Here is a 97,543-nt window from a genome sequence, read left to right as displayed (position 1 = left end):
AGTGTAACCGCCGCTTCCGCCGCGTCCCAGCGCCTCAGCAGCGCCGGTGAAGGGGTATTTACGGATTAGGTCTGGGACCTGCAACCCCCATTTTCAAAAAACTTTGAATTTTGCGTCGTTTTCTTGTGTTTGTTAACCAAAACAATAAGTTAACTTAACAAATCAAGAACTCCATGCCGCCTGGAACGTGCGGATATCCCAAGAAGGAACCACAAAACTTGCCCCTGCGGGAGATTCGAGGGGTTCGACAGACATAAACGACCTGCAAAACCTTTCTGCACCTTTCGTGCAGCCCGGGCCTGACCTTCAAGAAAAGGTTGGGTTACGCAAAAAACTGACTTTGGGTCACAGTTGTTTTTTTGCTCCGTTAACGCACTCTCACCGGGAAGGTGGTAACCCTGCCCGACCAGTCAAGAAAACGAAATCGTCGCAAGAGGTGCGCAAGACAGCATGGATTTCGACTATATCATCGTAGGCGGCGGTTCGGCCGGTTCTGTTCTGGCCAACCGCCTGAGCGAAGATCCATCCACAAGTGTCTGCCTGCTTGAAGCAGGTGGCGGTGGGAACAGCCTTTTCGTTAGAATGCCTGCCGCTGTTGTGACCGCACTTCCCGGGCGTCCAAGGATCAACAACTGGGCCTTTGAAACGGTCCCGCAGCCCGGTCTGAACGGGCGCAGAGGATATCAACCGCGCGGCAAGGCACTGGGCGGCTCGAGCGCGATCAACGCCATGTTGTATGTAAGAGGTCAGCAGCAGGACTATGATGGCTGGGCCGATCTGGGCTGCGACGGCTGGGATTGGGACAGCGTATTGCCGTATTTCAAACGGGCCGAGAACAATGAGCTTGGCGCAGACAGCGTGCATGGTGACAGCGGGCCGTTGCAGGTTTCACGGCAAAAAGAGCCTCGTCCAATCACCCATGCGTTCATTCAAGCCGCACAGCAGCTGCAACACCGCCATACCGAAGACTTCAACCGGGGTGATAACGAAGGCGTCGGTCTGTATCAGGTTACCCAGTTTCACGACCCGGCAAAGAATGGGGAACGGTGTTCTGCGGCGGCTGGTTACCTTTTTCCAGTTTCCGACCGCCCAAACCTGACGGTCATCACGCATGCACATGCCAGCAGGCTGCGCTTTGAGGGCAGGCGCGCAACGGGCGTTGTTTACCGGGTGAAGGGCAAGGGCGCAGACATCACCATCCGGGCGAAGCGCGAAGTCCTGCTGTGCGCTGGTTCTTTGAAAACACCGCAATTGCTTCAGGTTTCAGGTGTTGGCGCAAAAAGCGACCTTGAACCGCACGGAATCGCGGTTCACCACGAACTGCCTGGCGTGGGGCGGAACTTGCAGGATCATCTGGATTTCGCGTTGATCTTCAAAACCACAGACACCGACAATTTTGGTATCGGCCCGGCGGGGGCAGCGCGGTTGTTGCGACATATTCGAAGGTGGAGCAAGACGGGCGTCTCGATGGCGGCTACGCCATTTGCCGAAGGCGCAGCGTTTCTGAAAACCACCCCCGATCTAGAGCGTCCCGACATTCAGCTGCATTTTACCATCGCTATGGTCGATGATCATGCCCGCAAGCTGCATTACGGGTACGGGTACAGTTGCCATGTTTGCAAGCTGCGGCCGGAAAGTCGGGGGACCGTAGGCTTGAACAGCGCAGACCCCACGGCGGCGCCCGCCATCGATCCGGCGTTTCTGTCAGACAAACGCGATCTGCAAACCATGATCAAAGGCGCGCGAATGGCGCAGGATATCCTCAACGCGCCAGCTTTGGCCAAATACCGGCACAAAGAGCTTTTCGGAACCGATACCGCCCAGACCGATCAGGATTGGGAGAAGCACATCCGCGCCCGCGCCGACACGATCTATCACCCCGTGGGCACCTGCAAAATGGGCGTGGACGAAATGGCGGTCGTCGACCCCCAGCTTCGCGTGCGCGGGCTTGAAGGCCTGCGAGTCGTCGATGCCTCGGTGATGCCGACTTTGGTGTCGGGCAATACAAACGCGCCCACGATCATGATAGCCGAAAAAGCGGCGGACATGATCAAAGCGGCGGCGATGCAAGGACGCTACTTGCCTTTCATCAGAGCTTCCAGCCCGACACGGTAATTGGGATAGATCAGATCAATACCCAGTTCTTCCTTGATCCGGTCGTTTCGAACCCGCTTGTTTTCGTTGTAGAAACTGCGCGCCATCGGCGTCAGATCGGCGTCGTCGAACCGGACCGCAGGAGGCAGGGGCAAACCCTGCAACTCGGCTGCGTATCCTATGACATCCTGCGGCGGGACCGGTTCGTCGTCACATACATTGTAGATGCTTCCCGGATTCGGCTTCATCATCGAGGCTTCCAAGATCTGCGCGATGTCTTCCACATGAATGCGCGAAAACACCTGCCCCGGTTTGATAATGCGCCGCAATCCACCACGCTTGAGCTTGGAAAACGGACCGCGCCCCGGCCCATAGATACCCGCCAGACGAAAGATATGAACGGGCAGGCCCGGAATGGCCGACCATTGCTCCTCGGCCAGCATACGCCATCTTCCGCGCTTGGCGGTCGGTGTGGGCGGCGTGTCCTCATCCACCCAGCCACCCTGATGGTCGCCATAGACGGCCGTTGTCGACAAGTAGCCCACCCATTCGAACTGACTGGACCGCTTGGCAATTTCTTCGCCCAGCGCCGCCAGCACAGGATCACCCGCTTCATCTGGCGCCGTCGAGATCAGCAAATGGGTCACCCCATCAAGGTTCGGTGCCTCACCCGGCCAGATCAGCGGCTCGGCGCCAGAGGCCCGGATTGCACCCGTCCCTTCAAGGTCTCGCGTCGTGCCAAAAATTTTCCAGCCCTTCGGGGCAAGGTTTCGGGACAGGGCCTGGGCAGAATAGCCATGGCCGAATGAAAAGAGCGTCTTGGTCATGCCCCTTTGATGATCTGCGCCGTACCGGGATGCAAGCGCCGCATGGCCGCACTTGAATCGAATCTTCGATTGCGCCTTTCTGTTGGTCATGAGCAAAAAAACACCTGACCTGCATTCGGCCTATGCGCTGAGTTCTCCGGACGAGAACAGACAGCTCTATGCGGAATGGGCGGGAGATTATGATGACGGTTTCGCCGCGCGCGAAGATTATCAGCTTCACACCCACACGGCACGGGCATTTGTCGGCGCGGGCGGTCAGGGGCCCGTTCTGGATGTCGGAGCAGGAACCGGCCTGTGCGGCGCGGTGCTGTCGGCGCTTGGCGTCGGACCCATTGATGCAACCGACATCAGCGCAGAGATGCTGGATCAGGCGATGCGCAAGGACATTTACCGGGACGCGATCGAAGCGGACCTGACCCGAGGCATTCCGGTGCCCCGTGAAAGCTATTCCGGCATCGTCTCTTCCGGGACCTTCACCCACGGCCATCTCGGCCCCGAGGTCTTTCCCGCGCTTTTGCGTGTCGCACGGCCTGGTGCGCAGTTCGCTCTTTCGATCAATGCCCGTCATTTCGAAAAATTGGGTTTCGCAGAAAAACTGCGTCAATTGGAACAGGGTCAAATTCGAAATCTGACCCTGCCCGAAGTTCGCATTTATGGCGATCTTGCTGCTGGCCCCATCAAAGACGACACGGCGTTCATTGCTTTGTTTGAGCGGGTTTAAACTAAGGCGATCACGCCGAAACCATCAGGTGTACATCTGCTTTTTGTACGCGCGCGTACGCGTTGTCGCCTCAGCCGAGCCATCGTGGTAGGTGCCGAACCACTTGTCGAACGGGATTTCGGACGTGCCGTAGTTGCACTCGAAATACCTGTGATGAAGCTGGTGGAAGAAATCCCCAGCTCGCGCAGCCTCGGTTTCGCCAGCTTTCAGTTTTTCGAACCCTGAATGGGACAGAACCGGGCTGATCTGCTGGAATGAACTGTGAAACAGCAGATGCAGCGGATGAGACGGCACAATCAGGTGGATGAAGTAGGTGGTGAAATACAGCAGGTTTTCATACCAGTGGTTCGAAATCCCAGACCAGGGTCCGATATTGACATTGCGGTGATGCACGGCGTGGACGTGTTTGTAGAGCTTTGGGTGATGCTCTAGCCGGTGCACCCAGTAAAAGTGCAGGCCAGACCACATCGGAATGAACATCATCCAGACCACAAACCAAACCGGAGCTTCAGCCCAGGTGATCGTCGGCGCCCAGCCGTTGGCCATCGCCCAGTAGATGATCCACTGGTAAACAGTGGCAACCGTCATGGCGCTGCCCAGCGTCCACCAGATATTGTCCCAAACCTGATTGCGGAAAGAAAACGTTCCGTTGTTCCGTGTCAGATTCCGGCGGTCGAACTTTTTATACATGCCCTGCCCTTTTCGCATGTAAAGCCACCAATGCAGCCCCCCAGCCACCAGGATTTGCGGCACCATGTTCAACAGCCAGATCCGAAACATCCAGCCGGGTGCAAAGCTCTGCATCGTCTCTAATGCAGGGAAAAAGAAGGCATAGGCAATTATCGCCAGAACCATGCACAAGGTCAGGGACGTGATCTGCAACCACGCGCCGCTGTACCATTTCAGCACTGCCGCGGGGCGCGGTGGCCAGCTGAACAAAGGGTTCAGACCCACGGGACCTTCGGGGTGATAGTGCCAGCGGGCGGTTTCGGGATCCGGGGCGATATCCGTCATGATGCTCTCTTTGGGATGTGCAGTCAGGTTGCGTAGTCTGATTCCTCTGCGTCGAGAATCGCCTTGATTTCACGCAGGTGCGCCTCGGCCTGATCGGGATAGTCATCCAGCTCAAGCGCTGTTTTTTCGGCAATCTCATCCGACAAGACTCGCAGGGGCCGCCCGGTCTGCAAGGCACGAATGTAGGTTTCGGCCGCGCGTTCGAAATAATACAGCCTGTTGAAGGCATCCGCAGGGTCGCTGCCGATGACCAGAACACCGTGATTGCCCATGATCATGACCTTCTTCCTGGGATCGGACAGCATCCCGGCGCAGCGCTCACCCTCGCTTTCAAAGGCCAGACCTCCGAATTCTTCATCTACCACGTAACGGTTGTAAAAGGTCGCCGTGTTCTGATCGATCGGCGGCAATGAACTGTCGGCCAAAGAGGCCAGAACAGTCGCAAAGATCGAATGCACATGCATGACGCAACGCGCATGCGGGCAGTGGCGGTGGATTGAGCCGTGCAGTCCCCAGGCCGTCGGGTCCGGCGCGCCAGGTTGTTCCATCACGTTCGGGTCATTGGCATCCAGCAACAATAGATCCGAGGCACGAATGCGCGCAAAGTGCACCTGATTGGGGTTCATCAGAAACTGCGTGCCGTCATCATTCACCGCCAGGCTGAAATGGTTGGCAACCGCCTCATGCATGTTCAACCGGGCCGTCCAGCGGAAGGTGGCGGCCATATCCACGCGCTCGGACCAATGGTCTATATTGGGACGAAGACTGGTGAGGCTCATGCTTGGCTCCTTTCGCGGCTGGTCGTGGCCAAACCTGCATGGGGTCCGGCAGTTTGACCAACGAAAAAAACGCAACTATCCCATTAGCTGAACTTATGCCAAGGTTATGTAGATGCAGAACTCGCTTCCTCCGCTGGGCTGGTTGCGCACTTTCGAAGCCGCCGCACGCCATCTCTCGTTTACCGGCGCGGCACGAGACCTGAACATGACGCAAAGCGCCGTCAGCCAGCAGATTAAATCTCTGGAAGGGCATCTGGGGCAGCCATTGTTTCTGCGCCGCCCCAAAGCTCTGGAACTGACCGAGGCCGGAATCACCTATCTGCCAGTTGTGCGAGAGGCATTCCGGACACTGATGCGCGGAACTCGGGCGGTTACCGGCGCGCAACCAAACGCGGTTCAAGTGCAATGCAACATCAGCTTTGCCGTCAACTGGCTGGCCCCGCGCCTGCCGGCATTTCGGGCGGAACATCCACATGTTCAATTGAACGTCTTCACCGAGCTTTGGGAACCGCGCGAAATGGCCGAAGGCGCGGCGGTCGAGATTCGGTTCTCGCTTCGTCCGTCCGACACGGTCCGAACCGAAATTCTGCGCACCGAACACTATTATCCGGTCTGCGCACCAGACTATCCGGTATGCTTGGAAAACCTTCAGGAACAGCCGCTTTTCGACTGCTCCAACCTGCTGTCCAACTGGCCAAACTGGGCGGAAGATCAGGGTCTGAATTGGGAAAACCCGCCGATAACCTACGCGACGACCTATCTGGTTTGCCTGTCAGCGGTCATGGCTGGTGGTGGTCTTTGCCTAGCACATGACACGATCGCCAGTCATCTGATCAAGCGCGGTCAGCTGGTCGCGCCGTTCAAGCACCGTGCGCGAATGCCCGAGTCCTACTATCTGCTGCTGTCGCCGCAGGCCGAGGACACACCCGGCGCCGTGGCCTTTGCCAACTGGGTGCGGCGTGAGATCGGGTCTGAGGTGTAAAGGGAAACGTGCGCGCCAGAACCAAAAGACGTGCCCAACATGTATGAGGAATCCCCAAGACCGAAGAACCGGGGTTGCACCCGCTGACGCATTCGTGAAAGTTGAGCCATGGAATACACACCTTTCCCAAGCTGGCCCGATGTCGCCCCCAAATTGATCGCAGTTGCAGCCGGACGCGAGGCGGCGGACATGGTCATTCAGGGCGGAACCTGGGTGAACGTACACAGCCGCGAATTGCTGCCGGATCATTCTGTGGCGATTGCTGCCGGGCGCATAGCATTCGTCGGGCCGAATGCCTCGCATTGCGTGGGTCCGGATACGGAAATCGTCGATGCACAAGGGCGCTACATTCTGCCCGGCTTGTGTGATGCGCATATGCATATCGAATCCGGGATGCTCACCCCAGCCGAATTTGCCCGTGCCGTCATCCCGCATGGAACCACCAGCATGTTCACCGATCCGCATGAGATCGCCAATGTGCTGGGTCTGGACGGCGTGCGCATGATGCATGACGAAGCCATGATGCAACCGGTCAATATTTTCACCCAGATGCCATCCTGCGCGCCATCCGCACCGGGGTTGGAGACGACGGGCTATGAAATCACGCCCGAAGACGTGGCCGAGGCGATGAACTGGCCAGGTATCATCGGACTGGGCGAGATGATGAATTTCCCGGGCGTGATCCATGGTGATCCTAAGATGCTGGCCGAGATAGCCGCCACTCAACGGGCCGGGAAAACGGTCGGAGGGCACTATGCTTCGCCTGATTTAGGGCCTGATTTTGCGGCTTACGTGGCGGGTGGCCCGGCGGATGATCACGAAGGCACATGCGAGGCCGACGCCATTGCACGAGTTCGGCAGGGGATGCGCTCGATGATGCGTCTGGGGTCGGCCTGGTATGATGTGGAAAGCCAGATTACGGCCGTGACAGAAAAAGGGCTGGATCCGCGCAACTTCATTCTTTGTACAGATGACTGTCATTCCGGCACATTGGTGAATGACGGGCATATGAACCGCGTCGTGCGCCATGCCATTGCTTGCGGATGCGACCCCCTGGTCGCGCTGCAAATGGCGACGATCAACACGGCAACGCATTTCGGGCTGGAACGCGAGATCGGTTCCGTCACTCCGGGGCGGCGGGCGGATATCATCCTCAGTTCAGATCTGACCGAACTGCCGGTTGAGATGGTGATAGCCCGCGGGCAGGTTGTCGCGGAAAACGGTGCAATCAAAGTGGATTGTCCGCATCTGAACTGGCCCGAAAAATCGCGCAATACCGTTCATCTGGGGCATGCGCTGATGTCGGCCGATTTTGAGATCAAGGCACCGGAAGGGGCCAACAAAGTTCAGGCCAACGTCATCGGCGTGGTGGAAAACCAGGCCCCGACCAAGGCATTGAAGGCCGAATTGCCGATCATTGGCGGGCTGGTCGAGGGCGAAGGCGAAGTGTGCCAGATCGCGTTGGTCGAGCGGCACCAGGCCACCGGGGGCGTCACCAACGCTTTTGTTTCGGGCTTTGGCTATCAGGGAAAAATGGCCATGGCCTCGACCGTGGCGCATGACAGTCATCACATGATCGTCGTGGGTACGGACCGGGATCAGATGGCGCTGGCCGCCAACCGTCTGGCCGAAGTGGGCGGTGGCATCACCTTGTTCCGGGACGGGCAGGAACTGGCGCTGGTCGAACTGCCCATCGCAGGCCTGATGTCCGACAGTCCCGCCGCCGAAGTCGCGGCCAAGGCCGACAGGATGGTGCAGGCGATGCAGGACTGCGGCTGTCATCTGAACAACGCGTACATGCAGCATTCATTGCTGGCGCTGGTCGTGATTCCCGAGCTTCGAATATCGGATCTCGGGTTGGTCGACGTGCGTACATTCGAAAAAATAGAACTTCTGGAACCATTGGCATGACCACACTCCTGACACCGCAAGCACCCGCGCCAGAACAGTTTACCGATCCCGCCGCCGCCGTTGCCCGGTTGGAAGAGCTGTATGTGCAGGCCACCGATTTCCTGTGCGACAGCTTTGCAGATGCCATGGAAAATGGGGCACCTGCCGCACGATTCAGAGCCTATTATCCGGAAATTCGCATCAAAACCTCGACCTATGCCCAAGTAGACAGCCGCCTGAGCTTTGGTCATGTGTCTGAACCTGGTGTTCATGCCACGACGGTGACGCGCCCGGATCTGTTCAGATCCTACCTGACCCAACAGATCGCCCTGTTGATCAAGAACCATGGTCAACCTGTGACCATTGCGGCGTCGGACACGCCGATTCCGGTGCATTTTGCCGTGGCAAACAATCCCGATCTGGTCGTGCCTCATCAGGGCGCAGCCGACTTCACCTTACGCGATGTGTTTGATGTTCCGGACCTGACAACTACCAATGATGACATCGTCAATGGCGTGCATGACCATGAAGATGCCGTTGGACCCTTGTCCCTTTTCACCGCCCAGCGCGTGGATTATTCGCTTGCCAGATTGGCACACTACACCGCCACCGACGCTGGTCACTTTCAGAATCACGTGCTGTTTACGAACTACCAGTTCTATGTCTCGGAATTCGAGAACTACGCCCGAGAACAATTGGCGGACCCTGCCAGCGGCTATACCAGCTTTGTTTCAACCGGCAATGCCGAGATCACGGACCCAAAGGCACCTATCGAACAACCGCTGAAACTGCCGCAAATGCCGACCTATCACCTGAAGCGCAAAGATGGTTCGGGAATTACTTTGGTGAACATCGGTGTTGGCCCATCCAATGCAAAAACCGCCACCGACCATATTGCCGTTCTGCGCCCGCACGCGTGGCTGATGGTTGGCCATTGCGCCGGGTTGCGCAATACGCAGGCATTGGGCGATTTCGTTCTGGCCCATGCCTATCTGCGCGAAGACAAAGTCCTGGATGACGATCTGCCCGTCTGGGTGCCGATCCCGCCTCTGGCCGAAGTTCAGGTGGCGCTGGAACACGCCGTGGCCGAGGTGACGAAACTGGAAGGGTATGAGCTGAAGCGGATCATGCGGACCGGCACCGTGGCTTCGGTCGACAACCGAAACTGGGAACTGCGCGATCAGTCCGGCCCGGTCCAGCGACTCAGCCAATCCCGGGCAATCGCGCTGGATATGGAAAGCGCCACCATTGCCGCGAACGGCTATCGGTTCCGCGTTCCGTATGGCACTTTGCTGTGCGTGTCGGACAAACCCCTGCACGGAGAATTGAAGCTTCCAGGCATGGCGTCTTCGTTCTATACCACTCAGGTCAGCCGACATCTGGCCATCGGCATCAAGGCTATGGAGCATCTGCGCGGCATGCCGTTGGAGCGTTTGCACAGCCGGAAACTGCGCTCCTTCGACGAAACGGCCTTCCTCTGACGCAAAAAAGCAACGTTTTCCCCATATTTTTAGGGGTTTCAGCGCTACTATTCGTTGTGTTTGGCCACAATATCCCGTTACAGTTACGCGGTGAGGCCCTATAGATCGGGCACGTTAAGGAGACCAAGAAATGGCAAAGCCTATGACAAAGACTCAGCTGGTAGCTGCTCTCGCTGAGGAAATGGGAACCGACAAGAAATCCGCGAACGCCGCGCTGGAGGCCATCACCGGCCTGATTACCCGCGAAGTTTCGGCCGGTGGCGCAGTGACCCTGCCCGGCGTCGGCAAAATCTACTGCCGCGAGCGGCCCGAGCGTCAGGTCCGCAACCCGGCCACTGGTGAAACCTTCACCAAAGAAGCCGACAAGGTTGTGAAAATGACCATCGCCAAAGCGCTGAAAGACAGCGTGAACGGCTGATTTCAGCTTTTCAGGACAACGATAGGGGGCCGCCTTCGGGGGGCCCTTTTTCTATCGTCTTGAATTTGTTGTGCCTTCCGGGTTTGAACCCGTTTCGCACAGCATGTTTCGGCCCGGATTTTCGCCACCCAAGTGAAAATGCGCCTTCAGGGTCAGAGAACCGGCAAAATCTTGCCATGGCGTTTGCGGGCCTCTTTTCAAGGCTTGTCCGATCACCTTACAACTTCGTCAATCTTCGAACCGGCAATGAAGTATCTTGCAAAACAGCGTCTGTAGAAAGAAAAAGACTTGGCCGCGCTTGTCTGGCAGCACCCGTTCCGCGATTGCGGTGGGTCTTATCACTCTTGTCTCTGCCTGCGCGCAAAGCACCACCAATGAAAATCTCGACCCTGAACGTCAGTTGATGGCGCTGCAAGAGGTCTCGAAAAAGCGGGCCAGAGGGCAAAGAGTATGGTGCGTGCCCTACGCCCGAGACCTCAGCGGTATTGAAATTCGCGGCAACGCGAAGGACTGGTGGGGAAGGGCGCAGCAAGTGTTTGAGCGCGGCAAGGAACCGGTTGTTGGTGCGGTTATGTCGTTTCGGGCAACCCGCGGAATGCCCCTGGGCCATGTGGCAGTCGTATCCGATATCGTCACCGACCGGGAAGTCATCGTGAATCACGCCAACTGGCACCGAAACAAGGTGTCGTTGAAGATGGGCGTGAAGGATGTCTCAAAAAACAATGACTGGACGTTGGTTCGGGTTGAAAGCCAACCGGGCCGCTACGGCAATCCCTACCCGGTAAACGGGTTCATCTATCCGGCGGTTGAAGAGTAGCCTTGCCCAATTTTATTTCACGGGCGGGTTGATTGCAACGCGGGCAACATCCCTTTTGATCGTGTCGCAAAGGCAGCCGCCGCCCGGGTTGGGATGTCGCGTGGTTGAAAAGCCCGAAGATTGTCCAAAGCTGCGATATTGTCGGTCAAAAAAAAAACGGGCACCAGAGGCGCCCGTTTCTGTTTTGTGTCTCTGGTCCGGTCAGTGGACCGTTTCAACCTTGTGGAAGTCCAGATCACGATCTTCTGGCATCGACTCGATACTCATTACGTCCTGGCGTTTGGTGATCAGGATATAGACGACGCAAGCCAGATACAGTCCAACCACGACCGCTCCGATCCACTGGATTTGCAGCCACTGGCTTTGGAACAGCAGGGTCAGGACAAACAGCAGCGCGACGTTGCCCGCCACATAGATCGCCTTTCCGAACCGCTCGACGGTCAGGTTAAGGTTGTCGGTGTACAGACGGATCAGCGAATCCAGAGAGTTGATCACGAACGTCACACCCACGATCACCATCGCAATGTTGGTGATGCCCGCGGTGCTGATGCCGTTCAGGTGGTAATAGTAAAGAACGGTGAACCAGATCCCCAGCGGGATCGACGGGAAGATCAACAACGCGGCCAGCAACTGCCACGTGGTCAGACCACCCACAAAGCGCGACGTAAACTGTCCGATCATGATCGACCATGCAAACCACCAGAACAGGTAGAACGCGTGATAGTCGGTCAATGGCAGGACGAACTTGTGCAGGTTGGCGAAATAGGCGCCGATATTGCTGCCGGTTTCCACGAACCCGGTCACGCCCATACCTGCGGCTGCCCACATGCCCAGAATCAGGGCAAGGAACAGAAAGGTCGAACCGACGGACAGGATGCGAACGTATTTCAGATCGGTCGAGGAATAGGCCGCCGCCAGAATGACGACAAACACGATGATGTAGAAGGTGGTGACGACGGATTCGCCATCGCCGACCTCGGGCAGATAGCCGGGCAGGTAGATCAGGAACAGGCTGGCGGTGAAGGCGCATGTGCCGATGATCACCACGTTGTTGATCAGCTTGACCACCGGGATCTCAAAGAACTTCACGCGGGGTTCGATCACGCAGAAGTAGAAAGCCGTCAGGAAGTAGAAGGCCCAGATCAGAAAACCCCAGAATCCGAATTCGATCGCCAGCGGGTTGGCAAAGGCATAGGCCGGGTCCTCGGCGTATCCTCCGAATTCGGTCAATGGAAACATGATCAGGCCGACATCCAGGCCGGATGTGAACAGAATCGCGATGAACGTGAACAGATGAACCGGTGTCACGCCGACACAGCGCAGGTTCCACCATTTCACGACGAAGAAAGCGACCAGCCCCAATGCCAGCAGGACGCCAAACGATAGAATGTACTCCAGAAGCACCGACAAACCTCCCTTGATATGTCAGGTCCTGACGCCGATATCTTTAATTGGTCAGTCAATCAATATAAACATGCGCAAGGCTTTTCTTGCATCACGCATGTGTCTTTTTTGACGCGCACCGCTTGCGACCGACCCCAGAATCAGGAACAGTCCGCGCAAAGTGACAGGGGGTCTCCATGGATCTGCGCGCCATAACCATGGGGCTGACATTTGCCCTGATCTGGTCATCTGCCTTTACCTCGGCGCGTATTATCGTGGCGGATGCGTCCCCTCTGTTTTCGCTGGCCTTGAGGTTTCTGATTTCCGGTGTTCTGGGGGTCATGATTGCCCGCGCGATGGGGCAAAGCTGGCACCTGACCCGAAACCAATGGCGCGCAACGATACTGTTCGGGATCTGCCAAAATGCCCTGTATTTGGGTCTGAATTTCTATGCGATGCAGACGGTCGAGGCTTCGGTCGCGGCCATTATCGCATCCACCATGCCCTTGTTGGTGGCGCTGGCGGGGTGGTTGATTTTCGGCGAAAAGCTGCGGCCACTGGGTGTTTTGGGTCTGTTCGCCGGTTTCGCCGGAGTCGCCCTTATCATGAGCAGCCGGATCAGCGCGGGCGTTGATATGTTCGGGGTCGCGCTTTGCGGTTTGGGTGCTCTTGCCTTGACCTTTGCAACCTTGGCCGTTCGCGGTGCAACATCCGGCGGAAATTTCATGATGGTCGTCGGCTTGCAGATGCTGGTTGGCTCAGCCGCGCTGTTTGCGGCTGCTCCGGTCTTTGAGACCATCTACATCCACCCGACGTTGCCACTGGCGCTGGCTTTTACCTACACAACCCTTTTCCCCGGATTGCTGGCGACATTGATCTGGTTCCTGCTGTTGGACCGGATCGGAGCCGTTCGGGCCGCCACCTTCCACTTTTTGAACCCCATGTTCGGGGTCACCATCGCGGCGATTCTACTGGGCGAGAAGCTCGGTGCCATGGACGCAGTTGGCGTCGCGGTTACAACCCTTGGCATTCTTGCGGTTCAGCTTTCACGCCAGCCTGTTCAGGGCAGCAAAGCCTCGACCTGAGACAGCAGTTTGCGGGAATCGGGTTTGACATTTGACCCGAAAGTCGCCGCGACTTCACCCTCAGGATCGATCAGGATCTTGTTGAAGTTCCACTTGGGCGTGAACCCGGTCTGCGCGGCAACGGCCTTGTAGAACGGGTGGGCGTCAGCCCCTTTGACCGGAGTGATATCCGTCATCGGCAGGGTCAGCCCATAGTTCATCTCGCAGAACTGTTTCACCTCATCCGCGGACCCAAGTTCCTGATTGAATGAATCCGACGGAACCGCAAGAACGACCAGCCCCTTGCCGGAATAGGCCTCATGCACCTTTTGCAGAGCCTCGTATTGCCCGGTAAACCCACATTGTGACGCGGTGTTGACCACCAGGATGGGTTGGCCGCGCCACTCTTCGATGGCCAATGTGCCTCCGTCGATCGAGTCGAACTCACCGGTCAGCGGCGCCGCCTGGACGGCGCGGCCCAGCAAGATCAGGGCAGTCAAAAGCAGCAATCTCATCATGTCTTGTCCTCCCTTTCATTCTGATACGCGCGTTTTTGGTGTTCAGATCACTTGCACGACTGCGAGAGCGGTTTGAAATATCGCTTTGCTTTCCACCTCGCAGCCCCCAGATAATGGCGCAAACACTATTTCAGCCGGAGGATCCATGACTCGCTATACCAAAGACCCCACGGCCATTGCTGCGCTTTCGCCCGAAGAGTTTCACGTCACCCAGCGCAGTGGTACAGAACGTCCGGGCACCGGGAAATACCTGAACAACAAGGAACCGGGCATTTATGTGGATATCGTATCAGGTGAGCCGCTGTTTGCCTCGACCCACAAATACGAATCCGGGTGTGGCTGGCCCAGTTTCACCAAGCCGATCGTGCACGAACATGTCGAAGAGTTCCGCGATACCACGCATGGCATGATCCGGACCGAGGTTCGCTCGAAACACGGCGACAGCCATCTGGGGCATGTCTTCCCGGACGGTCCGCGTGAACATGGCGGTTTGCGGTACTGCATCAACTCTGCCTCGCTTCGGTTCATTCATCGGGATGAGATGGAAGCCGAAGGGTATGGCGAATACCTGATTCATGTGGAGGATATCTGATGACCGAGCAACGCGCTGTACTGGCCGGGGGCTGCTTCTGGGGGATGCAGGACCTGATCCGCAAACTGCCGGGCGTGTCGCGTACGCGTGTCGGCTATACCGGCGGTGACGTGCCCAACGCGACCTATCGCAATCACGGCACCCACGCGGAAGGGATCGAGATCTGGTTCGATCCGTCTCGGATCAGCTATCGCGACCTGCTGGAATTCTTCTTTCAGATCCATGACCCGACCACGGTCAACCGTCAGGGCAACGATATCGGCATGAGCTATCGATCTGCGATCTACTACGTGGATGACACCCAGAAACAGGTGGCCCTGGACACGATCGCCGACGTGAATGCCAGCGGCTTGTGGCCCGGAAAAGTCGTGACCGAGGTCGAACCTGTCGGAGAGTTCTGGGAAGCCGAGCCCGAGCATCAGGATTACCTGGAGCGGATCCCGAACGGCTATACTTGCCACTTCCCGCGTCAGGATTGGGTCCTGCCCAAACGCTCAAGCGCAGCAGAATAAAGCACCACCTGCCCGGCCCCTCTGAAGCTTTCAGGGGGGCTAGCCCGCGGCCACCCGTGGACGTCCGCTTGCCTCTACCGTGATCAGGGCCTCGACAAAAACATCCTTTGCCTCGACTCGCGCGGTTTTGATGTCACGATCCACGATCACGCGAATGTCTTCTGCGCCGGCTTCTCGTACTGCGCCCTCTGCTTCGGACATTAGTACCTTTTCCAACAGGGCCAGAGCGTCCTCTGACGCGGCGAAGTCCTTCGGGCCATCCTCCAGATGCACACGATATCGCCCTTCCGCCGGGGATGTGACGGTGCCCGAGCGACGCAGGGTCAGCCGCCCCACGACAGCACCAATCGCATTTGCCACGCCCGCATGTTCCGGCAGGATCATTCGGCAGTGCAGCCGTTCACCCACCGCAGGGTAATAGCTGGGGGCCGACGCCCCAAGGCCAACCACATCCACATTCAAAGCAGCGCTCAGCGACAGCAACCCACGGTGTTGTGCCAACCCGCGCTGTGTCAGCACATGACGCGCCAAGTCTTGCGAAGGCAGACCAAAACCAACCTGTTCTTCGTCAAAAGCAGCCTCTAACAAGGTCAAACTGGTCTGTTCCGTCAATTGATCCACGATCATCTGGGCCAGCGCTTCGGGAGAGTTTGCCAACATATCCCCTGACCCGACCCGTTTGCGTGCCATCAGTTCCAATGCCTTGCGCGCCGCATCGACATCCCAGGCACGAACCCGCCCCAACACGTGACTGGCATCAGATGGCGTAACCCCAGACACCTGGATGATTCCGCGATCGACCAGGCGCATCAGCGCCCCGTTCTCCATCCGAGACCGCAGCAAGGCGCTCAGGGGCAGAACGCGATCTCCCAGCCTCTCCAGCAGGCTTTCTTCCCGCGCGCCGACTCCTTCAGCATGGATGCCGGGCACGCGGCGGGCAAAACGCGTATCATGCTCGCCCACGGTCGTGGCCCGCAATTGTTCATCCAGTACGGAATGCACAACATCGGGCGCTTCTGATGCAATCAGCGAAACGGGCAACACGCGACGCGGGCCCAGGAACACACCGCCCCGCAACCCTTCGGTCGCAACATGCACCTGACTGTCGCCGCCCAGACCATGGGTTCGCATCGCCACGGCTTCGACCATGGTGCGAAACCCACCCACCTGCGCCCCGGCCGGGTCGATCGCGGGCTTTCCGTCCCGGATAAGTGCCACATCAGTGGTCGTTCCCCCGATGTCCGAGACCAGCGCATTGTCCGCTCCGGTAAGCCATCGCGCCCCGACGATAGAAGCCGCAGGCCCGCTCAGAATAGTCTCGATCGGCCGTTCCCGGGCCTGTTCCGCGCTCATCAGGGCGCCATCGCCGCGCACCACCATCATCGGCGCCGAAATTCCCAGCGCATGCAGCTGATCCTGTGCACGCCCGATCAATCGGTCGATCATCCCGATCAACCGCGCATTTAGCACAGCCGTCACCGCGCGTTTCGGACCATTGAGCTTGGCGGACAAGTGATGCGAACAGGTCACCGGCGCCCCGGTTCTTTCCGAGATTATGCGCGCCGCTTCCAACTCATGCGCCGGGTTGCGGGTGGCGAACCGAGCAGCAACCGCAAAGCCGGAAATCCCCTTATGCGAATCCAAAAAGGCCTCAAGCGCTGCGGCATCCAAGGCGGCAGCCTGCCCACCGGAATAGGTATGCCCCCCTGCAATCACCAGGGCCGGATCGCCCTTCAGCGCCTCTTTCAGCCCGTGTTTTTCAAGATCACTGTCCTTGAACCCGATATAGATCAACGCGACACGGCCACCCTGCCCCTCGACCAGAGCATTCGTGGCCAGCGTCGTCGACAATGACGCCATCGAGATCTGATCCGGCGTGACCTGCGCCTCTGCCAGCACAGACGAGATCGCCTTGCCCACCCCAATCGCCAGATCCGCCCGGGTGGTCAGCGACTTGGCCGAGGCGATGACTTCTTTCTCATCCCTGATCAGCACCGCGTCGGTATAGGTCCCGCCCGTATCTACCCCCAAAGACAACGTCATCGGGTCCTCCTGTCTGTTCGCTGCGGATGGGTTTAGCGGTTATGCACGACACGTCCAGCCTGTTTGCGGCAATTATGACAGTTGTTCCACCGCCCAACGCGCCGCCTCTGCCACGGTCTCATCCGGGTCTTCCAACAGACGCTGAGCCACTGCTTTCAGTTTCGGCTGTCCCGAGTTTCCAATGGCATACAGAACATTGCGCACGAACCGGTCCCGGCCGATTCGTTTGATCGGCGAGCCGGAAAACTTTGCACGAAAAGCGGCATCGTCCAGCGCCGCCAGTTCTTCCAAACCGGGCGCTTTCAGATCGTCCCGGGCGGCATAGCGCATATCGCTCGCTGCGACGGCAAACTTGTTCCATGGACAGGCCGCCAGACAATCGTCGCAGCCATAGATCCGATTGCCCAACTTTCCGCGCAGCTCATGGTCCACCGGGCCTTTATGCTCAATGGTCAGGTATGAAATGCACCGCCGTGCATCCAGTTGATAGGGGGCCGGAAACGCATCGGTCGGGCAGCTGTCCAGACAGGCGCGGCACGATCCGCAATGATCGATCTCTGAATTGTCCGCCGGTAGGTCCAGAGTAGTGAAAACAGACCCTATAAAGGCCCAATTTCCCCATTCGCGGCTTACAAGATTGGTGTGCTTGCCCTGCCACCCCAGTCCGGCGGCATATCCCAGCGCCTTCTCGGGAACCGGCGCGGTATCGACAAATACCTTTACCTCACCTCCGGCTTCGGCAATCAGCCATCGCGCCAACCGCTTCAGCCGCTTCTTGACCAGATCATGATAGTCCTTGTTCTGCGCATAGACCGAAATTGCACCACGATCCGGGTGTTTCAGGATCTCCGTCGGGTCATGTTCCGGCGTATAGCTTTCGGCCAACATGACCACCGATTGCGCCTCGGGCCAAAGGGCGGCAGGATCGCCACGCCAATGCGTGCGTTCGGCCATCCATCCCATTTGCCCGTGGTACCCGGCGTCCAGATATGCCCGCAAGCGTTTCGGAACCTGTGGAACATCCCAAGGGCGGCACACGCGACAGGCAACAAACCCCTCTGCCTGGGCTTGTTGCACCAGCTTTTCCTTAAGATCCGATCCGCTCTTCATCTGGCCAAAATATCCTCGGGGGAAATCGCGCCCTTGGCGCGATGGGGGGCAGACAGCCCCCCTTGCGCACCCTATCAGAAATCCAGATCAGCGTAATGGGGCGGCGGTCGGAACCCTGGCACCTGATCCGCCAGAATTGACCGAAATGCCGGTCGAGACTTGATCTTGGCATACCAGTCCTTGACCACCTGGCTACGGTTCCAGTCCACGTCCGAGATGTAATCCAGCGAAGACAGATGCGCGGCGGCCGCGAAATCCGCCAATGTCATCTGATCCCCCGCCAGCCAACGGCGGTGATCCAGCAGCCACGCCATGTAATCCAGATGGTACTTGATCGCCTTGGCACCCTGCTTGACATTCTTGCTGTCCGGATACCCCTGTCCTGTCACCTTTTTGTTCACTCGCTCATACAACAGCTTTGATGTCACCTCGTGGTGAAACTTGTCGTCGAACCAACCGACAAGGCGTCTTACTTCAAACCTGGCTTCGGGGGTTTTCGGCATCAAAGGTGGCTCTGGGCGGGTTTCTTCGATGTATTCGCAGATCGCCGCGCTTTCCGACATGATCTGCCCATCCAGACGCAACACGGGTACTTTTCCCGCTGGGTTGCGCCGCAGAAAATCAGGATCCTGTTCCCAGTATCGCTCTTCTACCAGCTCAACCTCGATCTTCTTCTCCGCCAGCGACAGGCGGACCTTGCGACAATACGGAGAGAGGGGAACGTGAAACAGACGCGCCATGGACTTCCATTCGAACCAGTGAATACCCGACAGATTTAGCCTTGGCAGATAGCGGGTTTCAATCCTCGAAACAATCCGCGCGACCATCTGCGCGGATGGTGGCCGCCCCATCGAGGATCGAAGCCGCCCGTCTGCGGGTGCGCGCAGTCGGATCCGTGACCGACCGGTTGCGCGGGGATGGCAGGATTGCGGCAATTCGCGCCGCTTGAACCGAAGTCAGCTTTGCCGCGCTGGTGTTGAAATAGCGTTGCGCGGCGGCTTCCACCCCGAACACGCCATTTCCCGTTTCGGCGACATTCAGATACACCTCAAGAATACGCTGTTTGCTCCAGAATATTTCAACCACCGGCGTGATCGAGGTTTCCAATGCCTTGCGCACCCAGCTGCGGCCCTGCCAGAGGAACACGTTCTTCACCACCTGTTGCGTGATGGTCGAGGCACCACGATTGCCGCCATCCTCAAGCGCATCGCGGATGGCTTCGACGTCAAAGCCCCAATGCAGGCAGAAATTTGCGTCCTCGGCTGCAACAACTGATCTTGCCATGATCGGTGCCATGTCTTCGATCGGGACCCATTCGCGTTCAACCTTTCCCAGCCGGCGCCATTCCGACCAGATGGTGTGGGTGACAGGAGGGTTCACCACCGAATAAATCAGGACCAGAGCAACCACGAGGCCCAAAACCGCCATGATCGCTCGCGTTACCCAGCGGCGGATCTGCCGCGCCACTGGTTCCTTCTTTCTGGATGCCTTGCGTTTTTTTCCGCCGGATTTGCGGGCTGCTTTCTTCGCCATGTCTCAGCTATACGACGCAAGGTTCCGGTTTGAAACGGCCTAAATCGCGAAAGCGCGCGCCTCGCGTGGATGAACGATCGGGCGCGCGGTTTTCAGCGACATCGGATCAAGCCCGGTCAACTCGGGAAACAAGTGCAGCACTTCGCTTTGCGTTTCCCGATCCGAAGCCGACAAAGCGTGCCCGGGATAATAGCTTTCGCTTTTTGCTCCGTTGGCGAAAACAATCTCATGCTGTTTGAACAACAGGTGGAAATATTCAACCTCACCGCCCTCGACCCGTTTCACAGTGTCATCGTTGACCAGAGTATGCGCCGGAACCAGCGCTTCGGTATGGCCGAACAAATAGGACGCCTGCCAGTCTTCGATCAGCATCCGGTGCTGCGGTGAAACCAGCAAGGGGCGATCCAGACCAAACACCCCGGCATCGAAACGGATTGGGGCCAGTTTGCCTTCGGCTGCGACGGTTGTACATCCGACCCAAATCAAGGGTTGTGGTCCGTGATCCACCGTGATGACCAGATCACCAGCCTTCAAATCCTCAACCGCGCGTTCACCTTCCGGTGTGGCGATCATGGTCCCGGCCGTAAAGCACGGCGGCCCAAGGTTACCGACATTCAGCGGGCCTGACGTGTTAACAAAAGTGGTCGACACCAGCGTTCCGGGCTGCAGAACCTGGCCGTCTGTGGGGGTGAAAGCCCGAGACCCATCGGCCAGGTAGAACGTGGTTCCTGTATAGGTCACGTTCCCAACGCCTGACACGTTGATCGTTACAGTATCGCCTGGCCAGGAATTTGTAACGTCTTGACCGTTGACCGTGTCACCACTGGGCGCGTCAATAAGATTGTCATCATTCGCATCAGTCAGGGTGAAATTGCTGACCGCGACGGCCGTTCCCGCTGGTGGCGGGCTTGCGGGATCAAAGGTGAAGAACTGATCGCGATATGTCGTTGGCATACTGTTGCCCCTACTCTGTCACCATTAGAAACCGAAACAGGCAATGGCTATCACTACAAGGTGAAAAAAGCATGGCGAAATTCGGAAGAACAAGCAAGAATCCCACCGAAACCTCACAAAAACTGTGGCCCCGCGTGCTGCAAATGGCACGCGGGGCCGGTTTTTTGGTGGAATTTCGGCTTACTCCGCCGGAACTGCCGTGGCTTCTTCGCTCAGCGGGTGGCTGAGTTTGTTGAGCATTTCTTTGGGACAAACCTGTAAGAAGTTGCCCTTTTCCACATCCCAATGCTGGAGAATATCCGCAGCCTTGCGGCTGTAAGTCTCCTCGGCGTGACGCGTGATCAAGGCTTTCAATTGATCCACCCAATGGTCCACGGTGACCGGGCAGGTCACAAGCGTTTCCTTGTTCATCAACGCTTCGGCCTTGCCTTCGGGATCATACAGATATGCCATGCCACCGGTCATCCCGGCACCGAAATTGGCCCCGATATCACCAAGAATCACGGCCACACCGCCGGTCATGTACTCACACCCGTTCGAGCCACACCCTTCAACCACAACTTTGGCGCCCGAGTTGCGCACGGCAAACCGTTCACCCGCGCGGCCGGCCGCAAACAGATGGCCGTCAGTTGCACCGTAGAGAACCGTGTTGCCGATGATTGTGTTGTCGTCTGCCTTCAGCGGGCTGACCTGCGGCGGGCGCACAACGATCGTGCCGCCAGACAGGCCCTTGCCAACATAGTCATTGGCATCCCCCGACACTTCCAGCTTCAGACCCGGGGCAGCGAAAGCCCCCAGAGACTGACCGGCCGAACCCTGGAGTTTCACGTGCAGGTGGTCATCCTGGAACGTGTTCCGCATGCCGAAGTTCTGCACAATGTGGCTGGAAATACGGGTTCCGACAGTGCGGTGCGTGTTCTGGATGGCATATGACAACTGCATCTTCTCGCCGTCCTTCAGGAACCGTGCCGCATCGCGCACGATCTCGGCATCCAGCGTGTCGGGCACGGCGTTGCGGTCCTTGTCGCGATTGTACACGATGTTATGCGCACCATCGACGGTGATCAGCAGCGGGTTGAGATCCAGATCGTCCAAATGTGCCGAACCCCGGCTAACCTGCGCCAGCAGATCGGCCCGACCGATGATTTCATCCACGGAACGCGCGCCAAGGCTGGCCAGCAGCTCGCGCACTTCCTGCGCGTAGAAGGTGATCAGATTCACCACCTTGTCCGCGTTGCCGGTGAACTTGGCACGCAGCGATTCATCCTGCGTGCAAACGCCGACGGGGCAGGTGTTCGACTGGCATTGACGCACCATGATACAGCCCATCGCGATCAGGGCGGCGGTGCCGATGCCGTATTCCTCGGCCCCCATCATCGCCGCCATGACGATGTCGCGCCCGGTGCGCAGGCCGCCATCGGTGCGCAGAGTCACCCGGTCGCGCAGGTTGTTCATCGCCAGAACCTGATGCGCCTCGGTCAGGCCCATCTCCCAAGGCAGACCAGCATATTTGATGCTGGTCGCGGGTGAGGCACCCGTACCGCCATTGTGACCCGAAATCAGGATAATATCCGCTTTCGCCTTGGCCACACCGGCAGCAATCGTGCCAACGCCCGAAGACGCCACCAGTTTCACCGTCACCTTGCAGCGCGGGTTGATCTGTTTCAGGTCATAGATCAGCTGCGCCAGATCCTCGATCGAGTAGATGTCATGATGCGGCGGCGGAGAAATCAGCGTCACGCCCTTGGTGGAATGCCGCAAACGCGCGATCAGGTCGGTGACCTTCATGCCCGGCAGCTGGCCGCCCTCGCCCGGTTTCGCACCTTGGGCAACCTTGATTTCCAGCTCTTCGCACTGGTTCAGGTATTCGGCGGTCACACCGAACCGGCCCGAGGCCACCTGCTTGATCTTGGCCGAGGGGTTGTCGCCATTCGGCTCGGGCACGAAGTGTGCGGGATCTTCCCCACCTTCACCCGAGTCGGATTTGGCGCCGATCCGGTTCATCGCCACGTTCAGCGTCTTGTGCGCCTCGGGGCTGAGCGCGCCCAGCGACATGCCCGGCGTGACGAACCGTTTGCGGATCGAGGTGATCGATTCCACCTCTTCGATCGGTACCGGTTTGCCCAATGGTTTGAAATCCATCAGGTCGCGCAGATGGATCGGCGGGTTCGATTGCATCTTGGCAGAATACTGTTTCCACAGCTCATAGGACGCCTTGTTGCAAGCCATCTGCATCATATGCATCGAGGTCGCTTCCCACGCGTGGGTTTCACCCGATTGCCGCGCCTTGTAGAAACCACCGATCGGCAAGACGTCCAGACCACTGTTCCAGCCCTTGGCATGGATTTCTTCGGCCTTTGCCTGAATGCCGGTGACGCCGATGCCGGAAATCCGGCTGGTCATACCCGGGAAGTACTCGGCGACCATCGCGCGGCTCAGGCCTACAGCCTCGAAATTCAGACCTCCACGATAAGACGAGATCACCGAAATTCCCATCTTGGCCATGATTTTCAACAGGCCTTGGTCGATGGCTTCGCGGTAGCGCGCAACATTTTCGGTCAGGGTGCCATCCAGCAACCCGCGTTCGATCCGGTCGGCCAGCGAGTCTTCGGCCAGATAGGCGTTCACAACGGTCGCGCCACAGCCGATCAGAACCGCAAAGTAATGCGGATCGACACATTCAGCCGAGCGTACGTTCAAGGAACAGAACGTCCGCAGGCCCTGACGGGTCAGGTGTGAGTGCACTGCGCTGGTGGCAAGGATCATCGGCATCGCCACACGATCTTCACCCGAGTGCATGTCGGTCAGCACCAGATGCCCGGCGCCAGACCGGACAGCCTCTTCAGCTTCGGCTCTGACACGGGCCAAAGCCGCGCTCAGCGCACCTTGACCGGGCTCAAAGCTGCAATCGATTTCGGCCAGCGGAGCATTGAGGTTCCCAACCAGTTCATCCCATTGCGCGTTTCCAACAAAGGGGCTTTCCAGAACGATGATCTCGGTCTGGCTGCTGTCCTCATCCAGCACGTTCTTCAGGTTCCCGAACCGGGTTTTCAAGGACATGACGCGGTATTCGCGCAAACTGTCGATCGGCGGGTTGGTGACCTGGCTGAAATTCTGCCGGAAGAAATGGCTGAGCGGGCGGTATTGCTTGGACAGAACCGCCGAGGGCGTATCGTCACCCATGGACGCCAGCGCTTCTTTGCCATCTTCAGCCATAGGCGCAAGAATCTGCTCCAGCTCTTCGACTGAATAGCCTGCCGCGATCTGGCGCTTGCGCAGATCTTCACCCGAAAAAATCGGCTTTTCGGTCACGCCTGCCAGCGCCTCGTCCAGATCGTTTATCTTGCCGACCCATTCGCCAAACGGCAATGCGCTCGCCAGCTTGTTCTTGATCTGGGTGTCGCGATACAGCTTGCCCTTTTTCATGTCGACAGCCAGCATCTGACCGGGGCCCAGCGCGCCTTTTTCGGTCACTGTGGACTCATCAATCGGCACCATGCCGGCCTCGGATCCCGCAATGACAAGACCATCGCCAGTCACGACGTAACGCATCGGACGCAGGCCGTTGCGGTCCAGCCCAGCACAGACCCAGCGGCCATCCGTCATGGCCAGCGCGGCGGGGCCGTCCCACGGCTCCATCACCGAGTTGCAGTAAGAATACATGTCGCGCCACGCCTGCGGCAGTTCCACCGCCTGCTTGGACCAGCTTTCCGGAACCAGCATGGTTTTCGCCATCGGGGCCGAGCGACCTGCGCGCACCAGAACCTCAAAAACAGAGTCTAATGCGGCCGAATCCGACGATCCTCCGGCGATGATCGGCTTGATATCCTCGGCATAATCCCCAAACGTCGAGGACGCCATGCGGATCTCGTGGCTTTTCATCCAGTTGATGTTGCCTTTCAGCGTGTTGATCTCGCCGTTATGCGCCAACATGCGGAAGGGCTGCGCCAGCCACCATTGCGGGAAGGTGTTGGTGGAATAGCGCTGGTGGTAGATTGCGAAGGCGGATTCAAACCGTTCGTCCATCAGGTCGGGATAGAAGACGGCAACCTGCTCGGCCAGCATCATGCCCTTGTAGATGATCGAACGGCAGGACAGCGACGCCAGGTACAGCCCGGAAATACCCGCAGCCGAGGCGGCCTTTTCAATACGGCGACGAATGACATAGAGTTCACGCTCAAAGGTCTCTTCGTCCACACCTTTGGAATTCGAGATCAGGATCTGCTCGATCTCGGGCCGGGTGGCGTTGGCTTTTTCACCCAGACAGGTGACATCGACCGGCACGTGACGCCAGCCATAGATGTAATAGCCCATGCGCAGAACTTCGCTTTCCACGATGGTCCGACACTGTTCCTGTGCGCCAAAGTCGGTGCGCGGCAGGAAAACCTGACCAACAGCGATAAGTTCGTCCAATTTGGGCTCGTGGCCTGTGCGCCTGATCTGATCGTAGAAAAACGAGACCGGAATCTGCACGTGAATGCCCGCGCCATCACCGGTCTTGCCGTCAGCATCAACCGCGCCGCGGTGCCAGATCGCCTTGAGCGCGTCGATACCGGCGTCCACAACCTTGCGCGACGCTTTCCCATCCACGGACACAACGAGACCCACACCGCAGGAAGAATGCTCTTCTTCCTCGGAATAGAGACCATTTTCAGCCATCCATTTGCGCTTGGCTTTTTCGGCCCGCACCCAATCGGCATCATATTTGGTCATTGGCTGTCTCCTTCGTCAGAGGGGGCGTACATGGCTTCGACCTCGGCTTTGGTCATCTGCCGGCGTTCGCCTGCGAACGCGTAGCCCTGGGGCTTTTTGTCGATATAAAGTTCAAGTTTCAGTGGGTTGCCTGCGGTGTTGTCAAACAGACCTGCCGCCATTTGCGTCTGGCCGTGCATCTCGCCCGGGAGCGTGATCCGATACCAAAGCGCCGAGCCGCAATCGGCGCAAAAGGCGCGCTCGGCCCAGTCAGAGGAAGTGAAGGTTTTGACCGGTCCAAGCGCGGCATAGCCTTCTTCGGCCTGAAACGTCACCAGCATGGAACTGGTCCAGCGCCGGCACTGGTCGCAATGGCAGGCCCCCAGCGCATCCCGCGCCGGAGTTGCCGTCACCGTAACTGCGCCACACATGCATTGGCCTTGCAATTCAGGCATTTCGAAGCCTCCTGATCGCGGGATTATTCGGCCGCAACGGCAGATTTAGCATTGAAGCGTTCGATGATCGCATCAGCGCAGTCACGACCGTCCCGGATCGCCCAGACCACCAGCGAGGCACCGCGTACGATGTCACCGATTGCATAGACTCCGTCCATTTCGGTCTCGCCGGTTTGGAACGCCGCCTTGATCGTACCCCAGCGGGTGACCGGCAGATCAGGTTGTCCGAACAGCGTCGGCAGGTCTTCAGGTTCGAATCCAAGCGCCTTGATCACAAGATCGGCGTCTTCGACATAGTCCGCACCTTCGATCACTTCGGGGGCCTGACGACCGGATGCGTCTGGCTGTCCCAGGCGCATCTTCTGAACGATGACACCCTTGACCGTGTCTTCACCCGTGAACCCTTTGGGCGCGCTGAGCCATTCGAAGATCACGCCTTCTTCTTCGGCATTCTGCGTTTCACGCTGTGACCCCGGCATGTTGGCCCGGTCCCGGCGATACAGACATTTGACAGAAGTCGCGCCCTGACGGATCGAAGTGCGCACGCAATCCATCGCAGTGTCACCGCCGCCAATCACGACGACTTTCTTGCCGTGGGCGTTCAAGCGGCCGTTGTCGAATTCTTCGACCTCGTCGCCAAAGCTTTTCCGGTTCGAGGCTGTCAGGAAGTCGATCGCCTTTTCGATCCCGGCCAGACCGCTGCCCGGCATTGCCAGGTCGCGCGACTTGTAGACACCGGTCGCGATGATAACGGCATCATGCCTGGCCCGGATTTCTTCAAACCTGGCCGCATCCACGTCGCAATTCAGAACAAACTCGACCCCACCATCAGCCAACAGGTCATTGCGGCGCTGAACAACGTCTTTTTCCAGTTTGAACCCCGGAATGCCATACATCAGCAGGCCACCGGCCCGGTCATAGCGGTCGTATACCGTGACCTGGATACCAGCCTGGCGCAGCATATCCGCAGCGGCCAATCCACCGGGGCCTGCACCAATGATGCCCACGCTTTCAGCGCGTTCGGCCGATGGAGCAACCGGCTGGACCCAGCCTTTTTCCCATGCGGTATCCGTTATGTATTTCTCGATCGAACCAATCGTGACCGTTCCATGGCCCGACTGTTCGATCACGCAGTTGCCCTCGCACAGGCGGTCCTGCGGACAGATGCGCCCGCAGATCTCGGGGAAGGTATTGGTGGCCTGACTTACCTGATAGGCTTCTTCCAGGCGTCCAGTCGCAGTCAGGCGCAACCAGTCGGGAATATTGTTGTGCAACGGGCAATGCGACTGGCAGTACGGAACACCACATTGGCTGCACCGACTTGCCTGCTCGGCTGCTTTTTCAGCGGCGAACTCGGAATAGATCTCGTCAAAGTCGTCCTTGCGGTCATTGGCAGCACGCTTTTCCGGCATGACGCGGTCGATCTGCACAAATTTCAGCATCGGTTGCTTGGCCACGGGTCAGACTCCATGAATTGGCTAGGTTCCGTTTCTTTACGGGATGCGCTTTTGGATGAAAAGTCAAATATACTGACCTAAATTGAAAAAATGCAGCGCGCCTTTGAGAAAAAGGGAAAATAATTGGAAATTTTAGATCCGATTCGGACCTATATGCGCGCTTTCCTTTTTTCCATCGCCCTTATACCCATAACTCACAAAGAACACGTGGCAGCAGCACGGCAGGGCAGATGAGTTTGTTTCACCTGATTCTCGTAGCAATCATTCAGGGAATCACTGAGTTTTTGCCCATATCCTCATCTGGTCACCTGATCCTGCTGCCCAACCTGTCGGGGTTGCAGGATCAGGGTCAAGCCATTGATGTCGCGGTGCATGTGGGAACCCTGGGCGCCGTGGTGCTGTATTTCCGGTCAGATGTAAAACAGGCCCTTGCCGGATTACCGCGCGCATTGACCGGACGGGCGGATACACCGCAGGCCCGGCTTGCTCTGGGCCTGATCGTTGCAACTGTTCCTACCGTGATCGCGGGCCTCATTCTGCATGTCACCGGGTTGAGTCAGGCCATGCGTTCGATCACGGTCATCGGATGGACAATGCTGGGATTCGGTCTGCTGCTGTACTGGGTGGATCAGAGGGCTCCTGAAACCAAAGAGGCCGAAAACTGGGGAATACGCGACGCGTTCATCATGGGTCTGTGGCAGGTTCTTGCCCTGATCCCAGGCACGTCCCGTTCCGGGATAACTATAACCGGCGCGCGGCAATTGGGATATACCCGTGAAGACGGCGCGCGGATCGCGATGTTGATGTCGATCCCGACAATCCTGGCGTCGGGCACACTGCTGGCATTGGATGCCGTGCGCGGGGCCGATATGCAACTGGCCCGGGATGGGGTCATTGCGGCGCTGTTTGCCTTTCTTTCGGCCCTGCTGGCGCTCAGCCTGATGATGCGGCTTCTGCGCAGCGTCAGCTTCACACCCTACGTCATCTACCGCGTCATTCTAGGCGTGATCCTTTTGATCATAGCCTACAGCTGATCAGATACGCAGGTTTTTGGCCGAGTTCTGAATGTCGTCATACTGACCCGAGGGGCGGAATTTCCACAGGTATTCCGGCAGTACCGATTCCAGCGTGGTCGGCACGATCCTAAGGTCTGTAAAAGACTTTGCGCCCTCGGCGACAACATTGTCGTGACGCAGGTTCTTAAGCTGATCGCGAGTCAGAATGTTGTTTGGGAACAGCTGGAAGCTGACAAATTTAACGATATCCAGCACACCCGCCATAATCCGCGCGGCAAAGAACGGCAGGCCGATGATGACGCGGCGACGGTGAATCACTTCAAGCATCTGCTGCATCAAGGCACGAAAGGTCTTAACCTCGGGGCCGCCAAGCTCGTAAACACCCGGCTCTGCCTGCCCCAGAACGCCTTTGACGGCAGCCTGCGCCACATCGTCGACGAAAACCGGCTGGAATTTTGTCTCGGCCCCGACCAGAGGCAGGAACGGTCCCATGCGGGTCATTCCGGCGAAACGGTTGAAGAACTGGTCTTCGGTGCCAAAGATCACCGAAGGACGCAGGATCACGGCGTCTGGCATATGCTTCAACACGCCCGCTTCACCATGTGCTTTGGTCCGGGAATACGCGCTGGCTGAATTCGCATCCGCACCGATGGCCGAGATGTGAACCATCCGCTTGATGCCCTGCTCGGCCGCCAAACGCGCGATGCGTTCAGCTCCTTCGGCCTGAACGGTATCAAACCCGTTCTTGCCAAGCTCGTTCAGCACACCCACGCAGTTCACAACCGCATCGGCGCTCTGCATCGCCAGCGCCACCGAGGCATCATCCCGGATATTGCACAGCACCGGTTCGACCTGACCCACGGCACCATAGGGTTTGACGAACATGGCCTCGTTCGGGCGACGTACAGCCACCCGGACACGCCACCCCTCTTTCGCCATGCGCCGCGCGATGTAGCGACCGACAAATCCCGATCCGCCAAAAATCGTCACCAGTTTCGACATGAGAGGGCTCCTGCTGAGAAATTGCGCCCTAGAACTAGCGCCCGCAGGCCAGTCAAACAAGGCGCTAATTCGCCGCGACGGCGTTGAAAACCATGCGTGGAAAACACCGGCCGGGAATCGAATTCAAAAAACTTAAAAAAATCTCACCGAATCTGGTTGACGGCCCCCGCGACTAGGCTTAAACGCCCCTCCACGACACCTGCCCAGGTGGCGGAATTGGTAGACGCGCTAGCTTCAGGTGCTAGTGTCCGTATGGACGTGGAGGTTCGAGTCCTCTCCTGGGCACCATATCTCCCCGCAAGATGTTGAAACACAAGAATTTTCTTTGCGGGCATCAAAATACCCCCCTGATTTATCTCCCGACTTTTCGCAGATAGATCTGTAGGTATTGGTTGGTATCGCGCAGCTTCCAAGCTTCGACAGAATCGACTGCTGACTGCAGCTGAGTTGTTAGGTTTAGTTATGGTTGTTCCGCCCGTTCCAATGGTCCTAATGATCAAAGCCAAGGCTGCGCAATCTACAACGAGACGGATAGCCCAAATCGATTATGAGTCTTATCCTCCGCACAACCGGCGCAAGCGGGTCACTGACGGAAAAGCACCGCAAAGCAGTAGTGCATCTCAGTCGAGCAAATTTCCGATCCGGCCACAAAGTAACCAGGTGCTGCAGTCCGCGATAACGACGTCAACGCGCAGAAACCAGACACTGCAAAATCCGGCGTGCGGCCCACAGCAGAACTTGACTCTTACTTCGAACAACGGCGGCTTTGAACCACACCAACTCACAAGGAGAAGTAGGCGCAATTCTCATTCCGCCACAAGCGCGACAACGGCTTCGCGTGGTTCGGAATGGCGGTTATTGGCCGGACGTTGTTTGTTGAATGTTCTACGATACACCAAAGCGAACACGGGAGGGGTGAAGTAGAAAGATACAACGGTTGACAATAAAACGCCGCCTGCGATTGCTACGGCGAATGGTGGCCAAAATGCACCTCCACCCAAGATCAGAGGTAGGAAGCCGCCAAAGGTCGTGACTGTTGTCGAAATAATGTGACGGCTGGAACCAGTCACAACGCGCGCCATGGCTGCGCGATCTCCCTGACTGGCCTCTCGCTCTTGTTGTAACCCGGTCAAAATAATGATCGCCGCGTTGATCGAAACCCCTATTGAGCCGATGACCCCGATGATTGCCGTTATTCCGAACGGGAATTGCATGACGGCCAGCGACAGCAGTGAAAGGCCTGCAGACAACACGCACACGACCAAGGTCACAAGGGTCAGCCGGAACGAGTTGAAGGTCAGAACGATCGTCGCGATGGAGAGTGTGACGATCAACCCGACAGAGGCGAGCAAATTTCCCACGGTATTGGATCGGGCATCACTGTCGCCGCCTAAGGACATCGAATAGCCTTGCGGCAACACAAACCCGGACGCATCAAGCGCTTCCAATATGTCCTGCAAAGCCTCTTCCGGTAAAACACCGGGTACGATAAACGCCTGTATGGTGTTTTCTCGCACGCCATCCGTTCGGGTTATGACGCTTTCCGCAGGTTCGATTATGGGTCTGGCTAGTTCCGACAAAGGTACGGCGGGGAAAACTCCGGTCGCGGATATTTCGGCAGCGTTCGGCAGTAGAATGGGCATACTGACAATCGCGCTTAGATCTGATCGCACCTCGTCACCCAAACGAACGCGCACCGGCAACTGCTCAGTCCCTTCGATCAGTGACCCACCGGTGATGCCAACAAGCGCCGTGTCCAGCTGACCCGCTATATCCGCCACGTCCAGCCCCAGCAAACGGGCTTTGACCTCATCAATCTCGAACCGGATTTGAGGGTTGCCGCCGTTCACACTGGCACGCGCCTGCGTCACCAGATCGAGATTGGCCACTACTGAACGCACCTCGTCGCCCAGATCACGCAGTACCGTGATGTCCTGCCCCTGAATTTTGACTTCAACCGGTGCGGCGACCGGAGGGCCCTGAACAAGACTGCGAACGATGATCTGCGCGTCAGGAAAGTCGATATCCAGACGGCTCTGCAACGTTCCAACAAGGCGGGCGGCGTCGTCGGCCGTGTCGGTCGTGATCATAGCTTGTGCGAACCCGGGCTCGCGTGAGCGGTTTCCAACGATGTTGTAGTAGAATGCCGGGCCGGACTCTCCGACGGTCCAGTAGACACTTTTGACGCCGTCGTCAGCCAGCAGCATTTCATCGATCTGGCGGGCGGTTGCTTCGGTGGTAGCAATTGACGTTCCACCCGGCATATCGACTTCGATATAGAATTGGTTGCGGTCGACGCCCGGGAAGAATTGCGCGGTCAGCGTTGGAAAGGCCGCAAAGCCAAGCACCGGCAAGATCAATGCCAACGCGATGGATCGCACGGGATTAGCAACAGACAATCGAATTGAGGCCTCGAACATACGGGCAAGTGGCGGGATGCTGATACCGCGGCTCAGCATTCCTGCGTCTGGGCGATCGGACAGCAGCCAGCCCGCAATCGCCGGAGTCACCGTCAAGGCCACAACCAGCGACCAGACAAGCATAAGCACCACGGCGATAGCAATAGCACCGACAAAGTCACCCGCGGGTCCCGGCAGCAAGATCATCGGTGTGAAAGCAAGCGCCGTTGTGACAGTCGATGCCAGCAAAGGTGCTGCCAATCGGCGAACAGCATCCCGCACGGCTGCAAGCCGATCCATCCCATCCTGCAGACGACGCCGAATTTCATCGGTCATCACGATGGCTGCGTCAACGAGCAGACCGAGGGCAACAATCAGGCCCGTCACGGACATCTGATGAATTGGCAATCCAATCATGTTCATCGTCGCCAGAGTTGCCAATGAGACAACCGGCAATACCAAAGCCACAATCGCAGCTGCCCGAACCCCCAACGTAACAAACAAAACTGCCACGACCAGAGCCACGCCAATGGCCATGTTGATCCCAACCTCTGACAAACGATCCGTCGTGTACTCGCTTTGATCAAACAGCAGTATTTCCTGCATGCCCAAAGGTACCGATGCGGCGCCGGCCTCAAGCTCATCCCGAAGAAAGCCCGTCCAACGGTCGATCTGTACCCCGTCCTGCGCCAGAACTCCTATCAAAACCGAGGGCTTTCCGTTGGCAAACGCGATTGAGGGCTGCGGTTTGCGCGCGCCCCGATCTACCCTGGCAATATCTCCGAGCTGCACCACGGCACCGTCTGCATTTTCTCGCAGGACGATGCTTCGAATGCGGTCCAAAGTCTCAATTTCTCCGCTTATGCCTATGGTCAGGTCGACATCGGACTGCAACCGCCCGGATTGGACCTTCCCATCTGCTTCTGCAATCCGCTGGGAGATCTCGGCAGCGCTGAGCCCAAGCGCAGCGGCCTTGTCCATATCGACATTTACGAGCACTTCTTCTTCCGGCCGACCGAAATAGTCCACGGCTCGCGTAGAGGGTATCGCGCGCAGCCTGTCACCCAGAGCTTCGGCATGCCGCGACAGCAAAGTTAACGGGAAGCCCGGATCCTCGGCCGCAACGGCAATGACAGCAGAATAGGCAGAAATACCCTCGGCATCGAATTCCGGCGGCAACACTCCACTCGGAAAGTTCTGTCGAGCATCTTCTACGGCATCCCGAGCTTCGGCCCAAACCTGCTCAATGGTTGCTTCATCCAGCGTCTCCAGCAACTCTACCGAAACGACCGATACGCCCGACCGGGATACAGAGCTGATTTCATCCACCTCCGCAATTTTCCGAAGCTCTTCTTCGATTTCTGCGGTAACCAACGCTTCGACCCGTTCAGGGTCTGCACCCGGGAACTGCGTCGTCACAGTTGCGAAGAGGTTGGTAATCGTTGGGTCTTCCTGCCGTCCCAGCGACAGGAACGAAGACAGACCTGCAGATACAAGCACCAAAATGATGAGGGCAACCAGCCGGGGGTGGCGAAAGGTAAGAGTTTCCATCAGATTGCTCCGTTACTCGCCAGTGTTGAAGGCGACGCGCTGACCAACGGTTACGCGCTGCGGCCCCTGATCGATCAGGACGGTGCCTTCCGGAAACGTGCCACGCACAAAGACACGGTCATCTTCAGCATGCAGAACTTCGACCGTCGCCAGGCGCACAGTCTTCTGCGCGTCAGCAACCAGCAGTGTCCATTGCCCACGCGTACCTTCTTTCAAGGATGTCGTGGGCACCCAGGTTCCCGCACTCTGTACGGGATCAATTACATGCACACGAGCGGTCTGCCCGAAGGCAACGTCCGGCGCGTTCCTCAGATCGAACAGTGCGGTTCTGGTGCGGGTTACCGGATCAATGTCGGGCCGCAAGGTTGCAAGGTTAGCCCGATAGCTTTGACCAGCGATCTCGATTTCAACATCTGTCAGAAGCGCCGGGTCAACGTCGAGTGGGATACCGATCCGAATCTGCGGCGACACGACCTCGACCATACCCAGAACCAGTTCACCCGAGCGCAGAGTTTCACCGCCGTCCACGTGTCGCGCGGTTATTTGACCAGAAAACGGAGCCTCAATGCTGGATTTCTCGATCCGAACGGTTACGTCCCGCAGCGCTGCATCCAGTTCTCCAATTCTAGACAGCAATTCATCTTTTCGGGAAACTGCCTCATCTAGGCGAGCTTGACTGGTAAAGCCTTGTTCGATGAGTTTCGCGTTTCGCTCGACCGTTTTCTCGGCAAATGAAAGCTGGGCTGCAATGGCATCACGAGATGCCGTCAGTCGGTCGCGTTCAACCTCCAACAGAGCTACGTCCAACGTTGCGAGAAGTTGGCCCTTAGCAACCTCGTCACCCTCATCCACCAGAATTTGATCAAGCGTCCCATTCAATTCGAAAGAGATATCTGCCGAACGCTGAGGCTCGACCTGCCCGATGAACACACGGTCGACTGTGTAGGCGCTTTCGGACGTGATTGGTGTGGCGGAGACTGGGGTTACAGCAGCTGCATCTGGCGCCGGTACAGCATCTGCTCTGCGCGTCAGCTCCGATGCACCGAAGTAAACTGCGGCCGCCGCAACACCTATGAAGCTAACGGTCACCCCGACACGCACGGTACCGCGTAAAACACGCAAAAAGAAGCTCGGCTTGGTCTTTTCAGTAAAGTATTTCGCGGGACTTGGCATTTGCGGACCTCATCAAGTTAGCATCTCTAACATATGTTAGAAGTTCTCACTTTGACAAGGGATACGTGATCTGGCACATGTTGGATCATGACCAGCATAGAAAAAAGTCACTCAAAAATCAGCCAAGCGACCGGTCAAACGGTGAGCAAGAAAGCCTATCATCACGGCGATCTCCGCGCTGCACTGATCGAAGCAACCCGACAGTTGGTTGAAGAAAAAGGTCCGGACAGTTTTTCCGTTTCCGAGGCCTGTAGAAGGGCTGGCGTATCAACGGCGGCACCTTACAAGCACTTCAAAGACAAGACAGAAATGTTGGTCGCCACTGTCCTTGAAGGAATGGATCGGCACCGAGACAAAATGCTTGCCGCACTGGAAGGCGTTCCCGAAGGATCTCCCGAGCGCATTACTGCCATCGGGATGGAGTATGTTGCCTTCGCGTTAAATGAGCCTGGGATCTTCAGACTGAAATTTGGCGGCTTCACAGATCGCATCGCGGATCCCCGGTTGGAGGAAGGTGGCCAGCAAAGTTTCGGGATTCTCTTGACTGAGGTAGCAAAGTGTCTCGGTGAACCGGGAATCACAGACGAAGTTCGCCGCCGTGGTTTTTTGTTGTGGAGTTTCGTGCACGGGCTGTCCTTCATTCTGCATGACAAAGGGCTTGCTGAGAAAGGCGAAGATTTCGATCTTCATACCCTTCTTGAGGACGTTTCGGAAAGAATGCTGAATTGAGCGTTCTCACGCCAAAACGAGCTTGACCAAGCGCAGATAGCAGACAATCTAAGCCGCTATCACGCCTACGCGTAAACGATTGCTCTGGTTCACATAGAAGACATTTTTGGACAGCGCAGCGAATGTCCGCTATCCAGAATCGCAAGGTCTCATCGTGAATGCCGGCTTGGGATTGAGCTAGTAGTACCAGATAGGGTCTATAGCAGAGTTTTCAGTCCAATACTTCCGTTTCTCAACCTGGAATTCTGCATGCGCGTTCGTTAGCTGGGAACTTCTGCAGGCACCAAGATCGTCATTCCTGCTCGGTCTGCTACGGCCATGATTGCCGGAATGTCTGGCGGTCCATCTGGCGCCGGAATGTCTGTTGTACCGTCAGGCATTGGTTCACCAGCTTCAGTAAAGAAAGTGTCATGCATCGCGCCAGGGGCGTTTATGCAAAGTAGCCGGCCAGGCCGTTCCCCAGTACATGTAAAGGCATGCACTGCGCCGTCCGGAACTTTGACGAAGTCACCACTTTTTGCGCTGATTGTCTCACCATTCACAAAGAACTCGAATTCACCATCGAGCACATAGAAGCTCTCGTCTTCGCCAGCATGATGATTGGGTGGCGCACCGGCACCCGGCGCCGTCTTTATCTCAACGATTGTGCAACGATCTCCGGTCTCACTGGGAAAGGCGTGAAAAGTCAGAAGGTTTCCTAGAAGATGATAAATTCGCGGACGAGGTTCAGCCATTACTTCAACTCCCTTTACTTGAAACACACTGCCCTTATAATACATATATCTACTAATGAGACAAGTGTATCATAAAAGGCTTGGTATTGGCGTCGCGTACAAATCAAATTAACCGAACACGAGAAGCACTTCTTTCAGCTGCACGTGACTTGATGTCGGAAGGCAAAGAAGTCACGCTGGCAAAAGTCGCTGAGCGTGCCAAAACCAGCCGTGCGACGGTCTATCGTTACTTTTCTGACCCAAGTGTCTTGGCTTTGGATGCGACGCTCGATCTTGAAGTTACTCCAACTTCAGAACTTCTCGAGGGGCTGAATAACGTCAGGAGCCGCGTACACGCCGTTGCGCGCTACTATCTGGATTTTTCTCGGTTTCATGAGGCGCACTTCCGGCAGTTTCTAGCTGAATCACTCAAGGCATCACTTGAAGATGGAACTGTCAAAATGCGTGGCGCCAGAAGAGTGGCGGCTTTTTCGGAAGCACTTGCACCAGTTCAGCCATTGATGAAGCCGAAGGAAATTGACGACCTGGCAAAGCGATTGTCCATGACGACGGGCATGGAACAACTTATTATTCTGGAAGACATTTTGCGAGTGGACGAAGCAACCGGTTACCAACTTCAGGAAGGGTTGGTCGATGCTCTGTTGGATCGGTACTTACCAAAAAACTGAAGCAGAATTCAGATGCCGACTTCATCCCAATACTGCTGGAAAATAGACACCAGTTAAACGTCCAATTTGGATTGAAATTATACTTCGAAACGATGAACGTGAACGGCCTTTTTGACCGCATCTCGGACGTTAACTGCGCCTTTATTAAACGGCTGCTTTGCGGAGGAAGCGGCCAACACAGCCTGTAAATGCAAGAGGCCGCCAACGCGTCGACAAGCCGCTGAGAGAGACGAAAAAGCACGACCCTTCGGACCACTGGCGTCCGGTTAGGCTTCACCAAAAAAGCGCGGCGTCGCATCAATCTCAATGAGCGCAAGCAGGCAAAAACAGACGTTGCAGGGCTCAGGCCTGCTTTTGAACCTCGGCTTCGTCTGCCACCTCTGCCGACTCTGGTGTCACTTCGACCACATCATCCTCGTCCGCGGGATCCATGACTTCAGGCTCTTCGGATTGATCTTCGAGCGCACCAACGATCAAAGGCAACATATGTACGCCGGTCGCGCTTGCGATTTCGGGTGTTTGTGGTGTCTGCCAGCTGAGCGTGTCGAAGCTGCCGCAGTTCTGGCAGACCGGTCCCCATTCAGGTTGGATATCATGGCAACTGGTGCACACCCATTGCGGACCACGCGGCGCATTCAGCGCTTTGGCCAACCAGCCTTGCACAATGGCGTCCGAAGCCCCCTCGCCCCGTTCGATAGCGGCCATCAACGTATAGGCGCGCGCATCACCCTGCGTTTCGACCACATCGCCCAGCGCACGGCGGGCTTCGGGGAAGTCCTCGGCCACGATGTTCAATTCGGCCAGTATCAGACGCGTTTCCATGTTCTCGGGGTGAATCCGGGTCAGCGCGGTGAACCGCTTGATCCGTTGGTCGGGGGTTTCATCCGGCACGACGTCGGCGAAGGCATGGGCCAGATCCGGATGCGGCTGCGCCTCCCATGCTTTTTTCAGAATCTTGGTTGCGGCCCGGGGTTTGCCTTTGGCGATATACGCGCGGGCCGCCATGGCAGCGGCAGGCACCAAATCAGGCGACAGGCGATTGGCTTCAATCGCGCGCTCCTGCTGTTCGACCGTCGCACCTTCGTCCAGAATTCCCTTGGCTTCGGACAAGGCCAAAACCGCGTCACGCCGTTTGAAGACATCGCGCGGCAAATACCCGGCTTTCAGCTTGGCCGTCAGGGTCGAACGGGCACCGGCCCAATCCTGCGCCTTGGTTTGCAGGTTCAGCAGAACGTCCTGCGTTTCTTCATGACGTGGTTTGATCGCCAGGGCCTTCTCGGCCAGTTTGCGGGCCGTTTCATCATCACCTTCGGCCAGCTTCTGCTTCATGATCCCGCGCACGCCAACGAAACGGGTGGCGCTGTTGGTCACCAGTTTTTTATAAGTATCCGATGCCTTTTTCGTATCCCCGGTCATCTCGGCGGCCTGTGCCACCAGCAGGTCGGTAAGCTCGGGCTTGTTCAGCAGTTTTTCGGCCTTGCTGGCTTTGGTCATCGCCACGCGGCCTTCGCCCGAGGCCAACGCCAACAGACCATCAGCCAGCGCCTGGTATCCCTTTTGCTGGCGATTGCGGTCAAAATACCGAGACAGGGCCGTTTCGTCACCGTTCAGGAATTTCAGCGTTGCGATCAGCAGGCTGAGCAACTTGAAAAACAGCCAGACCGCAAAAACCAATACAGCCAGCGCGATCACTGACTGAAGCGGCCCCAGCGTGAATTCCGTGCCCGCGACGGTGATCTGAACCCCGCCACTGGTTTGCATCAGGAAGTGACCGCCCAACGCCAGCAGGCCGATAATCGCAACAAAAACGAGGATCTTAAACAGTGACCACAGCATGGCAGGTCCTTCAGTTCGAGTTCAGGCTGGAAGCCAGTGTATTCGCCGCATCGACGGCGGCGACCCGTGTTTGGGCCGCCTGTTCCCAATCGGACATTGCAGCCTGTGCCGCTTCGGGAAGTGATTTCAGTTCGCTCAAGGTTTTGGCCAGGTCTCCGTCCGCCAGCGCAGCCTGTGCCCGCGACAGGATGGCATCTGGCCCATCCCCTTCCTGGGGCGTGACCGAGCGCGCGCCCGTTTGACGTTGCAGGAATGCGATCAGGCCGGTGCCCTTGTCGGCTTCACGGGCTTGGGCCAGCGCGGTTCGGGCCGCAGGCGCGAAACTGTCGCGCAGAGAAGAGAGTGTTTCAACACCCTTGTCAGCCGGCCCGGACAGGGCATCCGGCACATCCACACCGCCTGCTTTCAGTTCTGCAACCAGATCGGAATAGGGCTGACCTGCATCCAATTGCCCATGCAAACGCGACAGAACGGCGGCATTGGCCGCAGCCTGCGCATCGGCTGATGCTTTCGCCTCCAGCGCCTGAGCGTCGGAAACCATTTTTTCAACCTCGGCCCGTTGCGAGGCCAGCGAGTCCTGAAGCTTCTTCAGCTCAGCTTCGAACGCGGCCATGGATTCAGGCGACACGCTGGATTCGATCGGGGTTTTCTCAAGCGTCGCAATGCGGTCTGACAATGGTTCGATCTGGCCTGACAGCGTATCCACAGTGGATTTGATCGCACTCAGGTCACTTTCCACGGGTGTCAATTTGTCGGACAGCGCTTTGACCTGATCCGTCAGACCAGCATCATCCGGACTGTTTGCAAGCGCCTGAGACAGCTTGGCAATCTGGTCGGACTGGTCTGCCAGTTTGGATTCCAACGTCGCCAAGGTATCCGAGCTGTCCGAGCCAGTTGACAACAGCCCGCCATTGCCCAGCGCAAACCCGACGGCGGCAGCGATGGCACCGCCCAGCAAAGCGGGAACAAATCCGCCACGCTTTTCAACGACACGCTCGACCACTTTTTCTTCGGCCGGGGCAGTATCTTCAGTCGACGCTTCGGCTTCGGCTTCGGCTTCGGCTTCGGCTTCGGCTTCGGCTTCGGCTTCGGCTTCGGAAAGTTCTTCTTCTACGGTCTCAGTCGGGTCAACAGGTGTATCTTCCTGTTGCAGTTCGGGTTCGACGACGTCATCTGCCTTGGGGGTTTCCACCGGCTTTTCTTCGGACTTTTTCTTACCAGCCACCGCAATATTCCCCTTATCGAATCCAAATTCAGATGAATAACAGCCCCAGTCAAGTTAATCGGGGACCGCGCCGCCCTCAACCCGCAACGCATGTTTCACAAGCTTTTTGACAGCCTTACGCATTTTCTTTGGTGTCGGCTTCTTTGCGATCTTCAGGCGCGCATAGTCCAATGAATAAAGGGGATCTGCCGTGGCCTGACTGATTGCGGCCAACCACAAAGGCGCGGATCCGGTCCAAATATCGGCAAAATGTCGCGCCGTTCTTGGCGAAAAAAGCGGTGCGATTACCGGCGAATCCAGAGCTGCCACCCGGGTCGCTTCGGATGTTAGCGGCAACAGCAATTGCTGGTAGACTGGCAGTTCCCCCACGGTCAGGCCGGATTCGGTCAGTCGACCGGCAACATTGCCGCGCGTGTTCTCACCCCTCAAATGCAACAACGGGCTTTTGGGCCTCCGCTTGAGCAGATGTCCCACCAGTTCTTCCGCCGTGGCCCCGACCATTTCGGCCCGCCACCCGCAACCCTTCGCTGTGCTGGTCGTTGTCGGTCCGACGCAGAAAGCGGGCAGGTTGCGGTCCACACCTTTCAGGGCCGCCGCGTGCACCGCATTGGCCGACGTGAAAATCAACCCCTGCACACCCTCGGTCTCAACCTCGACCGGCAGAGGCCGGATTTCCATGATCGGAGAATAGATGACCTGAACCCGGGATTTGGTACGGGTCGGCAGCTGCGCGACGAACCGTTCAGAGGCAGCGCGCGGGCGGGTCATCAACAAATACAACGTGCGGCCCCTTGGCCCTTCAGGATTGTTTGCATCCGCGCAGGGTGATACCCCGCCGTTAGATCATGATGCAACGGATCAGGGTGATGGTGCAAACACTTACCGTATTGGGATTGGAAAGCAGCTGCGACGATACCGCCGCGGCCATCGTGCGTCAAACAACGGGCGCCAAAGCCGAAATCCTGTCATCCGTGGTACATGGCCAAACCGAACTGCACAGCCCTTTTGGTGGCGTCGTGCCCGAGATCGCGGCCCGGGCGCATGCGGAAAAGCTGGATGTCTGCGTTCTGCAAGCGCTGGACACCGCTGGTCTTTCCCTGAAGGACGTGGACGCCGTTGCGGTCACCGCGGGGCCGGGTCTGATCGGAGGGGTCATGTCGGGCGTCATGTGCGCCAAGGGGATCAGTGCGGCAACCGGTCTGCCTCTGGTGGGTGTCAATCACCTTGCCGGTCATGCGCTGACACCGCGACTGACGGACAACATTACCTTCCCCTACCTGATGCTTCTGGTGTCTGGCGGCCACTGCCAGTTCCTGATCGCCCACGGGCCCGAACATTTTACCCGCCTTGGCGGCACCATCGACGATGCGCCGGGAGAGGCCTTCGACAAAACCGCCCGCCTTCTGGGCCTGCCGCAACCTGGTGGCCCTTCCGTCGAAGCCGAGGCGCGCGCCGGTGATCCCAGACGCTTTCGATTTCCCAGGCCGCTTCTGGACCGGCCCGGTTGCGATCTGTCCTTTTCGGGATTGAAAACGGCCTTGATGCGGATGCGCGACCAGATCGTGAATGAAAAGGGTGGCTTGACGCGCCAGGACCGCGCAGATCTGTGCGCCGGATTCCAGCAGGCTATTGTGGACACATTGGCCGAAAAGACCCGGCGTGCGATTGATTTGTATCTGGAAGCCTCTCCGTCTGAACCCGTGATTGCCGTTGCCGGAGGGGTTGCCGCGAACTCGGCCATTCGGTCCGCATTAGAGTCTGTTTGTGCTGAAAAAAATACCCAATTTGCCGCCCCCCCGTTGGCGTTGTGCACGGACAATGCGGCGATGATTGCCTATGCTGGCCTGGAACGCTTTCGTGCCGGCGCGCGGGATGGGCTGGACCTGACCGCCCGCCCTCGCTGGCCTCTGGATCAGCACAGCCCGGCCATGCTGGGCGGTGGCAAGAAAGGGGCCAAGGCATGAGCGTATCCGTCCTGGGTTCCGGTGCGTTTGGCACTGCTCTGGCTATCTCGCTGGCAGGCAACGGGCCAGTGACACTGTGGTCAAGAAACGCCGATCGGGCGCAGCAGATGCGCGAGACGCGCGAAAATGCAACCCGACTGCCCAACATAACCTTGCCCGGGGACATCAATGTGACTGGGGATATCGCCAAGGCGCTCAGGGCTGCCACGCTTTTGTTGGCCGTGCCAATGCAGAAATTGCGCAGCGCTTTGCAGGATCACGCACCGGCCCTGCGCGGCAAGACTCTGGTGGCCTGCTGCAAGGGAATTGAACTGACCTCGGGGCTTGGACCTGTCGCGGTCATCAAAGAGACCATCCCGGATGCCCGCGTCGCGCTGCTGACCGGGCCCAGTTTTGCAGATGACATTGCACATGGCCTGCCCACCGCTCTGACGCTGGCTTGCGAGGATACGGAACTTGGCAAGGCGCTTCAGGCCGAACTGACGACGGCGAACCTGCGCCTTTACCGCACCACAGACACGATCGGCGCCGAACTTGGCGGCGCGCTGAAGAATGTCATGGCCATTGGCTGCGGTGCCGCCATCGGCGCAGGTCTGGGAGACAGCGCCCGGGCGGCCTTGATGACCCGCGGGTTTGCCGAGATGCAGCGCTTTGCCGCGATGCGCGGCGCGTGCCCCGACACCCTGATGGGCTTGTCCGGTCTAGGGGATCTTGTGCTGACCTGCTCTTCCGAACTGTCCCGAAACTATCGTTTTGGCCTTAGTTTGGGTCTGAATCAGCCCTTTGACAGCCAAATGACGGTCGAAGGCGTCGCCACTGCCCGTGCCATGTCGGACATTGCCGCCAAGGAAGGGCTGGATATGCCCATCAGCGCCACGGTGGCGGACCTGAGCCATGGCGCCTACAGTGTCACCGAGGCCATTCAAAACCTACTAAATAGACCCCTCAAGGAGGAATAACATGCTGATCGCCCTCATCGCTCGTGACAAACCCGACGCGTTGCAAACCCGATTGGACAACCGCTCGGCCCACCTGGCCTATATCGAAGAAACCGGCGTCGTGTCACAGGCCGGACCGTTGCTGCACGGTGACGCCATGATCGGCTCATTGATAATTCTCGATGTGGAGAACCTGGCCGCCGCACAATCGTGGGCCGATGGCGACCCTTACGCAAAGGCTGGATTGTTCCAATCGGTTGAGCTGATCCCGTGGAAAAAGGTGATCGGTTGATGGCCTATTGGTTGTTCAAGTCGGAACCGTCGACCTGGAGTTGGGATCAGCAAGTCGCAAAGGGCGACGCGGGCGAGGAATGGGACGGTGTACGCAATTATCAGGCGCGCAATTTCATGCGTCAGATGAAGGTTGGGGACCGGGGGTTCTTTTACCATTCGCAAAAGGACAAGTCCGTTGTTGGCATTGTCGAGGTCTGTGCCGAGGCCCATCCCGACAGCACCACCGATGACGAACGGTGGGAGTGTGTGGACATCAAAGCCGTGCGGCCCTTTTCCAAACCCGTAACGCTGGACCAGATCAAGGCGGACGAGCGTCTGGCCAACATGGTGCTGGTGAAGAACTCTCGCTTGTCGGTGCAACCCGTGGCCGAGGATGAATGGCGGGTGATTTGCATGCTGGGCGAAACCCAGCCTGATTGAACGGGAAAATGGCGCCGGGCACGGAACTTCTCAAAGCTCTGGCAAGATGCTATCTTTCCTTGGGCTTTGCCGGGTGAGATCATGTCGGTCGCGGTTTTGTGCGATCGAAATTGCCGGGTGGTGTTCGAATAAAGATCGGTCTTTCTTGAAAGCAAAAACCCATGTCTGACGACGAAGGCGGCAATGGGATATTCGAAGACGCCGTTGCTGCGAAGAATTCAAAAAACTGGGAAGCGCGCCTAAAAGAGGCGCGTGAAAAGCGTGCCAGAGTGCTCAGCGGGGCGCAGGGTGAAGCGCAGGAAAAACCCGCCCTGAAACCTTCCGAGACAGAGCACCTGCCCCGACCAGACGAAACCAAAATCGAAGAGATCGTATCAGACCGGGTCCGTTCCCTGCATTTGGAAGAACCAAAAACCCGGAAAAAACCCTTGGTTAGAGCAAGAATTATTCTGGCCGCCTTGGTTTGCGGCGCGTTCCTGCAATGGGCGGTCACACATATTGCCGGAACTTTGCGCCCCAGCGGTGGAACGCCCCCAGCCAGCCTGGATGCGGCGACTGAAACTCTTCCTGAAATCGAGGAGCTGCTTTCAGACAGAGCCCCCACCGTCAGAATCGCAGAGTCACCGGCCCCACGAGACACACAAACAGCCGAGGGCCCCGCCGATTCAGCGTCTTCCGAAGTCGCGCCCGTTTCCAACCCGGCAATCATCGAAGAGGCCGAGGATGCGATCACAGGCGCAACTCTCGACCAGAGCGTCTCGGTTGAAGCGATCGTGACGCCACCCGTTCCTGCCGAAGACAATTCGGCTGCGGATGACCGAGACAGGGTGGAACCAAGACCCCCAACCCCAGAAGCGGAACCGGCCGTGTCTTTGTCCCCGCCAGCCATATTCATTCCGCCACAGCTCGAACCCATCTTGGCCACCGTTTCTTCTGCGGATGTTCAAACCTTGTATCCAGCTTCTGCTGAACCGCCGTGGCGCCACACCAACCGGTCGAACAAAGACAGCTTTTCGCAGACATCCTTGATGGTTTTGGACCCTGTTCTGCAAGAGATCACTTTATCTGCGGCCCCGTCTTATGCAGAGGTAAAACCGCTTTCGCCCGCACAATCCCCCATTGATCTGGAAGTCTCGCTTTTTGTTCCCTTGAGAGTGTCACAAGACGCCAGCAGCCGGGCTTTGGAACTGCTTACACAGGGCCGCGCGACTGTTGTATCAACAGACCGCGTGGGTTTTCGTGTCCGAGAAACACAGGTTCGTTTCTATCATCCAAGCGACGCTGAAAACGCGGCGCTGGCGGCTGATGCTCTTGACGGAATATTGAGGGATTTCACGAATTCGGGCAGCAAGACCCGTCCGGGGCGGATAGAAGTCTATTTGGCAGGCAGCGGTGGCGCGTCATCCAGGAATTCGGACCCAAGGCCCACGGAATTCGACAATTTCATTGCGCGTATTCTTGGCGAACTCAGATAAGAAACGAGGGAAGGCTCTGACGATACAGAACCTTCCCTACCCCCGCGTGCTCCCTACTCACCACACGCGTATGGAAATATCTGGTTCTGACCGTCCTGGTCACAGGTTGAACTTAGCCCAGCCGCACCCTTGGTTTCAAATGCCAAGTCTTTAAATTGAAACTCAAATTAAATACGCCCGCCAAAATCTCGACGGGCGCTTGGTAAATTTCGACCGGGTCAGCTGTACACGGATTCTTTTCCGAAATGCTTCGTCAAAATATAATAGACAACGGCACGGTACTTGTTGCGCTCGGACATGCCATAGGTTTCCATGGCTTTGTTGATCCCTTCCATCAGCTCGGGGCCATCTGCCAGACCCAGCTTTTTGATCAGGAAGTTGTTCTTGACGGTTTCCAGTTCCGAGTCCTGGCTGGCCGCGACAGTTGCCGCATCTGCGTCATAGATCGCCGGACCACAACCGATGGTGACCTTGGTCAGCAGGTCCATATCTGGGTCCATCCCGCATTTGGTTTTCAGGTCTTCTGCGTATTTGGCGATCAGCTCGTCGCGCTTGCCCATATCCTAGTCTCCTTGATCCGTTTACCCGGCACCTTTTACCGATGATCGAAAGACTAGCCGCGTCGCAGGCTTTTCCAAAAGGAAAAAAATTTGCGATTTCTCCCCCTTGGTCGCAGCCTGCACGTTTCTTGCTGAAAAGCCTAGCGGCAATAGCCCCACCCCGGGCCTTGCAAGTGGAAATGATCCGCGTGCAAACGATTGAAATCGGGCCCAAGAACCACGCGAAACCAACCGCAGGCCCCGCGCCAGATCCGCCGAAAAAAGGCGCCTTCCGGTCCCGAGCCCTGCCAGTTTGACAACAAGGTCAGCGTCCGACCGTCAACGGTATCCACACCGACGATATCTATCGAATCCGCGCGGGCATGGCTGCTCCACCCACCGTTTTCACCCTGCGCGGTGCGCATGGGGCGGCAATTGTAACTGCCGTTGTGGCGCAATCGGGAAACGTAGGCCCCAAGCAGATCGCGTGCGGCGGGCTGCACGACGTGATGTTCCCACATGGTCAGGCGCAGCGCCGTGGCGCAACTGGTTTCAACATCCTCGATCCCTGATGTCACCAATTTGGTCAGACGACCCCGACCAGCGATGCCGCAGTTCTGATCGACAACCAGGTCCGCCATCGCCTCAAACCGAACACCTGAGTCTTCCAGAGCGGCCCTGCACTGTGCTTCGCTGGCCAGTGCGCGGTTCAGTTGGAGCTTGGTGACGGGTGTAATCGGGGCGGTTACCTTCAGATCACGCAACGGGTTCCAGTGTGACGGTATCGGCGTTTGGGGATGCGCCAACACCCACCAGACACCACCGCCCAAAAGGATGACAACAATCGCCAGCCTGAAAAAGAAAGACGCCGCCAGGTACAAATACCGGCGGCGCCCAGATTTCTGTGTCATACCCAGACGGCGATCAGTAGCGGTAGTGTTCCGGCTTGTACGGACCTTCCGGTTTGACACCGATGTAAGCGGCCTGATCCGCATCCATCTGGGTCAGCTTCACGCCGATGCGATCCAGATGCAGGCGGGCCACTTTCTCATCCAGATGCTTGGGCAGGATGTAGACCTTGTTCTCGTACTGGTCACCTTTGGTGAACAGTTCGATCTGGGCCAGAACCTGGTTGGTGAACGAGGCCGACATCACGAAGGACGGGTGCCCGGTGGCGTTGCCTAGGTTCAGCAGACGACCTTCGGACAGCAGGATGATGCGGTTGCCCGAAGGCATCTCGATCATGTCCACCTGTTCCTTGATGTTGGTCCATTTGTGGTTCTTCAGGCTGGCCACCTGAATTTCGTTGTCGAAGTGGCCGATGTTGCCGACGATGGCCATGTCCTTCATCTCGCGCATATGCTCGATGCGGATCACGTCCTTGTTGCCGGTGGTTGTGATGAAGATATCCGCGGTGGCGACTTCGTCTTCCAGCAGGGTCACTTCGAAACCGTCCATCGCGGCTTGCAGGGCGCAGATCGGGTCGACTTCGGTGACTTTCACACGAGCACCAGCACCACGCAACGACGCGGCCGAGCCTTTGCCCACATCACCGTAACCGCAGACCACTGCAACCTTGCCGGCCATCATCGTGTCGGTGGCGCGGCGGATACCGTCGACCAGCGATTCCTTGCAGCCGTATTTGTTGTCGAATTTCGACTTGGTGACGCTGTCATTCACGTTGATCGCCGGGAACGGCAGATGCCCTTCCTTGACCAGCTGATACAGGCGGTTCACACCGGTGGTGGTTTCCTCGGAAACACCCTTGATCTGGTCACGCATCTTTGTGAACCAGCCCGGGCTTGCCGCCATGCGCTTGGCGATCTGCTTCTTGATCACCTCTTCCTCTTCCGAACCCGGAACAGGGATGATGTCCTCACCCGCTTCGGCACGGGCGCCCAGCAGGATGTACAGCGTTGCGTCGCCGCCATCATCCAGGATCATGTTCGGGCCTTCCTCGAACAGGAAGGATTTGTCCAGATAATCCCAGTGCTCTTCCAGTGTCTGGCCCTTGACGGCGAAGACGGGAATACCCGCCTCGGCAATCGCGGCGGCGGCGTGGTCCTGGGTCGAGAAGATGTTGCACGACGCCCAGCGCACATCCGCGCCTAGCGCCACCAGCGTTTCGATCAGAACGCCCGTCTGGATGGTCATGTGCAACGACCCGACGATGCGCGCCCCTTTCAACGGCTTGCTGTCGCCGTATTCCGCGCGCAGGGACATCAGGCCCGGCATCTCGGTTTCGGCTATGTCCAGCTCTTTGCGGCCAAAGCCAGCCAATGAAATGTCTTTAACGATATAGTCCCCGGCCATCAGGTGCTCCATTTTCCGGTAATTCACAGTCCTCGCTGCCCCTAGCATTCCTTGGGGCAGGTGGCAACTTTGAAGACTGTGGTCGGAAACGATATGGCCAATATCAGCTGGGTGTGCCTTCAATTTCGATCTTTGGTATCGCTTCAAAAAAATCGGTGCCAACGGCAACAATACAGCTGATACCGTTCGCATTGGTTACCAAAACGGTATAACTTCCCGTTTCTTTCGAGGTCCAAACCTCCATCACCGCTTGCGCGCCGCGTGTTTTTTGCAGGCCGCCAAAGGCCAATTCCTCGGCATAATTCTCCTGCAATTTGGATATGATGTCATCCCGTGCCGCACAATTCTGGGCAAAGGCAGGCGGCGCGGTGGCGGCCATTCCGAAGGTCAGTGCGATTGCGAATAAACGTTTGAACATAGGGTGCTCCTTTCGATACGTGTTTCAGTTCGAGAGGGGCACACTGGGAGGAGAATGCACCCCCCTCAGTCTTTAATGTCGGGATCATACCGCGCCGTTTCAAAGCACGAACGCTCAAGAAAATGTTGGCAGCGTGTGATCCAGACAGGTACATCATACCATAAAAACGCGAATTGAACGTGTCCAACTTCACAAGGCATGGCAGAATGGCAACACAACCCAGAGCGTGGCAAAGGATGCTGTCGGGTCGCAGGCTGGACCTGCTGGACCCGACACCGGTGGATATCGAGATTGAAGACATCGCACACGGCCTTGCCTTTGTCGCTCGTTGGAACGGTCAGACAAACGGCGATTTCGCTTATTCCGTGGCCGAACATTCCCTGCTGGTTGAAGAGATTTTTGGCCGTATTGCCCCCAAAGCACCCATGAAATGGCGTTTGGCGGCCCTGCTACATGACGCGCCCGAATATGTGATCGGCGATATGATCTCGCCCGTGAAATCCGCCGTCGGCCCAGACTATGGCGCGTTGGACGACCGGCTGGCGGCAGCAATCCACATACGGTTTGGACTACCGGCTGAGGTCCCAAAAACGGTGAAGCGCCAGATCAAGAAGGCCGACAAGATCAGCGCCTGGATGGAGGCGACACAGATTGCCGGGTTTTCCGAGGCCGAAGCCACGAAATTCTTTGGCCGCCCGGACAGGGGGATCGTGGCGGGTTTACTGATCAGGCTGCGCCCCCCGGTCGAGGTGCGGCACGCCTTTACGGCGCGGCACGCAGAATTGATCGCTCAGATCTGAGAGGCGCTTTCCGAATGCGGTGAGTGGTACGGGGGAACTGGTGGAAGAAAGATGAAAACAAAGACCGGAACCCGAGTTTTGCTTGTCGTCAACGTCGTGCTGACTTTTGGTCTTGCGGCGGCGTTGGTCGAAACCGGGTATGTCTCGAAGGCGCTCAGAAAAATCTCGGGCACACATGTCCCGGTCACGGAAACCGATCACTACAAGCTCATGGTCTGGTTGCACGAGCGGCCGATTTCTCAGGCGCTCGCCTCACCGGATATTCAGATCGCTTTCATCGGCGATTCCATTATCGAAGGGTGGTTGACCAGCAACATCCTGCCCAACTCGCTGAATCTTGGGATCAGCCGCGACACCACCCCGGGCCTGATCGCACGGGCAAAACCGGAACTGATTGCCCATGTTCCGACATGGTATCTGGGAATCGGGGTCAATGACGCTCTGACGGCCACACCGCCAGAGAAGATTGCAGAGTATGTCGCACAGTTGAAGGCCCTGTTCATGCCTGCTGACAGGTTGATCTGGCGTGCTGTGTTGCCCGTCACCGGTGCAAACTGGACCGCGGAACAAGAGGCGTTTCGAACGGCCTTCAATTCGGCTGCACAACAGGCCTGTCAGGATATGGCGAACTGCACGTTTCTGACCCCGCCGGACGGGTTCGCCGAGAACACCGCCGACTGGACATCAGACGGGTTGCATCCCAACGCAATCGGATATCGTCAGCTGGCGCGGCAGCTCTGCGCAGAAATCTCCTGCTCACCCTGAAGGTACTGAATGGGTACGGTCAGCACCGCTGCCCGCAGACCTGTCTGAAACTTGGGCAGGGTTTGTGTTCACGCCGTTTCAGCCAAAGACGTAGAAGCACAGTTTGTTGCCATCCGGGTCACGCACATAGGCACCATAGAACCTGTCGGGGACGCGTTGACCAGGTTCGCCTTCGTCCACCGCACCCAGGCTGATTGCCTTGTCATATAGTTCCTTGACCTCATCCTTGGAGTCGGCTGCAAAGGCGACCATGTTGCCATTTCCGGCGGCGCAGGCATCACCGTCGTAGGGCTCGCAGACCGCCAGCATCGGCGCGTCGGGTTTGTTGCCGATGAACGCGATCCGGCCTGCGTCTATAACCACTTTCGCGCCCGTGTCCGCAAAAAGTTTGGTATAGAAGTCCTTGGCGCGCGCCATGTCCGAAACGCCAACGGTTACATATCCGATCATAAAGTGGTCCTGTTCTGACAAAAGATTCCAGATGCGGCGAACAGTCCTCGACAGGGTCCAAGGTTACAAGTCACTAAACCGTCATCGAGCGGCCGGGCCACCTAACGCGGGCTGCGTTTCGCCAGTATCCGCTGCAACGTCCGCCGATGCATATTCAACCGTCGCGCGGTTTCGGAAACATTCCGGTCACACAGCTCATAAACGCGCTGGATATGTTCCCAGCGCACACGGTCCGCGCTCATGGGGTTTTCCGGCGGCGGGGGCATCTCGTCACCCTTTGCCAGCAATGCGTTCGTGATGTCGGTGGCATCGGCTGGCTTTGACAGATAATCGGTCGCGCCGATCTTGACAGCCGCGACGGCGGTCGCGATCGCACCGTATCCGGTCAGAACAACAACACGGCTGTCGGGGCGTTTTTCCCGCAATACCTCGACAACGTCCAATCCGTTGCCATCCTCAAGCCGCAGATCGACGACGGCATAAGCCGGGGGTCGGGCGGTGGATATCGCGCGCCCTGCCGCGACGGATCCTGCGGTCTCAACCTCGAAGCCACGCTTTTCCATGGCCTTGGCCAAACGTCTCAGAAACGGCTCGTCATCATCAACCAAAAGCAGGGATTTGTCAGGGCCGATGTCAAGCTGAGAAGTGTCTGCCATATGTTAGGTCTTTCGCTATTTCATGCCTTTGGCTCGAACATGAGTAATAGCAGCGCGGGAACAAAGGTCAAACAACCTTGTTACGACGCGGCCTGCTTCAGGAAGCATTCAACCTTGTCCGCCATCTGTTCGGCCGTGTCTTCGCGCTTGAAGAACTCCAGAAATCCATCTTCGGGTGTAACCAGATAGGTAAAGGTGGAATGGTCAACCAGATAGAATTCATCGCCCTTGTCATGCGCCTTGTAATAGGTCTTGTAGGCCTTGCTGGCCGCCTTGACCTGTTCTGGCGAGCCGGTCAGGGCGATCGTCTTGCCCCCGAGATTGAAAGCATAGTCAGCCATGACTTCGGGCGTATCGCGATCCGGGTCAATCGAGATGAACAAAGGTGTCACCGACAGCCCGCGTTCAGCCAGAATATCGACAGCGTCGGCGTTGCGGGACATGTCGAAGGGGCAAACGTCCGGGCAGAACGTGTATCCGAAGTAAACCAGCGTCGGTTCGGTAATCACATCTTTGTCCGTAACCGTCTCGCCTTTGCCGTTCACCAGTTCAAATGGTCCACCAATTGCGGCGGCACCCCCAGCAATCTGGCTGGACCGGCATTGCGCGAATTTGTCATCGGACCCGCCGCCCCGCGTCAGAATCCACATGGCCCCAAGTCCGATAGCCAGAACAACAGTTGCGAGAATTGCGAGAAGGCGGGTCATTTCGATTATCCGGTCTCAAGGGGTTGTTGATCGTTCCGGCCGGGACACCTATCAAGATGACCAGCCGATGCAACAGGACATAAGCGACCGATGGCAGAATCCAATCAGACTTTTTGGCGCGGCCAGGAACGCAGCAGCTGGATTCGGCTTCGGACCCTGATCCTTTTGCGATGGGTGGCGATCATCGGCCAGCTCACCGCAATCACGGTGGCCCAGCGATATTATGACGTGCAGCTGGAACTGGGCCTGTGTTACCTGGCCATCGGAATCTCGGTCATGGGCAACCTGACTGCCATATTGCTGTTTCCGCAAAACAAGCGCCTGACCGAGTTTGAAAACTTCCTGATGGTTCTGTTCGACCTGCTGCAACTGTCAATTCTGCTGTACTTGACCGGCGGGCTGAACAATCCGTTTGCGCTGCTTCTACTGGGCCCGGTCACGATTTCAGCCAATGTCATGAGCACTCGATCGACCCTGATTGTCGGCGCCGTCGCAATCGTTCTGACAACTGTACTGGCGGAATTTCACCTTCCGTTGCGGACAAGTCTCGGGCTTGTTCTGGATATCCCCGATATCCTCCTGTTTGGAAACTGGGCCGCGATCATCATCGCCATCGTCTTCATCGGTGCCTATTCCCATCGCGTCAGTTCCGAAGTCCAATCCATGTCCGAAGCGCTGGCCGCCACGCATATGGCGCTGGCGCGCGAACAGAAGCTGACCGATCTGGGGGGCGTCGTGGCCGCTGCCGCGCATGAACTGGGCACGCCTCTGGCGACGATAAAACTGACCAGCGCGGAACTGATCGAAGAGTTGGACGACCGCCCGGACCTGAAAGAAGACGCCGCTTTGATCCGCGAGCAGGCAGACCGTTGCCGTGACATTCTGCGCGACATGGGACGGGCGGGCAAAGATGATCTGCACCTGCGGCAGGCGCCGCTTTCGACAGTGGTGAACGAAGCGGCCGAACCACATGTCGGTCGCGGCAAAGAGGTTCATTTCTCTGAAGGCCCCGCGCAGGACGGGGATGTTCAACAGCCCTCGATCCTGCGCAAACCCGAGATCATTCACGGTTTGCGCAACCTGATTCAGAATGCCGTGGATTTCGCCCGCGCAAATGTCTGGGTCGAGGCCGAATGGACCGACAGCAGGATCACCGTCAGCATCATGGATGACGGGCGGGGATATCCGCCCCACATGATCGGACGCATCGGCGATCCGTTTATGCGCCGAAGACGGGCAGAATCCGATCAGAGAGCACGCCCGGAATACGAAGGGATGGGCCTGGGATTGTTCATCGCCAAAACCCTGCTGGAACGCAGCGGCGCCGAACTGGAATTCGCCAATGGTTCGGACCCCTACCAGCATCTGACCGACAATCCTGAACGGCGCGGGGCAATCGTCAAGGTGACCTGGCCACGCAAGCTGATTGATGCGCAGAAAGGTGACACCCCGGTCCCGTCGGGATCCAACACGCGCATCCAGGTGTGAATTAAGAGACCATTAACCAATCCCACGCATAGTCTGTCCTTGTATCGTTCAGGCTTGGGGAATTTGATGGCCGATTGGATTATTCTGGCCGCGATCAGTCTTGTTTCGTGCTGTTTCGCCGTTCTGTGGCTGTTGCCACGCCGGGCGCAGCGCGACAAGGCTTTTGGTCTGTTTTCGAACACCTCGCTGTTTGATGCCGTATTCCTGTTCGATGGCGACCAACTGATCAGCCATTCTGATTTCGCACTGGCGGGGTTTGAGCATATTGAAAACTGGCTGGACCTGCGGCGCTTGTTGCAAAGGGATTTCCCCACCTTTCCCGAAACTTCCGACAAAGTGCGCAATCAGGGCAAAATCCTGGTATCGGCCATTGACTGCACGGTTGAACGAGAAGTCGTGTGTGAGTGGATCGACGGTATCGTCCGCGTTCGGCTTTGCGAATGCGCCAGGACCTCCCCGGCCGGATCGGTTACCCCAGGCGAACCGACTCGTCTGGCAATGGATCTGGCCCCTTACCCTGTATGGTTGGCGGATAACAACAATCGGGTGCAATGGTGCAATGCCGCCTATGTCGCACTTGTTCAAAAGGCACGTGATCAGGACGCCGATCTGACTGCGCCGCTTTTTGAAAGCCCGGAGGATGCCACAAGACCGACCGGAAAAACCCGCGTGTCGGTGGATGTGGCAGGTACTGATCGCAAGCTTTGGTTCGATTTGACTCGGATCGAACACGAGAACGGTCATCTATGCTATGCCGTTGACGTCAACGCGATTGTCGAGGCGGAAACCGCCCAGCGCAAATTCGTGCAGACCATGACCAAGACCTTTGCCCAATTGTCCATTGGTCTCGCCATTTTTGACCGCAATCGGCAACTGGCCCTGTTCAACCCGGCCCTGATCGATCTGACCACGTTGCCGCCTGATTTCCTCAGTTGCCGCCCCAGCCTGAGCAGTTTCTTCGACCGCTTACGGGATCAACACATGATGCCCGAACCGAAGAATTACCGCAGCTGGCGGCGTCAGATGAACGACCTTCTCGAAGCGGCTGAAGATGGAAACTATCACGAGACGTGGTCGCTGCCATCCGGATCGGTCTATTCCGTCAGCGGCCGCCCGCACCCGGACGGCGCAGTGGCGTTTCTATTCGAGGATATCACCGCCGAAATCACCCTGACGCGGCGCTTTCGATCAGAAATGGATCTGATGCAGTCCATCCTGGACAAACTGGCGGACGCGATTGCCGTCTTTGCAGATGACGGTACGCTGGCCTTCACCAACTATGCGTATCAGAAGCTGTGGGGAGACGCGCACGAGGTCGGGTTCCAAAGCGAAACGGTCACCGATGTCACGCGACGCTGGCAAGACCTCTGTATTGCGACACCGGTTTTGGGTGAGGTGCGGGATTTTGTCGAAATGCGGGAAAACCGCGCCGAATGGACAGCCGAAATCCAGATGAGAACCGGCATTACCGTGGATTGCACCGTCACACCGGTGCATAACGGCGCGACAATCGTGCGGTTTACGCAATCCGAGTTTCCCTCGAAATCCACCGCGATGGAACAGATCAGCGCCTGAACCGGGTTGCAGCCGGTCAGGCGCAAGGCCATTGTGGCGGCATGACACAGACCGCCCGATCTCTGACTTTCAAATCGCCTGAAGACACCGCAGTTTTCGCACGGCAATTGGGAACATCTCTGCGCCCGGGCGATGTCGTTCTGCTGGAGGGCCCGATCGGCAGCGGCAAGACGCATTTCGCGCGCAACCTCATTCAGTCATTGATGGCAGAACCCGAAGATGTGCCCTCGCCAACATTCACTTTGGTCCAGGCTTACGACACGCCATCAGGGGAAATATGGCATTGCGACCTGTATCGTCTGAGCGCAGCCGAAGAAGTTGACGAACTGGGCCTGACGGACGCTTTCGATACGGCAATCTGCCTTGTGGAATGGCCGGACAAGCTGGGACCGTTGGCGCCCCAAGGCGCGTTGACATTGACCTTTGAAACAGACCCTAACAATATCGATTTCCGCCGTGTGACCCTGTCTTGGACTGCTCCGAAATGGGCGGAAAAACTGGAGAGAACTGCATGACTAACAGGACGGTCCTGGCCGAGGCCCTGATTGCGCAATCGCCCTGGGCCGGGGCAACACGCACGCCACTGGCAGGCGATGCCTCGAACCGACGATACGAACGGCTGATTGATCCCACGGACGGGCGCACTGCGGTTTTGATGGACGCGCCACCTGAAAAAAGCAACGATGTTGAACCCTTCGTGCGGGTTGCCGAATACCTCCGATCGGTTGGTCTGAGCGCGCCGGAAATCTATGCCGAAGATACCCAGTACGGTTTCCTGTTGCTGGAAGATCTGGGTGATGATCTTTTTGCGCGCGTGCTGAAAAAAGATCCGGGCAAAGAGCGTGAATTGTACCGGGCCGCCACCGACGTGCTGCTCCACCTGCATCAGGCGCCTTCGCTGTCCTTGCCGTCTTATGATCCGTCCCTGATGACGGAACTGGCGGCATTGGCTTTCACCAAGTATGCGGCCGGTATCCTGGGAACATGTGATGAAGACGCCCTGTCCCGGTTCGAGCACCGGTTCGCGGATATCCTGCATCGTGAAACATCCGGTTCGAAAGTCGTCATTCTCAGGGATTACCACGCGGAAAACCTGTTGTGGCTGCCGCAGCGCGAAGGTGTGAAGCGCGTCGGGTTGCTGGACTTTCAGTTGGCCATGCTGGGGCATCCGGCCTACGATCTGGTGTCTCTGCTACAGGACGTACGCCGAGATGTCTCGGCCGGTATCGAAATGCAGATGATCAACCACTACATCTCTGCGTCAGGTATGGACGACCATGATTTCCGCGCGGCCTACAGTGTTTTGGGGGCCCAGAGAAACCTGCGTATCCTTGGCGTCTTCGCACGTCTGGCGACGGAATATGGCAAACCTCACTATGTGGACATGATCCCGGCCGTCTGGGCACATCTGATTCGCGATCTGGATCACCCTGCCCTGGTTTCGGTGGCGTCCCTGCTGCACGAAGCTTTGCCCAGGCCCACACCGGAAAACCTGGCCAAGTTGAGAGCGCAATGACCGGATCGCCATTTGCCGCAATGCTGTTCGCAGCCGGGTTCGGCACCCGCATGGGCGCGCTGACCAAAGACCGGCCCAAGCCATTGATCGAAGTGGCGGGGCGACCACTGATTGATCATGCGCTGGATCTTGTCGAAGATCTTGATCCCGTCCGTACCGTTGCCAACCTGCACTATCACGCTGATCAGCTCGCGGCGCATCTCGGTCCCAAAGGCGTTCTGCTGTCTCGGGAAGACCCTGAAATCCTGGAAACGGGTGGCGGATTGCGGGCGGCTTTGCCGATGCTGGGCACCGACCCCGTATTCACGTTGAACACGGATGCGATCTGGTCAGGGCCAAACCCTTTGACCCTGTTGCAGCACGCCTGGGACCCGGGTCGTATGGATGCGCTGCTGATGTGTGTTCCAGTTGCGAGAACCGATGGTCATATTGGATCGGGTGATTTCACCGCTGGAAAAGATGGACGGATCACGCGCGGTCCTGGTCTGGTTTACGGCGGGGCCCAGATCCTCAAGGCCCAGGGTTTGCATTCGTTCTCGCAAACTGCGTTTTCACTCAACCTGCTCTGGAACCAAATGCTCGATCAGGGTCGGCTTTTTGCGGTCGAATACCCGGGACGCTGGTGCGACGTAGGTCGTCCGGAAGGCATCGCGCTGGCCGAGGGTTTGCTGGCTGATGTTTGAATCCGGCTCCCTGCCCCGTGTATTTGCCGTGCCTCCCGGTACGGATTTCCCCACGGCATTGGTCGATGGTCTGCGGCAGCGCTGTTCGGGCCCACCCGAAGCTTTGGCGCGGGTAGAGTTGATCCTGAACACACGACGCATGGAACGGCGCGTCCGCGATCTGTTCAATCAGGGGCCACCTTGCCTTCTGCCGCGTCTCTCGTTGGTGACGGACTTGGGTGAAAGGGTTGATCTGGCGCGGATCCCGCCTGCTATCCCGCCTCTGCGGCGGCGTCTTGAGTTGACTCAGCTTGTATCCAAACTGCTGGAACAACAGCCGGACCTTGCCGCCCGGTCATCGATCTTTGACCTGTCCGACAGTCTTGCCGCGCTGATTGATGAAATGCAGGGCGAAGGCGTATCGCCCGAAGCGATCCGGCAGCTGGACGTCAGCGACATGTCCGGACACTGGTCGCAGGCACAAGCCTTTATCGGCATCGCGGATCAATTCATCGACACCGGCGGGCAGACGATGGATGCACAGGCCCGCCAGCGCCGCGTGGTCGAAAACCTGATCGCGCGATGGCAGATTGCCCCCCCGCAACACCCGGTCATTCTGGCGGGCTCTACCGGGTCCCGCGGCACCACCCTGATGTTGATGGAAGCCATCGCGCGCCTGCCGCAAGGGGCATTGGTGCTGCCCGGATTTGATTTCGACCAGCCGGACCACGTTTGGCAGGGGTTGGATGATGCGTTGACGTCTGAAGATCACCCACAATACCGTTTCCGCAAGTTGATGCGCGCGCTGGAACTTGCACCGGGTCAGATCACCCCATGGACGGATCTATCGGCCCCCTCACCCTCGCGCAACAGCTTGATATCCCTAGCTTTACGTCCGGCACCCGTCACTGACGCCTGGATGACCGAAGGCCCCAGACTGTCCGATATAAAAGGCGCAACCGACGGCCTGACGCTGGTCGAGGCTCAATCGCCGCGCGCCGAGGCGTTGGCCATCGCCCTGCGCCTGCGGCAGGCGGCGGAAACAGGACAGACCGCCGCTTTGATCACGCCGGATCGCATGTTGACCCGCCAGGTCAGCGCCGCGCTGGATCAGTGGAACATCGTGCCGGACGACAGTGCGGGCCTGCCGCTGCAACTTTCCCCGCCGGGACGTTTTCTGCGCCATGTGGCCAACCTGTTCACACGCCGTCTGGAAGGCGAATCGCTGCTGATCCTTTTGAAGCACCCGCTATGTCATGATGGCGGTGATCGCGGAATTCATTTGCTGCACACGCGTGACCTGGAACTTGACCTGCGCCGTCACGGCCCGCCCTTTCCTGACAGTGCAAGCCTTGCGGCTTTTGCGGTGCGCAAAGAGGCCCAGGAAAGCTGGGTGAAATGGGTCGTGCAGCATTTCTGCGACCAGCAGATCACCAGTGAACTGCACCTCGCGGACTGGGTGGCGCGTTTGATGACACTGGCCGAGGCGATCTCGGCCGGCAGCACGGGTGAAACGGGTACTCTGTGGGACAAAAACGCAGGCCAAAAGGCGCTGGAGGTGCTGAATTCGCTCAGCGCAGAGGCGCAGCATGGCGGCGTGATGACGGCTCATGACTTTGCCGATCTGCTGGGTGCTCTGCTTGCGGGTGAAGAAGTTCGTGACCGGGATGCGCCGCATCCGCATATCATGATCTGGGGCACGCTCGAGGCACGGGTGCAGGGCGCCGACCTGCTGATCCTTGGCGGGTTGAATGAAGGAAGCTGGCCAGAGGCGCCAACACCCGATCCCTGGCTGAACCGGCAGATGCGCGACAAAGCGGGGTTGTTGCTGCCCGAACGCCGGATCGGCCTGTCTGCGCATGATTTCCAGCAGGCCATCGGCGCACCCGAAGTGTGGTTGACCCGCGCGACCCGCTCGGATGATGCCGAGACGGTACCGTCGCGCTGGCTGAACCGACTGGCCAACCTGTTGCAGGGTTTGCCGGGTCAGGGTGGCCCCGAAGCTCTGGCCAAAATGCGCGCTCAGGGCGAAAAATGGCTGAACTGGTCCGAGGCACTGGAAGATGCGCCGCCGATCGACCCCGCACCGCGTCCTTCTCCGCGCCCACCGGCCGCCGCACGTCCGCGCCGTCTGTCTGTGACCGAGATAAAGAGGTTGATCCGCGATCCATACGCGATATACGCCAAACATGTGCTTCGGCTGAAACCGCTTGATCCGCTTGTACAGGCCCCCGATGCCTTGCTGAGAGGCATTGTGATTCACGAAATCCTTGAACATTTCATCAAGGACAGCGTCCTCGACAGCGCTTTGCTGACGCGGGACAATTTTCTGAAACGGGCCCATGCCCTTTTGGATCAACACGTCGCCTGGCCGACGGCCCGCAAACTGTGGCTGGCCCGGCTTGAGCGGATCGCGGATGATTTCCTTGGGGCAGAGCTCGCGCGCCGGAAGGATGGTGGCCCCGTGGCATTTGAGGCGGCGATGAAACTGGCACTGCGCCCCCTGGATTTCACCATTGTCGGGCGCGCGGACAGAATCGATTGCAACAGCCGGGGCGCGTTGCGCATCATCGACTATAAAACCGGCGCACCACCGACGGAAAGCCAGCAATCCAAATTTGACAAGCAATTGCTGATCGAGGCGGCCATGGCCGAGCAGGGCGGGATTGAGGGCCTTGACCCGACAAGCGTGGCCGAAGCCATCTTCATCGGTATGGGTGGCAGCTATAAGGAGGTTGCAGCGCCTTTGGACAAAGAACCGACCGACAAGGTTCTTGCCGAGCTGAAAGAGTTGATTTCCGCTTATTTAGAGCCTGATCGGGGGTTTTCGTCCCGTCGTATGCTGCACAAGGATACGGATATGGGTGATTATGATCACCTGGCGCGGTTCGGCGAATGGGACCGGACAGCGGAAACCTACCCCGAGGATCTGACATGAGCCCGCGCAACGACGCAACCGAACGGCAGGTACAGGCCGCGCGCCCCGATGCCTCGACCTGGCTGGCGGCCAATGCCGGGTCCGGCAAAACCCGGGTTCTGACCGACCGTGTGGCGCGTCTGCTGCTGGGCGGGGTCCAGCCTCAGCACATTCTGTGCCTGACCTACACCAAGGCCGCCGCCAGCGAGATGCAGAACAGGTTGTTCAAGCGCCTTGGCGAATGGGCCATGCTGGATGATACCCCCTTGTTGCAGGAGCTGACCGACCTGGGTGTACCCGGCGAAATCGGCTTGGACCGGTTGGCGCAAGCACGCACCCTGTTTGCCCGCGCCATCGAAACGCCGGGAGGTCTGAAAATCCAGACCATCCACTCGTTCTGCGCCTCGTTGCTGCGACGATTCCCGCTCGAGGCTGGCGTCAGCCCGCAGTTCACCGAAATGGAAGACCGCGCAGCAGCCTTGTTGCGAGAGGAAATTGTCGAAGATTTCGCCGCAGGCCCGCAGGCCGGGTTGATTGAAGATGTGGCCCGGTTCGTCACGGATACGGGGTTTGACAAACTGACCGCTGCGATCACGCAAAAACGCAGTCTTTTTGCGCAGCCGCTCGAATGGTCCGATCTGCTGCAACGCTTCGATCTGCCCGCCGGCTTTGACGAAACAGCGCTGCTTGCGCGGGTTTTTCTTGGTGGCGAAGTCGAACTCATCCAGTCCATACTGCCCGCTTTGACCGAAAGCGGAGGCAACAATGCCAAAGCCGCTGCAAAACTGGCCGCGTTCAACGAAGCCAGATTGATACATCTACCCATTTTGGAAAGCGTGTTTCTGACCGGGAAGGGCGCAAAGGAACCCTTCACGGCCAAACTCAACGCTTTTCCGACCAAACCCCTGCGCGAAGGTGTGCTGGCCGACCGGATGCCGCAGATCGAGGCCTTCATGCAGCGGATCGAAACCGCGCGTGAACAACGTCTGGCGCTGGTCGCGGCGCAGAAAACCGCGGTTCTGCACCGCTTTGCCGCAGCCTTCCTGCCGGAATATGAACGGCGCAAACAGTTGCGCGGCTGGCTGGATTTCGACGACCTGATCCTGCGCGCGCGTCAGGTGTTGAACGATCCGGCAGTGGCCGAATGGGTGCTGTACCGATTGGACGGGGGCATCGATCATATTCTTGTGGACGAAGCGCAAGACACCAGCCCCGATCAATGGGACGTGATCGAGAAACTGGCACAGGAATTCACCAGCGGGGAAGGGGCCCGATCCGGGGTCGAGCGGACGATCTTCGTAGTCGGCGACAAGAAACAATCGATCTATTCCTTTCAGGGCGCCGATCCACAGGCCTTTGACAGAATGCAGGAAGAGTTTGGCCGGAAATTGGCTGAATCAGGCTCTAAACTGTGGGATTCGACGTTGGAATACTCGTTCCGATCCTCCAGCGCGATCCTGACTCTGGTCGATATCCTGTTTGAAAACCGCTCTGATGCGGGGTTTCACAAGGACAGTCAGCACCGTGCTTTCAAGGCCGATCTGCCGGGTCGTGTTGATCTTTGGCCCGTCGTCGAAAAAGTAGCGGATGCCGAAGACGGGGATTGGACCGACCCGGTCGATCGTCCCGGCGCACGGCATCACACCGTCATTCTGGCCGAGAAGGTCGCACAGTCGATCAAAGACATGATCGAACAGGGCGAGACGATCCCGGAAGATGGCAAATCCGGCCAATCCGTTCGTCGAAAAGTGCAACCGGGGGATTTTCTGATCCTCGTGCAACGCCGCTCGGACCTGTTCGCCGAGATCATCCGTGCCTGCAAGGCGCTGCATCTGCCCATCGCCGGAGCAGATCGGCTGAAAGTGGGCGCTGAACTGGCTGTCAAGGATCTTGCGGCCTTGCTCAGCTTTCTGGCCACGCCCGAAGACAGCCTGTCCCTGGCGACGGTTCTCAAGTCCCCCTTGTTCGGATGGTCCGAACAGCAGCTTTTCGATCTGGCGCACCGTCGGAAGGAACAGTTCCTTTGGGCCGCACTGCGCAACCGCGCCGAAGAGTTTCCCGAAACCCTGTCGGTACTGAACGATCTGCGCAGCCAGATCGACTTTCTGCGTCCCTATGATCTGATCGAACGTATCCTGACCCGCCATGACGGACGGCGCAAGCTTTTGGGGCGGTTGGGGGCGGAAGCCGAAGACGGCATCAACGCGCTGTTGTCCCAGGCTCTGGCCTATGAGCGAACGGATATCCCCAGCCTGACGGGATTTCTGGTCTGGATGCAGACTGACGATCTGGAAATCAAACGACAGATGAGCGGCGTCGGCAACAGAATCCGGGTGATGACCGTTCATGGCTCAAAAGGGTTGGAGGCGCCGATCGTCATCCTGCCGGATACCGGCAAGCGCCAGCCCCCGCGTGACGCCGAGATCATGCTGGCCGGCGGAACACCCTTGTGGAAAGTGTCGGCGGACGCGTCTCCAAACCTGATCTCGCAGGCGCGGGAAGAGGCGCGCAACCGTGAGGAAAACGAACGGCTTCGGTTGCTATATGTGGCTCTGACACGGGCGGAAAAGTGGTTGATCGTGGCGGCGGCAGGCGATTTGGGGAAAGACGGCAACAGCTGGTATCAGATGGTCGAGGCGGCGATGGATCGGGCCGGGGCCGCGCAGGTGCCGGGTACCGATATCCGCCGCCTGTCCCACGGGGATTGGGGCGCGCTGCCCTTGATCGATCAACCGAACACTGCCGTTCAGCAAGTCGATTTGCCGGATATGTTCCAACATCCGGCACCGGATCCGGTTGCGCCTGCAAGCACGCTCAGCCCTTCGGATCTGGGTGGCCCAAAGGCGTTGCCCGGAGATGCCGGCCTGGATGAAGATGCGGCCAAACTGCGCGGGACCCGCCTGCACCTGTTGCTGGAACACCTTCCCGTGGCCGGTAAAGACCTTTGGCCAGAGCTTTGCGCGCGGTTGCTGCCCGATATGCACGAAACGGACCGGCACGAGATTTTGAACGAAGCCGTAACTGTGCTGACAGCGGAAGGTTTGCAGCCCGTCTTTGCACCTGACACGTTGGCTGAGGTGCCCATTACTGCCGCTCTGAACGGGCAGCGGATACTTGGGGTTGTGGATCGTCTGATCTTGTCGGAATCGGAAGTGCATGTGATTGATTTCAAATCAAATGCCACCGTTCCAGACCGCGCGGAAGACTGCCCCGAAGGCCTGCTGCGACAGATGGGGGCATACGCGCAGGCGCTGGCGCAGATCTATCCGGATCGCAGCATTCGTACCGCCATTCTGTGGACCCGCACGGCGCGGCTGATGTGGTTGCCACACGATCTTGTGACAGATGCTTTGGCCCGCACCCGGATATCTTGACCTTACCCGAAGCGGCACATACGTTCTGTTCCCAAGTTTACCCCATTCAGGAGACAGAATATGTCGACCGTAGCCGTTACCGACGACACCTTTGACGCCGAAGTCAAGAATTCGACCGTTCCCGTGGTCGTGGATTTCTGGGCCGAATGGTGCGGCCCATGCAAGCAAATCGGCCCTGCCCTGGAAGAGCTGGCGGCCGAGTATGGCGACAAGGTCAAAATCGCCAAGGTCGATGTGGACAGCAACCCGAACTCTGCCGCCGCCATGGGTGTGCGTGGCATCCCTGCGCTGTTCATCTTCAAGGACGGTCAGGTCGTTTCCAACCGCGCGGGCGCGGCGCCCAAAGCTGCCCTGCAAAGCTGGATCGACGAATCCATCTGATCTGGTTCTAACAGATTATCTCGAAGGCGCCTCAGATCGGGGCGCCTTTTCTATTGAAGACATCGGAGACACCAATGGCAAAAACGCGGGTCCTTGTGGAATTCGGGATGGGCACATCCCTGCGCCGGATGGACTATACCCAGGCGTCACTGCGGGCGATCAAGGATGCGCTTTGGCACAACTCGGTCAACATGGCGGAACTGTTCGGGTTTCCGAAAGAGGCGATGATCATAGATGCCGAAATAGGGGTTCAGCAGCCGGATCAGGTGGACACCGAAGCGTTGAAGGCTGTCTTTCCCTATGGTCACCCCAACATCACTGTCACCGAAGGCGGGCTGGACATCGCAAAGCCCCACAGTGACGGGCACACCGTCATCGCCAACGCCGCCCTGATCGTTTCCTTCGACATGGAGCCCGCGCAATGAGTGAAAAACGCATCATACTCGAGATGGGAACAGGTAACGATCTGTACGGCCAGGACTATACCAAGGCAGCCCGCCGCGCGGTGCAGGATGCTTTGCACCATTCATCCATCACGTTGTTTTCAAAGCTGGGGATCGACCATTCCGAAATGCGCGTCAGCGTCACGATCGGGGTGCAGGATCCTGAACAGGTGGATTGCGATCTGGTTGCCTCGGATCTGCCGCGGGGCAGGGCCGAGGTTCGCGCAGTCAAAGGTGGGCTTGACGTTGTCGACGAAGAAGCGGGAACACGACACGTGGTTGCAACTGCGTCGATCGAGGCGTTTCTGCCTGATCTTGCCGGAAAATACGTTCAGGGCTGAACAAAGAAAAAGCCGCTCGGAAATCCGTGCGGCTGTCTTTGGTTGCTGATCTGCGGGAACATCAGAGATCGGCGATGTCTGCGCGGCTCAGGCCGATATCGTCAAGCTGGGCGTCGCTGAGTTCCGACAGAAGTTTGCGGGTTTTGCGGGATTCTTTCCATTCGACAACGGTGTTGACGACATTGATGAACGCGTCCACTACGTGCAGGATGGTAGCTGCTCCGAGCGGCGCATGAATGTTAGCTGTGGTTGCCATGTGCGCGGTCCTTTGTGAAGAAACAGCCGACCCGTTGTCGGTTGTAGGCCCCATGTAGTCCTGCATGCCCGGACTCACAATTGCTGGTCCGGTAACCCCGGAATGCGTTTTTTGCATATCTTTTGGGCAATTGAAGAACGGGTTGCGCCAACCTGCGACCCAGCCCATATATACCGCCAGCGAAAACGGAGACGATCATGGCAGACAACGACTTTCCCGGTTGGCACGGCACGACGATCATTGGCGTCAAGAAAGACGGCCAGATCGTCATAGCTGGTGATGGGCAGGTCAGCCTGGGTCAAACCGTGATCAAGGGCACGGCCCGCAAGGTGCGTCGTCTGTCCCCCGGAGGATCCGAAGTTGTCGCCGGCTTTGCCGGGTCGACGGCCGACGCCTTCACCTTGCTGGAACGGCTGGAGGCCAAGCTCGAGGCGACACCGGGCCAACTTGCCCGTGCTTCTGTGGAATTGGCCAAAGACTGGCGTACCGACAAATACTTGCAAAAGCTCGAGGCGATGCTGATCGTCACGGACGGCAAGGACATGTTCGTGATCACCGGGGCGGGTGACGTATTGGAACCTGAACACAACGTGGCCGCCATCGGATCCGGGGGCAATTTTGCCCTGGCCGCTGCCCGCGCGATGATGGACAGTGACAAGTCGGCGGAAGAGGTCGCGCGTCAGGCAATGGCCATCGCGGCCGATATCTGTGTCTATACCAATGGCAATCTGACGGTTGAGACGATCTCAGGCTAACAGCGCCGAGATCTCCTTGCCTTTCCAGCGGCGATGCATGCCGATCAGGCCAATGATCGCTGCGATGATTACGATGTAATAGGGCACGCGGATATCGATGCTCATCAATCCGCCCCCGATCAGCGACATGATCCCGCCCGCTAGGCAGAACACGGCAGTGGTCACACCCATGACCCAGCCCTGATCCGCTTCGCTGACGCTGGAAGAGAACAGCCCAAGCATGGTGGGGTAGGCGACTCCGAACAGGAAATAGAAGAAAAAGACCGGCACATAACTGAACACGCCGCTTGGGCTGAAGGCGAACGCGAAGCCGCAAATCACCATGACGATGAGTGACGTGTGGATTATCGCATGTTTGCTGAATTTCTCCTGCGCGGGTTTCACTAGAAACGTGCTGGAGAAGGCCAGCGCCACACCGATAACGACCATCGCCATGCTGCCGCCGATGACTCCGTATCCGAAGGCGCTGGTCAGGAAATTGTCGACAAAGACGTAGAAGGTGACATTGGCGATCATGAAGAACGAATAGACCGGCAGGATCTTCAACACCATCGGATGACCACGCACCGCCATCAAACTGTCTGTTATGTCACGGGGACGGAAAACAAAGGGCGCGCGATCCGTTCGGGTATCCTGAAAGAAAAACAGGACCAGAAAGATTGCAATCAGCACAAGGACAAATGCGCCGTAAAAGGGCGTTCTCAGCGTGGCGAAACCGCCCAGCAGGGCGGCGTCAGACAAGACCGCGCCGATGATCGGCCCGCCCACAAGGCCAAAGCTGACGCCCGTCACGATATAGCCCATGTTCCGGTCCCGGTCTGTCGCGTCGGTGCTGCCGTCGATCATCGCCGCTTGCGCAATGGGTTGGTTGCCCGCAGTGAACCCGGTGATCGAACGCCCGACGATCAGCAGAAGAAGGCTGTTGAGATATAGCGCGGCAATGGTCAGGGCATAGCCGGCCAGAGCACCGCCCAGGCACACCAGCAAAGCGTTCTTGCGCCCGATCGAATCCGATACTTTCGAAACATAGACAACGCCCAGAAACCAAGACAGGAAAAAGCACCCGATCACGAGGCCGTAATAGAAATGCCTGCGCCCCTCGGGCGTGTTTTCGGGCAGAAACCCGGATTTCGTTTCCATGATCAGCGAGTTGATGATGGGAAAGACCAGCCCCTGTCCGATCAGATCCACAAACACCACAAACAGAAGGGTAATCTTGGCAATATTTGTCATGTCATACGCTCCTGACCCTCAAACCCTTGAAATCACTGTAGCAGAGGGTTCGCACATTCCCCAAGCAAAGCATTTGCAAACCTGAGCCGGCATTGCTAACCAACGCGGCCATGAATACAGGCTTGGTTGTTTTCGCCCGCGCGGTGATTACCTAAGCCGCATGACACAAATGCCGACCGAAAGGACTGCCCTTTGACCGACCTGACCCCGCGCGAGATTGTCTCGGAACTGGATCGCTTCATCATCGGGCAGAAGGACGCCAAGCGCGCCGTAGCCGTCGCCCTGCGCAATCGCTGGCGCCGCAAGCAATTGCCGGACGACATCCGGGAGGAAGTCTATCCCAAGAACATCCTGATGATCGGCCCCACCGGCGTCGGCAAGACCGAAATCAGCCGCCGTCTGGCCAAACTGGCACGCGCGCCGTTTATCAAGGTCGAGGCCACCAAGTTCACCGAAGTCGGATATGTCGGTCGTGATGTGGAACAGATCGTGCGCGATCTGGCAGATGCGGCCATCCTGCAAACCCGCGAGTTCATGCGCGAAGACGTCAAGGCCAAAGCCCATCAGGCCGCCGAAGATCGGGTGATCGAAGCCATTGCAGGCGCGGATGCGCGCGAAGGCACGCGCGAGATGTTCCGCAAAAAGCTGAAAGCCGGCGAACTGGACGACACGGTGATCGAGCTGGAACTGTCCGACACCTCGAACCCGATGCCGATGTTCGACATTCCGGGGCAGCCGGGCGGTCAGATGGGCATGATGAATCTGGGCGACATTTTCGGCAAGGCCTTTGGTGGACGGACCGTCAAGAAACGCATGACCGTCGCCGAAAGCTATGATGCGCTGATCGGGGAAGAGGCCGACAAGCTGCTGGATGATGAAACCGTCACCCGCACCGCGTTGGAATCCGTCGAACAGAACGGCATCGTATTTCTGGATGAGATCGACAAGGTCTGCGCCCGCTCTGACGCACGCGGCGGCGATGTCAGCCGCGAAGGCGTGCAGCGCGACCTTCTGCCCTTGATCGAGGGAACCACCGTCAGCACCAAGCACGGCCCGGTCAAAACGGATCATATCCTGTTCATCGCCTCGGGTGCGTTTCACATCGCCAAACCGTCGGATCTGTTGCCGGAATTGCAAGGGCGCCTGCCGATCCGCGTCGAACTCCGCGCCCTGACCGAAGAAGACTTCGTGCGCATCCTGACCGAAACCGACAATGCCCTGACCTTGCAATACACGGCGTTGATGGGCACCGAAGACGTGACCGTCAGCTTTACCGAGGACGGCATCGCGGCGTTGGCGAAGATTGCGGCTGACGTGAACCAGAGCATCGAAAACATCGGCGCGCGGCGGCTCTATACCGTCATGGAGCGGGTTTTCGAAGAACTGTCCTTCGCTGCACCGGACAAAGCCGGTTCAGAGATCACCATTGATGCACAGTTCGTCAGCGACAATCTTGGTGAATTGACCAAGTCCTCTGATCTGAGCCGTTACGTTTTGTAACACGGCCAGCCGTTTTTTGCCGTTGTTTTGGTCTTGCCATGCTGGACGTCGCGCAGGAATAGGCTAGCGTGTGCACAAGTCACCCCGAGGTCTGGCCCGTGCTGCGATACTTCGTCATTCTGTTCATATCCTTTTCGCTCAGCGCCTGTGTCGACCGGACGGTGTCCGAGGTCGTGCCCGGTGCCGTGAACATCGGAACACCTGAAACCATCTTCGCAAGCACGACCCGCGCGCGTGAGGTCGATGGATCCTATGGATTCCGACGCGGTGAAACGCTCAGGTTCCTGGAAACGACGGTTTCTATTCCACCCACGCACACTCCGGGTACGCTCCGCTTCTCCTACGCGAACCCGAATCCGCGGAAAGAATTCGTTCTGGCAGACGTGACCGAGTTGGATGGACCGCAGGGGCTGCGCAAACACCTGCGAGGACAGGATGACGTCACTATCTTTGTGCACGGCTACAATTCGACCCAGACCGAAACGATCTTCCGCGCGGCGCAGCTGACACATGACATCGGCCTCCCCGGATCAACGCTGGTGTATTCCTGGCCCAGCCGCGCGACGGGCTATGGATACGCCTATGATCTGGACAGTATGCTCTTCGCCCGCGACGGGTTGGAACAGACCATCCGCGAACTGAAAGCCATGGGTGTCAAACGCGTTATTCTGGTCGCGCATTCCATGGGCGGTGCGTTGACGATGGAGATGATGCGGCAAACCGAATTGCAGGAACCCGGCTGGGCCAAGCGAAACATCGAAGGGGTCGTTCTGATCTCGCCTGACCTTGATCTTGATCTGTTTCGCTCGCAGATGAAACGTATCGACAACCCCCCCGATCCGTTCATCGTAATGGTGTCGCAAAAGGACAAGATCCTGAACATCTCGGGCCGCTTGCGTGGCACGGATGAGGGCCAGCGGTTGGGGAACATCAGTTCGGTTGACTCGCTCGAGGAATTCCCGATCAGCGTGATCGACACGACTGCTTTCAACAGTGACGCGGCATCCTCGCATTTCGTTGCCGCGACCTCTCCGGCTTTATTGTCGATCCTCAACTCGTTGCGGCGTGTCAACAATACCTTCGGGCGTGAAGATCGACCGACCATTGATATTCTGGTGCCACCCAGCGAGCGCAATCCAGACGGGGCCACTGAAATTGTTCTGACGGAAACCGGGCAGGCACAGGTTACCACTCCGTGACGCGGTTCAAGCTGCGTCGGTATCTTCTGGACAATGCCACCTGGCTTGGCGCCGGCGTTCTTCTGACGTTTTTGTCCAGCTTCGGGCAGACATTCTTCATCTCGATCTTTGCCGGTGAAATCCGCGCGGAATTCGGCCTCGGCCACGGTGCGTGGGGTGGGCTATACACATTGGGCACAACCCTGTCGGCCATCGTGATGATCTGGGCCGGAGGACTGACGGATATCTTTCGCGTCCGGGTGCTGGGTCCGGCGGTTCTGGCTGGGTTGGCCCTGGCCGCCCTTGCCATGGCGCTGAATACCTGGCTGCTCCTGTTGCCAGTGGTGATTTTTCTGTTGCGCCTGCTGGGTCAGGGGATGAGCACACATCTGGCCGCGGTCGCCATGGCGCGGTGGTTTACGGTCACGCGGGGCAAGGCGCTTTCCATTGCATCCATCGGCTATGCCATCGGTGAGGCCCTGCTGCCCCTGATCTTTGTTGCAGCCATGGTTTACCTGGACTGGCGTTGGCTGTGGGTGGTCGCGGCAGGGATGACTGCCTTGGGAATACCCGTGTTGATGCGGCTGTTGCGCGAGGAACGAACACCGCAAAGCCTTGCCAGCGAATCCTCTGCCATTGGGATGCAGGGTCGCCACTGGAGCCGTCGCGACGCGCTGTTTGACCCCTTGTTCTGGTTCATGGTGCCCGCCGTGCTTGCGCCATCGGCATTCATCACCGCGTTTTTCTTCCATCAGGTCTATTTCGCCGAGGTCAAAGGCTGGCAGCATATCCAACTGGTCGCTCTGTTCCCGATCTTTACCGGAGTATCACTGCTGTCGATGTTTGCTGCGGGCTGGGCATTGGACAAATGGGGCACTGCACGCATCATGCCATTCTATCAGCTTCCGATGGCGGTTGGGTTTGTGATTCTGGGCATGACTGAATCAATCAGCGGCGCGACGATCGGGTTGGTGTTTCTTGGCCTGACGGTCGGAGCGAACAGCACGTTGCCCAGCGCGTTCTGGGCAGAATTCTATGGGACCCGGCATATCGGGGCCATCAAGGCGATGGCTGCGGCTGTCATGGTACTGGGGTCAGCCATCGGCCCAGGTCTGACCGGCGTTCTGATTGACCTTGGTATCCCGCTGAGCATTCAGTTTTTCTGGATTGGCCTGCTCTTCGTGCTGGTATGCAGCCTTGTTTGGGTCGGTATTTCCCGCGCGTGTCGCGACCTTTAACGCACCCGCCTGAGATACACGTAATACGCCCCGTCTCCGCCGTGGCTTATATGAGCCGGCGTGACCTGCAACACCGCCTGGGCCAGCGGTGGAATCGACAACCAGTGAGGAACCTGATTTCGCAGAACACCTCGCGGCGTCGGAATCGGACCGGGCTCGTCCCGATCCTTGCCTTTGCCGGTCACGACCAAAACCAGACGCTTACCCTGTGCTTGCGCGCTCAGGATGAATCGGATCAGCGCGGGATGGGCCGAAGCCACCCGCATACCGTGCAGATCCAGCTTGCCTTCGGGTTTCAGCTTGCCGCGCTTCATCCGACCAAAGGCCTTGTTGTCCATCTGAACCGGTGCATTGCGCAACGCATCCGTCACCGTGGGCTTCAGGTCGTTCGGTTTCGGTTTCGACTGATGGGCCTGTCCAAGTTCGAATGCCTGAAAACGGGGTTTCGGGGTTTTCTTGGGCTTGGGTTTCGGCAAAGAGGTCGGATGGATCGTCTGCGGGATTTCCGGGTGCAGCCTCTCGGCCTGTTTGGCGACCTTGCGCCACAGCTCGATCTCTTCGCTTGTCAGTTTGCGCCGGGTCATCAGAATTCATCCGGCAGCAGGGCATAGGCACGCTGGATGGGCAGCAACAGCACCATCCGACCAGGATCCTTCAGCTTGCCCGCGGCCTGACCGGCTTCGTCCCCCGTTCCGAAAAAGATATCGGCCCGCTGCGCGCCTTTGATGGCCGCACCTGTATCCTGCGCAATCATCAGGCGGTGGATCGGTTCCTTGCCGTCTTTTTCCACCCACACCGGCGCACCCAGCGGGGTATAGGCCGGATCAGCTGCGATGCTGCGCATGGTCGTGACAGATCGGTTCATGGCGCCCAGCGGCCCAAGCTCGGGCGCGACACGTGAAACTTCGCGGAAAAACACGTATGATGGGTTGTGGAGCAGCAATTCCGCGCCGGCCTCGGGGTTCTTGCGCACCCAGGCGCGGATCATCTGCGCGCTGACCTCATGCGCGCCAAGAATGCCGCGCCGCACCAGTTCCACGCCAATTGACCTGTAGGGATGCCCGTTCGCACCGCCATACCCGACGCGCAAAGCGCCGCCATCCGGCAATCGAACGCGGCCCGAACCCTGGATTTGCAGAAAAAACAACTCTACAGGGTCATCGACCCAGGCAATCTCAAGCCCGCGGCCCTGCATGACATCACTGGTCAGGATTTCTCGCCGGCTCAGCCAGGGCCCCTCAGCGCGGGCCTCGGGCGGCATTTTGTAGATGGGGTATTTGAAACGATCCGTCCGGGTACGTGCACCATCAAGTTCGGGTTCGAAATACCCCGTGAACAGGGCATCCTCACCATCCTCGACCAGAACAGGGCGAAAAAAGAGCTCAAAGAACGACCGTGCCGCTTCGGCATCATAGGTTCTTGCCACACCGCACAGGGCCCGCCAATCGGGATCCTTCAGATCCCCGCAGGTGTTCAGAAAAACTGACAGGGCTGCACCGTGGTCATCCTCGGCCCAGCCACGCAGATCTTCGAACGACAGAATGGATCGCGTTGCCTCGGCCCCGGCAGCGCTGGCAGTGGTCATTGCACCCACCAGTAAAAGCGACCGGAGCGTGGCAATCATGCGTCCGTGGCAACAAGCAGCCAGTTCGGATCGTCCTTGCCCATCACACGGGCAAAGGTCCAGCTGTCCTTTTGGCGTTTCACGGTGTTGGGGCTGCCTTCGACGATATCGCCACCGCGATCCCGCACGACCGATGTCAGTTCACCCACGAATTTCATGGTGATCTCGGCCTGATTGGTATCCTTGTCGAATTTCACATCCGTCAGGGTCGTCTCTCGGACACCGATGAACTCGGCCTCGATCGTCAGGCCCTGATCTTCTCGTGCGGCGACGCCCGCAACGAAGGATTCAAAAACTTCTTCCGACAGGAATGGCTGGATCTCGTCCAGGTTGCCCTTCTCAAACCCCATCACGATCATTTCATAGGCACCGCGGGCACCCTGAACAAACTCGGTGACGGAAAAACCGGGTTCAACGCGTTTCATCCCCGCCAGCGTCTGTGCCAGCTCGCTGTCTTCCGGGACATGGTCTGTGATGTCATGATCCGGGCCGCCTTCGATCACTTCGAAATCGCGGCGCGACTTATGCGCTTCGGGCTGCTGCTGCACAGGCGGTTTCTCAAAACCTTCACGCGTGCCCAACACGCTCTTGAGGCGCAGGATCAGGAAAACGGCAATTCCGGCCAGGACCAGCAACTGGATCATGGGTTCGTTCATTTCATCCTCTTTTCAGGACCGCGGCTTTGTATACGCGGCCTCATGCCACTATGTAGGTGACCGTAGGTGGCAAGTCCACAGCCCGGCCTAAGGGAAAGGATAACGCAAATGTATCTGTTCTTGGCATTTTTGTTGGTGCCCATCATCGAGATCGCGCTGTTTATTCAGGTTGGCGGGTTGATCGGCTTGTGGCCAACCCTTGCCATCGTAGTGCTGACGGCGGTTTTGGGCACTGTTTTGGTGCGGACACAAGGTCGCATGGCGTTGGGAAACCTGCAACGGTCGTTTGCCGAACTGGACGACCCGACCGAGCCGCTGGCTCATGGTGCGATGATCCTGTTGTCGGGCGCTTTGTTGCTTACACCGGGATTCTTCACTGATGCCATTGGATTTGCGTTGCTTGTTCCCGGCGTGCGGGTTGCGGTTTTCAGGTATCTCAGATCGAAAGTCACCGTTACCCGGTTTCAGATGGGCCAAGGCCCCGGTTTTCAGTCTCGGGGAAATCCGTTCGATCAGGGTGACATCATAGATGGCGACTTTACCGAGGTCCGCCCGAAAAATGATCCGTCAAAACCGTCTAAATGGGTGGAAGGCCCCCACCGGCATTGAGGTGCCGCGCCCAACTTGATAAGCAGTGGCGAATTTCATTTTTGGAGTAGATCCATGGCCGAAGAAAAAGCTGCAGAAAACACTGCGGCCAAAGCCGCCCCGCAAGTTCAGATGCGTGTTCTGGGGCAGTTCATCCGCGACATGTCCTTTGAGAACGTTATGGCCCAGAAGGGTGTTTCCGGTGACGTACAGCCCGAAATCGCGGTTCAGGTGAATCTGGATGCCAAGAAGCGCCCGGCTGACCACCAGTTCGAAGTGTCGATCAAGCTGAACCTGACATCCAAAGCCAAAGGCCTAGAAGACGTTCTGTTCCTGTGTGAACTGGACTATTGCGGCCTGTTCCACGTGGAAGGTGTGCCGGAAGACCAGCTGCACCCGTTCCTGATGATCGAATGCCCGCGGATGCTGTTCCCGTTCCTGCGCCGCATCGTCAGCGACATCACCCGTGACGGCGGTTTCCCACCGGTGAATCTGGACAATATCGATTTCGTCGCCCTGTACCGCAACGAATTGATGCGTCGTCAGGCCGAACAGTCCCAGAAGACAGACGCCTGAGGGTTTGGCCCGTGCCTGACGGGTTCAGGTGCGGGTCCATAGGGCATTTTCGCCCAGTTTTTCTATGAATGCATCATGTGCCGCGCGTTCATCCTCGGTAATACGAGACGGCAGTGGCGTTGCTCGTGGTGCCGGTCGCCAATCATCGCCGCCGCCTGCCACGGATGATGCAGATGTTGACAGTCCAAAATCGGGCTGTCGTCCTCCGATCAGCTCAAGATAAACCTCGGCCAGGATTTCCGAGTCGAGCAACGCGCCGTGCAGCACACGGTTCGAGTTGTCGATATTGAAGCGACGGCAAAGCGCATCCAGTGAGGCCGGCGAACCGGGAAACCGTTTGCGCGCAATCGCCAGCGTATCCAGCGCCTGTTCCATCGGGATGAGCGGGGCACCCATCCATTTCAGTTCGGCATTCAGGAACTTCATGTCGAAAGATGCATTGTGGATCACCAGCCGCGCATCGCCGACGAATTCGCGAAAAGCGTGACCGACCTTGGCAAAAACCGGTTTGTCTTTCAGCGTCACTTCACCCTTTTCCGGCGGACGTGGGTTTTCCAACAGGTCCGGGCCGATGCCATGCACGCCAAATGCCTCTTCCGGCATCGAACGTTCGGGGTTGATGTAGACGTGATAAGTCTCACCCGTTGCGACGTGGTTCCACAGTTCAACGGCGCCGATTTCCACGATCCGATCACCGCTTTCGGGATCGAAACCCGTGGTTTCGGTGTCGAGTACAATTTCACGCATCTGCCATCCCCGCCCGTATTTGCCTGACCACATCCTGCACCTGCGCGCGGGCGTGGTCCAGAGTGTCGGTCACGATGACGTAATCCGACCGCGCGCATTTTTCTTCATTCGGCATCTGCTTGGCGCGGATTTGCTCGAACTGCGCCTCGGTCATTGTGCCCCGTTCCATGACACGCCGCTTTTGCTCGTCGGCCGGGATCGAAACACAAGCCACCGCGTCCATCGCCGCGTCACCGCCCGTTTCAAACAAAAGCGGAATGTCGAAGACCAAGATGTCGTTTGTCGCGGCTTCACGAAATGCAGCGCGGTCAGCAGCGACCAGAGGGTGGACAATGGCTTCGATGGCCTTCAGCGCAGCAGGATCGGCGGCAATTATCTGTTTCAGCGCCTCCCGGTTGACCGCTCCGTCCTGAATGGCTGACGGAAACAATCGTTCCATGGGGCCAACGGCCGCGCCCTCCCTGGAATACAGGCGATGCACCGCCGCGTCCGCATCCCACAAGGCACAACCTTCTTCGACGAACATCTGCGCCGTTGTGCTTTTCCCCATGCCGATGGAACCGGTCAGGCCAAGCGCAAAACTCATGCCAAGGCCGCCGCACGTGCATCAGCATCAACTTCGGGGCGCACGCCGAACCAGCGTTCGAAACCGGGCACTGCCTGATGCAACAACATGCCCAGCCCATCGACTGCGGTGCATCCAGCCTGTTCAGCGGTTTGCAACAGGCGGGTTTTCAATGGCGCATAAACCAGATCCGTCACCACGGCACCGGGCTGCAACCCGTCAAGGGGAACCCGCAATTCCGGTTGGCCTTGCATGCCCAACGAAGTGGTGTTCACCACGAGTTCTGCGTTTTCGATGACATTTCCGGCCTGAACCCAATCCACCACGTGGATACGTTGACCGAATTCCTCTTTCAGATGATCCGCTCGGGCGCGGGTTCGGTTGGTCAGCAGGATTTCCGGAACACCCGCGTCAGACAATGCCTGCAACACGGCGCGCGCGGCCCCTCCGGCCCCGAAGACAACAGCCGGTCCGTCCTTTGCATTCCAGTCTGGCGCACCGGTGCGAAGATTCTCCATGAACCCGTACCCGTCAGTGTTATCCGCGTGGATCGAGCCATCTTCACGAAACACCAGAGTGTTCGCCGCACCTATCACCGTTGCGCGGTCAGACGCATGATCCGCGATCTTCAGAGCGGCTTCCTTGTGGGGAACGGTCACATTGGCGCCGACAAAACCCGCCTTGGGTAGGGTGCGCAGCACAGTTTCCAGGTCGGCGGGTGCCACATCCATCGGGATGTAATGACCGGCAAGACCGTATGTCTTCAACCAATGACCATGCAGTTTGGGGGATCGTGAGTGACCAATGGGATGTCCAATCACACCGGCCAAAGGAACCCGATAGTCCGTCATTGATCGATTACCCCTTTGACAGCCAGAAAGTTGAGCAGTTCCAACAGGGGCATACCCAAAACGTTAAAATAGTCGCCGTCAATGGTGGCGAACAGGCGGACACCTTCTTCCTCCAGCTTGTAAGCTCCGACGGCGTGGCGGATACTGTCCCAGTTTCGCGCGACGTAATCTTTCAGATAGGCGTCGGAACTGGCCCGCATCCGCAATCGTACCTGCCCCACATGCCTCCAGACCGGCTGAGCATTCTGATAGATCACCGCTGCGGACAAAAGCATATGCCGCTTGCCACGCATGGCTTTCAGCTGAGCCAACGCCTGTTCGGGGGTTTCCGGCTTTGACATCAGCTGACCGTCAAAATCCAGAACCTGATCGCATCCCAGCACCATGGCACCGGGGTTTTTGTCGCTGACCTTCCGTGCCTTCATTTCTGCGAGTGTATCGGCAATGTCCCGCGGAGATGCGTTTTCAGCCAGCAGGGCGCGTTTGGCCGTCTCTTCATCCACGCGCGCGGCTTGAACCAAAAACGGTACGCCTGCATTTTCAAGCAGCTGCGCGCGAATAGCAGACCCGGAAGCAAGAAGAATGGGGACAGACATGTGGAAAACCCCGTGTGCAAATCATTGAGAGTTCAGGGGTGCTTTGTATGGTTTTCCAGTTGACACGCAACCCCGGGGATTTCGCGCCAGAGATCCCCGAGTCGCTCAAATCCCATCCCGTCCGGACAAGGATAAGTCAGTTTCTCTGGAAAAGCCCGATATCCCAAATTCTCCTACCAGTTATCCCCAAGTGGAACAAGGAATACTGATAATAAATAATTGATTTTAAATGATAAAAATATCCACCAACAGAATCACATGAAAAATTCCGTGTTCTGTCCACCTGGGGAAAACACTTGTGTAAAAAAGTAATCCACGGATTTTACTCACCCTACAAAACCATCATCCTTTTTCTTTTCTTATTTTTTTATTAGGGAGGGTTCCGAACAACGCCCGGAGCCGAAATGACCGATCTTCTGTTCACTTTGTACCCATGGGTGAAATCGCTCCATATCATGGCGGTGATTTCTTGGATGGCGGGCCTGTTCTATCTGCCCAGGTTGTTTGTCTATCACGTCGAAAAGGCACAGGCCGTAGAAGGCGCACAGGACATTTTCTTTGAAATGGAAGAAAAGCTGCTGCGTGTGATCATGAGACCGGCGATGATCGTTGCGTGGGTTTGTGGTTTGATCATGGTGTTCACGCCGGGCATCGTGGGGTGGGATTGGAGCTGGCCTTGGGTCAAGGGCGCTGCCGTAATCGGCATGACCTGGTTTCATCACTGGCTGATGGCGCGACGCAAGGATTTTCTGGAAGGGCGAAACATGCTCAGTGGGCGGCAGTTTCGCATGATGAACGAGGTCCCGACCGTTTTGATGGTTGCCATCGTTCTGGCGGTTGTTCTGAAGTTCTGAGGGCCTGTTTGACTCCGCCCGGCACTGCGCTTATGTAGGGATCAACACGCCCGTCCGGGCGGCGTATCTTCCATACTGAAATTCCACTTCGTGCCGCGCTGTCAGCGGTGAAGGTATATATCATGACAACCGAATCCCTGAATCTTGCTGATCTGAAAGCCAAAAGCCCCAAAGACCTTCTGGCGATGGCCGAAGAGCTGGAGATCGAAAACGCCTCGACCATGCGCAAGGGCGAGATGATGTTCCAGATCCTGCGTGAACGCGCCGATGAAGGCTGGACCGTTGGTGGCGATGGCGTGCTTGAAGTGCTTCAGGACGGTTTCGGCTTCCTGCGCTCGCCCGAGGCGAACTATCTGCCCGGCCCGGATGACATCTATGTCTCGCCCGAGATGATCCGCCAGCACTCATTGCGGACAGGGGATACCGTGGAAGGCGAGATCAAAGCCCCGGATGAGAATGAGCGCTATTTCGCGCTGACGAAGGTGACCAAGATCAACTTCGAAGACCCGGAAAAGGCCAAGCACAAGATCCTGTTCGACAACCTGACGCCGCTTTATCCGGATGAGCGGCTGAAGATGGAGATCGAGGATCCGACCATCAAGGACAAATCGGCCCGGGTGATCGACCTGGTCGCGCCGATCGGCAAGGGCCAGCGGTCGTTGATCGTGGCGCCGCCGCGCACCGGTAAGACGGTGATCCTGCAAAACATCGCGCATTCGATCGAGCGCAACCACCCGGAATGCTACCTGATCGTCCTGCTGATCGACGAACGCCCGGAAGAAGTCACCGACATGCAGCGTTCGGTGAAGGGCGAGGTGGTATCCTCGACCTTTGATGAACCCGCGACCCGCCACGTGGCCGTGTCGGAAATGGTCATCGAAAAAGCCAAGCGTTTGGTCGAGCATAAACGAGATGTTGTTATTCTTCTCGACTCGATCACAAGACTTGGTAGAGCCTTTAACACAGTGGTTCCATCCTCGGGTAAGGTTCTGACCGGTGGTGTGGACGCAAACGCCCTGCAACGGCCCAAGCGTTTCTTTGGTGCGGCGCGGAACATCGAGGAAGGCGGATCGCTGACCATCATCGCAACCGCACTGATCGATACCGGCAGCCGGATGGACGAGGTCATCTTTGAGGAATTCAAAGGTACAGGCAACTCGGAAATCGTTCTGGATCGCAAGATCGCGGACAAGCGTGTGTTCCCGGCCATCGACATCCTCAAATCCGGCACGCGGAAAGAGGATCTTTTGGTCGACAAGGGCGATCTGGCCAAGACCTTCGTTCTGCGGCGTATCCTCAACCCGATGGGCACGACCGACGCAATCGAGTTCTTGTTGTCCAAGTTGAAGCAGACAAAGACAAACAGCGAATTCTTCGATTCCATGAACACCTGACACTGGTCTTTAACTCTAGCGAGGCCTTCGAATGGATACGATATTCGCCTTGGCCAGCGCGCAGGGCAAAGCCGGGGTGGCGGTCATCCGCCTCTCGGGTCCGGACTCCCATTCAGCAGCGGCGCGTCTGACGGGTGGTGCGCTGCCAAAGCGTGGCATGGTCCTGCGCACTCTGACCGATCATGGCGGATCACGTTTGGACGACGGATTGGTCTTGACCTTCCAGGCCCCGGCCAGTTTTACCGGTGAGGACGTGGCCGAGCTTCAGATTCATGGAAGCACCGCCTCTGTCAACGCCGTGCTGCGTTGCCTGTCGGATATGGAAGGGTTGCGCATCGCTGAACCGGGTGAGTTCACGCGTCGGGCGCTGGAAAACGGCAAGATGGACCTGACTCAGGTTGAAGGCCTGGCCGATCTAATCGATGCAGAAACGGAAGCACAACGCAAGCAGGCGCAGACCATTCTGGCGGGCGAGTTGGGCACGTTGGCCGAACGGTGGCGTCGGGATTTGATACGGGCTACGTCCCTGTTGGAGGCTGTCATAGATTTTGCGGATGAAGAAGTTCCCACCGATGTGACGCCGGAAGTGCGCGAGCTGATCCAAGGCGTCATGTCGGACCTTCATCGTGAAGCAGATGGCGTCAAGATTGCCGAGCGAATTCGTACAGGTTTCGAGGTTGCGATCGTCGGCCTTCCGAATGCGGGAAAATCCACTCTTTTGAATGCTTTGGCAGGCCGTGAGGCGGCCATTACTTCGGAATATGCCGGGACCACGCGCGATGTGATCGAAGTGCGAATGGATCTGGCTGGTTTACCGGTGACCTTGCTGGATACGGCAGGGCTGCGAGAGACCGAAGATCATGTCGAAAACCTGGGTATCGAGCTTGCGCGCAGCAGAGCGGAGGCCGCCGACCTTCGCGTGTTCCTGTCTGAAACACCGAAGGACCTGGGGGTGAAAATGCGGGAAGATGATATACATGTTTTGCCCAAAGCAGACCTTCGGGGGATTGGGGGAAAGGGTGTATCAGGGAAGACAGGCCAGGGAATAGATGCGTTGGTAGACCAGATATCGTGTGTTTTGCGTCAACGAACTACTACCCATGGTATTGCAACTCGGGAACGTCACCGCATTGCAATCACCAGAGCATTGGACTCACTCACATCTGCAATCTCGGTTCTGGAATCAGGCCCAGACCTGTATGATATCGCAGCAGAGGAGCTGAGAACCGCCATACGCGCCCTTGAATCCCTGGTGGGCAGAATAGACGTGGAAACTCTGTTGGATGAAATCTTCTCCAGCTTCTGTTTGGGAAAATAAGGAGTGTTTCACGTGAAACATTCGAAGTTTGATGTCATCGTGATCGGCGCAGGTCACGCCGGAACCGAGGCCGCCCATGCATCCGCCAGAATGGGTGCTACAACTGCGCTGGTGACGCTGTCTGCAACGGACATTGGCGTCATGTCCTGCAATCCAGCGATTGGCGGTTTGGGGAAAGGCCATCTTGTGCGTGAGATTGACGCCTTGGATGGCGTCATGGGTCGCGTGGCGGATCAGGCCGGCATTCAGTTTCGATTATTGAACCGTCGAAAGGGGCCCGCCGTTCAGGGGCCGAGAGCGCAGGCGGATCGCGCCCTTTATCGTCTTGCCATGCAAGCGGTAACGGAGAAGCAGGATAACCTGTCCATCGTTGTCGGAGAGGTTGTCGATTTCCTGATGAACGGCGAAAAGGTTGCAGGTGTTGTTCTTTCCGATGGATCAGAACTTTCCGCCCGCACCGTTATTCTGACGTCCGGTACCTTTTTAAGGGGCATCATCCATATTGGTGACGTGTCTCGCCCAGGCGGAAGAATGGGGGATCGGCCCTCCATCAAACTGGCAGAGCGGTTGGATGGATACGGTCTTCCTATGGGGCGATTGAAAACCGGCACACCGCCGCGTCTGGACGGGCGGAGCATTGATTGGTCCGATCTTGAAAGGCAGGACGGCGACGATGAGCCAACCCTGTTTTCTTTCATGTCGAAATCCGTTGTCGCGCCCCAGATTTCTTGCGGAATTACACATACAAATGCGCGAACGCATGAGATCATTGCGGAAAATCTTTCGAAATCTGCCATGTATGGCGGTCACATCGATGGGGTAGGCCCGCGTTATTGCCCTTCGATCGAAGACAAGATCGTACGCTTCGCCGACAAGGAATCGCATCAAATCTTCCTTGAACCCGAAGGGATCAACGACCACACAATCTATCCGAACGGCATATCGACATCTCTGCCCCAGGATGTTCAGCTGGACTATGTGCGGTCAATCAAAAGCTTGGAAAATGCAGAAATTCTGCAACCGGGATATGCAATCGAATACGACTATGTTGATCCACGTGTCCTGAGCGCTTCTTTATCCTTGCCGGCTGTTCCCGGACTATATCTAGCGGGACAGATAAATGGGACCACAGGATATGAGGAAGCCGCGGCTCAGGGCATGGTGGCGGGCCTCAACGCGGCGTTGGAGACCCAAGGGCGGGAGCCCATCCATTTTACACGATCCGATAGTTATATTGGCGTAATGATCGACGATTTGACAACTCGAGGGGTTGCCGAACCTTACCGCATGTTCACGTCGCGCGCGGAGTTCCGGCTATCTCTGCGTGCCGACAATGCTGATCAACGGTTGACACCGCTTGGTTTGGAGCTGGGGTGCGTCGGAGAAGGGCGCAAGATTCAGTTCGAAGATAAAATGAACCAACTTGAGAGTGTGAAGTTAAAGCTGACGGAACGCACTTACACACCCAAGGAAGTTCTCGCTGCCGGTATAAACGTTAATCAGGACGGAAACCGTAGAGATGGGATGGCAATTCTGGCATTCCCTGATACCTCGTTTGAAGATTTGTTGCCTCTCGTTCCTGATTTGCAGGACGTCGACCCAAAAATCAGGCTCCAGATCGAGCGGGACGCCTTGTATGCCAACTACATTGCCAGACAAAAGCGGGATGTCGAAGCAATGAAGCGGGATGAATCCTATGTCATACCGCATGAGTTCGACTATTTTGCCTTGGACGGCCTGTCTTCGGAGATGAAACAGAAGCTGTCGCAAGCGAAGCCCGCAAATATCGCTCAGGCAAGCCGTGTCGAGGGCGTCACGCCTGCCGCGCTGACGCTTGTTCTGGCAAAACTGCGCCGGGATCAAAGAGCTCGTCAGGCATGATGGTTGATTATTCGAAGTTTGAGGACCTGAATGTTTCACGTGAAACATTCGAGCGCCTCGTGACCTATGTTGATCTGGTGAAGCGCTGGAATCCCAAGATCAACCTCGTGTCGAAGAACAGTTTGGAGCATATCTGGGACCGGCATATTCTTGATTCCGTGCAAGTTTATCGCTGCGCTGACAGGTTTGACACCTGGGCGGACCTGGGAAGCGGAGGCGGATTCCCCGGTATGGTCTGCGCCATCATCGCCTCGGAAGAAAACCTGGGCGCCGCATTCAATATGATCGAGAGCGACCAGCGGAAATCAGCTTTCTTGCGCAGCGTTGCGCGGGAATGCGGTATTAAATGCACGGTGATTTCAAAAAGGATTGAATCGGTTGATCCTTTGGCTGCAAACATAGTTTCCGCCCGAGCGCTGGCTGACTTGCGCACCCTCTTGTCCTTTTGTGACAGGCATTTACACATCAACGGGACAGCGTTGTTGCCCAAAGGCGCAAATTGGAAAAAAGAGCTGGAAGACGCACGTGAGGAATGGAATTTCGAGGCTGAGGCGATTACAAGTTTAACTGAACCTCAAGCCGTTATCCTTAAGATAAATGGAGTATCACGTGGTTGATTTGTCTCGACCTTCAGGGCCTCGGATAATTGCTGTTGCCAATCAGAAGGGCGGGGTCGGAAAAACAACCACAGCAATCAACCTTGCAGCAGGATTGGCCGAATCCGGGTGTCGGGTCCTGGTGGTTGACCTTGACCCGCAGGGGAACGCTTCTACGGGTTTGGGTGTCGAAGATCGAGACTGGACAACTTATGATCTGATCCTTGACGACGCACCATTGGAAGCCGTCGTTCAGGAGACTGAAATCGAAGGTCTTTTCGTTGTTCCGGCGACCGTTGATCTGAGTTCCGCCGATATTGAACTGATCTCCAACGAAAAACGCAGCTATCTTTTGCATGATGCTTTGAGGCAGCCAGCCATAGATGCGTTTGAACTGGATTTTGTGCTTATCGACTGCCCGCCGTCCTTAAACTTGCTGACTGTGAATGCAATGGTTGCTTCGCATTCGGTGCTTGTTCCGCTGCAGAGCGAGTTCTTCGCCCTTGAAGGGCTTTCACAACTGATGCTCACGATTCGAGAGGTCCGCCAAACGGCGAATCCAGATCTGAGAATCGAAGGTATTGTGTTGACTATGTATGACAACCGCAACAACTTGTCCCGCCAGGTTGAAAAGGACGCGCGTGACAATCTGGGTGAGATGGTCTTTAAAACGAAAATACCCAGAAATGTGCGGGTCAGCGAAGCGCCTTCATTTGCGCTGCCTGTTTTGCAATATGACTCGGGATCGCTTGGGGCCATGGCCTACCGGCATCTTGCTCGTGAGATCTTGCACAAGAACAACAAGGCCGCTGCCTGAGCGGGAACGAGGAGGGCGACATGAGCGCCAAGAAAGCAAAGTCCAGAGGTTTGGGGCGGGGGTTGTCTGCCCTTATGGCGGATGTGAATCCTGAATCAGAAGGCCGGATTTCAACGGATGCACGCAGACCGGATCTGAAAGTCCCGATTGAAAAGTTGAAAGCCAACCCCAACCAGCCGCGCCGGACATTCATGCCCGAGCAGCTGGACGAGCTGGCAGCGTCGGTCAAGGAAAAAGGTATCATTCAGCCGTTGATCGTTCGCGCGACGGGGTCCGATGAATATGAAATCGTCGCGGGGGAACGCCGTTGGCGCGCGGCGCAGATGGCGCAACTGCATGATATCCCGGTGATTGTACGTGATTTCGATGATACGGAAGTGTTGGAAGTTGCGATTATCGAAAACATCCAACGCGCGGATCTGAACGCGGTGGAAGAGGCCGCCGGCTACAAGCAGTTGATGGACCGGTTTGGTCACACACAGGAAAAGCTCGCCGAGGCTCTGGGCAAAAGCCGCAGCCACATCGCAAATCTTTTGCGGCTTTTGTCCTTGCCGTTGGATGTGCAAACCCTTGTTATTGAAGGTAAATTATCCGCGGGACACGCAAGGGCGCTGATTACGGCGGAAAATCCGTCGGAACTTGCGAAACAGATCGTCAAGGATGGCTTGTCGGTGCGCGCAACCGAGGCTTTGGTCAAAAAACAGCAGCAAGGCAGTGCCGAGCGTTCTGCACCCCGCTCCAGAAATCTGGATGCCGGAAAGGATGCAGACACACGTGCCTTGGAAAAAGACCTGTCCGCGATCCTGGCGATGAAAGTGTCAATCAATCACAAGGCCGGAACGGAAACGGGACAAGTTGTTCTGACCTACGAAAATCTGGATCAGCTGGACGACTTGTGCGCCAAGCTCAGCCGTTAGGACGTGACCAGATAAAGATCATGACACCGCCCAGCACAACCGCCTGAATGATCAACACGAAAAGCGGTGCTGACAGCAAAACAGAGAGTCCGAAAACGGCGGCGATCGAGACGGTTGCCGCCTTTTTTGCGGCTGGTCGAATGGCGCCGGAGCTTTGCCAATCAAGAATCAGTGGCCCAAAAAGGTTATGGGTCACAAGCCAATTGTGCAGCCGCGAGGATGAGCGGGCGAAGAAAAACGCGGCAAGCAGAAGAAAAGGCACCGTAGGAAGAAGGGGCAGGACAACCCCAACAGCCGCCATGGCAACACAAAGCAATCCCAGTCCGGCCCAAAGATACTGCATGCTCAGTCCAACAGCTCCCGGATGACTGCGTTCAATACGGCGCGACCGTCTGATGTGGCGATGAGGCGCCCGTTGCTGCGCCGAACCATGTTGATGTCGGTCAGATGATCTATGGTTTCAGAGGGAAGAGAGCGGCCAGACAAACTTTGCCACCTGTCCATATCTAGTCCCTCAGTAATTCTCATACCCATCATAAGGTATTCATTTGCCTGATCTTCAAGGGGCAACGCGCTGCGGTTCTTTTCACCATTGCCTTGATTGGCGGCATCAAGCCAACGCTGGGGGTTCAGATAGGTTTCGGTCGCGTATTTCTGACCATTCAGGGTAATCCTCCCATGGGCGCCGGGGCCGATGCCCACATAGTCGCCATACCGCCAGTAAATCAGGTTGTGCTGCGACTCTGCGCCCGGTCGGGCATGGTTCGAAACTTCATAGGCCGGCAAGCCATGTGCTTCGCAGATTTCCTGCGTGGCCAGATACATGTCGGCGGCACTGTCATCTTCGGGCAGGCCGCGTAACTTACCGACGGCGTATCGATCCCCAAAGGCCGTCCCATCTTCGATCGTCAATTGATAGAGCGACAGGTGGTCGATGGCCATCGATAGCGCTTGGGTCAGTTCCTCTTGCCAGGCGTCCAGCGTCTGGTGTTGGCGCGCATAGATCAGGTCAAAGCTGACCCGGTTGAAACAGTTGTGGGCGATGTCAAAGGCGGCGCGGGCCTCTGCCACAGTGTGGATGCGGCCCAGCCGCCTCAGGTCTTCGTCATTCATCGCCTGAATGCCCATCGAAACTCGGTTCACACCCGCATCGCGATAGGCGGCGAACCGCCCGGCCTCGACCGAACCGGGATTGGCCTCGAGGGTGATTTCCATGCTATTGGCGGGCCGCCACAGGGCGCGGGCGGTGTCGATCACGGCGGCCACGGTTTCGGGCGCCATCAGCGACGGGGTGCCGCCGCCAAAGAAGATCGTGTTCAGAACCCGATCGGGCGTTTCGGCAGCAGATCGGTGAAGCTCGGACAGATAGGCATCAAGCCATTGTTTTTGATCAATATTTTTGGAAACATGGCTGTTGAAGTCACAATAGGGGCATTTGGCCTCGCAAAAGGGCCAATGCACGTACAGGCCAAAGCCCCCGTTGCGCCAATCATCCGCCAAAGCAGCCTTTCACGAACATCTCCACCGCGCGACCGCGATGGCTGATCTTGTTCTTTTCCCAGCGATCCATCTCGGCAAAGGTAATGTCGTACCCGTCGGGGACAAACATCGGATCATAGCCGAACCCATCCTTGCCGCGGATCGGCCAGACCAGATGACCGGGCGCGACGCCTTCGAACACCTCGTCGTGGCCGTCGGGCCAGGCCAGAACCAGAGTGCAGCGGAATTGGGCCGTGCGGGGGCGCGGCGCGTTTTTTGCTTCAAGCTCATCATGGGCGCGGGTCATGGCCATCAGAAAATCACGGCCATTTCCGGTTTCGGCCCAGTCGGCGGTGTACACGCCCGGCGCGCCGTCCAGCGCATCGATGGTGATCCCGGAATCGTCCGACAGGGCGGGCAGTCCGGTGGCCTGTGCGGCGGCGTGGGCCTTGATCCGGGCGTTGCCGACAAATGTGTCCTCGGTCTCTTCCGGCTCGGGCAGGTCCATCTCGGCCGCGCCCACGACCGTCACGCCAAAGGGCTCGAGCAGATGCGCCATCTCCTCAAGCTTGCCTTTGTTGTGGGTGGCGACCAGCAACCTGTCGCCGTCGAACTTGCGGGTCATGCGGTGGCGGCCTTTTGCGCGGCCGCCAGTTCGGACACGCCTTTTTCCGCCAGATCCATCAGTTGATCCATTTGGGCGCGGCTGAAGACCGAGCCTTCGGCGCTCATCTGCACTTCGATCAGTTTGCCGGATCCGGTCATGATGAAGTTGCCATCTACGCCCGCTTCGCTGTCTTCGGGGTAATCAAGGTCCAGCACCGGCTGACCTGCATAAATGCCACAGGACACGGCCGCGACCGGATCAACCAGCGGGTCCGAGATCACATCGCCGGTCTTCATCAGCTTGTTCACCGCCAGCCGCAGCGCGACCCAGCCGCCGGTGATTGACGCGCAGCGGGTGCCGCCATCGGCCTGGATCACATCACAGTCCACGGTGATCTGACGCTCGCCCAGAGCAACCCGATCGACGCCGGCGCGCAGAGCGCGGCCGATCAGGCGCTGGATTTCGACGGTACGGCCCCCTTGTTTGCCCGCGGCCGCCTCGCGCCGCATCCGCGTATTGGTGGCACGGGGCAACATGCCGTATTCGGCTGTGACCCATCCCAGGCCCGAGCCCTTGATAAACGGCGGCACGCGATCTTCGATCGTAGCGGTGCACAGAACATGCGTGTCGCCCATTTTGATCAGGCAGGAACCTTCGGCATGTTTCGTGACTCCCGTCTCGATTGAAACGGCGCGCATTTCACTTAAATCTCTTCCAGAGGGTCGCATCGGAATTCCTTTGTTTGCTGGGTTGGGGATAACGCCCCGCAGCGTTACGATGCAACCCCGATTGACCTTTCATTTGCCTGCTATTTAATGACAAACGAGCAGGGGAACACGGATGAGCGAAGCGAGCAAGATTCTGGACGAGATGAACGACCGGTCACGCGAAGTGTTCCGGCTGATTGTCGAGAGCTATCTGGAAAGCGGAGAGCCCGTCGGCAGCCGTACTTTGACGCGTACGTTGTCAGAAAAAGTCAGCGCTGCAACTGTCCGCAATGTGATGCAGGATCTGGAGTTTCTGGGCCTTCTGGATAGCCCCCATGTCAGCGCCGGCCGAATCCCGACGCAGCAAGGCCTGCGAATGTTTGTGGACGGATTGCTTGAGGTCGGCGACCTGGGTGCCGATGACCGGCAGAAACTGGAGCAGACATTAGGCTCTAACACGGGTGATGTTGGTGGAATGCTGGACCGTGTCGGCTCTGCCTTGTCAAACGTGACACAAGGGGCCTCGCTGGTTCTGACGCCCAAGCATGAATCGGAAATCAAACATATCGAATTTGTTTCTCTGGGCCATGATCGGGCTTTGGTGGTTTTGGTTTTCTCAGACGGACATGTAGAAAACCGGCTGTTCACGCCGCCACCTGGGCAAACGCCCAGTTCCATGCGCGAGGCCGCGAATTTCTTGAACGCACTCATCGAGGGGCGGACACTCAGCGAAGTGCGGCGGCAAATGCAGACGCAGATCGATGCGCGCAAGCAGGAAATCGACACTCTGGCGCGTGAGATGGTCGAAAGCGGAATGGCCGTTTGGGACGGAGACGGAAGCGACTCGGCCCGTTTGATCGTGCGCGGGCGCGCGAATCTTTTGAACGAACCCGGTCAGGCCGAGGAACTTGACCGCATCCGCACCCTGTTCGATGACCTTGAGCGCAAGCGAGACATCGCCGAATTCCTTGAATTGACCGAAGAAGGCGAGGGTGTGCGCATTTTTATCGGGTCTGAGAACAAACTTTTCTCACTTTCGGGTTCCTCTTTGGTGGTGTCTCCTTATATGAACGCTGATCGAAAGATAATCGGTGCGGTGGGGGTTATCGGACCCACACGTCTGAATTATGGGCGGATCGTACCGATCGTGGATTATACGGCGCAACTGGTCGGCAAGCTGATATACGACCGGAGCTAGAGGGTAAAAGATGGCAGAGCCGAAGAACGAAGATTTTCTGGACGATATCGCAACCGCCGAGGCCGAAGAGCTGGCCGAAGAGCTGATGGATATCAGCGAAGAAGAACTGGAACTGGACGCGCTGCGGGCCGAACGGGATGACTATAAAGACAAGTTCATGCGCGCGCTGGCGGATGCCGAAAACATGCGCAAGCGCAGCGACAAGGCGCGCCGCGATGCGGAACAGTATGGCGGGTCCAAGCTGGCCCGCGATATGCTGCCCGTCTATGACAACATGAAACGCGCCCTTGAAGCTGCGACGGATGAGCAAAAAGAAGTGGCTGCTGGTTTGCTGGAAGGCGTCGAATTGACCATGCGCGCTTTGAAGGACGTGTTCCAGAAGCACGGAATCGAAGTGATCACACCCGAAGTGGGCGACCGGTTTGATCCGAACGTGCATGAGGCCATGTTCGAGGCACCTGTTCCCGGAACCAAGGCAGGAGACATCATTCAGGTGTCCGCCGAAGGGTTCATGTTGCACGATCGTCTGCTGCGCCCGGCACAGGTGGGCGTGTCGTCAACCCCGGCAAGCTGATACGCGCCCAAGGGCACGGCCTTCGGCGAGAGTATTTGGGAAAAGATGAAGGGGCGGTCAGGATCTGGCCGCCTCTTTCAGTTTGTAGATCAGATCGAGGGCTTCGCGCGGGGTCAGGTCGTCCGGCAGGATCTGGTCCAGCATATCGGTGACGGGCGACGCCTTCGGGACCGGCGGCGGGGTTGGTGCGGCGGAAAACAGCGGCAGATCGTCGATCAGCACCTTCTGCTTGCCGCCCTCGCGCTCAGTTTTCTCCAACTGGTCCAGAACCACGCGGGCGCGTTCGACCACGGATGCGGGCAGCCCGGCCAATTGCGCGACCTGCACGCCATAGGAGCGGTCGGCGGCGCCCTTGTGGACCTCGTGCAGGAATATCACCTCGCCGTCCCATTCCTTGACCGCGACAGTGGCGTTTTCGACGCCCTCCAGCTTGCCGGCCAGCGCGGTCAGCTCGTGGTAATGCGTGGCGAACAGCGCGCGGCAGCGGTTGGCGGCGTGCAGATGTTCCAGCGTTGCCCAGGCGATGGACAGGCCGTCATAGGTGGCGGTGCCACGCCCGATTTCGTCGAGGATCACCAGCGCCCGGTCATCGGCCTGGTTGAGGATGGCCGCGGTTTCCACCATCTCGACCATGAATGTCGACCGGCCGCTTGCCAGATCGTCAGAGGCGCCCACGCGGCTGAAAAGCTGGCTGACCACGCCGATATGAGCTTGCTCGGCCGGGACGTAGCTGCCCATCTGGGCCAACAGGGCGATCAGCGCATTCTGGCGCAGGAAGGTCGACTTACCGGCCATGTTGGGGCCGGTCAGCAACCAGATGGCGGCGCCCTCCTCGGTGCTGAGGTCGCAGTCATTGGCGATGAAGGCATCACCGTTTTGCTGGCGCAGCGCGTGCTCTACCACCGGATGCCGACCCCCCTGAACACTGAACGCCCGGGAGGCGTCTACCTGTGGTCTGCACCAGTTTTCTCCGCGGGCCAGATCTGCCAGCGCGGTGGTCTGATCCAGTTCGGCCAGCCCTCGGGCGGCTTGATTAAGTCGCGCAGCGAAGCTCAAAATCTCATCAGAAAGCCTTTGATAGAGCCTTTTTTCGATCTCAAGAGCCAGGTTGCCGGCGTTCAGGATGCGGGTTTCGATCTCGCTGAGCTCAACCGTGGTGAACCGCACCTGGTTGGCGGTGGTCTGGCGGTGGATATAGGTCTCGCTGAAGGGCGGGTTCAGCATCTTTTCGGCATGGGTGGCCGTGGTTTCGATGAAATAGCCCAGCACGTTGTTGTGCTTAATTTTCAGCGAGGCGATGCCGGTGTGTTCGGCGTATTTCTGCTGAAACCCGGCAATGACCGAGCGGCCTTCGTCCCGCAGGGTGCGGGCCTCGTCCAGTTCGGCGTCAAAGCCCGGCGCGATGAAGCCGCCATCGCGCGCCAGCAGCGGCGGGTCGGCGACCAGCGCCTGATCCAGCAGGTCGAGCAGATCGTCGAATCCCACAAGGTTCTGCACCGCAGTCGCCAGCAGCACCGGCAGGTCTTGACCTTCGCAAATCCCGGCGATCGCTGCGGCTTGGGTCAGCCCGTTGCGGATGGCGGCCAAGTCGCGCGGGCCGCCTCGGTCCAGCGACAGGCGCGACAGGGCGCGGTCTAGATCGGGCGTCTTGCGCAAGGCTTCGCGCAGATCGGCGGTGATCAGGCTGTCCTGGGCGGCAAAATCGACCGCGTCCAGCCGCGCGTGGATGACATCCAGATTGCGCGAGGGGCTGGACAGACGTTGTTCCAACAGGCGTGCGCCGCCCGGGGTCACCGTGCGGTCCACCACCGACAGCAGCGATCCGGCCCGCCCGCCGGACAATGAGCGCGTCAGTTCCAGGTTGCGGCGGGTGGCCGCGTCGATCTGCACGACGCGATCTTCGGATTCTTTCAGCGGCGTTTGCAACAGGGGCAATTTGCCCTTCTGTGTGATCTCCAGATAGTCGATCAGCGCGCCCATCGCGGACACTTCGGCGCGTCCAAAGCTGCCGAACGCGTCCAGCGCGCCCACGTGAAACAACCCGCAGATGCGTTTTTCAGCCGCCGTGCTGTCAAAACTGGCCCGTCCGACAGGGGTGAGAGAAATACCCAAATCGCTGACCGGCTCATTCAGTTTTTCCTGCACGCTGTCTGCCACGATCAGTTCCGACGGGGCCAGCCGGGCCAGCTCGGGGCTCAGCCGGACCGAGGTCAGCGGCATCACGTGAAACGCCCCGGTCGATATGTCCGCCCAGGCCAGCGCGGCCTCGTCGCGCACCTCGGCATAGGCGGCCAGAAAGTTGTGGCGGCGCGCCTCCAACAGCGCGTCCTCGGTCAGGGTGCCGGGGGTGACAAGGCGCACCACATCGCGCTTTACCACCGATTTAGAGCCTCTTTTCTTGGCCTCGGCCGGGCTTTCCATCTGTTCGCAGACGGCGACGCGAAAGCCCTTGCGGATCAACGTCAGCAGATAGCCTTCGGCCGAATGCACCGGCACTCCGCACATCGGAATGTCTTCGCCATTGTGCTTGCCGCGTTTGGTCAGGGCGATGTCCAGCGCCTCGGCGGCGTTCACGGCGTCTTCAAAGAACATCTCGTAGAAGTCGCCCATGCGGTAAAACAGCAGGGCATCCGCGTGGGCCTCTTTGATTTCCAGATATTGCGCCATCATCGGCGTGACGTTGGACAAGGCTGCTCCCCTCTGGCGTATTCCGGCGCGACCTTACAAACCCGGCCCCTGCGACGAAAGGTGAAAACGTATTGTCGTTGAGACGCGCCTTTGCCTGCGCTATGAGGCAAAAGCCCAACAGATGTAAAGAAACGACATATCCGATGCCCAAAGCGAAGATTACCAAAGAAGAGGCGCTGGCCTTTCACCTCGACCCGACCCCCGGCAAGTGGGAGGTGCAGGCCACCGTCCCGATGACCACGCAGCGGGATCTGTCATTGGCCTACAGCCCGGGTGTGGCCGTCCCATGTGAAGCCATCGCCGAAGCGCCGGAAACCGCGTATGACTATACCAACAAGGGCAATCTGGTCGCTGTGATCTCGAACGGGACGGCGGTTCTGGGTCTTGGCAACCTTGGCGCGCTGGGCTCGAAACCGGTGATGGAGGGGAAATCCGTTCTGTTCAAGCGGTTCGCCGACGTGAACTCGATCGATATCGAGCTGGACACCGAAGACCCGGATGAATTCTGCCGGGCGGTTCGACTGATGGGGCCGACCTTTGGTGGCATTAACCTTGAAGATATCAAAGCGCCCGAGTGTTTCATCATCGAACAGCGCCTGAAGGAAGAGATGGACATCCCCGTCTTTCACGACGACCAGCACGGCACGGCCGTGATCTGTGCGGCCGGGCTGATCAACGCGCTGCATATCTCGGGCAAGAAGATCGAGGATGTGAAGATCGTTCTGAACGGGGCCGGGGCGGCGGGGATCGCCTGTATCGAATTGCTCAAGGCGATGGGCGCCCGCCATGAAAACTGCATCGTCTGCGACACAAAGGGCGTCATCTATCAGGGCCGGACCGAGGGCATGAACCAGTGGAAATCGGCACATGCGATCACCACGGATCTGCGGACTCTGGAAGAGGCCATGAAGGGCGCGGACGTGTTTCTGGGCGTGTCGGTCAAGGGCGCGGTCACGCAGGAGATGGTTGCAAGCATGGCCGACAATCCGGTGATCTTCGCCATGGCCAACCCCGATCCGGAAATCACCCCGGAAGAGGCGCACGAGGTCCGTGTGGACGCCATCGTGGCGACCGGACGCAGCGATTATCCGAACCAGGTCAACAACGTTCTGGGCTTTCCCTATTTGTTCCGCGGCGCGCTGGACATTCACGCCCGCGCCATCAATGACGAGATGAAGATCGCCTGTGCCCATGCACTCGCCAATCTGGCGCGCGAAGATGTACCAGATGAGGTCGCGATGGCTTATGGCAAATCGCTGACCTTCGGGCGCGACTACATCATTCCCACGCCGTTTGATCCGCGCCTGATCCACCGTATCCCGCCCGCTGTTGCCAAGGCAGGAATGGATACCGGCGCGGCCCGCCGTCCGATTATCGACATGGACGCATATGAGCTGAGCCTGAAGTCCCGGATGGACCCGACCGCAAGCATCCTGCGCGGGCTGAATGCCCGGGCGCGACAGGCGCAAAGCCGCATGATTTTTGCCGAGGGCGATGATCCCCGCGTGCTGCGTGCCGCCGTCATGTACCAACGTTCAGGCTTTGGTAAGGCGCTCGTGGTCGGTCGGGCAGATGATGTTAAAGACAAACTGGAAGCCACCGGTCTTGGTGATGCTGTGCGGGAAATCGAGGTTGTGAACGCTGCCAACACCGCGCATCTCGAGACCTATTCGAATTTCCTCTATGAGCGTTTGCAGCGTAAAGGCTTTGACCGCAAGGATATTCACCGACTGGCAGCGCGGGACCGCCATGTGTTCTCATCCCTGATGCTGGCCCATGGCCACGGAGACGGGTTGGTCACAGGTGCAACACGAAAATCGGCACACGTAATTGATCGTATCAATCATGTGTTCGATGCCGATGCCGCCCATGGTGCTGCCGGTGTGACGGCACTTCTGCATAAAGGCCGGATCGTTCTGATCGGCGATACACTGGTGCATGAATGGCCGGATGAAAACGATTTGGCCAACATTGCCGAGCGTTCCGCAGCAGTGGCCCGACATATGGGTCTGGAGCCCCGGGTTGCTTTTGTCAGCTTCTCGACATTTGGATACCCGGTTTCGGAACGTGCCGAGAAGATGCACCGAGCGCCGGCGGTTCTGGACCAGCGCGGTGTCGATTTCGAGTATGAGGGCGAAATGACAGTGGATGTTGCCCTGAACGTGGATCAGCAAGCGGCTTATCCGTTTTCACGCCTGACTGGGCCTGCGAACATCCTGATCGTCCCTGCGCGGCACTCAGCGTCGATTTCGACCAAGCTGATGCAGGAAATGGGCGGTGCCACCGTGATCGGGCCGATCCTGTCGGGCGTCGACAAGCCGATTCAGATTTGCTCGACCGTCTCAACCGCGAACGATATTCTGAACATGGCCATTCTGGCCTCGTGCGACATCGGATAAGCCATGACAATCTGGAACCTCGGCTCGATCAACGCGGATATGGTTTATGACCTGCCGCATCTGCCTGCGCCAGGGGAAACTCTGGCCGCCCACGGGCTGGACCGGTTCCTTGGCGGGAAAGGTGCCAATATGTCGGTGGCGGCCGCGCGGGCCGGATCACGCGTCAGCCATATCGGCGCCGTTGGGCATGATGGGCGCTGGGCGAAGGATCGACTGACGGAATATGGTGTGGACACACGCTATATCTCTGAGGTGGATCTGCCGACCGGGCACGCGATCATTGCGGTGGACGCCGAGGGTGAGAACCTGATCATCCTCTATCCGGGGGCCAACCATGCCTTGGATATCAGCCATCTGGGGCAGGCGCTGTCATCGGCAAGCACCGGTGATCTGCTGATCTTGCAGAATGAAACCAACGCACAGGTCGAAGCCGCGCAATTCGGGCGCAAACTTGGAATGACCGTGTGTTATGCCGCCGCACCCTTTCAGGCACAGGCGGTTCAGGCGGTTTTGCCCTATCTGGATTTCCTGATCCTGAACGAAATCGAGGCCGAACAGTTGCGGCAGGAAACCGGGATGGGTGCGGCTGATCTGCCTGTGCGGCATGTCATTGTCACGCTGGGCGCAAAAGGGGCACGGTATTTGCAGCAGGGCAATGACCCGGTGGAATTTTCGGCCCACAAGGTGCAGGCCGTGGATACCACCGGGGCAGGTGATACTTTTACCGGCTACGTACTGGCTGGAATGGATCGGGGAATGCCGATGGAACAGGCCATTCTGCAAGCGAACCGCGCCGCTGCCCTGATGGTCACGCGGCACGGGACTGCGGATGTCATTCCCGATCTGAGAGAAGTGCGCGACGCGACCTTCGATTAAGAACCGGCAAAAGGTGCATCTGAACCCCAAAGCTGTTTGACACGCGCGTCACGGCCACAGGCTTTGCGATATGCTTTATAGGCGTTTTGCTGACGTTTGGGCCCAAAGCGGGTAAGGATCAGCTTGTTCCCTTTGTAGTAATCCTGATGATAGGCCTCGGCAGGGTAAAACGTGCCCGCCTTCAGGATCGGGGTGACAACATTTTGACCCAGGGCTCGTTGTGCTTCTTTCTTCGCCTGTTCAGCCAACGCTTTTTCGCCTGTGTTAGAGACGAATATCGCAGTTCGATAGCTGTCGCCCCGATCGCAGAACTGGCCGCCGGCATCCGTCGGATCAACCGAACGGAAGAACATGTTCAGCAGTGTTTCACGTGAGACGCGGGCCGGGTCAAAAGTGATCTGAACCGCTTCATAATGGCCGGTGCCACCCTTGGAGACCTGATCATAGGTGGGGTTGGCCGATTTGCCGCCGGTATAGCCCGACACGGCCCCGATAACGCCCGGTACAGATTCAAAATCGGACTCGACACACCAGAAACACCCCCCTGCAACTGTCAGCGTTTCGGCACCTGCCGCAGGGGCAGGCAGGGCGCGCAGCATCATCGCAAGTGTGATCAGGGCAAACAAAATGGCCGGTTTGAAGGCGTCCAGATAAGCAGTCCGTGACATGTCGGGTCTCCTTTCCGCACCAAGGTGAACCGAACCCGGATGACATTCAATTGCCTGACATCTGATGTCACGGGCTGGTGAGGCAAGTTTATCGGCGCCGGATGTCAGTGGAACACCTTGCGCCGAGCCGTCTTGGCGGTGGGACAGGGTGCCCCGGCGGGGGGCAGTCCGCGATGAACCTGCCTTCGGCTTAACCCAGCAACTGCCCCAGTTTCATCGCAACGCCCATATTGCCCGAGATTTTGAGCTTGCCCAAAGCGACACCTGTCATCGGGTTCAGTTTTCCGGTCAAAAGCTTGGTCAGGTTGTCCTGCGAGATGCGGATCGTGCAATCCGTTTCCTGATCCAGTGTCGATGCCTGACTGTCGGCCAGAACAATCACGCCGTCCTCGCCACAATCGAATTTCAATGAGCCGTCAAAGGTTTTGCCGTTCAGGCCTTTTTGAATTTCGTCGGCGATATGCTGAAGCATCCGGGTTCCTTTCGCAGTTTCCGAATGCGTAAAGCGTCAGGTATCGAACAGGCAAGGCTGACCCAACTGGAACTTCCGATCACGATGCGCCAAGGCTCTGAACGGTTCGTGCGCAAGGCTCGCCGTCGTAGAAAGCATCAAGAACGGCCTGAAACTCTGCCGGAGCATCTGCCACCGAGGAAAACAATGTCATCGAAGAGCGAAGCTTTTTTGCGTCAATCCCGCCCAGAATGTCGCTGGCGTCGCGCCCCTGATGCAGCAACATCAACGAGGCCGCTTGTGTCAGACGGCGGCGCAGTACGGGGTGGTTCAGATAGCGCGTGGCTTCGTCCAGATCTTCGATGCCGTAAAGCTGCGCCATATGGGACTGGCCCAGCTCGGCCAGTTGCGGAAACACGAACCACATCCAGTGGCTGGTTTTCTGCCCCTGTTCCAGTTCGCGCAGGACATCGGCCCAAACCGTGTCCTGCGCCTCGATGAACATATCGAGTTCGTCGTCGTTATCGTCTTCGTCGATCACTTGGACAAACGCTTGTCGCGTGCGGCCAGCAGTTTCAGACGCAGCGCGTTCAGCTGGATGAAGCCTGCCGCGTCGGTCTGATCATAAGCACCTGCATCTTCTTCAAAAGTGACATGCGCCTCGGAATACAGCGAGTAATCTGACCAGCGGCCCACGGTCGAGGCCAGACCCTTGTACAGCTTCACCCGTACGGTGCCGGTGACATGTTCCTGGCTCTTGTCGATGGCGGCTTGCAGCATCTCACGTTCAGGTGAGTACCAGAAGCCGTTGTAGATCAGTTCCGCATATTGCGGCATCAACTGGTCTTTCAGGTGCATCGCGCCGCGGTCCATGGTGATGGATTCGATGCCGCGATGCGCCTCAAGCAGGATGGTGCCGCCGGGCGTCTCATAGATACCGCGCGACTTCATGCCCACGAAACGGCCTTCCACAAGGTCCAGACGACCGATGCCGTGCTTGCCGCCATATTCGTTCAGCTTGGTCAGTAGGGTGGCCGGGCTCATCGCCTCGCCATTGATGCTGACCGCGTCGCCTTTTTCAAAGCCGATTTCGATGAACTCCGGCTCGTTCGGGGCATCTTCGGGGTGGACCGTGCGCTGGTACACATAATCAGGCGCCATATCTGCAGGATCTTCCAGAACCTTTCCTTCGGACGAGGTGTGCAGCAGGTTGGCATCGACCGAGAAGGGCGCCTCGCCACGCTTGTCCTTGGCGATCGGGATCTGGTTCTGTTCCGCAAACTCCAGCAACTTGGTGCGGCTGGTCAGGTCCCACTCGCGCCACGGTGCGATCACTTTGATATCGGGGTTCAGTGCGTAAGCCGCCAGTTCGAACCGTACCTGATCGTTGCCCTTGCCGGTCGCACCGTGGGCGACCGCATCGGCACCCGTCGCTTCGGCGATCTCAACCAGACGCTTCGAGATCAGCGGCCGCGCGATGGACGTGCCCAGCAGGTACAGCCCTTCGTACTGCGCATTGGCGCGGAACATCGGGAAGACGAAGTCGCGGACAAATTCTTCGCGGATATCCTCGATATAGATGTTCTCGGGCTTGATGCCCAGCAGCTCGGCCTTTTTGCGAGCAGGCTCCAGCTCCTCACCCTGACCCAGA

General features: G+C 57.9%; 92 protein-coding genes and 1 tRNA gene (1 of these 93 running past the window's edge). 48 read left to right on the top strand and 45 right to left on the bottom strand.

What is annotated here, in order from left to right; translation table 11 throughout:
- Positions 1–450 precede the first annotated feature (450 nt).
- On the top strand, positions 451–2,115 hold the full coding sequence (locus GS612_RS11905) for a GMC family oxidoreductase (protein ID WP_171640541.1): 1,665 nt from the start codon (positions 451–453) through the stop codon (positions 2,113–2,115).
- On the opposite strand, the gene GS612_RS11900 is transcribed toward GS612_RS11905, so the two are convergent.
- Positions 2,076–2,921: an SDR family oxidoreductase gene (locus GS612_RS11900; RefSeq protein WP_171640539.1), complete on the bottom strand. Its 846-nt coding sequence runs from the start codon at positions 2,919–2,921 to the stop codon at positions 2,076–2,078. The genes GS612_RS11905 and GS612_RS11900 overlap by 40 nt on opposite strands.
- 88 nt (positions 2,922–3,009) lie before the next feature.
- Here GS612_RS11900 and GS612_RS11895 point away from each other — a divergent pair, with 88 nt between their 5' ends.
- On the top strand, positions 3,010–3,642 hold the full coding sequence (locus tag GS612_RS11895; protein WP_171640537.1) for a class I SAM-dependent methyltransferase: 633 nt from the start codon (positions 3,010–3,012) through the stop codon (positions 3,640–3,642).
- 24 nt (positions 3,643–3,666) lie between these two features.
- Here the strand turns inward: GS612_RS11895 and GS612_RS11890 are convergent, their stop codons facing one another.
- Entirely contained in the window at positions 3,667–4,656 is a 990-nt protein-coding gene (locus tag GS612_RS11890) for a sterol desaturase family protein (RefSeq protein ID WP_171640535.1), read from the bottom strand.
- 23 nt (positions 4,657–4,679) lie between these two features.
- Complete coding sequence (locus tag GS612_RS11885; RefSeq protein WP_171640533.1) at positions 4,680–5,435, bottom strand: class II aldolase and adducin N-terminal domain-containing protein; 756 nt, start codon at positions 5,433–5,435, stop codon at positions 4,680–4,682.
- A gap of 112 nt (positions 5,436–5,547) precedes the next feature.
- Between GS612_RS11885 and GS612_RS11880 the strand changes: the two genes are divergently transcribed.
- From GS612_RS11880 to GS612_RS11860, 5 genes are all read left to right on the top strand, one after another.
- Complete coding sequence (locus GS612_RS11880; protein ID WP_171640531.1) at positions 5,548–6,417, top strand: LysR substrate-binding domain-containing protein; 870 nt, start codon at positions 5,548–5,550, stop codon at positions 6,415–6,417.
- 108 nt (positions 6,418–6,525) lie between these two features.
- Positions 6,526–8,328, top strand: a complete 1,803-nt coding sequence (gene ade, locus GS612_RS11875) for an adenine deaminase (RefSeq protein ID WP_171640529.1) — start codon at positions 6,526–6,528, stop codon at positions 8,326–8,328.
- On the top strand, positions 8,325–9,788 hold the full coding sequence (locus GS612_RS11870) for an AMP nucleosidase (protein WP_152459674.1): 1,464 nt from the start codon (positions 8,325–8,327) through the stop codon (positions 9,786–9,788). The genes ade and GS612_RS11870 overlap by 4 nt, the downstream gene beginning before the upstream one ends.
- Before the next feature lie 130 nt (positions 9,789–9,918).
- Positions 9,919–10,206: an HU family DNA-binding protein gene (locus GS612_RS11865; protein ID WP_068347305.1), complete on the top strand. Its 288-nt coding sequence runs from the start codon at positions 9,919–9,921 to the stop codon at positions 10,204–10,206.
- Between the two features lie 298 nt (positions 10,207–10,504).
- Positions 10,505–11,023 (top strand): CHAP domain-containing protein, encoded by a 519-nt coding sequence (locus tag GS612_RS11860; protein ID WP_253286156.1) that lies wholly within the window; start codon positions 10,505–10,507, stop codon positions 11,021–11,023.
- A gap of 201 nt (positions 11,024–11,224) precedes the next feature.
- On the opposite strand, the gene GS612_RS11855 is transcribed toward GS612_RS11860, so the two are convergent.
- Complete coding sequence (locus tag GS612_RS11855; RefSeq protein WP_171640565.1) at positions 11,225–12,421, bottom strand: BCCT family transporter; 1,197 nt, start codon at positions 12,419–12,421, stop codon at positions 11,225–11,227.
- A 182-nt stretch (positions 12,422–12,603) separates the two neighbouring features.
- Between GS612_RS11855 and GS612_RS11850 the strand changes: the two genes are divergently transcribed.
- On the top strand, positions 12,604–13,491 hold the full coding sequence (locus GS612_RS11850) for a DMT family transporter (protein WP_171640527.1): 888 nt from the start codon (positions 12,604–12,606) through the stop codon (positions 13,489–13,491).
- On the opposite strand, the gene GS612_RS11845 is transcribed toward GS612_RS11850, so the two are convergent.
- Entirely contained in the window at positions 13,467–13,988 is a 522-nt protein-coding gene (locus GS612_RS11845) for a glutathione peroxidase (RefSeq protein WP_171640525.1), read from the bottom strand. The two genes, GS612_RS11850 and GS612_RS11845, sit on opposite strands and share 25 nt — an antisense overlap.
- Positions 13,989–14,133: 145 nt before the next feature.
- On the opposite strand from GS612_RS11845, the gene msrB reads away from it, so the two are divergent.
- Together msrB and msrA (GS612_RS11835) are read left to right on the top strand one after the other, a co-directional pair.
- The gene (msrB, locus tag GS612_RS11840; RefSeq protein ID WP_170345953.1) at positions 14,134–14,580 is read left to right on the top strand and encodes a peptide-methionine (R)-S-oxide reductase MsrB; all 447 of its coding nucleotides are present in this window, start codon (positions 14,134–14,136) and stop codon (positions 14,578–14,580) included.
- Positions 14,580–15,092 (top strand): peptide-methionine (S)-S-oxide reductase MsrA, encoded by a 513-nt coding sequence (gene msrA, locus GS612_RS11835; protein WP_152459670.1) that lies wholly within the window; start codon positions 14,580–14,582, stop codon positions 15,090–15,092. The genes msrB and msrA (GS612_RS11835) overlap by 1 nt, the downstream gene beginning before the upstream one ends.
- Positions 15,093–15,131: 39 nt before the next feature.
- Here msrA (GS612_RS11835) and GS612_RS11830 read toward each other — a convergent pair whose 3' ends face one another.
- The 8 genes from GS612_RS11830 to GS612_RS11795 form a co-directional block, all read right to left on the bottom strand.
- Positions 15,132–17,135 (bottom strand): hydantoinase/oxoprolinase family protein, encoded by a 2,004-nt coding sequence (locus GS612_RS11830; protein WP_171640523.1) that lies wholly within the window; start codon positions 17,133–17,135, stop codon positions 15,132–15,134.
- Positions 17,136–17,207: 72 nt separating this feature from the next.
- The gene (queG, locus tag GS612_RS11825; protein WP_171640521.1) at positions 17,208–18,245 is read right to left on the bottom strand and encodes a tRNA epoxyqueuosine(34) reductase QueG; all 1,038 of its coding nucleotides are present in this window, start codon (positions 18,243–18,245) and stop codon (positions 17,208–17,210) included.
- Between the two features lie 74 nt (positions 18,246–18,319).
- A complete protein-coding gene (locus GS612_RS11820; RefSeq protein ID WP_171635778.1) occupies positions 18,320–18,985 on the bottom strand; it encodes a glutathione S-transferase family protein in 666 nt (221 codons plus the stop codon).
- 58 nt (positions 18,986–19,043) lie between these two features.
- Positions 19,044–19,778, bottom strand: coding sequence for a monofunctional biosynthetic peptidoglycan transglycosylase (gene mtgA, locus GS612_RS11815; RefSeq protein ID WP_171640519.1), 735 nt, complete (start codon positions 19,776–19,778; stop codon positions 19,044–19,046).
- A 39-nt stretch (positions 19,779–19,817) separates the two neighbouring features.
- Positions 19,818–20,732, bottom strand: a complete 915-nt coding sequence (locus GS612_RS11810) for a Hint domain-containing protein (RefSeq protein WP_171233493.1) — start codon at positions 20,730–20,732, stop codon at positions 19,818–19,820.
- Positions 20,733–20,912: 180 nt separating this feature from the next.
- Positions 20,913–25,445, bottom strand: a complete 4,533-nt coding sequence (gene gltB, locus GS612_RS11805; protein ID WP_171640517.1) for a glutamate synthase large subunit — start codon at positions 25,443–25,445, stop codon at positions 20,913–20,915.
- Positions 25,442–25,879 (bottom strand): GFA family protein, encoded by a 438-nt coding sequence (locus GS612_RS11800; protein ID WP_171640515.1) that lies wholly within the window; start codon positions 25,877–25,879, stop codon positions 25,442–25,444. Before GS612_RS11800 ends, gltB begins: the two co-directional genes overlap by 4 nt.
- Before the next feature lie 23 nt (positions 25,880–25,902).
- Complete coding sequence (locus GS612_RS11795; protein ID WP_171640513.1) at positions 25,903–27,336, bottom strand: FAD-dependent oxidoreductase; 1,434 nt, start codon at positions 27,334–27,336, stop codon at positions 25,903–25,905.
- A gap of 230 nt (positions 27,337–27,566) precedes the next feature.
- Between GS612_RS11795 and GS612_RS11790 the strand changes: the two genes are divergently transcribed.
- Positions 27,567–28,370: an undecaprenyl-diphosphate phosphatase gene (locus tag GS612_RS11790; RefSeq protein ID WP_171640511.1), complete on the top strand. Its 804-nt coding sequence runs from the start codon at positions 27,567–27,569 to the stop codon at positions 28,368–28,370.
- Here GS612_RS11790 and GS612_RS11785 read toward each other — a convergent pair whose 3' ends face one another.
- Positions 28,371–29,354: a complex I NDUFA9 subunit family protein gene (locus tag GS612_RS11785; protein ID WP_171640509.1), complete on the bottom strand. Its 984-nt coding sequence runs from the start codon at positions 29,352–29,354 to the stop codon at positions 28,371–28,373.
- A 201-nt stretch (positions 29,355–29,555) separates the two neighbouring features.
- Here GS612_RS11785 and GS612_RS11780 point away from each other — a divergent pair.
- A tRNA-Leu gene (locus GS612_RS11780) sits at positions 29,556–29,642 on the top strand.
- Between the two features lie 518 nt (positions 29,643–30,160).
- Here GS612_RS11780 and GS612_RS11775 read toward each other — a convergent pair.
- Positions 30,161–33,304 carry an efflux RND transporter permease subunit gene (locus tag GS612_RS11775; protein ID WP_171640507.1) on the bottom strand — a complete coding sequence of 1,048 codons (3,144 nt, stop codon included), beginning with the start codon at positions 33,302–33,304 and terminating at the stop codon, positions 30,161–30,163.
- A gap of 12 nt (positions 33,305–33,316) precedes the next feature.
- Entirely contained in the window at positions 33,317–34,477 is a 1,161-nt protein-coding gene (locus GS612_RS11770; protein WP_171640505.1) for an efflux RND transporter periplasmic adaptor subunit, read from the bottom strand.
- Positions 34,478–34,564: 87 nt separating this feature from the next.
- On the opposite strand from GS612_RS11770, the gene GS612_RS11765 reads away from it, so the two are divergent.
- Entirely contained in the window at positions 34,565–35,206 is a 642-nt protein-coding gene (locus GS612_RS11765) for a TetR/AcrR family transcriptional regulator (protein ID WP_171233500.1), read from the top strand.
- Between the two features lie 260 nt (positions 35,207–35,466).
- Here the strand turns inward: GS612_RS11765 and GS612_RS11760 are convergent, their stop codons facing one another.
- Positions 35,467–35,940, bottom strand: a complete 474-nt coding sequence (locus GS612_RS11760; RefSeq protein WP_253286155.1) for a cupin domain-containing protein — start codon at positions 35,938–35,940, stop codon at positions 35,467–35,469.
- A gap of 80 nt (positions 35,941–36,020) precedes the next feature.
- On the opposite strand from GS612_RS11760, the gene GS612_RS11755 reads away from it, so the two are divergent.
- Positions 36,021–36,608 (top strand): TetR/AcrR family transcriptional regulator, encoded by a 588-nt coding sequence (locus tag GS612_RS11755; protein WP_371809336.1) that lies wholly within the window; start codon positions 36,021–36,023, stop codon positions 36,606–36,608.
- Positions 36,609–36,950: 342 nt separating this feature from the next.
- Here GS612_RS11755 and GS612_RS11750 read toward each other — a convergent pair whose 3' ends face one another.
- From GS612_RS11750 to GS612_RS11740, 3 genes are read right to left on the bottom strand one after another with little or no spacing between them, the layout of a single operon-like run.
- A complete protein-coding gene (locus tag GS612_RS11750; RefSeq protein WP_171640499.1) occupies positions 36,951–38,444 on the bottom strand; it encodes a heme biosynthesis protein HemY in 1,494 nt (497 codons plus the stop codon).
- A gap of 10 nt (positions 38,445–38,454) precedes the next feature.
- The gene (locus GS612_RS11745) at positions 38,455–39,669 is read right to left on the bottom strand and encodes a COG4223 family protein (protein WP_171640497.1); all 1,215 of its coding nucleotides are present in this window, start codon (positions 39,667–39,669) and stop codon (positions 38,455–38,457) included.
- 54 nt (positions 39,670–39,723) lie between these two features.
- Positions 39,724–40,449, bottom strand: coding sequence for a uroporphyrinogen-III synthase (locus GS612_RS11740; protein WP_253286154.1), 726 nt, complete (start codon positions 40,447–40,449; stop codon positions 39,724–39,726).
- Between the two features lie 86 nt (positions 40,450–40,535).
- Here GS612_RS11740 and tsaD point away from each other — a divergent pair, with 86 nt between their 5' ends.
- The 5 genes from tsaD (at position 40,536) to GS612_RS11715 (ending at position 44,760) form a co-directional block, all read left to right on the top strand.
- A complete protein-coding gene (gene tsaD, locus GS612_RS11735) occupies positions 40,536–41,633 on the top strand; it encodes a tRNA (adenosine(37)-N6)-threonylcarbamoyltransferase complex transferase subunit TsaD (protein ID WP_171640563.1) in 1,098 nt (365 codons plus the stop codon).
- A complete protein-coding gene (locus GS612_RS11730) occupies positions 41,630–42,592 on the top strand; it encodes an NAD(P)H-dependent glycerol-3-phosphate dehydrogenase (protein WP_171640493.1) in 963 nt (320 codons plus the stop codon). Before tsaD ends, GS612_RS11730 begins: the two co-directional genes overlap by 4 nt.
- A 1-nt stretch (position 42,593) precedes the next feature.
- Positions 42,594–42,863: a YciI family protein gene (locus GS612_RS11725; protein ID WP_171640491.1), complete on the top strand. Its 270-nt coding sequence runs from the start codon at positions 42,594–42,596 to the stop codon at positions 42,861–42,863.
- The gene (locus tag GS612_RS11720; RefSeq protein WP_171640489.1) at positions 42,863–43,285 is read left to right on the top strand and encodes an EVE domain-containing protein; all 423 of its coding nucleotides are present in this window, start codon (positions 42,863–42,865) and stop codon (positions 43,283–43,285) included. The genes GS612_RS11725 and GS612_RS11720 overlap by 1 nt, the downstream gene beginning before the upstream one ends.
- A gap of 161 nt (positions 43,286–43,446) precedes the next feature.
- Positions 43,447–44,760: a hypothetical protein gene (locus GS612_RS11715; protein WP_171640487.1), complete on the top strand. Its 1,314-nt coding sequence runs from the start codon at positions 43,447–43,449 to the stop codon at positions 44,758–44,760.
- A 218-nt stretch (positions 44,761–44,978) separates the two neighbouring features.
- On the opposite strand, the gene GS612_RS11710 is transcribed toward GS612_RS11715, so the two are convergent.
- From GS612_RS11710 to GS612_RS11695, 4 genes are all read right to left on the bottom strand, one after another.
- Positions 44,979–45,320, bottom strand: a complete 342-nt coding sequence (locus GS612_RS11710; protein WP_171171577.1) for a DUF2853 family protein — start codon at positions 45,318–45,320, stop codon at positions 44,979–44,981.
- 140 nt (positions 45,321–45,460) lie between these two features.
- Positions 45,461–46,210, bottom strand: coding sequence for an extensin family protein (locus GS612_RS11705; RefSeq protein WP_171640485.1), 750 nt, complete (start codon positions 46,208–46,210; stop codon positions 45,461–45,463).
- Between the two features lie 13 nt (positions 46,211–46,223).
- Positions 46,224–47,612, bottom strand: coding sequence for an adenosylhomocysteinase (gene ahcY, locus GS612_RS11700; RefSeq protein WP_171116646.1), 1,389 nt, complete (start codon positions 47,610–47,612; stop codon positions 46,224–46,226).
- Positions 47,613–47,715: 103 nt separating this feature from the next.
- Entirely contained in the window at positions 47,716–48,030 is a 315-nt protein-coding gene (locus tag GS612_RS11695) for a hypothetical protein (RefSeq protein WP_171640483.1), read from the bottom strand.
- Between the two features lie 206 nt (positions 48,031–48,236).
- Between GS612_RS11695 and GS612_RS11690 the strand changes: the two genes are divergently transcribed.
- Positions 48,237–48,830, top strand: a complete 594-nt coding sequence (locus GS612_RS11690) for an HD domain-containing protein (RefSeq protein WP_171640481.1) — start codon at positions 48,237–48,239, stop codon at positions 48,828–48,830.
- A gap of 51 nt (positions 48,831–48,881) precedes the next feature.
- A complete protein-coding gene (locus GS612_RS11685) occupies positions 48,882–49,595 on the top strand; it encodes a GDSL-type esterase/lipase family protein (protein ID WP_171640479.1) in 714 nt (237 codons plus the stop codon).
- A gap of 78 nt (positions 49,596–49,673) precedes the next feature.
- Here GS612_RS11685 and GS612_RS11680 read toward each other — a convergent pair whose 3' ends face one another.
- From GS612_RS11680 to GS612_RS11670, 3 genes are all read right to left on the bottom strand, one after another.
- Positions 49,674–50,045: a VOC family protein gene (locus GS612_RS11680; protein ID WP_171640477.1), complete on the bottom strand. Its 372-nt coding sequence runs from the start codon at positions 50,043–50,045 to the stop codon at positions 49,674–49,676.
- A 101-nt stretch (positions 50,046–50,146) separates the two neighbouring features.
- A complete protein-coding gene (locus GS612_RS11675; RefSeq protein WP_152459641.1) occupies positions 50,147–50,701 on the bottom strand; it encodes an ActR/PrrA/RegA family redox response regulator transcription factor in 555 nt (184 codons plus the stop codon).
- An 80-nt stretch (positions 50,702–50,781) separates the two neighbouring features.
- Positions 50,782–51,408: an SCO family protein gene (locus GS612_RS11670; protein WP_152459640.1), complete on the bottom strand. Its 627-nt coding sequence runs from the start codon at positions 51,406–51,408 to the stop codon at positions 50,782–50,784.
- A 90-nt stretch (positions 51,409–51,498) separates the two neighbouring features.
- Here GS612_RS11670 and regB point away from each other — a divergent pair, with 90 nt between their 5' ends.
- From regB to GS612_RS11620, 10 genes are all read left to right on the top strand, one after another.
- Positions 51,499–52,896: a sensor histidine kinase RegB gene (regB, locus tag GS612_RS11665; RefSeq protein WP_171116656.1), complete on the top strand. Its 1,398-nt coding sequence runs from the start codon at positions 51,499–51,501 to the stop codon at positions 52,894–52,896.
- Between the two features lie 66 nt (positions 52,897–52,962).
- A complete protein-coding gene (locus GS612_RS11660; RefSeq protein WP_171640475.1) occupies positions 52,963–54,471 on the top strand; it encodes a PAS-domain containing protein in 1,509 nt (502 codons plus the stop codon).
- Between the two features lie 41 nt (positions 54,472–54,512).
- The gene (gene tsaE, locus GS612_RS11655) at positions 54,513–54,986 is read left to right on the top strand and encodes a tRNA (adenosine(37)-N6)-threonylcarbamoyltransferase complex ATPase subunit type 1 TsaE (RefSeq protein ID WP_171230168.1); all 474 of its coding nucleotides are present in this window, start codon (positions 54,513–54,515) and stop codon (positions 54,984–54,986) included.
- A complete protein-coding gene (locus GS612_RS11650) occupies positions 54,983–55,987 on the top strand; it encodes an aminoglycoside phosphotransferase family protein (RefSeq protein ID WP_171640472.1) in 1,005 nt (334 codons plus the stop codon). Before tsaE ends, GS612_RS11650 begins: the two co-directional genes overlap by 4 nt.
- Complete coding sequence (locus tag GS612_RS11645; protein ID WP_171616659.1) at positions 55,984–56,670, top strand: nucleotidyltransferase family protein; 687 nt, start codon at positions 55,984–55,986, stop codon at positions 56,668–56,670. Before GS612_RS11650 ends, GS612_RS11645 begins: the two co-directional genes overlap by 4 nt.
- Entirely contained in the window at positions 56,663–59,587 is a 2,925-nt protein-coding gene (gene addB, locus GS612_RS11640; RefSeq protein WP_171640470.1) for a double-strand break repair protein AddB, read from the top strand. The genes GS612_RS11645 and addB overlap by 8 nt, the downstream gene beginning before the upstream one ends.
- Positions 59,584–62,940 carry a double-strand break repair helicase AddA gene (addA, locus tag GS612_RS11635; RefSeq protein ID WP_171640468.1) on the top strand — a complete coding sequence of 1,119 codons (3,357 nt, stop codon included), beginning with the start codon at positions 59,584–59,586 and terminating at the stop codon, positions 62,938–62,940. The genes addB and addA overlap by 4 nt, the downstream gene beginning before the upstream one ends.
- 18 nt (positions 62,941–62,958) lie before the next feature.
- Entirely contained in the window at positions 62,959–63,321 is a 363-nt protein-coding gene (gene trxA / locus GS612_RS11630; protein WP_367396964.1) for a thioredoxin, read from the top strand.
- Positions 63,322–63,395: 74 nt separating this feature from the next.
- On the top strand, positions 63,396–63,746 hold the full coding sequence (locus tag GS612_RS11625) for a Lin0512 family protein (protein ID WP_171640466.1): 351 nt from the start codon (positions 63,396–63,398) through the stop codon (positions 63,744–63,746).
- Positions 63,743–64,105: a Lin0512 family protein gene (locus GS612_RS11620; protein WP_171640464.1), complete on the top strand. Its 363-nt coding sequence runs from the start codon at positions 63,743–63,745 to the stop codon at positions 64,103–64,105. Before GS612_RS11625 ends, GS612_RS11620 begins: the two co-directional genes overlap by 4 nt.
- A gap of 61 nt (positions 64,106–64,166) precedes the next feature.
- On the opposite strand, the gene GS612_RS11615 is transcribed toward GS612_RS11620, so the two are convergent.
- The gene (locus GS612_RS11615) at positions 64,167–64,361 is read right to left on the bottom strand and encodes a DUF1127 domain-containing protein (RefSeq protein ID WP_171640561.1); all 195 of its coding nucleotides are present in this window, start codon (positions 64,359–64,361) and stop codon (positions 64,167–64,169) included.
- 197 nt (positions 64,362–64,558) lie between these two features.
- Between GS612_RS11615 and hslV the strand changes: the two genes are divergently transcribed.
- Entirely contained in the window at positions 64,559–65,116 is a 558-nt protein-coding gene (hslV, locus tag GS612_RS11610) for an ATP-dependent protease subunit HslV (protein ID WP_152459628.1), read from the top strand.
- On the opposite strand, the gene GS612_RS11605 is transcribed toward hslV, so the two are convergent.
- A complete protein-coding gene (locus tag GS612_RS11605) occupies positions 65,108–66,349 on the bottom strand; it encodes an MFS transporter (RefSeq protein ID WP_171640462.1) in 1,242 nt (413 codons plus the stop codon). The genes hslV and GS612_RS11605 overlap by 9 nt on opposite strands.
- Before the next feature lie 192 nt (positions 66,350–66,541).
- Here GS612_RS11605 and hslU point away from each other — a divergent pair, with 192 nt between their 5' ends.
- From hslU to GS612_RS11590, 3 genes are all read left to right on the top strand, one after another.
- Positions 66,542–67,849, top strand: a complete 1,308-nt coding sequence (gene hslU / locus GS612_RS11600; protein WP_171640460.1) for an ATP-dependent protease ATPase subunit HslU — start codon at positions 66,542–66,544, stop codon at positions 67,847–67,849.
- 98 nt (positions 67,850–67,947) lie between these two features.
- Complete coding sequence (locus tag GS612_RS11595) at positions 67,948–69,048, top strand: alpha/beta fold hydrolase (RefSeq protein ID WP_171640559.1); 1,101 nt, start codon at positions 67,948–67,950, stop codon at positions 69,046–69,048.
- Complete coding sequence (locus GS612_RS11590; protein WP_171640458.1) at positions 69,045–70,265, top strand: MFS transporter; 1,221 nt, start codon at positions 69,045–69,047, stop codon at positions 70,263–70,265. The genes GS612_RS11595 and GS612_RS11590 overlap by 4 nt, the downstream gene beginning before the upstream one ends.
- Here the strand turns inward: GS612_RS11590 and GS612_RS11585 are convergent.
- Genes GS612_RS11585 through GS612_RS11575 form a run of 3 tightly spaced genes read right to left on the bottom strand, consistent with a single transcriptional unit; the run spans position 70,262 to position 72,545 of the window.
- Positions 70,262–70,849 carry a Smr/MutS family protein gene (locus GS612_RS11585; RefSeq protein ID WP_171230156.1) on the bottom strand — a complete coding sequence of 196 codons (588 nt, stop codon included), beginning with the start codon at positions 70,847–70,849 and terminating at the stop codon, positions 70,262–70,264. The genes GS612_RS11590 and GS612_RS11585 overlap by 4 nt on opposite strands.
- Positions 70,849–71,889 carry a murein transglycosylase A gene (locus GS612_RS11580; RefSeq protein ID WP_171640456.1) on the bottom strand — a complete coding sequence of 347 codons (1,041 nt, stop codon included), beginning with the start codon at positions 71,887–71,889 and terminating at the stop codon, positions 70,849–70,851. The genes GS612_RS11585 and GS612_RS11580 overlap by 1 nt, the downstream gene beginning before the upstream one ends.
- The gene (locus GS612_RS11575) at positions 71,886–72,545 is read right to left on the bottom strand and encodes a Tim44/TimA family putative adaptor protein (RefSeq protein ID WP_171640454.1); all 660 of its coding nucleotides are present in this window, start codon (positions 72,543–72,545) and stop codon (positions 71,886–71,888) included. The genes GS612_RS11580 and GS612_RS11575 overlap by 4 nt, the downstream gene beginning before the upstream one ends.
- Positions 72,546–72,653: 108 nt before the next feature.
- Between GS612_RS11575 and GS612_RS11570 the strand changes: the two genes are divergently transcribed.
- Together GS612_RS11570 and secB are read left to right on the top strand one after the other, a co-directional pair.
- Positions 72,654–73,154: an FxsA family protein gene (locus tag GS612_RS11570; RefSeq protein ID WP_171640452.1), complete on the top strand. Its 501-nt coding sequence runs from the start codon at positions 72,654–72,656 to the stop codon at positions 73,152–73,154.
- A 54-nt stretch (positions 73,155–73,208) separates the two neighbouring features.
- Positions 73,209–73,709 (top strand): protein-export chaperone SecB, encoded by a 501-nt coding sequence (gene secB / locus GS612_RS11565; RefSeq protein WP_152459620.1) that lies wholly within the window; start codon positions 73,209–73,211, stop codon positions 73,707–73,709.
- 24 nt (positions 73,710–73,733) lie between these two features.
- Here secB and dnaQ read toward each other — a convergent pair whose 3' ends face one another.
- Genes dnaQ through GS612_RS11545 form a run of 4 tightly spaced genes read right to left on the bottom strand, consistent with a single transcriptional unit; the run spans position 73,734 to position 76,468 of the window.
- On the bottom strand, positions 73,734–74,456 hold the full coding sequence (gene dnaQ / locus GS612_RS11560; protein ID WP_171640450.1) for a DNA polymerase III subunit epsilon: 723 nt from the start codon (positions 74,454–74,456) through the stop codon (positions 73,734–73,736).
- Positions 74,449–75,042 carry a dephospho-CoA kinase gene (gene coaE, locus GS612_RS11555; protein WP_171640448.1) on the bottom strand — a complete coding sequence of 198 codons (594 nt, stop codon included), beginning with the start codon at positions 75,040–75,042 and terminating at the stop codon, positions 74,449–74,451. Before coaE ends, dnaQ begins: the two co-directional genes overlap by 8 nt.
- On the bottom strand, positions 75,039–75,872 hold the full coding sequence (locus GS612_RS11550; RefSeq protein WP_171640446.1) for a shikimate dehydrogenase: 834 nt from the start codon (positions 75,870–75,872) through the stop codon (positions 75,039–75,041). The genes coaE and GS612_RS11550 overlap by 4 nt, the downstream gene beginning before the upstream one ends.
- Complete coding sequence (locus GS612_RS11545) at positions 75,869–76,468, bottom strand: nucleoside triphosphate pyrophosphatase (protein WP_171230149.1); 600 nt, start codon at positions 76,466–76,468, stop codon at positions 75,869–75,871. The genes GS612_RS11550 and GS612_RS11545 overlap by 4 nt, the downstream gene beginning before the upstream one ends.
- A gap of 404 nt (positions 76,469–76,872) precedes the next feature.
- On the opposite strand from GS612_RS11545, the gene GS612_RS11540 reads away from it, so the two are divergent.
- The 7 genes from GS612_RS11540 (at position 76,873) to GS612_RS11510 (ending at position 84,245) form a co-directional block, all read left to right on the top strand.
- Positions 76,873–77,322 (top strand): CopD family protein, encoded by a 450-nt coding sequence (locus GS612_RS11540; protein WP_152459615.1) that lies wholly within the window; start codon positions 76,873–76,875, stop codon positions 77,320–77,322.
- A 122-nt stretch (positions 77,323–77,444) separates the two neighbouring features.
- Positions 77,445–78,716, top strand: a complete 1,272-nt coding sequence (rho, locus tag GS612_RS11535) for a transcription termination factor Rho (RefSeq protein ID WP_152459614.1) — start codon at positions 77,445–77,447, stop codon at positions 78,714–78,716.
- A 31-nt stretch (positions 78,717–78,747) separates the two neighbouring features.
- Positions 78,748–80,034 (top strand): tRNA uridine-5-carboxymethylaminomethyl(34) synthesis GTPase MnmE, encoded by a 1,287-nt coding sequence (gene mnmE, locus GS612_RS11530; protein ID WP_171640444.1) that lies wholly within the window; start codon positions 78,748–78,750, stop codon positions 80,032–80,034.
- A 12-nt stretch (positions 80,035–80,046) separates the two neighbouring features.
- Positions 80,047–81,915 carry a tRNA uridine-5-carboxymethylaminomethyl(34) synthesis enzyme MnmG gene (mnmG, locus tag GS612_RS11525; RefSeq protein ID WP_171640443.1) on the top strand — a complete coding sequence of 623 codons (1,869 nt, stop codon included), beginning with the start codon at positions 80,047–80,049 and terminating at the stop codon, positions 81,913–81,915.
- The gene (gene rsmG / locus GS612_RS11520) at positions 81,915–82,532 is read left to right on the top strand and encodes a 16S rRNA (guanine(527)-N(7))-methyltransferase RsmG (RefSeq protein ID WP_371809337.1); all 618 of its coding nucleotides are present in this window, start codon (positions 81,915–81,917) and stop codon (positions 82,530–82,532) included. The genes mnmG and rsmG overlap by 1 nt, the downstream gene beginning before the upstream one ends.
- Positions 82,525–83,328: a ParA family protein gene (locus tag GS612_RS11515; RefSeq protein WP_371809335.1), complete on the top strand. Its 804-nt coding sequence runs from the start codon at positions 82,525–82,527 to the stop codon at positions 83,326–83,328. Before rsmG ends, GS612_RS11515 begins: the two co-directional genes overlap by 8 nt.
- 20 nt (positions 83,329–83,348) lie before the next feature.
- On the top strand, positions 83,349–84,245 hold the full coding sequence (locus GS612_RS11510; protein WP_171171516.1) for a ParB/RepB/Spo0J family partition protein: 897 nt from the start codon (positions 83,349–83,351) through the stop codon (positions 84,243–84,245).
- On the opposite strand, the gene GS612_RS11505 is transcribed toward GS612_RS11510, so the two are convergent.
- From GS612_RS11505 to rph, 4 genes are read right to left on the bottom strand one after another with little or no spacing between them, the layout of a single operon-like run.
- Positions 84,235–84,588, bottom strand: a complete 354-nt coding sequence (locus GS612_RS11505; protein ID WP_152459608.1) for a YbaN family protein — start codon at positions 84,586–84,588, stop codon at positions 84,235–84,237. The genes GS612_RS11510 and GS612_RS11505 overlap by 11 nt on opposite strands.
- A 2-nt stretch (positions 84,589–84,590) precedes the next feature.
- Positions 84,591–85,745, bottom strand: a complete 1,155-nt coding sequence (gene hemW, locus GS612_RS11500) for a radical SAM family heme chaperone HemW (RefSeq protein WP_171640436.1) — start codon at positions 85,743–85,745, stop codon at positions 84,591–84,593.
- On the bottom strand, positions 85,735–86,349 hold the full coding sequence (rdgB, locus tag GS612_RS11495) for an RdgB/HAM1 family non-canonical purine NTP pyrophosphatase (protein WP_171640434.1): 615 nt from the start codon (positions 86,347–86,349) through the stop codon (positions 85,735–85,737). The genes hemW and rdgB overlap by 11 nt, the downstream gene beginning before the upstream one ends.
- Positions 86,346–87,059, bottom strand: coding sequence for a ribonuclease PH (rph, locus tag GS612_RS11490; protein ID WP_171233535.1), 714 nt, complete (start codon positions 87,057–87,059; stop codon positions 86,346–86,348). The genes rdgB and rph overlap by 4 nt, the downstream gene beginning before the upstream one ends.
- Before the next feature lie 112 nt (positions 87,060–87,171).
- Here rph and hrcA point away from each other — a divergent pair, with 112 nt between their 5' ends.
- Complete coding sequence (hrcA, locus tag GS612_RS11485) at positions 87,172–88,236, top strand: heat-inducible transcriptional repressor HrcA (protein WP_171640432.1); 1,065 nt, start codon at positions 87,172–87,174, stop codon at positions 88,234–88,236.
- 10 nt (positions 88,237–88,246) lie between these two features.
- Positions 88,247–88,810 (top strand): nucleotide exchange factor GrpE, encoded by a 564-nt coding sequence (locus tag GS612_RS11480; protein WP_171116719.1) that lies wholly within the window; start codon positions 88,247–88,249, stop codon positions 88,808–88,810.
- 57 nt (positions 88,811–88,867) lie between these two features.
- Here GS612_RS11480 and mutS read toward each other — a convergent pair whose 3' ends face one another.
- A complete protein-coding gene (mutS, locus tag GS612_RS11475) occupies positions 88,868–91,480 on the bottom strand; it encodes a DNA mismatch repair protein MutS (RefSeq protein WP_171640557.1) in 2,613 nt (870 codons plus the stop codon).
- A 161-nt stretch (positions 91,481–91,641) separates the two neighbouring features.
- On the opposite strand from mutS, the gene GS612_RS11470 reads away from it, so the two are divergent.
- Together GS612_RS11470 and GS612_RS11465 are read left to right on the top strand one after the other, a co-directional pair.
- Entirely contained in the window at positions 91,642–93,897 is a 2,256-nt protein-coding gene (locus GS612_RS11470) for an NADP-dependent malic enzyme (RefSeq protein WP_171230141.1), read from the top strand.
- 3 nt (positions 93,898–93,900) lie between these two features.
- The gene (locus GS612_RS11465) at positions 93,901–94,773 is read left to right on the top strand and encodes a ribokinase (RefSeq protein WP_171640430.1); all 873 of its coding nucleotides are present in this window, start codon (positions 93,901–93,903) and stop codon (positions 94,771–94,773) included.
- Here the strand turns inward: GS612_RS11465 and msrA (GS612_RS11460) are convergent.
- From msrA (GS612_RS11460) to GS612_RS11445, 4 genes are all read right to left on the bottom strand, one after another.
- Positions 94,770–95,441, bottom strand: a complete 672-nt coding sequence (gene msrA / locus GS612_RS11460) for a peptide-methionine (S)-S-oxide reductase MsrA (RefSeq protein WP_171640428.1) — start codon at positions 95,439–95,441, stop codon at positions 94,770–94,772. The two genes, GS612_RS11465 and msrA (GS612_RS11460), sit on opposite strands and share 4 nt — an antisense overlap.
- Positions 95,442–95,631: 190 nt before the next feature.
- Positions 95,632–95,913, bottom strand: a complete 282-nt coding sequence (locus GS612_RS11455) for an SCP2 sterol-binding domain-containing protein (RefSeq protein WP_170345830.1) — start codon at positions 95,911–95,913, stop codon at positions 95,632–95,634.
- Between the two features lie 79 nt (positions 95,914–95,992).
- Positions 95,993–96,397 (bottom strand): DUF1810 domain-containing protein, encoded by a 405-nt coding sequence (locus GS612_RS11450; RefSeq protein ID WP_170345983.1) that lies wholly within the window; start codon positions 96,395–96,397, stop codon positions 95,993–95,995.
- Positions 96,398–96,429: 32 nt separating this feature from the next.
- Positions 96,430–97,543 carry the 3' portion of an argininosuccinate synthase gene (locus tag GS612_RS11445; RefSeq protein ID WP_171640426.1) on the bottom strand. It continues 113 nt past the right edge of the window, so the window shows 1,114 of its 1,227 coding nt (coding positions 114–1,227); its start codon lies off the right edge, out of view; the stop codon is at positions 96,430–96,432.

Source organism: Ruegeria sp. HKCCD6157 (genome assembly GCF_013110685.1).
Classification (GTDB): domain Bacteria; phylum Pseudomonadota; class Alphaproteobacteria; order Rhodobacterales; family Rhodobacteraceae; genus Ruegeria.
This window is presented reverse-complemented; position numbering and strand designations above follow the sequence as displayed.

What these genes read in the sequence shown, in the direction of transcription:
- GS612_RS11905 (WP_171640541.1), top strand. Translation starts at nt 451, where the DNA reads ATGGATTTCGACTATATCATCGTAGGCGGCGGTTCGGCCGGTTCTGTT.
- GS612_RS11900 (WP_171640539.1), bottom strand. Translation starts at nt 2,921, where the DNA reads ATGACCAAGACGCTCTTTTCATTCGGCCATGGCTATTCTGCCCAGGCC.
- GS612_RS11895 (WP_171640537.1), top strand. Translation starts at nt 3,010, where the DNA reads ATGAGCAAAAAAACACCTGACCTGCATTCGGCCTATGCGCTGAGTTCT.
- GS612_RS11890 (WP_171640535.1), bottom strand. Translation starts at nt 4,656, where the DNA reads ATGACGGATATCGCCCCGGATCCCGAAACCGCCCGCTGGCACTATCAC.
- GS612_RS11885 (WP_171640533.1), bottom strand. Translation starts at nt 5,435, where the DNA reads ATGAGCCTCACCAGTCTTCGTCCCAATATAGACCATTGGTCCGAGCGC.
- GS612_RS11880 (WP_171640531.1), top strand. Translation starts at nt 5,548, where the DNA reads ATGCAGAACTCGCTTCCTCCGCTGGGCTGGTTGCGCACTTTCGAAGCC.
- ade (WP_171640529.1), top strand. Translation starts at nt 6,526, where the DNA reads ATGGAATACACACCTTTCCCAAGCTGGCCCGATGTCGCCCCCAAATTG.
- GS612_RS11870 (WP_152459674.1), top strand. Translation starts at nt 8,325, where the DNA reads ATGACCACACTCCTGACACCGCAAGCACCCGCGCCAGAACAGTTTACC.
- GS612_RS11865 (WP_068347305.1), top strand. Translation starts at nt 9,919, where the DNA reads ATGGCAAAGCCTATGACAAAGACTCAGCTGGTAGCTGCTCTCGCTGAG.
- GS612_RS11850 (WP_171640527.1), top strand. Translation starts at nt 12,604, where the DNA reads ATGGATCTGCGCGCCATAACCATGGGGCTGACATTTGCCCTGATCTGG.
- GS612_RS11845 (WP_171640525.1), bottom strand. Translation starts at nt 13,988, where the DNA reads ATGATGAGATTGCTGCTTTTGACTGCCCTGATCTTGCTGGGCCGCGCC.
- msrB (WP_170345953.1), top strand. Translation starts at nt 14,134, where the DNA reads ATGACTCGCTATACCAAAGACCCCACGGCCATTGCTGCGCTTTCGCCC.
- msrA (WP_152459670.1), top strand. Translation starts at nt 14,580, where the DNA reads ATGACCGAGCAACGCGCTGTACTGGCCGGGGGCTGCTTCTGGGGGATG.
- GS612_RS11830 (WP_171640523.1), bottom strand. Translation starts at nt 17,135, where the DNA reads ATGACGTTGTCTTTGGGGGTAGATACGGGCGGGACCTATACCGACGCG.
- queG (WP_171640521.1), bottom strand. Translation starts at nt 18,245, where the DNA reads ATGAAGAGCGGATCGGATCTTAAGGAAAAGCTGGTGCAACAAGCCCAG.
- GS612_RS11820 (WP_171635778.1), bottom strand. Translation starts at nt 18,985, where the DNA reads ATGGCGCGTCTGTTTCACGTTCCCCTCTCTCCGTATTGTCGCAAGGTC.
- mtgA (WP_171640519.1), bottom strand. Translation starts at nt 19,778, where the DNA reads ATGGCGAAGAAAGCAGCCCGCAAATCCGGCGGAAAAAAACGCAAGGCA.
- GS612_RS11810 (WP_171233493.1), bottom strand. Translation starts at nt 20,732, where the DNA reads ATGCCAACGACATATCGCGATCAGTTCTTCACCTTTGATCCCGCAAGC.
- gltB (WP_171640517.1), bottom strand. Translation starts at nt 25,445, where the DNA reads ATGACCAAATATGATGCCGATTGGGTGCGGGCCGAAAAAGCCAAGCGC.
- GS612_RS11800 (WP_171640515.1), bottom strand. Translation starts at nt 25,879, where the DNA reads ATGCCTGAATTGCAAGGCCAATGCATGTGTGGCGCAGTTACGGTGACG.
- GS612_RS11790 (WP_171640511.1), top strand. Translation starts at nt 27,567, where the DNA reads ATGAGTTTGTTTCACCTGATTCTCGTAGCAATCATTCAGGGAATCACT.
- GS612_RS11785 (WP_171640509.1), bottom strand. Translation starts at nt 29,354, where the DNA reads ATGTCGAAACTGGTGACGATTTTTGGCGGATCGGGATTTGTCGGTCGC.
- GS612_RS11775 (WP_171640507.1), bottom strand. Translation starts at nt 33,304, where the DNA reads ATGGAAACTCTTACCTTTCGCCACCCCCGGCTGGTTGCCCTCATCATT.
- GS612_RS11770 (WP_171640505.1), bottom strand. Translation starts at nt 34,477, where the DNA reads ATGCCAAGTCCCGCGAAATACTTTACTGAAAAGACCAAGCCGAGCTTC.
- GS612_RS11765 (WP_171233500.1), top strand. Translation starts at nt 34,565, where the DNA reads ATGACCAGCATAGAAAAAAGTCACTCAAAAATCAGCCAAGCGACCGGT.
- GS612_RS11760 (WP_253286155.1), bottom strand. Translation starts at nt 35,940, where the DNA reads ATGGCTGAACCTCGTCCGCGAATTTATCATCTTCTAGGAAACCTTCTG.
- GS612_RS11750 (WP_171640499.1), bottom strand. Translation starts at nt 38,444, where the DNA reads ATGCTGTGGTCACTGTTTAAGATCCTCGTTTTTGTTGCGATTATCGGC.
- tsaD (WP_171640563.1), top strand. Translation starts at nt 40,536, where the DNA reads ATGGTGCAAACACTTACCGTATTGGGATTGGAAAGCAGCTGCGACGAT.
- GS612_RS11730 (WP_171640493.1), top strand. Translation starts at nt 41,630, where the DNA reads ATGAGCGTATCCGTCCTGGGTTCCGGTGCGTTTGGCACTGCTCTGGCT.
- GS612_RS11725 (WP_171640491.1), top strand. Translation starts at nt 42,594, where the DNA reads ATGCTGATCGCCCTCATCGCTCGTGACAAACCCGACGCGTTGCAAACC.
- GS612_RS11720 (WP_171640489.1), top strand. Translation starts at nt 42,863, where the DNA reads ATGGCCTATTGGTTGTTCAAGTCGGAACCGTCGACCTGGAGTTGGGAT.
- GS612_RS11715 (WP_171640487.1), top strand. Translation starts at nt 43,447, where the DNA reads ATGTCTGACGACGAAGGCGGCAATGGGATATTCGAAGACGCCGTTGCT.
- GS612_RS11710 (WP_171171577.1), bottom strand. Translation starts at nt 45,320, where the DNA reads ATGGGCAAGCGCGACGAGCTGATCGCCAAATACGCAGAAGACCTGAAA.
- GS612_RS11705 (WP_171640485.1), bottom strand. Translation starts at nt 46,210, where the DNA reads ATGACACAGAAATCTGGGCGCCGCCGGTATTTGTACCTGGCGGCGTCT.
- ahcY (WP_171116646.1), bottom strand. Translation starts at nt 47,612, where the DNA reads ATGGCCGGGGACTATATCGTTAAAGACATTTCATTGGCTGGCTTTGGC.
- GS612_RS11695 (WP_171640483.1), bottom strand. Translation starts at nt 48,030, where the DNA reads ATGTTCAAACGTTTATTCGCAATCGCACTGACCTTCGGAATGGCCGCC.
- GS612_RS11690 (WP_171640481.1), top strand. Translation starts at nt 48,237, where the DNA reads ATGGCAACACAACCCAGAGCGTGGCAAAGGATGCTGTCGGGTCGCAGG.
- GS612_RS11685 (WP_171640479.1), top strand. Translation starts at nt 48,882, where the DNA reads ATGAAAACAAAGACCGGAACCCGAGTTTTGCTTGTCGTCAACGTCGTG.
- GS612_RS11680 (WP_171640477.1), bottom strand. Translation starts at nt 50,045, where the DNA reads ATGATCGGATATGTAACCGTTGGCGTTTCGGACATGGCGCGCGCCAAG.
- GS612_RS11675 (WP_152459641.1), bottom strand. Translation starts at nt 50,701, where the DNA reads ATGGCAGACACTTCTCAGCTTGACATCGGCCCTGACAAATCCCTGCTT.
- GS612_RS11670 (WP_152459640.1), bottom strand. Translation starts at nt 51,408, where the DNA reads ATGACCCGCCTTCTCGCAATTCTCGCAACTGTTGTTCTGGCTATCGGA.
- regB (WP_171116656.1), top strand. Translation starts at nt 51,499, where the DNA reads ATGGCAGAATCCAATCAGACTTTTTGGCGCGGCCAGGAACGCAGCAGC.
- GS612_RS11660 (WP_171640475.1), top strand. Translation starts at nt 52,963, where the DNA reads ATGGCCGATTGGATTATTCTGGCCGCGATCAGTCTTGTTTCGTGCTGT.
- tsaE (WP_171230168.1), top strand. Translation starts at nt 54,513, where the DNA reads ATGACACAGACCGCCCGATCTCTGACTTTCAAATCGCCTGAAGACACC.
- GS612_RS11650 (WP_171640472.1), top strand. Translation starts at nt 54,983, where the DNA reads ATGACTAACAGGACGGTCCTGGCCGAGGCCCTGATTGCGCAATCGCCC.
- GS612_RS11645 (WP_171616659.1), top strand. Translation starts at nt 55,984, where the DNA reads ATGACCGGATCGCCATTTGCCGCAATGCTGTTCGCAGCCGGGTTCGGC.
- addB (WP_171640470.1), top strand. Translation starts at nt 56,663, where the DNA reads ATGTTTGAATCCGGCTCCCTGCCCCGTGTATTTGCCGTGCCTCCCGGT.
- addA (WP_171640468.1), top strand. Translation starts at nt 59,584, where the DNA reads ATGAGCCCGCGCAACGACGCAACCGAACGGCAGGTACAGGCCGCGCGC.
- GS612_RS11625 (WP_171640466.1), top strand. Translation starts at nt 63,396, where the DNA reads ATGGCAAAAACGCGGGTCCTTGTGGAATTCGGGATGGGCACATCCCTG.
- GS612_RS11620 (WP_171640464.1), top strand. Translation starts at nt 63,743, where the DNA reads ATGAGTGAAAAACGCATCATACTCGAGATGGGAACAGGTAACGATCTG.
- GS612_RS11615 (WP_171640561.1), bottom strand. Translation starts at nt 64,361, where the DNA reads ATGGCAACCACAGCTAACATTCATGCGCCGCTCGGAGCAGCTACCATC.
- hslV (WP_152459628.1), top strand. Translation starts at nt 64,559, where the DNA reads ATGGCAGACAACGACTTTCCCGGTTGGCACGGCACGACGATCATTGGC.
- GS612_RS11605 (WP_171640462.1), bottom strand. Translation starts at nt 66,349, where the DNA reads ATGACAAATATTGCCAAGATTACCCTTCTGTTTGTGGTGTTTGTGGAT.
- GS612_RS11585 (WP_171230156.1), bottom strand. Translation starts at nt 70,849, where the DNA reads ATGACCCGGCGCAAACTGACAAGCGAAGAGATCGAGCTGTGGCGCAAG.
- GS612_RS11580 (WP_171640456.1), bottom strand. Translation starts at nt 71,889, where the DNA reads ATGATTGCCACGCTCCGGTCGCTTTTACTGGTGGGTGCAATGACCACT.
- GS612_RS11575 (WP_171640454.1), bottom strand. Translation starts at nt 72,545, where the DNA reads ATGAACGAACCCATGATCCAGTTGCTGGTCCTGGCCGGAATTGCCGTT.
- GS612_RS11570 (WP_171640452.1), top strand. Translation starts at nt 72,654, where the DNA reads ATGTATCTGTTCTTGGCATTTTTGTTGGTGCCCATCATCGAGATCGCG.
- secB (WP_152459620.1), top strand. Translation starts at nt 73,209, where the DNA reads ATGGCCGAAGAAAAAGCTGCAGAAAACACTGCGGCCAAAGCCGCCCCG.
- dnaQ (WP_171640450.1), bottom strand. Translation starts at nt 74,456, where the DNA reads ATGCGTGAAATTGTACTCGACACCGAAACCACGGGTTTCGATCCCGAA.
- coaE (WP_171640448.1), bottom strand. Translation starts at nt 75,042, where the DNA reads ATGAGTTTTGCGCTTGGCCTGACCGGTTCCATCGGCATGGGGAAAAGC.
- GS612_RS11550 (WP_171640446.1), bottom strand. Translation starts at nt 75,872, where the DNA reads ATGACGGACTATCGGGTTCCTTTGGCCGGTGTGATTGGACATCCCATT.
- GS612_RS11545 (WP_171230149.1), bottom strand. Translation starts at nt 76,468, where the DNA reads ATGTCTGTCCCCATTCTTCTTGCTTCCGGGTCTGCTATTCGCGCGCAG.
- GS612_RS11540 (WP_152459615.1), top strand. Translation starts at nt 76,873, where the DNA reads ATGACCGATCTTCTGTTCACTTTGTACCCATGGGTGAAATCGCTCCAT.
- rho (WP_152459614.1), top strand. Translation starts at nt 77,445, where the DNA reads ATGACAACCGAATCCCTGAATCTTGCTGATCTGAAAGCCAAAAGCCCC.
- mnmE (WP_171640444.1), top strand. Translation starts at nt 78,748, where the DNA reads ATGGATACGATATTCGCCTTGGCCAGCGCGCAGGGCAAAGCCGGGGTG.
- rsmG (WP_371809337.1), top strand. Translation starts at nt 81,915, where the DNA reads ATGGTTGATTATTCGAAGTTTGAGGACCTGAATGTTTCACGTGAAACA.
- GS612_RS11510 (WP_171171516.1), top strand. Translation starts at nt 83,349, where the DNA reads ATGAGCGCCAAGAAAGCAAAGTCCAGAGGTTTGGGGCGGGGGTTGTCT.
- GS612_RS11505 (WP_152459608.1), bottom strand. Translation starts at nt 84,588, where the DNA reads ATGCAGTATCTTTGGGCCGGACTGGGATTGCTTTGTGTTGCCATGGCG.
- rdgB (WP_171640434.1), bottom strand. Translation starts at nt 86,349, where the DNA reads ATGACCCGCAAGTTCGACGGCGACAGGTTGCTGGTCGCCACCCACAAC.
- rph (WP_171233535.1), bottom strand. Translation starts at nt 87,059, where the DNA reads ATGCGACCCTCTGGAAGAGATTTAAGTGAAATGCGCGCCGTTTCAATC.
- hrcA (WP_171640432.1), top strand. Translation starts at nt 87,172, where the DNA reads ATGAGCGAAGCGAGCAAGATTCTGGACGAGATGAACGACCGGTCACGC.
- GS612_RS11480 (WP_171116719.1), top strand. Translation starts at nt 88,247, where the DNA reads ATGGCAGAGCCGAAGAACGAAGATTTTCTGGACGATATCGCAACCGCC.
- mutS (WP_171640557.1), bottom strand. Translation starts at nt 91,480, where the DNA reads ATGATGGCGCAATATCTGGAAATCAAAGAGGCCCACGCGGATGCCCTG.
- GS612_RS11470 (WP_171230141.1), top strand. Translation starts at nt 91,642, where the DNA reads ATGCCCAAAGCGAAGATTACCAAAGAAGAGGCGCTGGCCTTTCACCTC.
- GS612_RS11465 (WP_171640430.1), top strand. Translation starts at nt 93,901, where the DNA reads ATGACAATCTGGAACCTCGGCTCGATCAACGCGGATATGGTTTATGAC.
- msrA (WP_171640428.1), bottom strand. Translation starts at nt 95,441, where the DNA reads ATGTCACGGACTGCTTATCTGGACGCCTTCAAACCGGCCATTTTGTTT.
- GS612_RS11455 (WP_170345830.1), bottom strand. Translation starts at nt 95,913, where the DNA reads ATGCTTCAGCATATCGCCGACGAAATTCAAAAAGGCCTGAACGGCAAA.
- GS612_RS11450 (WP_170345983.1), bottom strand. Translation starts at nt 96,397, where the DNA reads ATGTTCATCGAGGCGCAGGACACGGTTTGGGCCGATGTCCTGCGCGAA.